The organism is Candidatus Synechococcus calcipolaris G9 (assembly GCF_029582805.1).
In the GTDB taxonomy this organism is placed as follows: Bacteria; Cyanobacteriota; Cyanobacteriia; order Thermosynechococcales; family Thermosynechococcaceae; genus Synechococcus_F; species Synechococcus_F calcipolaris.
Map to the genome: position 1 here is coordinate 1 of NZ_JAKKUT010000002.1, position 115343 is coordinate 115343.

Consider the following 115343-nt stretch of genomic DNA (forward strand, 5'->3'; position numbering starts at 1 on the left):
AGCATGGTTCGGCCCAAATTGGGGAAGTAGCCCTATTTTCTAGCTACAAAATTCCTCTCAACTATTACCAAATCTGTTTTATTCCCCCCAATGGATCAGACTTCTATTTTTGGAAATACTTTATCCCCCCCTGGATATGGGACATCAGAATAGAATTTTGGTATTTCGATAGTGACTATCAATTCCTTGATCCTCTGATGCTAGAACAAATCCATGATCAGACCGTAAATGTGTAGGACTAGGAAACAGTAATGGCCACAGATGATCTATGTCAGAATTTAACCCTTCGCATTGGGGAACTGCTAGGGATGCTGCAAAGTTTGCAGTCTCGCATTACTAGCCTAGAAGAATGCGATCGCCGTCAGTACCAATTAATTGCCATTCTGGTAGCGGTAAATTTGGGATTAAATAACCCCCTGACTAATCAACTTTTTAACATTCAGGATGGCCCGGCGGCTCAATGGGCCTGCGAAGCCCAGGAGGATCAACAGGAATGATTTACCTTAACTTTGCCCCAACACCGATCACTGACCACGGCCTGATCCGCTGGCATCTATCCCTGATGAATGGCGATCGCCCGGTGGATCAAATCAATGCATATAGTGGGGCCCCGTCGGCCCAAGCACTAAAAACAGGGTCTAAGGATTTTCCCGGTAGCCTTCGCCCTCTCCCTCCTGGTCGCTGGAAAATTGGCCCGATTGAAGATGCTGGATCATCATGGGGGCCGGCAATCGGGCGTTACTGGATCGATCTGCTACCCATGGCAGGTACTCAAACCTATGGGCGATCAGCGTTCGGTATCCACCTAGACGCAAATCACCATCAACCTAGGGGCCGTGGGAGTGCTGGCTGTATTGTCACCCCTAGGGAAGCCGATCTAGAGCGGGTATTAGGTTGGCTACGGGCCAAGGCAAAACCTGAATTTCTAGTGTGTTCCCATTCAACAGCGATCGCCGCCGGACAAGTAACTTACAACATCACCGCAGCGCGGCGGGCCTGGCTGGATACGATCGCATGGGCAGAGGGAACCGACGGGCCTCATGGCTACCGTACAATTTTCAGTTATAAATTTTTCTCTGATTTCTCAGACCATCCACGGCAGATTCAAAAATCTGGCCCCTTGTCCAGCGATGCCGCTGGCCGGTATCAGTTTCTCTCAACAACATGGGATGAATGTAAACACGCCCTTGATCTCCCTGATTTTTCTCCAGCAAGTCAGGATCAAGCGGCCCTATGGCTCATTGACAAGAAACGGGAAGCCTTAGAATTTTGCGATCAATTAATGATAGGGCCGGCATTAGATCGGCTTTCCTATGAATGGGCCAGTCTACCGGCGGCCAGTGGTAGGGGGCGATATGGGCAACCGATCAAATCCGTTCCCCAAATTAGGGCAAAATTGAATCAGTTGTTGGGGTGACAGTCTAGGGGAAGGTTCACAATTCTGACTTTTCCTCTGGTTTTGTAGTTGGCCGATACGACGGAATCCGCTGGATGGTGTTAGGGTAAGTACGGAAACGCCCCAATTCGCGGGAGGCATAGAATGAGTACGTTGGTTGTCATTGCTTTTGACGATGAGTACAAGGCAAATGAAGTGTTACTGGAACTGGTCAAGCTTCAGCGTGAGCATCTCCTAGATATGGAAGATGCTGCCGTAGTCGTACGAACAAAGGACGGCAAAATTAAAGTTAATCAAACCCAAGACCTGACCTTGGCCGGTGCCCTAGGGGGTGGTTTTTGGGGTCTATTGATTGGTCTATTATTTTTTAATCCCTTACTGGGTTGGGCTGCTGGTCTGGTGGCCGGTGCCATCTCTGGTAAGTTGACGGATATTGGTATTGATGACAACTTCATCAAAGAATTAGGTAAAACGATTGAACCCGGTAATTCGGCTATTTTTACCTTGGTACGGCAAGCAACCCCGGATAAGGTATTAGAAGAAGTGGGCCGCTTTGGTGGCAAAGTCCTACGGACATCCCTGTCTAAGGAAGACGAGGCCAAGTTACAGGAAGCCCTCAATAAAGGTAATACCCCCTCCGCATAGTCGCAATAGGGGGCCAATTAGGTTGGGGGTTCACTCCTTGATCAAGGCTATTATATTGAGTTTAATTCGGGGCTATCAGTATTTGATATCGCCCCTTTTTTTGCCAACCTGTCGCTATCATCCCACCTGTTCTGCCTATGCCCTGGAAGCGGTAGAGCGGTTCGGCCCGTGGCGAGGGGGATGGCTAGGCCTGAAGCGTATTTTTCGTTGCCATCCCTTTGCAGTGGGGGGCTATGATCCTGTTCCCGACGATATTAAATCCCGATCGCCGCAATCTTTAGATGAGTTAGATAAATTGAATTAACTCATTAACTATTGTATTTGCTCTGAGCCGGCGTAGCCGCCCCTATAATCCGGGCTATTCATGGGGATAGGTTCGGATTCATCTAAATTCAGATCAAACCAAAATGTCGTACCCACACCCACTTCGCTGGCAACATGGATCTGGGTATGGTGCTTTTGGATAATATCCTGGACGATGGCTAGACCTAGGCCGGTTCCCTCCAGGGTATGGACTCGATTCTCTGCTCGGAAAAATCGCTCAAAGACGCGCGGTATATCCTCGGAGGAAATCCCCATGCCCGTATCTGATACTTCAATGCGAACCCACCAGGGATGATTATTCTCTTGATTATTGGAGTGGGTGCCTGGCCGTTTCCAAATATAGGCCCGCATAGTTACCCGGCCCCCTTCTGGAGTAAATTTCAGGGCATTCCCGACGAGATTGGCAAAGACTTGTACCAGCAGATCGTAGTTTCCCCAAACTAGGGGGAGGGGACGATGAATATCGCTGTCTAGGTGGATTCCTTTATTGGTGGCATTGAGGTGGTAGGTGCGTAAAATTTGCTCCATGACTTGGGTCACATCCACGGGGCCAAATTGATAGGGCCGGCCTGATTCCAGGCGGGAAATATCTAGGAAATCATTGACTAAGCGGGTGAGGCGATCGGTTTCGTAGTTGGCGGTTTCCAGGAATTCTTGCTGACGTTGATGGGGTAAATCGGAACCGTATTCTTGGATGGTTTCAATAATGGACTTGATATTAAATAGGGGGGTTCGTAGCTCGTGGGAAACATTACTAATGAGTTGGCCCTTCGCTTCGTTTAGCTCGACCTCACGGGTAATATCTTGAACCGTCATGGCGATGCCCTTGGGCCTTTCCCGCTGGCTATCAAAGACACTGGTGAGTAAAACTCGCAGCGATCGCGGACTGGGTTCCTGTAAGGTGACGCGGAATTCCCCTCCCTCGGATTCTCCGGCGGCGGTCTTAAATAGAGGGCAGGTTAAGCGTTCGCATACTGGTGCGGGTAAGCAATTTAGGGCATTTTCCCCCATGACCTGCATTCCTTCCCAATTAAAGAGGCGTTGGGCAGTGGGATTGGCCAGAATGATCCGCATATCTGTATCCAGTAAAATTGCTCCATCGGCAATGGTAGAGACGAGGGTTTCTAGTTTGGCCTTTTGGGACTGTAATTCTTCAATATTTTGGGCTTCGTAGGTTTCGAGCCGCTCTGCCATGTCATTAAAACTGGTAATGAGTTCTCCCAGTTCACCGCCAAAGGGCAAATCAATCCGTTGCTTAAAGTTCCCAGAGGCAATATTTTGCACCCCTTGGAGGAGTTCTTTGATGGGCTGGGTAATAGTAAGGGCATTAAAGACCCCACCCAAAATCACCATGATCCAGAGGGATACAAAAACGGCGATCGTCACATCTCGGGTTAAGCCGGAGGAGGCGGCCAGGGTTGCATTAGGGTTGATCCCGATCGCCAACACACCTAGGTATTCATTGTTGTAGGTGAGGGGCACAAAAACATCGGCCACTAGACCATTGGGGGTCTTATGTTGGCGGACCAGGGGATCATGGCTGGTGGTATAGCGTTCCGGTAGCTGCATACGGCGACGCAGGGCTAGGGCACTATTGACGGGGGGAGCGGAGTAGGGAATGCCATAGTAGATTTCCCCATCCCGATCGGCATAAAGCATGTAGCGAATACTGCTACTGCGTTCGTAAAATTTACTGGAAAAGTCTGCCACGGCACTATAGTTTTGGGCCGCAACCAAGGGGGCCACATCCGCGGCCAAGAGTAGACCTAAATCCTGGCCATAGCGGGTATCGTTCAGGCGGGCATTTTGTTGAATTGAATTGACGGCCCAGAAGGTGAGACCACTCATTAAAATCGAGACCACCAAGGTTGCGGTGGCCATGAGTCGGGTTTGAATCTTAAATTCTGACCACCAGCGAGCGATCGCCCGTAGGATGGTGTCGGAGGTCATGGTCATCGTAGGTGTATTAATCTCATGGCCAAGGAACGAAAAAATAACAGCCTGTAAAATCTATGGGTCATGGCTTGCTATGACTATTATGGTTACATTGTGACATCGCTCGTCGGTTCTAAGCGAGCAAAGTCTTCAATGCGGCGACTATACAACTGCAACATGCGGTCAGCCCAGGTGAGATCGCCACTGTTAATGTACAAATGAATTAAGGGTTCACTGGCATCCGGTAGAACCAAGACCCAATTCTCACTCTCCGGTTCACCAATTTTTATCCCATCAATGAGGTTCAACTGTTGGCTGGGGTGGGTTTCTACTAAGTGACGCATCAGAGATCCCTTGGCAACCCAAGGACAACGAATCCGCCGATGGTGATGGATAATCTGGGGAAGTTGCGATCGCACATCGGAGAGGGTTATATCCTGGAGGGTCAACATTTCCACCAGTTTGGCAATGGTAAACATGCCATCAAAACCCGGATGCAGTTGGGGAAAAATAAAGCCCATATCCGCACTCCCCCCCAAGACAACCGCACTCTGACGTTGACAGGCTTCCATCAAATCCGTGGGATTCGTCCGGGTGCGGACTAAATGGCCACCGTGGTGAGCCACCACCTGATCGACAGCACTGGAGGCCGTAACGGGAACAACAATGGTTTTACCCGGATGGGCGGTGAGAACCAGATGGGCCATTAGGGCGGTGAGTTCTTGATCGGAAACGACGTTCCCGTGGTTATCCACCAGCGTTAATCGTTCCCCATTGGCAGACACCTGAACCCCTAACCCCGCCGAGAGGGCAACCACCACCTGACCCAATTGGGCAATGAGGTTTTGGAGAGCGCCCCCATCTAAGGGCATTTGATGGAGTGTGGCATTTAAAACTACGGCATCACAGCCAAATTTATTTAATAATTGGGGCAAGACCACCCCGGATACGGCATAGGCATAGTCAATCACAATCCGGCAATGGCTGCGATAAAAGACCTGGGTATTCAACCATTTTTCAAAGCCCTGGGCATAGGCGGCCAAGGTTTGGCTAGGGTAGCCCATGGTGCCAATGTCCGTTAAGGTGACGCGGCGGGTGTCCTCACGAAAATAGGCGGTTTCAATTTGCCGTTCTCGGCCCTTGGTGAGATTAATGCCCTTATGATCAAAAAATTCAATCAATAAATAATCCGCCCGATCCGGATGCACTCGCACATGAATGCCCCCACTCACGGACAAGGTATGGGCCGCAAAGCGAGAAATGGGCAGGGCGATCGCCTCTAAACTGAGAACATTAACACCGACGGACATTAACCCAGAGGTTAGGGCATGGGTTACCATCCGCGATACACTCCGTTGATCTCGAGAAACAAGGACACTGGTTCCCGGCTCTAGGGTTGAGGCATAGGCGGCCGCCAAGCGCACGGCAAAATCTGGTGTCATGTCCACATTGGCTAAACCCGCCACTCCCCGCTGTCCGAAGAGATGCCGTTGTCCCGTTGTGCCCCAAATTAAACTTTGATTGAGGATGGCTCCTGGTTCTACCTGTTTGCCGGGCCAGATATGTACCCCTTGACTGATATAGGCCTCTTCACCAATGCGCGATCGCGAACCAATCACCACCCCTTCCTGGATCTGACTGTGGCGATCGACCCGAACATTCCGGGCCAATAGACAATTATTGAGCAGACTTTCTTCGCCAATCACCCCACCATTCCAGACCACCGCCGCCCGAAGCTGAGCCTGGGTGCCGACAATCACGTTATCCCCCAAGACCGTACCCGCCTCTAAGCAGGTGCCCGCAGACAATCGACAGTTATTTCCCAAGAGTACGGGGCCTTGAATTTGCACATCGGCAGGCAAGATTGTATTCCGGCCCACCCAGACCTGGGGTTGAATTTCCGTGCCGATCATTTCTAGGGTGACTCGCCCTTGGAGAGCATCCTGCTGCACCCGATGGTAGGTCTCTAGACTGCCCACATCACACCAATAGCCCTCGGCAATATACCCGTAGAGGGGAATGCCCGCCTGGAGCAAGAGGGGAAATAGATCCTTAGAAAAATCCCGCTCCATGCCACTACTTAAATAGTCCAGTACCTCCGGCTCCAGAATATACATCCCCGTATTCACCGTATCGGAGAAGACTTCCCCAGCAGAGGGTTTCTCTAAAAAGCGATTGATGCGGCCGTCGCCATCGGTAAAGACAATACCAAATTCCTTGGGATTGGGGACGCGGGTCAAAATTAGGGTAGCCTGGGAGTTTTTCTCTTGATGAAACTGAATAGCTGTGGTCAAATCAAAGTCGGTAATACTATCCCCACTCACCACCAAAAACGTATCCTGGAGCAACGCCGCAATATTTTTAACACAACCGGCGGTCCCTAGGGGTTGATCTTCTTCGACAACATAGGTTAAATCCACGCCAAAATCATGGCCATCCCCAAAATATTCCCGCACCACATCGGGTAAATAGTGCAGGGTGACAATCACCTCTTCAATGGAGTGCTGGCGCAATAAATTGAGAATATGTTCGGCGATCGGACGATTGAGAACCGGAACCATCGGTTTGGGTAAATCACAGGTGAGGGGCCGCAGTCTGGTGCCACTTCCCCCGGCCATTAGTACTGCCCGCATGATCGTCTACCAATAAGTTTTAACCGGGTAACTGATCTGGATCAATTCCTTGAGATCGCAAGAAATCGGCTAACCGTTGGGCCTGGGCTTGGGCTTGGGCCGCCTGTTCCTGAGCATTTCGGGCCTGTTCTTTAGCTTGTTTAGCTTCTGCTTGAGCCGCGTGGGCCTGCTCATCGCCTGTAGGTAACAACTGGCCTTGGGCATCACACCAGCGCAACCAAGGGCCGCTTCCCCCCTCAAATTCACCATCCCAAAGGGTGAGACCTAGGTTAACTTGCCCTAGCCAAAAATCGCCGTTCTCCTGGCATTGCATCTTCTGGTATTGCAGTCCCCGCAGTTCAAAAATTCCCAGGCGATCGCCCCCTAAACGCTTCATCGGATCAAAAACAACGTAGTAGCTAACCCGCATCTGCTCGTAAAGCTTAAATTTATGGGTGAGCTCATTCCCCACTCGATTGGAGACCACTTCAATGGCAATATCCGGCGGTTTGCCAAAGTTCCAAAGGAAATAACACCGGTTTTCCTTCGGCCAAAAGTCCTCCGGTACCTCCACATTAAAACTGACAAAGACATCAGGGACGATGGCCGGCTGGTTGACAGTATGGTAAATGCCCACATTGGCAGCGGCAAGAAATCGCTGATCTGTCAGATTGCTATAGAGAACTGCCGTTAAAAGCCGTTGCTGCTTCTCGGAGGCAATGTTATCCACCGGAGTGTCATCCTCTGTGATGAAATCATTGGCATCGGGAAAGCTTATCCCTAAATCGTTGTCTAGATCGCTGAGGTTATCCCCTAGGGCATTCTCTAGATCAGCGGCAGGAATAACAAGTGGCTTAATCATGGGCAGATCTCCATGGGCCGAAGTTGCGCGTTGCTCCCCATTGTAGGGCAGGGATTAAATGGGAAAACCTTTGTTTTTTTGACGATAAAATATATTAAGCTTTGTTAGATCACGCCACTCATCCTGGAAAATTGTTAAATTAGATACAGAAACGAATCGTTCATCTCTCTCAACTCAGCAAAACAGTTTCATCTAGTCAACATCAAATTTCATCCACCTGAGAGTATTAGAGAGACGGAAGTAGGGAAAATCCCGAAGGAACGCGCCTCAGTTTCAGACCACACCTTGTACATAATTGGGGCGAAAATCATGACAACTCTTACCTATCGCGGCGTTCAATACAACTACACTCCTCCGGCGGTTAAAACCCAAGCAACTGATGTAGTAGCGAAGTACCGTGGCTACAATTATACCTGTGTTGCGGCGGTGAATCCCCCCGCTCAGTCCGTCAAGTCTTTGACTTTCCGTGGTGTTGCCTATCAAACAGGCGCAGCAGCTATTCCTACCGCCGTCGCTATGGCAAATTCCGCTGCACCCGCTGCCATTAATTCAGACATGAACTCAAACAGTAATGATCTGAATGCCATGGCCCGTTCCTTGACCATGTCTCACCATCGCGTGATCAAAAACCGTGAACAAGCTCTCTTGGTGCGGACTGCCGAATTGGTGGGTTTACCCGTCGGGGTGGCCTCCCATTACTGGAATCAAGTCCAAGGCAAAATTAATCCTAATTTCCGTGCCAGCTACGATCGCAGCCATGTGGCTCTCAGCTAATCGATGAGTTGAATTCTATCCGTTCAATCATCTAATCAATCAAGGGGATTTGGTCAACCAAGATTTGGAAAAATCTAGGAAGATCAGATCCTCTTTTTTCTAGGTGATTTCTCCTGATTTAGGCAAATTTAGGCACGGGGAGTTGGATAGTTTGGATTATTGGGGAGGATGGGCTAACTCCCCCCGGAAAACCGTAATGGCTTGGCCACGAATATAGACCCGCTCAGAGTCATGGCGCAAGGTGAGCCACCCCCCTCGTTCTGAGGCTTGATAGGCCACCAAGTTGGTTTTGCCCAGACGTTGCCCCCAGTAGGGAGTTAAGCTGCAATGGGCGGAACCAGTGACGGGATCCTCTGGGATGCCCAGTTGGGGGGCAAAAAAACGGGAGATAAAGTCAAGATCAGGTTCCCTGGAAAGGGCCGTGACAATGACACCCCGGCAGGATAATTGGGCCAGAGCAATCAAATCCGGTTGGAGTTGGCGGAGGTGCTGGTCGCTATCCAGTTCCAGAAAGTAATCGGGGCCAGCTTCCCCCATAAATGCAACATTAGGGCCAAAAATCTGCTCTAGAATCTGGCGATCGCCCTGGGATTGGATGGCTGTAATGGCTTGACTGGGGAAGTTGAGTTCGAGCCACCCCTGATGGTTTTCTGCGGTCAATTCACCACTGCGGGTCATAAAACGGGCGATCGCTGATTCTGGTAAGAATCCTTCAGACCAGAGAATATGGGCGGCGGCTAGGGTGGCATGGCCACAGAGATCCACCTCCGCTACGGGGGTAAACCAACGTAATTGATACCCATGATCTTGGGGCACGTCTTGGGGGACACCTTGGGGCACTAAGAAGGCGGTTTCCGATAAATTCATTTCTGCGGCCAGGGATCGTAGCCAATCATCCCCCGGAAACTGGGGCAGAATACACACGGCGGCGGGATTGCCACTAAAGGGGCGATCGCTAAAGGCATCCACCTGAAATAAAGGAATGGTCATACCGATGCCTTCCTGTTGTGGACAGTTCTAAGCAATGCCATTCTGAACGATTTCGCTCTAAACAATGCCAATTTCCGCCTGTTGCTCATTCCACAGGTTCCAATTTTTGTAAATGTCCTTTAGGGTACCATCTTGCTTGAGGCGGGCGATCGCCTCATCCACTTCCGTTTGCAGGGCACTGGCCTGGGGATTATTTTTATTAAAGGCTATGACATAGTTATTAAGAAAAATGGGGACACCAATGGGTTTGAGGGCGGTATTTCTCGCGGAGCCGGGGCCGGTTCCCAGGACGTAGTAGGCCACAATCGGATAATCAATCAGTACCGCATCAATAGCCCCCTGGGCCAGATCATCAAAGGGAAGCTCACCAACATAGCTGCGGAGGGTGATTTGGGGATCCTGGGTCAAAATTTTCTCGGCTCGATAGCCTGCCCCTGTACCGACGGTCATGCCCGCCAAATCCTTGAGGGTGAGTTCACTGTCTTGGTTGGCATCGGCAAACCGAGGATCGTCGGCCCGCACCACAATCTGTTGGCCGTAACGGTAATAGGGCTGGGAGAACAGTTGGGTCTGCTCGCGATCGCTGGTTACTTCCCAGCCGTTTAGGATCAGATCAAAGCGGTTGGCGGCCAAGGCATTGGCCAGTTCAGGATAGGGCGTATCTCTAAATTCACTGGTCACTCCCATTAATTGGGCGATCGCCTTGGCAATCTCCACTTCAAAGCCAATAAGCTCACTGGAATCCTCTGGATCAAAAAAGACATAGGGGGCCCCATTGTCCGATTCCGCTCCCCATTGCAATATCCCTGGGGTGAGGAGGTCAGCACTGCTTACGGGGATGGGGTCAGCCATGCTATTTATCGGAGTCTCATTGGTCGATTCCACCGCCGGAGTACAGCCCCCAAGGACTGATTTCAAGGTTCCTGTCAGGAGAACCAAGCCAGCGGTTTTACCCACTCGCCCTATGAATTGACGACGTTTTAACATCTGATGTCCCTCAGGGTGCCGACTGCCATGAATAGACCTGTATATTTCATTTTTTGGATTTTCATCCTTAGCGGGTTCCTGGTACAATCACGCCATCCTCTGATGTGCCCAACACTGGACTGCTAAAGGGATCTGGTGTTCCTCGCCAATTAAAGCCACTGAGGCGGAACATCACCGCAGCTATTTGGCGATCGAGGTTATAGCGCACACCCAAACCGTAGGTACGGCGATGGTAGTCCAGGAAAACATCCGTATTAAATATCGCCCCAGTTTCCACATTAATTTGCATTTGAGTTCCAACCCGAATCGGGCCGTAGACCTGCTGCATCAGCCCCACATTGACCACGCTAAAATCCACAATCCGGTCAAAGAGGAAAGGGGAGGATTGATTATTAAACGTGTAGGAGTAACCTAAATCAAAACTGGTGTAGTCAAACCAATTTCGGGAGAAATGACCCACCTGGCCACGAAAGCCGAGGCCACTGCGGATGGCTGGTTGGGTACTGCCATTAGTATAAAGGTTGGCAATCCCTGCGGCCCCAGTATAAAACTGGACAAAGGGTTGAATTGGTTCGGGGCTATAGCGCAAGCCCTCGCTGCGGGTTGGTGGCAGGGTATCCCCTTCCCAGATGGACATACCCCAGTTGAAATTGACCACACCTTGAATGCGTCCCAAACTTGGCCGCGGGGGCAGGGTGATTAAATCACTATTAGCGGTGACGTATTGCCCACCCACCAGATAATCAATGGTTGCCCCGGTATTGCCGAGGGGATAGACCGGCGAGGTGAGGGTGCCACCAAAGCTACTGCGTAATTCCTGCTCCCTCAGGGAACCATTAAAAATCCGCTCCCGATAGATGGAGCGTAGGCTTAGCCAGTGATTTTTGCCGAGGTCTTGATCTAGTTGCAGTAGGGCCCGCGAGGTATCCCCCCAATTGCTGGCATCCAGGGTGGTCAACAATCCATAGGCCCCCAAGCGGGTGCGTGGGCTAAAGTCATGGGAAATATCGACGGTGGCCCCGTAACTGTCGGACCGACCTACGGAAAAGTCATTAGAAATAATTCTCTGTAGATAAATTGCCGGTGAAATCACTACCCTACTGGCGTTGGTATTGAGTAGATGAAACCGACGGGTAAAATACAATCCGCCCCGATCCTCCTCGTCGTAGCCCGGCTCAATGGGTAAAAACTCGTAGGGCCGGCCCACCACATAGCGGCGCACAAACACGGGCAGGGCAATTCGTTGATCAAAAACCAGTCGCCCTCCGCGGGCTAAGAGTACGGTATCCCCCTTGGGGGTAGTGGTGATGGTGGCATTATTGGCCCGATATTCCAATTCCGGCGGAGTAAAGGGATCGTTCGTAACCCGTAAATTGGTGGCAATCCAACGCTGACCATCAAATTCAAGGCGATCGGCTTGGAATCGCATACGCTCAACGTCTGCGGTGGCGATCGCCTGGGGGGAACGGGGTCTACCTGGGGCAAATCCGGGCAATCCCAATGTATCTAAGGGATCAACACGTTGGCTGAAATCCAAATCCTGGCTACCCCGGCGGGCATTCACCACACCAACGGCATTGATCACCACGCCCCGATCCAGGACAAGATTATATTCCAGGCGATCGCCCCGTAGGGTTTGATCTCCCCGTTGCAAGACCACATTTCCCTCAGCAACTAAAATCTGATTATCCAAATCCGTTTGCACCACATCGGCGGTGAGTTCGGCTTCACGAAAGCGGATCAGGACATTGCCAATGGCATTAAATAGGCGGCGGAGGAGGTCGTATTCCTGGCGATCGGAAATGGCCTCTAGGGGGTCTTCCCTGATAACGGCGGTATCGGCATCGGCCTGGGTTAGGCGAAGAGGGTTTGGGTAATGATTAGGCGATGGGGAGGGAGGAACCGCTCCATTGGGACGAACGGTTGTACCCAATAGATCCGACTCAGGAGTTCCGGCGAGGGTGTCGATCTCTACCGGCTGAGGGGAAACTAGGGGTGGGGGTGCAATATCTGGGGGGGGAAGGGGAAAAGGCATATCCACACACGAGTTACTGCCTTCGCTACTTTAAGGGATTCTTCCCCCCAATGGCGAGAGGGGTCTAGTCGAGATCCTTACGCTTGGGGTTGCGGGAGGGATCTCCAGAGAGAAAACCAAAGACAAAGAGAAGGACAAAGAATGTAACAACAATATATACGGTGATTCTTAGGGTTTCCATGGTTAAATCAGCGGTTTCTAAACAGCAGCGTCAGTTTTCCATCATAGCCTGAGGATGATCCCCTGCGATCGCCATTTCTGATTTTCAAATAGTTGATGTGGTTTAGGGAACAAAACGAATAAATTTCTTTTTGCCCACCTGAAGAACCTGACCGATAATGTCTGTACCCTCGGCGATCGCTAGGTCGGGATCCATGACTTTTTCACCATTGAGACGCACCCCACCCCCCTTAATTTGCCGCCGGGCCTCACTACTACTGGAGCAGAGTTTGGTTTGGCTAATCAGGTAGGAGATTTTTAAGGGAAAGGTTAAATCCCCCAAGGAAAACTCCGGTAGGCTCTCGGCCTGGGCCATGGCTCCCTGGGTGACGATCGCCGCCAATTCTCTTTGGGTTTGCTGGGCGAGTTCCCGTCCATGGTATTGACCCACCACCTCAAGGGCAAGGAGTTTTTGGCGATCGCGGGGGTTGGGGGGTAAATCTTCTAGGGGTAGATCCGTGAGCAATTCTAGGTACTGATTGATCACTCCATCCGGCACTTTTTCCAGCTTTGAGTACATGCTAACCGCCGACTCGGTGAGGGCGACATAATTCCCCAGGGACTTGGACATTTTTTGAATGCCATCGGTGCCGGGCAAAATGGGCATGAGTAGGCCAAACTGGGGCGATCGCTGAAAATGCCGCTGCAAATCCCGGCCCACCGCAATATTAAACTTCTGATCCGTACCGCCAAGTTCCACATCCGCTTCAATGGCCACCGAGTCATAGCCCTGCATCAACGGATAAAGAAACTCATGCAAAAAAATGGGATTCCCCTTGCCATAGCGTTCTGAGAAACCTTCCTTGGCCAACATTTGCCCCACGGTCATTGTCGAGAGCAAGTTTAAGATTTTGCTCAGGTTAAGCTGGGAGAGCCATTCCGAGTTATAGCAAATTTCCAAGCGATCGGGAGTATCAAAATCCAGGATCGGCCGCACCTGCTCCAGATAGGTTTTTACGTTGGCCTGCACGTCCTCAGGGGTGAGTTGTCGCCGCACGTCCGATTTACCCGTTGGATCGCCAATCTGAGCCGTGAAGTCCCCCATAATTAACACTGCACAATGGCCCGCATCCTGGAACTGGCGCAACTTTCGCAGGACAATACTATGACCTAAATGGACATCGCTGCCCGTGGGGTCAATCCCCAATTTAATCCGCAGGGGGCGATCGCAGGTTTTGAGGCGATGCCAAAGACAATCCAGTGGCTGATCCGTGGGATGGCCATCGGGGAACACCTCAACAACGCCCCGCTGTAACTCCTGTAAGTGATCTTTTGAATGATCCATTAAAATGCTTCAAACCCCTAACTGGCCCGCTTTCTCAGCAAGTTAACATCATGCCATGCTATCAGGCAGACTTCAAAATGGTATGCTAGCTAGATATTAATCCGTATAAATTCACCTTCGTCAGTATAGTACTGGATAGGACTTCTAGGGTCTCGGCGTTTAGTTCCAGGTGAGGATAAGTGTCAACAAGTACTGTCGGCCCAAAATCAATCAACCCACCCACCCCCAAGTCTGGCTTTTTCCAGGGGGTGATCCAAGCTACGGGCAAAACCTTTTTGGTGGGGATGACCTTGACTACGGCAGCCCTGGCGGGGGGAATTTTGGGGTTGGCCATCAGTTTTCGGAACTTGCCCGATGTGCGATCTCTGCGGGGGTATATCCCCAGTGAAACCACCCATATTTACGACATTAACGGCACCTTACTCATCAGTCTCCACGATGAGGAAAACCGTGAAGTGGTTCCCCTGGACGAAATTTCCCCCGACTTAAAACGGGCCGTCATTGCCATTGAAGACAGTAGCTTTTATCAGCATCGGGGTATTAATCCCATTGGGGTGTCCCGGGCCTTTATGGCTAATCTTCGGGCCGGTAGCACCGTTGAGGGCGGCTCTACCCTGACGATGCAGTTGGTGAAAAATCTGTTTCTCAGTCAGGAGCGGGCCATTAGCCGGAAAGCTGCGGAAGCAGTGCTAGCCATGCGTCTAGAGCAGATTTTCAATAAAGATGAAATCCTGGAAATGTACTTAAACCAGGTCTATTGGGGACACAACACCTACGGCGTTGAGACGGCTGCCGAAAGTTATTTCAAAAAGTCCGCCAAGGATCTCACCCTGGGAGAGGCGGCGATGATGGCGGGGATCATCCAAGCACCGGAAGCCTACAGCCCCTTTGCCAGTTTAGAGACCGCGAAGGAACGTCAAAAGGTTGTCCTGAATCGGATGGTGGAGCTAGGTTGGATTAGCCAGGGGGAAGCTACAGCGGCGGCCCAAGAACCCATTGAACTAGGAGAGATTACGTCCTTTCAGCGGAGTCGTAGTCCCTGGGTGACGGATGGAGTCATCCAAGAACTCAACGATCGCTTTGGCCGGGAGGCGGTGATTCGCGGCGGTATGCGGGTACAAACGACCGTTGATCTGAAAACCCAAGAAATTGCCGAAGCGGCGGTGAAACGCGGCCACCAGCGACTACGCTCCGGCGGCATTCGGGCCGGTCAAGTGGCCCTAGCGGCGGTGGATCCCCGCACCCACTATGTCAAGGCGATCGTCGGTGGAACGGACTATCGCGAAAGCCAATTTAACCGGGCAACCCAGGCCATGCGTCAACCGGGTTCTGCCTTTAAGCCCTTTGTTTTCTACGGTGCCTACGCCACGGGTAAGTTTACGCCCGACTCCACCATTAACGATACTCAGGTCAGCTATCAGGATGGTAGTGGTCGCTATGTTCCCCAGAACTACGATCGCAGTTTCATGGGCCCCATCACCATGCGGACGGCCCTCGCAACATCCCGTAATATTCCCGCCATTGTCCTCGGTCAACAGGTGGGCCTAGACAGGATAATTGAAATTTGTCGCAGCCTCGGCATCACCAGTCCGATTTTGCCGGTGATCTCTCTGCCCCTAGGGGCGGTGGATTTGACTCCCCTAGAAATGTCGGCGGCCTTTGCTACTTTTGCTAATAACGGCTGGCAGTCAGAAACAACCATGATTGTGCAGGTGACAGATAATAGTGGTCACCTACTCCTGGATAATACCCCCCGTCCCCAACTGGTCTTAGACCCCTGGGCTGCCGCAGCCTTGAACAATACGATGGAAAGCGTCATTACTAGCGGAACCGGAGCTGGGGCAAGTTTGGGCCGACCGGCAGCGGGTAAAACTGGAACGACGTCCTCGGAGCGGGACATCTGGTTTGTGGGCTATGTGCCCCAACTTTCGGCGGCGGTGTGGGCTGGCAATGATGACTACAGCCCCATTGGGCGAGGGGCAACGGGCGGCGGATTCATGGCACCCATCTGGCAAGACTTTATGAGTAAAGCCCTAGAAGGAGTGCCCTCGGAATCCTTTACGCCAATGTCTAAGTTCCCGCGCCCCCAACCCCAGAACTAGCTACTGCTTTTTTGACTTTCAGTTTGTACGTACAAAATAATCAGAAACACGGTGGGGACAAGAACGAACATCGCCGTGGCAATTAAGCCTAGGTTGTTTACAGGCATGGCTTTTTAACCTATAGGATGACTGTGACAGATCACGGTTATTGTATCATTTTTGAGTCTAGGCATTGGAGCTACCGTAAGATTAGTTATGCCGCCTTAAGTTATCGGTGGAGACGTATTTGAAAGCTTATCTCTAAGTTGCGATCCCCCAAGGGGGATTTAACTAGAGCACAGCCGCAAATAAGATGTTGAATGATTCAGTTATCAGTAATCAGTTTTGTTGGTTCTGCATCATGCAAACCAGGCACAATAAGCCATAGCCACATTCGACATTTGAATAAGCGCAAGGGCAAGAGTTCTTCGGGAAAAGTTTGCTGACCGTGCCCCTGCCAGTGCCCTAGATTAGCAAGCTGTTGTTTGGCACAGGGCGGAAAGAGATCTCCAGGCTTGCCCTTATCGGGGCTGTAACCAGGATCGTTTTCTTCTAGGGACACCAAATCAGGCAAGCGTCCATTTTGGGCGTAGGGACAAGGTTTGCCGTTCAGTTCTGCTGAAATCATCCCAGAGCAAATCAGGGTGTCAGGATAAATTTTGCCCTCGGGAGAGAGGAAGAGGGCTTTAGGAGGAAGATTGACACCGCTCATACAGGATACCGATAAGAGATTTCACATCAGGAGTACACCTGATCGTTTATCAGTATTTTGTGCGCTCACCGCACAAAAGTCAATATTGTTTCATGAATCTGTTGAAGGTTCTGCAAAATTGACTTGTTTGGCAACTATGTTGAGGAGCTTGCATTTGGAGCGATCTGGTTCGTATTTGCTGTTTTCCCATTCGCTTATAGTTTCTCGGCGAACGCCTAGCTCACTAGCAAATTGCTCCTGGTTAAGACCTTTGGCAATTCTCAGTGCCTTAATCGCGTCAGCATTCCAGATGATTTCACCGTCCTGTCGCTGAATGTGATAAGTTGCCCGAAAAGTCTTGAAGGTAACGGTTTGCTGAGCCAAATCTACACACTCAACTTGGTAGCCTGCGCTAATCCAAGCCCCGGCTTGGAGTGGGCTAGAGCTATCGCGGTTGCTCCACCAGTTTTTCTTCCTGCGTGCTGAGTCAGGAAGTGAGCAACCCATTAAGACTTCGATTTCGGCGAAAGTCAGTGTCACTGCTGCTTGATTGCAGTAGTGCAGGTGTTCATAGAGTGGGTAGTACTTGCTTCCAGGTTTAATGCTCATTGTTCATTAGGCAATGAGGATAACAAGGTTTCCAGTTGGGCAAGTAGCGGTTCTAACTCTGAGATAACCGTTGTCCAAATCGTTTGTTGGCGAATTTCGTCGTAACGGTGAATCAGGATATTGCGTAACCCAATAATTCTACGCCAGTCAATCTCTGGATGGGTTTGTCGAAATTCATCCGACAGTCTACGAGCGGCTTCCCCTAAGATTTCAAACTGTCTTTCTACGGCACTCTGGATGAGTGCGCTGTCTAGATAAGCCTCATCGGTCAGGCTCGTTGTAAATTCCTGAATCCGGCGAATGGCGCTGACCATATCCCACAGTGATCCAGCATCACGGTTGTTTGCTTGCATAGATCACCTGATGAGTTCGTAAAATTTCGTGCCGTCGATAGGGATTTTTCAGCCCTTCTTTATCGGCAATATCCACCTTGCGCTTGAATAAGGTTTCAAGTTCATCTTTCATATCGACCCAATCAAACAAGCTCCAGCCTGGGTTGGGGGCAAAGGTAATGAGAACATCAATATCGCTATCGGGGCGAAAGTCATCCCGCAGAACGGAACCGAACAGAGCAAACTCGATAATGTGCCAGCGTTGGCAAAACTTAGCAATCTGAGCGGGCGATGCCGGGATGCGTTGATTAATAGGGGGTTTTAGTTGAGAAATCATGATCCAACACCTCAAATCAGCGGGTTGATAATTCGGAGTTTGCCTTCAATCAGTTGATCATGCTGCATATCTTCGGAGTAAAGAATGCTGCAATTGTTCAGTAAAGCTGTGCTGACTAGCAAGCTATCCCAATAGGAATAACCATAACAAACATTAATTTTTATGGCTTCAATTACCTGTGTTGCAGGAATTTCAGTGATATCAAATCCAGCGACGAGTTGAGAGATAACTTCTTGTGCCTGTGCTTGAGTCCGAAATTTCTTTTTTAGCAGGACATTATAAAGTTCACCCAAAATTTGAGTACTCATGATTAGAGATTCAATTTGAGATGAAAGCAGTGCGTTAACTTTTTCATACTTGTCTGCTGGGTTTTTGCTATAAAGATAAACCCAAAGATTTGTATCGAGAAGGACTTTATCGCTCATACAGTTCTTCTCGATTAAATTTATAATCTTCGGGTAACTTAAAAGAGTGCTGTTTGAGTTGTTCTAAAAAACGCTGTTTCCTGGATTCTAAAGTTTGTTCATCCTGTTCTTTTGACTCGTTGGTGTCTTCTAACACAACAATCCTGAGTTTTTTGCCTTCTAACGCCGCATCCAGCTTTTCATCGAGGACTAAGTTGCCGTCGTGGTAGGTCGCTTGTATAACTTTGCTCATGGTGTATATCTCCTGGTTGTCCTGAATCCTGGTTTAGTTCTCGCCAATTTCCTCCTCACCCAAAATCATCCGCTCTACTTTGGCTTTTGCGGCGGCTTCGGCTTCGAGTCGCAACCGTTTTGCCTCACTACAAGGGTATATAGCTTTAGTAAACATCGTGCTCTCAAAGTCTAAATGCAACAATCATTTTCATCATGGTAGATTTTCTCTGAAAAATTATTCATTGAGTACTCTTCAGTTTGTAGTTAAAAACCAGCACTAATCGATGCTAAATATCTCCTCTTTATTGAATCACATATGTCTACTTATATTGTGCTAGGAAATCAAAATCACAAAGCTCGTCCAAAGCTTTTTTCTGATTTTCAATTAGCTTACTCAATTCTGAAGCATCAATTCTAATTCTCAGATTGCCGTATTTATCATAAGGATGAGCTTCTGTTTTTTGATTTCTAGATTCATTTATTCTAAGAAAGCATCTGTTAGCGATTGGAAAATAATCCTTAATACAACCAGAGTTAAGATTAACCCCGTATTCTTTATTTGCCTGTTGAATGTTCATAAACTTACAAATTTGATCATAAACGAGGTTATTGAAAGAATTAAGATTCAAGAGTGATTTTGAAGGATCGGTGACTCTATGTTCGAAAAACAATCGGAAAGAGATAGATAATTCTTTATATAAGCTTTTATCATGCCATACAGTCTCATTGAAAAACAATTCAGGCTTTGATATAGAAAATTCATTCTTTAAAGTATGAATTATGTAATCTATCTTATTTCCAGAAATAAGATTTTGAATATATTCATTGTATTCCGAGAAATCAAGATCGCTTGGAGCAGGTAGAAGTAGAGACAAATATAGAGCGTGAAGCGAAATTAAACAGTCTTTACTTTTTAATCTACTTTTAATAAAATCATCCAAATAGATAGGATCCTGAATTATTTTAAATTTAAAGTTAACAACTTCTCTATTCAGAAAGTAATTATCTGAATGAAAGGAGTTGATTAACTCGATTTTATTATTCTTATAGAGCCACTCAAACATGAAGTACTTAACTATCCAATGCCTATCTTCATCTCGCATATATTTTCTATAAATATCTTCCATAAATTCAAGAGTTGGAAAAAATTTAAACACTAAAGCTATGAGATAATGAAATAATATTTTTTCGTCTCGTAAGATATTAATTAGCCAGTCCTTAACCTCGTTATCGTCAGAAAAATGATTCTTTAGATAAAAGAGAACGGCTTCAAAATGAATGTATAGGTTTTCCAGATTTTTTAATAAGATTGACTTTACATCTTCATCTTTATTTAGTTTATACAAAGAAAAGCTAATTATAGTTTTATCCAAGTATCCTTCAATATTATCTTGGTTAAAACAATTCAAAAACCTTTCTTTTAATTTTTTATGAGTTTTAGCTTTGAGACTGCCTTTCTTTTTGTATTCTTTAGTAATCGCTGAAAATTTATTTCTTTGATGCTTTAAAGTTTTATCTATATCATCTATTTTACTTACTAAGATTTTACTGGCTTGAGGAATTAAACCTAAATCTCTCGCTACTAAATCTAAATATGCTATCGCTCTCTGTGCTGTGATCTTATCTTTTGAAAAAATTCTTATGTCATCTACATATCGAATATATTTAATGTTAAGCTTGCTACTTTTAATTTCTAAATCGAGATGAAAAAGATATAAATCTGCTAAAAAAGGAGAACCGATAGGTCCTTGGGGTATGCCATGTTTACTTTTGAAGGTTTTATGGCTGAAATCGCTTGTAAATGCTTCTAATAATTTAAGTAACAAGCTTGAAAGACGATTGTCAATATAATTCTTCTCTAAAATTTGCTGAAGGGTATAGTGATCAATTGTGTCAAAGAATGAAGCTATATCAAATTCAGCTAAAAAAATATAGCCCTCTTCATAGTGTTTTCGAGTTCTTTGCTCAAATTTATTCCATTGCTCTTTCCATGGTTTGAAGAAAAAAATCTTATTTATTTTGTTCTCTGTCGAAGTATTATAAACGTTTCCAAAAATTGTATTGTTATAGTATGGAGAAATATCATTATATACTACATCTGCAATTACGTTGATAATTGCTTGATAGATTAATAAATCTCTAAATTTCAATAGAGATAATGGTCTTACAAGGTTGTTTTTTTTTGGTATAAATATCTTGTATGAGCTGGTTGGACTGAATATGCAATGTTTTATTTCATCTAAAAGACTTTTTATATTTTCCTCCAAAAATAACCCGAATATCTTGAGATCTTCGTAGTATAAATCTTTGTAAACGTTTCTAGGCGCGGTCTGTAACCTTTGAAAGGCTAAGATAAAATTTTCTTTTGACAAGAAACTTTCAAACTGACTTTCTTTAAGCATAAAGTTTACTCAATAAATTAAAATTTTACCTGAAAAGTGAAATTTTTTGGTTGTTTCTGCTGTTGAATATCTTTAATCAAAATTAAGGTTAAACATCACTTATTCTTCCTTACTTTTTCTTTTCTTATCTTCAGTGTTAACTGCTCGTCATATCACTTGGCAAACAAAAACTTGACCATGGCATCCACCGCTTCCTGGGGCTGCAATCCTTCGTTATCCCGCAGGAGCGAGTGACAACCCGATCTCGTATCCCCCAACACCTCCCGAAACTTGTCACGGGTCAAGGGTTGCAATCCCGTCTGAATGCCATCCGGCTCACTGGGATTGAGGATTACCTTAAACGGGCTATGTTCCGCCGCAGATCGCGCACTTTCGTACTTGGGCAAATTCCCAATTTCCTGAAGCGCACGGGGATACTCTAAATCCCGACGATAGATTTTGGTATTCGTACCACTGGTCAGGATGGCATACCGAGCGGAGGGCGAGGCACTCATGTAAGCATTAAGGCGATTTAAGTGCTCTACCCAACCTTCCGGTTCCATGCCTTCAAATTTCTTCCCTGGCTCCATCGCCTCCACCATGATGAAGGCGACATCTAACCCGCCCCCTGCACCGATATAACGGTCATCGTAGACAATCAAATCTGCCCGTCCCTGATACCGCCGCCCGCCCTGATGCGTCCCTTCGGAAAAATCCGCATTGAGTTCTAGTTCCAGGGCATCCAGTGGAACACCGTATTCTTGATGTAAGAGAGCGATCGCCCAAATGGTTACTGGATCCTCTGCTGGACGAACGTAGGTGCCATCTGCCTTGAATAATTTTGACAGATTGGAGTGCTTCCGATAGTCCGCTGGAACATCGGCTGGGCGTTGGTAGGGGTTAGTGAAGTTGGCAAAGGACATGCGATCGGCAAAGGTAAGAATCATACACTTGATCCTCTATGATGCATTAAAGTCCTCGAGTTGTCTTGTTCTATGACTATCAAATAGGCATCGAGCTAGTTCTTTGTGCCATTGATCGAATACAGCAGCATAATCGGACAGTTGAAAGATCTCGGTGGAGATGCAAAGGTTACTAGCCGCCGTTGAAGGGGAACGATCTGCTTAAATCCGCAGTAATAACGTCTGATCTGGATTATTCCGACGGTGTTAAGGGCAAGGGAGAACGGCGATCGATGCCGCGATCGTAGATCTCAATATTCCACTGACCGGTGCGATCGGACTGGAATACGACAAAGCGGCCGTCGCCACTAATGCTGGGGGAATGCACATCTCCTTGCCAGTTGGCAGTAATCAGGTCTTGGTGACGGGTGAGGCGGTCATATACATAGATATCGGATTTACCTCGGCCCTCTGACCGATAGGCAATGTAGCGGCCATCGCCACTAATGCTGGGCTGATCTTGCATAATGCCAGGGCGATTGAGACCAGGGAGGTCAATGATGCGCCGCTGTTGGACATCGTAGAGAAAAATGGCGCGATAGCCGGGGCGATCGCTACTAAAGACAACGTAACGGCCATCGTAGGAGAGTTGGGGGTCTTCATCCCGACGAATACTATTGAGACTGCCACCAAAGTTATCCGTAGGTAGCAAGAGATACCCACCGGAGGCACATGCAGCCAAGATGGGGACGAGAGCCAGAGTCAATCCCTTGTTGGCAATATTTCTTAAGGAAAACCTAGGCATATATGAAGAAACGAAACGGTTCTTAAAGATTCAGTTAAAGACGGGTTATCTCCATCTTCCAAGTGCTAACTTAATAGTAGGCGCATAAAGGTTCAGTCAACGGTGAGAGTGAATTTAAGGCTTGTGCCTCCCAGTCCTTGAATTCAGGATGGAGCCATCAATGTTTTGTTTTTGCATTAACATTTTTGATTGTCTTCTCAACTCTAGCTTTGTCCAGCATCATCGTTATGTTGCTTTCGTCTTTTAGCAAACCCACGTTGAGCGTAAGGGAGTTTAACTAAATTTCAGAATGTAATTTGTTGCAGTTTGTTTGTTGCAGGTTAGTAGATCATTCTCTGAAGTTTAGCCACTCTATACCAACCTGGTTAAGGATATTCAAGGGTTTGGATTCTGATTGAGAGCGTTTGTTTTTATCCACCCTATTCTTAAATGAGTCTAACAATCTATTGCTAATCATTTTTGGGGTCTAGTTGCCATCAACTGGGCCCCTTGTTATTGAAAACGTTATTGAAAATATTTAATATACTAAAAAATTGTCATTCCCTTGTGGGCAGGATCCTTTAGGTTCCTGGTAGTTGGCGCAGGTCTTCACCGAGGTGAGATCGCTCCGCTAAGGCTAACAATAGGGGGCCGTGGGGGCCATACTCGACAATACTCAGGCTGGCCACGGGGGCAGCAATGCGATCGCGGAATCGACCCACATCGATCCCCAACAGGCCACAGACCATAATCCGAATGGTTGCCTTATGGGAGACCACGAGAACATTGCCATCGGTATGGGTTTGTTCAATCTCTTCGAGGACTTCACTACTGCGGTGGGCAATATCCACACCCCGCTCTCCTCCGGTGGGGGCATTCCAACCCGGATCCGCTAACCAGCGCACATAGTCATCATGGAATTTGGCATTGACTTCTTCCGGGGGCATCCCTTCCCATTCACCATAGTGAATTTCCCGCAGGCCATCCCGTTTGTGCATTTCTATGCCAATGCGATCGCACAGGGGTTGGGCGGTGGTGATCGTTCGGCGCATTGGACTGACATAGACTGCGGTCCAGGGCATTCGTGCATAGGCCGTCGCAAAGGCTTCTGCCATCTGTTGCCCTTCGGGGGTGAGGTCGGGATCCATGGCTCCGCAGTAATCATTGGCGCGGCTGTAGGGAGTCTGGCCATGGCGAAGAAAATAGAGTTTTAGAGTCATGGTGGTGAGAGTCATCCTTGGATAAAGAAGCTATGAAGAAGCCGTGAAAATGTAGCCGCAGAAACTTATGTGGGGTGATAGAGTGGACGTAACTCTAACGTTAGAAATACCTTAAATCATGCAGTTCCCCCGATCCAGTGGTCTTTTGCTCCATCCTACCTCTCTGCCGGGGGGCCATGGCATTGGGGATTTAGGCCAAGCTGCCTACGAATTTATTGATTTTTTAGCTGCCAGTGATCAGCAATTTTGGCAGGTACTACCCCTCGGGCCCACGGGCTATGGCCATTCTCCCTATATGTGTTACTCGGCAATGGCGGGGAATCCCTTACTCATTAGTCTAGATGGGTTAGTTTCTCAGGGTTGGTTAACGGCAGAACATCTCAGTCACTTAAATTTGCCCAATAGCGATCGCCTTGATTACGATGCGGTCATTAGCCAAAAGTTGCCCTTGCTAGGCATTGCCGCCCATCAATTTATGGAGAAGGCGGATGACGATCAGCGGCAAGAATTTGATCAGTTTTGCCAGGATTCTGCCTATTGGCTCGATACCTATGCCCTTTTTATGGCCCTCAAAGATCAACACCAGGGTCAGGCTTGGTATGACTGGCCGTCAGAACTGAGTCAACGAGACGCAGAAGCCTTAGGGATTGCCACCAGCGAACTCAAGGAGCAAATTTTCACCTATAAATTCCAGCAATTTATCTTCTTTCAGCAGTGGTCAGCCCTTAAGTTCTATGCCAACAGCAAAAGAATCCAAATTATTGGCGATATTCCCATCTATGTGGCCCACGATAGTGCGGATGTATGGGCATTTCCTGAATTTTTCCAGTTAGAGCCAGAAACCGGCGCGGCGGCCTTCATGGCCGGTGTTCCCCCGGATTACTTCAGTGAAACGGGACAACTCTGGGGCAACCCCATTTATAACTGGGATCGCCTAGCCAAAGAGGACTATTACTGGTGGATTGAGCGTTTTCGCTGTCTCCTGCGCTACGTGGATATTATTCGGGTAGATCACTTTCGCGGTTTCCAAGGCTATTGGCAAGTGCCCCAGGGTGAAACAACTGCCATGAACGGGGAGTGGGTGGATGGCCCCGGCGCGCAATTCTTTGAGGTTCTCGAAGAAAAAATGGGAACTCTACCCATCTTGGCAGAGGATCTAGGGGATATTACCCCAGATGTGATTGTATTGCGAGATCGTTTTTCATTTCCAGGCATGAAAATATTGCAATTTGCCTTTGGTGGCGGCGCAGATAACCCCTTCTTGCCCTTTAATTACGTCCGTAACTCCGTTGTCTATACCGGAACCCACGATAACAATACAACGGTGGGTTGGTTTGGCCAGCTTTCGGAATGGGAACGGCAGCGGTTAAGTGATTATTTGGGCTGTTTTTCCAGTTCTGGCATTCACTGGGATTTAATTCGTTTAGCCTTGAGTTCCATTGCTAATCAAGCGATTTTTCCAGCACAGGATGTCTTGGGTCTGGGGGGCGAAGCACGGATGAATTTTCCCAGTACCACCTCTGGGAATTGGTCTTGGCGACTGTGGCCCAATGAATTACACCAAGACGTGGGCAACCACCTCAAGCATTTAACCCATCTCTATGGCCGCCAACCCATACCGGAAGAACCAGAAAACCCAGAAAATAACGAGGATCATAACTAACTGGGCTAAGATTAGAGCGGTTCAGAAGGATATTCTCCATGATTTGGCGTAAACCCCGCGGCCGCCCGCCCCAGTCCCTTTCCAGCGGTAATATTGTCACCATTGCCCTAGAACTCTATCGCAGTCAAGGCAATCGCCATTTTCTGCTGAGTTTATTTGCCCATGCCTGGTTTTTTCTGATTAGCTTGGGTGTGATGGTGGGCCTGTTAATCTTTCTCTTCGTTTCGGCGATCGCCGCTGGGGTCAGCCAAAGCCCTGTGGGTTTCATTATCATTTTCGGCTTGGGTCTCCTGGTGGCCTGTCCTTTTTTTTTCTATGGTTTGGCTCGGTTTACCGCGAGTGGTGGATTGATCTCCCGCCGTATTCTCAGCACACTGGAACAAAATGAGGAAACGGAAGAGACGGCCCGCACCTACATTTTTCCCCGCACCCTGACGTTTCTCTGGAGTAACCTTTGGGCAGGGAGTATTTTAATCCTGGTCTATGCCCTACTAGGACTGTTCCTCTATGTGATGTATTTAGGGCTTTGGCCCATTGTCCAAAGTCTAGAATTTTTGGATTTGAGTGAGGGCGTAAGTGCCGTTCTGATCACGGCCTTTATTTTATTTATTATTATTCTTTTGGTGGGATGCTTATTTGTCATCTCCTACATTTCGGCCCGTCTAGCCTTGGCGGATGCCATCCTGGCGATCGAACCCGAATGTAGTGCCCTGCAAGCGATTCAACGCAGTTGGCAATTAACCCAGGGCCAAGCCTGGCATACCCTAACGGTGTTTTTCATTGCCTCTATTTTGGTCGTGCCGGCCAATATTGTCGCCGGTATTGTCAATAGCCTGGTGATCATTCCCGTGGCGGGATTCTTTGTGGGCGTGTTGCTCTTTCCCCTGTGGCAAGGGATTAAAACAGTTATGTATGTGGATCTAAGGGTTCGTAACGAAGGGGCAGGATTTGCCGTTCGCCGCTCCATTGCACCACCCATGCGGTGGCTACGGCGGGTCTGTTTGCAAACCCCAGAAAGTATTGAGCTGGATTTTGCCTTGGCGGGAATTGGTAGCCGTGTATTGGCTTGGTTGTTGGATCAACTAATTCTTTATGTCACCCTTTTTCTTGTCTCATTTTTAGTCATTTATTTGTACTTGTTTGGTCTGTTGCCCTTTTTAACCGAGGCGTTTTCAATCTCAGACGATACCCTCAATCTTTGGGCTCTAAGTTTTTATTTACTGGGGATGTTTTTTATCTATAACGGCTACTACATTTATTTTGAAACCCTCTGGCAAGGTCAAACCCCTGGCAAACGGTTTGCGGAAATTCGTGTAGTTCAAGATAATGGTCGCCCCATTGGTTTACGGGAAGCGACCCTGCGGAGTTTACTTCAGTCCGTTGATTTTACTTTCTTTGGCATAGGAGCCTTCTTAATTGCGTTAACTAAATCAGAAAAGCGATTGGGAGATATGGCCGCAGGAACCCTAGTGATTCAAGATGAGCAGGCCACCCGCCAGGCTCCACAACAGCAGGCCGTTAGTCCAGAGGCAAAGGAATTGGCCCAATGGCTTGGCGATCGCCCTGGGGTGGATCGGGTGACCGGGGAGCAGTACCTAATGGTGCGAAATTTCCTCAGTGGTCGTCAACGCCTAAGTCCATCGGGTCGCTATCGCTCTGCCCAGGAGTTACGGGAACAGTTAGAGCCAATGATTTTTGGGGATACGCCCCACCCCAGCATAGCCCCTCGCCTTGAAGCCGTCGCCCCGGAGGTTTTTATTGAAGCAATTTATCTGGCCTACCGGGTTCTGCACCAAACCCCCTCTGGAACATCTCCCCAGGATTCTCGTCCCCCATCCTAGTTCCTAGCCCGGCTATTGCATATATATAACTCCCTATCTACAACCGTCCAACTATTGCCCATGATGCCTGTGAGGATTTGTTATGCGTCACTTGTTTTCAGCTTTAATCGGTTTAACCGTGGCAACGGGGGCGATCGCTCCCCTAGGTTGGGCCCAACTAACCCCTCCAGCGGAATCCGAAACCCAGCCAAGTCGTTATCAATTAATAGGAGTCACCTTTGAAACACCCCTCACCTTTTCGCCACCGAGGGGAACGGGCAGTGGGGTTGCGGTGGTGTATCCCCCTATGGCGGCCCCTGGAGACCATGAGTTAATGGTGAGTTTACTGGAGATAGATATGCCCAGTGGTATTTTAGGGGAACTCACGAATACCGAACTTAGCAGCTTTCTGCGCTATACGGGTTTAGGGGGCGCCCCAGCCCGTCGCCCTAGCATGATTGAGCGGCGCATCTTCGGCCGACGAATTCAGGGGGAGGTTTTCTTTAAGGAGGGTGAGCGGCCCATATACCAAGAGCTATACTTGGTGCGCCTATCGACGGGGAAACGAATGGCGATTTCTCTAGAGGCAGAAGAACGGGCCCCCCTGGCCTTGGTGGAAGAGGTCTTTAGCCATGTGGCCAATAGTTTCATGGAATTGCCCCCCCGTTCCCGGGAATGGCGACGCAGTTTTGAGTGGCACAAGCATAATTCTGCCCAGCGGTAACGTTAACCTGTTTTCAGTTATTTTTATTATTCCAAAAGAGCCTGCTTAAAGGCCGCATTGTCCGGTAGCATTATCTGCCAGTTGTCTAGGGTATCCAATTCCACGGTGGGGTTGATAAACTCGCCATCTAAAATATGCCCCCCAGTGCGGCGATCGCTGGTAATAAAGTGAAAGTGGTAGCCAGGGACGTTGATATTACTCAGGTATGGGGGCAGACGAAATCCCACTAGGGTTCCCGTCACATTTCGCTCCTCAAAAATGCGCTGTTCATTTCTGACCACATCTAAGAGGGGCGGGTAGGGGGGTGTTTGCTTGGGCACACTTCGGAACTTGAGATAGGGGAATGTACCATGAATGCGCAGGGCATAGGGCCAATTTAAGCTGGGTAAGGACTCATCAATTCGTTGCTCCAATTCCTGATAGGAGAGGTTGCCCCCTAGGGGAAGCGATCGCTGCCTATGGAAAAAAGAGACCACGGAAAAGGGCGTTTCTGTGTCATCTTCAACCCGATGAACCCCGCCATCAACATCAATTTTGTAGACCGTCCCATCCAGGATCACCATTTCCCCGTCTAAACCCTCAAAGGTTCCCAAACCAAAATCACCATGCTCCTTTAGCTCGGCCATGGTTGTGGCCCCCTCATAGATGCCAATATTTAGGGCCCCCAATGTTGACACCTGAAAGCCAAGGGTAGATGGGGCGTTTTGGGAATAGGCCGGCCACCCATGGGTCGAGAGTCCATTAATGGCAAACGTCGTTAGGAGGAGCAGAATGGGCCACCATAGCCACCGTTTTAGTTTCATTAGATACAGAGGCCTCCTTTTTCTAATCCTTTTTCTTCAATCTCTTTTCTTCAACCCTTGGGTATTAATTCCAGCCTAAAAAGACCATCAGCTTTTCAACAAAATTAGTGTAGACCATGCCACTGCGAAATTCAGCGGTATCCATTACCTTTTGATGAAAGGGAATCGTCGTGGGTAAACCGGTAATGGCACACTCCCGCAGGGCCCGCTTCATGCGAAGCAAGGCACCGTCGCGATCGGGTGCCCAAACAATTAATTTACCAATCAAGGAATCGTAATAGGGTGGAATTTCATAATCCGTATAGGCATGGGAATCCATCCGCACACCTGGCCCCCCAGGGGGTAAGTAGCCACTGATCCGGCCGGGATGGGGGCGAAAATTGCGCTCGGGATCCTCCGCATTGATGCGGCATTCAATGGCATGGCCCTTCAAAACCACATCATCTTGCTTTAACCCTAGCCGTTCCCCTTGGGCCACCCGAATTTGCTCGGCAATCAGATCAATCCCCGTAATCATTTCCGTTACTGGATGCTCCACCTGGATGCGGGTATTCATTTCCATAAAATAGAAATTATCTGAACTATCTAGCAAGAACTCAATGGTGCCGGCCCCAACATAGTTAATCGCCTTCGCCACCGCCACTGCGGCCGTCCCCATTTTTTTCCGTAACCGTGGCGTTAGGGCTGGACTGGGGGCTTCTTCAAGTAGTTTTTGATGACGGCGTTGGACAGAGCAATCTCGCTCCCCAAGGTGAATCACGTTGCCATGGCTATCGGCCAAAATCTGAAACTCAATGTGCCGTGGATTCTCAATAAATCGCTCCAGGTACACCCCCCCATTGCCAAAGGCTGCTTCCGCTTCCCCTTGGGCCGCAGATAGGGCCCGACCCAATTCTTCCGGTTGTCGCACCAGGCGCATTCCCCGGCCGCCACCCCCGGCCGTCGCCTTAATCATCAGGGGATAGCCCACTTTTTCAGCAATGGTTCGGGCCTCTTCCTCATCACTGACTAGGCCATCACTGCCGGGAATGGTGGGCACACCCACCCGTTGCATGGTTGCCTTTGCCGTGGACTTATCCCCCATAGACTGCATTGCCGCTGGGGTAGGGCCAATGAAGGTAATTTTATGATCGGCGCAGATCTCGGCAAAGCGGGAGTTTTCGGCTAAAAAACCGTAACCGGGGTGAATGGCTGTGGCATTTCGGGTTAGGGCCGCCGCAATAATATTGGGAATATTTAGGTAACTGCGGCTACTAGGGGCATCACCAATACAAACCGCTTCATCCGCTAATTGAACATGAAGAGCATGGCGATCAACGGTGGAATGGACAGCAACCGTGGCAATTCCCATCTCTTCACAGGTACGGAGAATTCGTAAGGCAATTTCCCCCCGATTGGCGATGAGAATTTTTGCAAAAGCCATGGCGTCCTCAAGGATCTATAGGCGATCCCTAATGCTATCACAGAGACTACCGACGTTCTAGAGCAAACTGGATCAGTTGATGGACAAGCTCAGGAAAGGGGACACCACTGTTGCCCCAGAGTTGGGGGTACATGCTCAGGGCCGTAAACCCTGGTAGGGTATTGACTTCGTTAATTAAAACCTCGCCGGTCGATTCAAGGTAAAAGAAATCCATTCGTGCTAGACCCGCCCCATCGATCGCCTGGAAGGCTTGTATGGCCATGGTTTGAATTTGACTCACCACTTGGCTGGGTAAATCTGCGGGAATAATCAGATTGGCTCGGCCGTCGGTATACTTGGTGTCGTAGTCATAAAATTCGCCACTGTAGGTAATTTCGCCAACCACAGAGGCACGGGGCTGATCATTGCCGAGAACGGCACATTCCACTTCCCTGGCAACCACACCGGCCTCGACAATAATGCGGCGATCGTAGCTGGCAGCACTGTCTAGGGCTGTGGTGAGTTGTTGACGGGTTTTTACCTTGGATATCCCCACGGAGGAGCCTAAATTAGCCGGTTTGACAAAGCAAGGGTAGCCCAGTTCCGTTTCAATGCGATCGCACAGGTGGGTATAGCGGCAGGGGTCAGACCAAATCTCATTGCGATTAATGGCAATGTACTTCACCTGGGGTAATCCCACTGCGGCAAAGAGGGCCTTCATCAGAATCTTATCCATGCCTAGGGCGGAGGCAGCCACCCCTGAACCCACGTAGGACTGCTGCATTAGCTCTAAAAGTCCCTGCACCGTCCCATCTTCACCATTGGGGCCATGCAAAATCGGAAACCAGACATCAATCTCGGCGATCGCGACAGGAAGTTGCCAAAGGGTGGTGGCTTTTGAGTCTGGTTCGTCCCGGAGGGGTTGACCACTGGCTAAGACCTGGGCGGCAATGTCTCCATCGCTCCACTGGCCATTTTTCTGGATGTATACCGGTACTAATTCATAGATTTGATCATTGGGAGGAGCCGCAATGCCCTGGGCGATCGCTCCTGCTGAAATGATTGAAACTTCGTGCTCCCCTGACCGTCCACCAAAAAGTAAACCAACCCGTAACCGACTCATGTCTGGATAAGACTCCTAATTAGGTTTGTCATATTTTTGTTTAATCTCTACGATTTTTTGTTTAATCTCTACGATGCACTCCAGACCTGCATGAGCCAAGCCAAGAATTTGCTATTTCATTTTAAGGTATGGACGATGACATCCAACAAACTTTGTTTTTTCAGCCTTTATTTTCTTGACACCCCTAACTCTCTTCTTTCTCCCAGATGTGATTACCCTTAGGGGCTGTCTAGGGGGCTGTGAGTAGGAGTAATTGATCCTCCGGTAGGTGTTCTCGGTAGCAATGATCTTGGGTCAAAATACCTAACAGGCGCAAACCCCAATCGGGGGTGACATGGAGATCGGCCCAAGGGATGGCCAGTTCTAAGCATTTATCAAAACAGAATTGAATTCCCTGCTGCCGATCTTCCCATTGATAGTTGGCGATCGCCTGGGAGAGGGACACTTGCTGTTGCAGAAAATTCACCTTGAGGTGATGGTGGTAGAGATAATTCAAGGGAGCCTGATCCGGCAATTCTGCTAGGGGAATGGGACTGTTGTAGAGAACTTGCTCTGGGTAGTACCAGAAAAAGTGTAGGCCTGACATCCGCTTTACTGCATCGAGGTCAGTCCCTTGAAAATCTAGGCGAAGATAGAAATTTAGGTGATCCACCCCATACCAGAGGCGTTGGGCCAGGCTTTGGCGATGCATGGTTCCCCGGGCACCCCCCACGGTAATCCGACCGGCAAAGTTCCAGTCCTGTTCATCCCCCTTACCGTCAATGATTGGGTGAATATAGCCTTGGGGGGGGTGAGTTTCCTTGACTTCGTGGGATTCGAGGGGTTTTTCCAGATCGTCGGGAATGGGTTCATTAAGGGCTTGGTAGAGGGCGGCTAAATGCTCCCGAAAGAGTTGATCAAACATCGCATCTTGGTTGGAGGAATGGCCTTCCCCAAACCACCAGAACCAATCTGACCCTTCCGCAGCTAATAAGGCTTGCCAAGCGGCGGGATTTGCTTTTTCCGTGGCCTCAGGATGCCGCGCCAAGGTTTGGCGGGCCGCATTCAGGTAGTCCCAGGCTTTATTTTTGACGGGATCCCCAATCCAAGTGGTAAAACTACCATCAATCCAGGAACCACTATGGAGGCGATCGCTGGGCAATTGCTCTCGTACTTCAAATCGTTGCAAGTATTCTGATACGGTGACTAGTTCAAATTCTGGGCGATCGCTGAGGCGTTGATAGAGCGATTCTAAGAAGGGTAAACCATCCTGCTGATAAAATTCCCAGCAATTTTCCCCATCCAGGGCGATCGTCACCAGCCAGGGTTTCTCTAGGGCGGTTCCCCCATCCTCCTGTTGGGAGAGTAATTTGATTTTAATGCCCTCTAAATGACCAATTAAATCCTGGGCGGCTACATCTGGAGCCATGGAACTATAGGTAAAACCAATCAAATCTGAGAGGCGATGATCCCGAAAGACAATGGCCATATCCCCCTCATTGGTTTTTAAGCCGTAGGGCTGATACAGGTGTTGGGGGTCTTGAACCGTGCCCCGCTCATCCCGATGGAAGAAGGTTTGGGTCGTCCATCCTAAAACGGCCTCATCGGAGCAAAGCCATTCAAAGCCATGGTGGGCAACCTTGGGCAAAATTCCGGGGCTGACGGATTGCTCAGAGGGCCATAACCCCCGAGGTTTCCGCCCAAAGGTTTGCTGGTACAGATGGAGCGATCTCCGCAAGTGGCGATCGATGTCGTCCGGGTACTGAAAACGATCTGCCGGTAAGGTCATCTGGGGAACCGCAACTCGTCCGGCATCCGTATCCGCCAACAGGGGTAAGATCGGATGGGTGTAGGGAGTCGTGATCACTTCAATCTGGCCATTGTCTTGCATCTGCCGATGCTGGGGCAAAATTTGGCTGAGAATGTGGCGTTGTTTGGCAATGATTCGCTGACGATCGCTGAGACTAAAGTTTTTCCCCTGGTCAAACCATTGGGCAATTTCATCTTCCTGCCAAAAGAAAGGATCAATCCAAGCCAGATTATGCCAAGCCAACAGATCCCCATAATCGGCCAGAGTCCAGTTTTGCCAACACCAGGTTGCCCCTTTATCCTGCCGCTGTTGGTAAAGTTCATTGTAGCGGGGATGGGGATCAATCATTGTCCGATGGTTGGCATCAAAAAAATGCTCAATAATAAACCAACGCTGTTGATCTGTTAATTGCTCGACCGGGGTCAGGGCTGCGGTGAGGTAGGGATCCAGGGCCACGCCATTAACATAATCTTGAATCTGTAGGATTAATGACGGGACTAGATTAACCGTCTGGTGCAGTCTTGGGTACTTTGCCAAAACCATGATCAGATCCAAGTAATCCTTGGTGCCATGGAGTCTCACCCACGGCAAAAGGTATTGGCCACTACGGCAGCTTTTATAGAGGGGTTGGTGTTGATGCCAGATAAACGCAACATGGAGGGGATAGGCCACAAATCAAAATCCTGAATACATCTCTCCAGTATCCCAAGGAATAGAGGAGTCGGGCCCAACTATGAAGTTTGATAAAAAAAGCTCCCTAGGAAGGAAGCTTAAAGGAAACGATAAGCAGTCGTTGACTTGGTGTTCCAATGGGTCATCGCTGATGTTGTAGAGCTTTTGTAGCACCAGCATTTTGAACACCAGAATCACATCCATAGGCTTGCAACCTGCCTTACTTTTGTACGATTTTTCGTGGATATGGGACAAGATGGGGCGAAATGTCTCCCATGGAACGAGGGCATTCAAGCGGTTCAAGGTGTCCTGCTTCCCTGCCAGTTTCTCAAGGCGTTCGTCTAGGTCCCAAAAGCCTTGTTGTCCTATCGTTCACGTTAAACCATGCTACCTTCTCTAACATGATCTCATGGCCACAACGCTGTTGCCAACTTTTCGAGGTGCCCTCAAAGTAATTTAGGAACGTCAACCCATTCAATGTTTTTCTTTAATTCATTACAATGCTTCCATGATAAATATCTATCATGTTGCAATCGTCCAACAACAATTCCCGGAGAAATTCCTAGATCTGATGAAAAGTTAATGATTGATTCCGTCTGAAGATTACCAAAACTGATAAATCGGGAATAGTGAGCATATGGAATAAGAAAGTTGGCAGCAAAACTATCAGCTTCCCTTTCTAACGGATCATCGTGAGCTTCATCGCTCTCAACAAATATAGTTGTTTTCTTTTCCTGTAAGACGTGCTTGCATTCATGAAAAAAAGTAAACCAGAAATGATCGTCAGATTTGTGACGAAGACTCATTTGAATAATAGGTCTTTTAGAGCTTAACCAACGGGTTACGCCTGAAGCTCTAATACCTGGGAGAGGAGGAACAAAAATAACAGTAACACCAACCTCAGCACATAAAGTAATAACCTGAGGAATGAATTCAGTTGGAGATAGTCTAGTTAAGTTACGAATATTCTGTAATATGAACTTAAAAGCCTTAGAATCATAAGACTTAATATACCGATCCTGAGCCTCAATTTCCCCTCTTTGTAGCCAAGAGTAAGTAGCTTCGTGATTAACTTTAAAAGCGTTAGATTTACGATAAGAAATAGATAACTTACTCCAATAAGCTTCAAATTGCTCAGGAGTACTGATTCTAAAAAAATTTAATATAATTCGGATACGTTCGACTTTGTCAGGTACATAATTAACCCAACCAAGTTTACACATCTCTCGGTAGGGAAAACGATCAACCCAATCGCTCCATTCACGTAAACGTTTTTCTTCCTCCTGTCGTGCCAAAAAATCACGATATAGCTGTTCACGATTATTCCAAAAACTAGCAGGAACACCAAGAACACGCTCAAACTGCAAAGCAGTATCTACCGTAATTACCGCTTTACCATGAATAATTTCATTGATGGTTTTCTTTGGCCGTCCTGTCCGAATTGATAACTCTGCTTGGCTCATGCCCAATTCCTCAAGCAGTTCGTTCAGTGTTTCACCAGGGGGCGACACATAATTTGGTAAATATTGATTAGGAACTGCACTATTCATGAGTATCCACCACCCCTAAAATTCGTACTGCGGTTATTGTTTTCCAATCCAACCCACCGTCAGGCTTTACTGGAACTGGATCGTTTTCAGGCTGGAAAATTAACCGATATGGATGATCTAAATCCAAAGATAACTGTCCAGCTCGATCATGCTGCAACTCATGGCAACGACCAGGAAGACTACGCATATCCTCAAGAGTATTAGCCGCACGAAGGTCATCCAATCTCTGCCGAATACGCTTGGCACGACGTGTGCCATATTCTTTTTCCAGCTGTCTTTGATTGTTGTAAAGCTTTTCTAACTTCTTTTCAAAGACTATATCCATGATAACTTATATAGAGAAATGATTCACCCTTAAGGTTAACATATTTTTAAGTAATGAAAGTATTTAAAAGCTATCTGGCTACTGGCGATCAATCTTGCCTGCATCTTGACTGAAAAATAGGGAGTAAATAACCGTTATCAGTCGTCACTAGCCTTAATAGCAAAAAATAAATAGCCCTAAACCCAACACATAGCAACGGTTTCAGGGTTCTTTTTCTTGAAAACTAACGCGCCCTGGAGGACTTGAACCCCCGACATCCGGTTTTGGAGACCGACGTTCTACCAACTGAACTAAGGACGCACCTCTGAGGAGTTTTTTAGAGGGGGCGATCGAACCTGGGTTTGATGCGAGCAGCCTTACCAATCAGATTACGAAGGTAGTATAGCTTAGCTCGACGTACCTTACCCCGTTGAATAATTTTAATCGTATCAATACGGGGAGAGTGGAGTAAAAACACCCGCTCAACGCCCACCCCTTGGAATATTTTCCGCACCGTGATGGTTTTATTGATACCGCTGCGGCGCATGGCAATCACATCCCCCTCGTAGGGCTGGACGCGCTCCTTGCCACCTTCTCTGATTTTGACACCCACCCGGACGCGATCGCCCACATAAATCACCGGCAAGTTATCTTTAAGTTGCTCAGACTCAATGGAGCGAATGATTTCCTGGGCGTTCATGAAAATGTTCCTAACTCGCGATCTCTCAGTATAGTTGAACGCTTACAAGAATGTCTAGATCACGATTTATATTTTATGACATCTAAATTTTTACAAATTTTCCGTAGAAAAGAGTCGGCTAAAAATTGGGGAAATGGCCGGATCCTGTACTCCCTAGAGAGTTAACCTATCCGGCCACAGTGTAGGGTCACGCCAGGAATTACGTTAAGGATTGCTCTGTTTCGGCAATACTCAAGAGCGTTTTGAGAACGGAATCTGGATTTAGGCTAATGGAATCAATTCCCTGCTCGACGAGAAAGCGAGCAAACTCTGGATAGTCACTGGGGGCTTGACCACAGATGCCAATTTTGCGGCCCTGAGCTTTAGCGGTTTGAATGGCTTGGGCGACCATCCGCTTGACCCCTTCATTGCGTTCATCAAAGAGATGGGCCACCAAAGCCGAGTCCCGATCTAAGCCCAGGGTTAACTGGGTCAAGTCATTGGAGCCAATGGAAAAGCCATCAAATACCTGGGCAAACTCATCCGCCAGCACAACGTTACTGGGCAACTCACACATGACGTAGACCTCTAGGCCATTTTCGCCCCGTTTCAGACCGTGCTTGGCCATCTCCTCTAGGACGCGGCGACCTTCATTGGGGGTACGGCAGAAGGGAATCATCAAGATTACATTGGTTAAGCCCATTTCATCCCGTACTTTTTTCATAGACTGGCACTCTAGAGCAAACCCTTCGGCATACTTCGGATCGTAGTAGCGAGAGGCACCCCGCCAGCCAATCATTGGGTTTTCTTCATGGGGTTCAAACTGTTTCCCGCCGAGAAGGTTGGCATACTCATTGCTCTTGAAGTCAGACACCCGCACCACCACGGGTTTGGGATAAAAGGCGGCGGCGATCGCCCCAATGCCTTGGGCTAGTTTATCCACAAAGAAGGCGGCTTTATCAGAATATTGGGCAGTGAGTTCAGCAATTTTGAATTTGGCCCATTCATCTTCAAGGTCATCGAAGTGAAGCAGAGCTAAGGGGTGGGCCTGAATATGATTAGCAATAATAAATTCAAGCCGGGCCAAGCCCACACCATCATTAGGAATCGCCGATAAGCTAAAGGCCTCTTCCGGATTACCCACATTCATCAAGATTTGGGTGCGGGTACGGGGTAAATCGTGGAGCGGCACTTCATCGACGTGAAAAGGTAGCAATCCACCGTAGATACGCCCTTCTTCCCCTTCGGCACAGGAAACCGTCACCTCCTGACCCGTTTTAATCTGTTGAGTTGCATTGTTAGAGCCGACGATCGCCGGAATGCCCATTTCCCGCGCAATAATCGCAGCGTGACAATTACAAGCGAGGACTGGGGTGTATTTCTCAGTGAACACAACATAATTGTGATGATCGGCAACTGTAATGTTAAAAACTTCAGCCGGTTGTAAATCCTCAACTTGAATCACCCGCTGCATCCGAATATCGCCTTGCCGCAGAGACTCAAACTCATTCATTTCTTCTAGGAGTTGTTCTGAAATTAAATAATTCTGATCTCGACGCAATTTCACTTGACCTACAGCCGTTTCATCAAACAACTGACGGGCAGAAAAAAAGCGAGTTTGAATTGTGCGGGCGGTCACTTCCCCCTTGACCCGTTGTGTATAGCTCAGGATTTCTGGCAGATTTTCAACAATCTGGATGTTATAGATATTGCGATTGCGCGTAACTTGGGGAATGGTATTGATCTTCATACAGGCCACGATGATCGCTTGTAAGAGATTCTCCTCAGAAACATAGATATTGATCCGATTGTTGGCATAACACCCATCACCGTCAATCACGCCCGCCAAAAATTGATGAGCAACCTCTGGAGAACCTTTGAGTAGAAGTGAGACGATGTTTTCTTCGAGTTCTTTCACCTGATACGCGATGGATTTGGAATAAAGGCGATAAGCTGTGGCCTGGCCAGTGACTGTTTCCCCCCGAATCACTCCGGTAGATGCTTTTTTCTCATAGGGTGTGAAAGACTTACCGAAAAGTTTCACCGCTTTAGCCTGCATTGTGGCAATGAAAGCAGCTTTTTCAGGAACATCTTTTTGGATGAATTGCACTTCTCCGTGAGTCCGAGCGTTATAGATAGAACCATCCGTAATGATGCCCCCCAGGAAATAGGCTAAATCAGCAGCTTCTTCAGACTGTTTAACTAACTGGGGTATCTTTTGAGCGACGACAACCATTTCATTCTGGGCCAGCATTTCTTGGATTTCGGTTTTGACAAACTGACCATTGCGGAGGTTGATCATTTTGTGGTCTGGAGTTAAATGCAAGGTGTTGTGGGTCATTTTGCCTGTTTGAGAGATACTGACCCCGATCACATGGCTTAGCCGTTTCATGGTGTCAACAATCGGTTTCCATTCAATCTCTTGGGTTTGCAGATTAAACGAGAGGGTTAACAGTCCTTCACTGCCACGGCCATACACTTCGCTGAGGGTCATAAACCCTTGATTGGTTAAAATCTTGGTATCACCTGTAAAGCAAGTCCGCCCCCCCTGATCGGTGACGATCGCCCCCGCTTTTTTCATAATCGGTTCCCAGTCAGGATCCGTTCGCCGCGTCACTAGCACTTCACCCGCTTGGAACTGATCAATCTTGTCCACATCTAAAATGACCCGTGCTTTGCCCTGGCCAATCATTTCACCCACGGCCCGACCTTTGGCTAAAACGTGACCGGATGCATCTAGGTGATAGCTGCGTAAAATATTTCCAGCTTTTTGGGACTGCACTGTTTCCGGTCGAGCCTGAACAATAAATAATTCACCCGTGATCCCATCCTTGGCCCACTCAATATCCATGGGGGTATAGCTGCCGCGAATCGTTGAGTAATGATCTTCAATGGCACAGGCCCAGCGGCCCAAGGTGAGAATTTCGTCATCGGTGAGGGCAAACTGCTCCCGTAGCTCTTGGGGCACGGATTCATTTCGGGTCAGTTTAGACCCCCCCAAGTCATAGACCATCTTAATTTCTTTAGTGCCGACGGATTTTTTCAGAATAGGCTTAAATCCCGCTTTCAACGTGGGCTTAAAGACCAAGTATTCATCGGGGTTGACCGCCCCCTGCACTACGTTTTCCCCCAATCCATAGGCGGCAGTGATCAGGGCCGTATCCTTAAATCCGGTCTCCGTATCAATGGAAAACATCACCCCAGAGCAGGCCAGGTCAGAGCGCACCATTTTTTGCACCCCCACGGACAGGGCCACATCAAAGTGATCAAACCCCTTAATTTGGCGATAGGAAATGGCGCGATCGGTAAAAAGGGAGGCAAAACAGCGGTGGCAGGCTTCTAAAACACCTTTGAGACCGTGGACATTTAAGTAGGTTTCCTGTTGACCGGCAAAACTCGCATCGGGTAAATCTTCGGCCGTGGCACTGGAGCGTACCGCTACATCGGTGTCGGGGCCGTAGCGATCGCACATTTTGCCATAGGCCACGGCGATCGCCTGATTGAGATTCTCGGGAAAAGGAGTTTGTAAAATGAGGGTACGAATTTTCTTGCCGATCCTGTGAAGTTCGGATACATCGTCCACATCTAGGCCGGTAAGGGTATCCCGCAACTGTTGATCAATGCCACCCTCATGGATAAAACAGCGGAAGGCCTGGGCCGTTGTTGCAAAACCATCGGGCACATTGATCCCCTTAGGAGTCAGTTGTTGGAGCATTTCCCCCAGGGAGGCATTTTTACCCCCCACCAAGGGTAAGTCACCCATACCCACGGCATTTAATTCAAGGACAAGGGCCCGATCAGGATGAAGTTCGGGGACAGAAAGAGGATCCATAAGGTCTGGCATAGTTGTTGTCTCCAAAATGATTAGACATCTTTGCTCGAAATTTCAATAACACCTGCGATTAACTTCCAGCACGGATATTCTCCATCCCAATCAGGAGGGCCCCAAGGCATACCGAGGCTTACCGTGACGAAACAGATGTCTTTAGGCTGGTATCCTGTTTTCAGTTTCTCAACGAACACTGGATCGGTAATCTTTGCTCCTGCTAAACACCGACCGTTGGAAGCTTCGATCGTACCTCGCCACTCAATATTTCCTTTTGAACTGGTTCTTTTTTCTACAGAAAAATTTACAACTTCCACCAGTTGAAGTGTGCGACGTTGCGGAAATGGAAGTTTTTTTAAATAGGAAGGATAAACGTACTTTGATGAATTGTGTAGTATATGTTTAGAACTGCTACAGTACCTTAACAAATCCGTTGGTTGTGCTTGACCTAAATACTGCCATTGACCGTCTAAAATTGAACGGTTTTCACATTCAAAGCCAAAATCATTTCCAGTTTCAGCAAGTGGAACCTGCAAAATATCAAGTAACTTCGGCTCTTGCCCTTCGACAATTCGTACAGATATTGGAACCCGACCATCTTCAGGATACAAACGATCACAAACGGGACGAATCCATTTGCCCGTATCAAGATCAATACCAGCAATGCAACGCTCTTCTAACTTCCATGAGTTGGCGAGGCAAACTATCCTTTTCAAAGATGGCATATGCTAACATTTCCCCATTTATTATTTAAATATTCAGCAACTAAACGACGATGACAGTGATGAGGTTTGGCCTCACTACATAGCAAACAGGCACCATCAGCCAAATCCGGGGAAAGCTTCTTTTCGATTTGACGATCAGCTATCAACTTTAAGAATTTCTGCTCATAAATCGACCAATCCCCTTTTTGTTTTTTATACTCATCAAGAATATCTTTCGTTGGAGCCAGATCTAAAATATGAACATAATCAATATCATCAATGGTTTTCAGAAAATATTCTAAGTCTGATCTTTTTGCAAATCCCGATAACTGAGATACATTATTTAGACGAGTGTCAATAACTCGTTTAACACCTGCTTTTTTAAGGGTTTCAAAGAAATTTTTTGCGCTCTTTTTGGTGAAACCCATTGTGAACAAATTGATCTGATTTTTCATTTTTATCATCTCCTTTTTCTATATAAGCAATCTCATCACCCTGAAGTTTATAAGCTTTTCTTAGGCATTCTTCTCGTGTGGGTAAACCATTTTCCAAAAATAGGGAAAGTTGAGCTTCTTTAGCCTCTAAAAAATCTCTAAAGCCATGTTTGAGAAGCATTCTCTCTTCTAAACATTCATGGGATTCTAACTCACCATTCCTTAAAATATGATTGATAGGTATGTTGAGATGACGTAAGTGCTGACAAATCAAGATTGCTCTGTGACAGGTTAAAGGATCTTTTTCTGCACACATTAGCGTAACTCTATGTTTTTTTAAACCATTCTGAACTCGCTGAATTCCTTCGTGAAATGCATCTGTGGTAGCAATTTTTTCATATACTGCTCTGCCATCGATATAGCAGTCCTGGTTGCTCGGTCTTGCGCCCAGTTCCCCTCCCAGAAAGACATATTGAATTCCTGCTTTTACGAGAGACGCTTGTAAGGACACTTGATTGAATTGTGGCAAAAATCGACTGTAGGGGTATGAACGAACATCAGCAACAGCAGTTACCCCATGCTTCCGAAGCAAGGAGATGAAAGCATCTATCCCATGATTAGAGTGACCAATACTAAACAACTCCATACTGCTCCTTAAATACAATCTAGTAATTAAGATTGCTTTTATACCACTACTTCTATTGTATGGTTTGGGGAAATCCCTAAGCCGAAGGGTTAACGATAATTTACAGTCATGGGTATAATAAATAACTCACCTAATGGCGTAAGCTAGGGTGGCGGGTTTTAGGGCGATCGCCATTTCAGGGATAGCCAGAGGAGTGATTGATGCAGAACGTACTCTCTGCGTTTAAGGTGTTTCAGAGTCGAAAAATGATGGCCTTGCTCTTGCTAGGCTTTTCATCCGGTTTACCCCTGTTTTTGACCAGCCGAACGCTTCAAGCCTGGATGACCGTTGCTGGTGTGGATTTAACCTCCATTGGCCTGTTTAGCTTAGTGGCATTGCCCTATTCCTTTAAGTTTTTGTGGTCGCCGCTCCTGGATCGCTACACCTTACCCTTCCTGGGGCGACGACGGGGCTGGCTGATTGTGATTCAAGTGGCTTTGCTACTGGCGATCGCCCTGATGAGTCAACAGAACCCAGCGGTAAGCCTCCGCCTATTAGCTCTAAATGCAATTTTAATTGCTTTTTTAAGTGCCAGCCAAGACATTGCCGTGGATGCCTATCGCACCGATGTCCTCGAACCCCTGGAAATGGGGGCCGGAGTGGGTATTTATGTTCTTGGCTACCGTATTGCCCTACTTGCCACCGGATCCTTAGCCCTGATCTTGGCCGATCGCCTGCCCTGGCCCATTGTCTATCTAGTGATCTCTAGTTTGATGATCGTGGGGATGATCACCACCTTCTGGGCCCCGGAACCAACGAACCAAGTAGCGGCTCCCCCCAGCCTCGCCCAAGCCGTTATTCTCCCCTTTCAAGATTTTTTCCAACGCCAAGGTCTCATGGCGGGTTTAACCATTCTGGTTTTTATTTGCTTCTATCGCTTTGGGGATGCCCTCACCGGCAATATGATGACCCCTTTTCTACTTCAATTGGGATTTACGCAAACCGAAATTGGTGCGGTTCAAGGGGGCCTAGGGTTAGTGGCGACAATTTTAGGGGCCTTGGTGGGGGGTGCGGTCATTAGTAAGATCGGTATTCATCGCGCTCTCTGGATCATGGGTTTTTTCCAGGCCAGCAGTAACCTCACCTATTTTGCCCTCGCCCAAGCCGGCCAAAGTACGATCATGATGATTGCCGCCATTAATGTGGATAATTTCTGCGCCGGGTTAGCTATTTCCGCCTTGACCGCCTTCTTGATGAGCCTGTGTGATGCCCGCTTTAGTGCCACCCAGTATGCCCTGCTATCTAGCCTTTTTGCCATCAGCCGAGATTTATTCTCAGCCCCTGCGGGTAAATTGGCCGAGGTGATGGGGTGGCCACTATTTTTCTTTTTTACATTTTTAGCAGCCTTGCCGGCCCTGGCCCTACTACCGGTTTTTGCCCCCTGGAATCCCAGGACGACCTTACCCCGACCTGGTAGTGATTAGAGCGAACCGCGAAGAAACCCGAGTAATTCTCGGTTAACGAGGCCCGGCACTTCCTGCTGGGCCCAATGGCCACAGTCTGGCAGGAGCTTGAGTCGCCAAGGAGCCTGGATCCAAGACCCTAGACCCTCAACTAAACCGGGATGGGCAACGGGATCATCCTGGCCCCATAGCACTAAGGTGGGGCTGGCGATCGCCTCTGGGGTATGGGTCATCTGTTGCCACCACTGTTGGGGAGAAAATAAATGGCGATAACTTTGGAGTACGGCGGTGATCGCACCGGCTTTTTCTAGGGCTGATTGATAAATTTGTACCGTCTCTGGGGAAAAGGCCCCCTTCCGGGTTGAATACCGCTGAAATACATCCTTAATAAAACCAGGCAAATTCTGGGTCAGCCAGTATTCTCCCAAACCGGGAACCTGACAGGCCAGGAGCGGCCAACTTCGCCACAGATGGGTCGCCTGTCCCCACATATCTTGAAACAAACGATTGGGGGGAGGCGCATTCAAAATGCCGAGATTCTGCACCGCCTGGGGAAATTTTTGGGCCAGATGCCAGGCAATAAAACCCCCACAGTCGTGGCCAACAATATGGGCGCGATCGTAGCCGAGGGTCTCGATTAGGGCAAGAATATCCTTGCTTAGGGTATCAATATCATAGCCATGGCGAGGCTTATCGGAATCGTTATAACCCCGCAGGTCAGGCACAACAACCTTAAAATGGCGGGCTAACACAGGGATTTGAAATCGCCAAGAGTACCAAAATTCTGGGAAACCGTGCAGGAGTAGAACGAGGTCGCCTTCCCCTTGGGTCACACAATGCAAGCGGATATGGTTGACATCCAAAAATTGGTGCTGCCACCCTTGATTTACGTGGGTCATGAAAGTCATCATCCTAGGGAGAGTCACGATCCCCAAGTTTTAGATCGCGTAGCTCTAGATTAGCACCCTGGTTAAGGGGGTGAACAGGGGGTGATCCCCACTAGACCGAAATGGTTGCCGCAGCGGAAAATTTCAGTAAATCCGCCAGTTCTTGGAGTTGGCTAATGGCCTCGGCTCCCTCTAATTTCATCAATTCCCGATCGTCCCGCATTTCCGTCCAGGTAATGCCGTAGTCGGAGACCAAAAAGCGAATCAGATGATTATCCGCCAAACTTGCCATAAAGGATGCACTACTAAGCTCGCCGCCACAGGTATAGCAGGATGCCATGTAACCACGCTGTTCTAGGGCGATCGCTAGGGCCTGAAGATTCAGGACTAAATCTCGAATAAACTGGCGGTGTTGTTCCGCTAATCGATTAAACATAACGCTGGAAACTCCTAATTCTCGGGCACGAACTGTGAGAAGTAATTAAAATATTAAAAGAATATTATTGACTGTGCCACCTATGTTCCACTTTATAGATACTGATGAATGTTGTCCCTTACATTAGCAAAATCTATAGATTTAGGGTAAAACGTGAATGATGGGTCAAATCTATAGCTGGTAAAACAACAGTAGATGAAGGGGGAAACCCGCTGTAGCAATGCCTTCAACGACCTAAGTAGAAGGACGAATCAAAAACAATTATGTTTCCTATTGTACCTTAAGCTGAATGGGATGGTCGTTAGGTAGTCCTTTACACTTTTTGGATCAGGGATTAGAAATTCTTATAACTCAAGCAATGACCTAAAAGTTATGACCCAAGTGCGTGTTTCCGTAGCTCTTGCTATTCTCTACCAGGGCGATCGCCTCTTAATGCAACTTCGTGACGACAATCCAGCCATTCTCTATCCAGGGCATTGGGGCTTATTTGGTGGGCACCTAGAGGTGGGAGAAACTCCCCTAGAGGGTTTACAGCGAGAATTGTCTGAGGAAATTGGCCATTGTCCAGACCACCTAGAGCCTGTGGGACAGTACAGTGACGATCTAGTGATTCGCCATATTTTTGCCAGTCCCCTGACCGTTGATCTCAGCGAGTTAGTTCTGGGGGAAGGCTGGGATATGGCTTGGGTGACGGCGGCGGCTGTGCAAAGGGGCTGGAATTACTCTGATCGAGCCGGGGAGGAGCGGCCCCTTGGGGACATTCATCGGCGCATTTTAGGGGATTTTTTAACGTGAGTTCGGGATAAGAGAGGGGCAGAACAGATAGGCTGAAAGTGCTCAATTCTCATCCCTCTGCTTGCCCTATGCTTAGTCTAGAAGAGTTATTTTGCTACGTCGATGATTTCTGCCAACAGTTTGAACCGATGTGGCAGCAACAGTTGCTAGGCAATGGACTCGCTCATCGTAGTCGAAGGCGCAGTTTGTGTCTGAGCGAAATTATGACGATTCTCATCGGCTTCCACCAGTCTTCCTATCGCAATTTCAAAGCTTACTACACCGAGAAGGTACACGCTCACTGGTGCTCTGCCTTTCCAGGCTTGGTTAGCTACGGGCGTTTTGTTGAGTGGATACCCAGCACCCTGCTGCCCTTGTGTGCCTATCTCCGTTCTTGCTTCGGCCACTGTACAGGCATCAGTTTTCTTGATGCCACCAGTCTCAAAGTTTGTCACAACCGTCGCATCCCTCAGCACAAAGTGTTTAAAAACTTGGCGGCACGCGGTAAAACTTCTGTGGATTGGTTCTTTGGCTTCAAGCTGCATCTGGTGATCAACGACAAAGGAGAGTTGCTCAACTTCACCTTCACACCAGGTAACACAGATGACCGTACACCTGTCCCTCAACTGCTGAAACACCTCTTTGGCAAGGTGTTTGCAGACAAGGGCTATATCTCCCAGAAATTGGCAAAATAGTTGATGGAGGCAACAGGGATACAACTGATCACGAAGCTACGACGCAACATGAAGAATCGTTTGTTGGGATTGAGCGATCGCTTGATGCTGAGAAAACGGGCCATTATCGAGACAGTAATTGATCAGTTGAAGAACATTTCTCAAATTGAACACTCTCGTCACCGTTCCCCGATCAATTGCTTAGTGAACATTGTCTGTGGGCTAATTGCCTATACTCACCAACCGAAGAAGCCCTCCATTGCCATTGATCACCATTTGCTCACAGTTGCTTAAACCGAACTCACGTTAATTATGCCCAAGTGGCGCAGCGAGATTTAAACCCACGACCCCCGCTCCCAAAGTGGTAATCAAGTCCCTGTCCATATGGGTTTTAGGAATTATTTTTGCACCATGCACGGTATTTGTGCGGTATCGATTATCTAGCAATGGCTAGAAAAGATTATTTTCCGTATCAGCCCAACCGCTGATCAAAAAATGACAGCTTAACCAGGTAGGCAATGATCGCGCCGGTGAGGGTGACAATGAACCCCCATAGTCGGGAATCTACAGTTTTTTGGCGGTCTTGCAGGTCAGTTACCTTTTCGTCTACGGCTTTGATTTGGCCCGATAGCTTATCGTCTACGGCTTTGATTTCAGCCCGTACCGTGTTGAATTGCTCATTGGTTCGAGCAACATGGACATCGATCTTTTTGTCCATATCTTGGATCTGTGTCTGCATAGTCCTGATGTCAGTCTGCATGGACTTCACTGCATCTAGGACTTGCCCTATCTCTGACCTGGTGGCTGGCTCACTCATGGCTCATTAACTCACGCTACTTTGACGATACACCCCATAGGACGACATCGCCCCGTCGCGTAAGCCTGCTTAATGTTCAACACCTTTCATCCCGCCCGCTCGTGGGGAGGATACTTATGGGACATCCCATAGATTTGCAGTATCAACATTGCACAACATTGTTCAATTTACTAAACCTGTTACTTGAGTAACGACTTTTGCAACTTTAGTCGTACTTGGGATCCCTAAAAATTCTATTACATTTATATCGTAATCGGCTCTATCCCTTATATTGCAAGGGATATGGGTTTACAATAGGAATATAAATCCGGGAATTTATTATGGCTAAAGTTTTATCCTGAAAATCGGGGTCTGGGAAGTGACCAACCAGGCCATGATCCTCTTTCAAATATAAAAATATTCTAAAGAAATTTTGCCTTGAGGATTCCTGAGAATAGGATATGATGGTCTAATTTATTAAAACTTTAGGAAAAAATTAGTCTCATATAAATTTTCTTGAAAAAGCTCATAAACACATAGGCGAAAAATGAATCAGGGTAGAGCCGCTCAGGTTGCCAGCATCATTGAGAAAAGAAAACCTTTGGCGGCTGAGGTGGATAAAGTCATGGGTAATCTCCAGTCCCTGACTTCAGCCTTGAGGCAATTAGAGCAGCACCGAATACAACTATTTTCAGAATCCGATGATCTAGAAACCACGGGGCGACTTCAGGAGATCAACCTAACTGCACTTCAAAATGAGATCAGTTCTGAGTTTGCTGTTTTAGGGAAGCTGAAAATTCGCTTTTCTCGGAATACGCTTAACATCGGTGTTATTGGCCGGGCGAGGCAGGGTAAAAGCCGACTCCTACAGACACTCTCTGGTTTATCCAGTGCGGAAATTCCATCGGGAGATCGCTCTCACTGCACCGGAGTTCGCAGCACCATTCATCACAACCCTGGGGTTAAAACCTATGGGGAAGTCTGGTTCTATTCAGAGCGAGAGTTTCTGAGTGATGTCATTGGCCCCTACTATGACAAACTCCAACTTGGGAGCCGCCCTTTTTCGCTGGATAGCTTTGCTCGTACCCCCTTACCCGGACTGCCCGAATCTTTGCAAGGCATTGCAGAGCTTGGAGCCATGTATGAGCATCTGCGTAAGTATCACAGCAATTTTGATCAATACAAGCATCTGCTCAACGTCATCTCGCCTCAGCAAATCTCGAAAGAGCAAATTCGAGAATATGTTGCTCAAGACAATGAAGCCGGGGAACGCATCTATTTCAACTATTTAGCGGTTAAGGAGGCCAAAGTCGTTTGTGGTTTCCCCAATGAGGATGTGGGACAGATAGCACTAATTGATATGCCAGGACTGGGGGATACAGGGTTAGGGGATGCCGAGCGGCTGATGACGATTCTGGGGCAGGATGTGGATGTAGTTCTATTTATCCGAATGCCTAAGCCACCGGGGGACTTCTGGGCTGATGTGGATGTGAAGCTTTACGATACGGCCCGTGCTTCTTTGGTTGATCTACCCATTCATAACTGGGCGTTTATGGTGCTGAATCAAACAGCAGCAAATTCTCTGATTGGGGATAATGCCCGATATTGTGAAGATTTGACGAATTCCTTGGCAACGAGCCATATTAATGTTGTTGAGTGCATTACTGCCAGTTGTGCTGATCCTCAACAAGCTAACCAAAAAGTGTTAGATAAAATCCTTAATTACTTGCTAGAAAATATTACATCTCTTGATAAACGCTATGCCAAAGCCTGCCAAGATAGACTCATTCGCATCCAAAGTGAAGTTCAGATTGAATTAGAGAAAGCTAAAAAAGCCATGGGGTTTGGCGGACAAAAAGATGGCTGGTTCCCACTATTCATTAAACTCTTTAACCAGCTCTGGGATGACCTAACAGGGGGGTTACGAAAGCTGCTGGATAAATTAGAAGAAAGCAGAGACTGCTGTGATGAAGACTTACAAAAACAACTCAAAATAGTTTTAGCATCTGCCCGACAAGATACCCGATTTCCTTCAGTTGAACAAATCGAGATTTGTCGAGATAGAGAAGGCGGTTATCCAAATGCTTACTATCGGTATCTTAATGAGGTTAGAGCTAACCTATCCAGACATTTTTTAAGTTTAGATGATGGACTTAAACGTTCTCTGTATAATATTAAGTCTGAGGTTGCTGAAGTCTTAATTCAAGATGGGCGAATGGGAAAAATTACTGACGCTAGGGGGACTGAATTTCTCAAAATTATCGAGGCATTAATTCCCGACGAACTTGGTCAACTCAAATTAGGGTTTAACATACTAGCTTCGTTTGAGTTATCCTATCGAGGATTAATTCAACACCGTATTCGTAAAAATCTTGATAGACTTACCCCCGATAAAGCTCCGGTTCAGCTTTCAGAAACACCATCAGCTAGTGAGATTCATGAGATTTTATCTATCCTATACGAGGAAACCTTGTATGATTCCGAAGAAAGCGTAGAAAAGATTCTTGCCGAACCCAGTCAAGCTGCCTATGCCATTGTCGAAGAATTCTTAGATCGAGTCTTAAGGTCTGAAGGGGTTAAAGATGAGTGGCAAATATTTCTAGAGGAAAATCGCTCAGACATCTGGACATCCGAATTTGAGAAGCTAGGCCAAAATTCTCGACTGAAAAGAGAGTGGTTGAAATCTATAGATGAATCTCTCAGTCGTAATAGATTAGATCTAATGCAATTCACATAAAGGATAAATATGCACGAACTGAAAATTACAATGTTAGGAGCAAGTGGAGTAGGTAAAACGACTCTACTAACATCGATGTATGAACAATTTATTAATTCAGTAATAAATCAAGGTATTGAATTAGACCTTCAGCCTGACATCTTAACCTCAAGAATATTGCAAGATAAATTGATCGAGTTAAAAAACCTTACCTCACAGTTTTCAGTTAAGGGTGGAATTCAAGGAACAGAAGATGACAAGATTTATAAATTCAGAGTTGGAAGAAAGGGAGAGAAACCATCTCTCGAATTGAAATTTTGTGACTATCCAGGAAGGTATCATACGTCAGAGAACTTTGATCATCATCAATTTATTCTTAAGCAGTTAGTAGATTGTGTTGCGGTTTTGTTGGCAATCGATTCGCCTGCCTTAATGGAAAGAGATGGTCACTGGCACGATCAATTTAATCGTCCCCAACAAATTAGAGATTTGTTTGCTGAAGCTTATGCAGGGTTAGATTCTCCTCGGCTAATTATCATGGCTCCTGTTCGTTGTGAAAAGTATATGCAAACTGAAAGATCGGCTAGAGATTTCGTATATAGAATCAAAGAGAAGTACTCACCATTACTTAATCTTTTTTCATCAAATTCTATTGATTCAAATTTAGCTGTTGTCATTTTGCCGGTTCAAACTGTTGGTGGTGTTATTTTCTCTCGTATTGAGATGTATGATGAGTTCCCAGTTTTTAAATTTAGAAAAGCATCTCCTAGTTCTGAATATGCTCCTAAAGACAGCGATCAGCCTTTACGCTACTTAATGCGTTTCTTGTTAATGCTTCATCTCTCTCAAAGAAAGTGGAAGATACCTAATGAAGGAATCAGCGATAACATCAATGACTATATTCGTACTTTGTTTAATATTGATTTTAATATAAATCAAATTATTGATGGAATTCGGCAAGTTTTCAAAAGTGATTCACACTTAACTTCTGCAATCGATCACTATTCTCAGGGCTGTAAAAGTTCTGGTGCATTTGAAATTATTCAAGGACATCACTTATTAGATCGTTATTAGTATTGGAGTCATTTATGCAAGTTTACGTAAAAAGCAGAGGCTTTACACCTGAATCTGATTACTCATGGCTGCCATCTGATCCTCCAGATGTTGCAAATTATAAGTCTTATATCGATAGTGAATACCCATCATTGATCTTATATTCCTTTGATAATCGTCTAGCCTTATTAGTCACAGGTAGTGAGTCAGATCGAGAAGATTTTCGTGGTCGTAAGATCAGAAATTCAGTTTTATGGATTTCAGAGAGTAATGGTCATGAAGATGAAAAAATGTTGAGGGCTATTGCTTGTGAATTTCTCGATAATTATTTGGCCGGTAAATTAAATCAGATAATTTGCAAAGATGAGAAAGTTTCTAATCCTGGCTTTACTTTTGACCAAGAACGTTTGCTCAATATTGTTAGCATGGATAGATTAGATTCAATCCAATCTAATCCCTTAAGTAAGGATGAACTAAAGGCTAAGTATGCAACTAACACTCCAAGGTTAAAGAGTGATCTTTCCAACCTAGTACGAGAGTATGAATTGCCCAAAAATGGCATTTTAAAATTTCTAGTGGTGACGGGAAAAGTTGAGGAGAGTAAGATAAAGGATCCATCTGTATGGAGAAGTTTATCTACCGAAATTTCTGATTCTAGATGGCAACTCAAAAAAAAAAACAGGGATCCCAGCCTCAGTGCTTCTTATCACCTCAGTTGCTCTAATCCTTCTACTACTGATAATAATGTGGAAGAAATGATACCTAATCCTATTGATTTTGTGTTATCTAAAACGGATATTGATATAGCTCGCTTTGTCTTTGAGTGCCAAAATCTACATGATAAAGTCAATTCAGGAAATAGGTTATCTGATTACGATAAGATAATAATTAAAGCTGCCGAGAAGAAATTAAATCATTTCCTTAATGAAATTAATGATATAAAGCGGCGTGATTCAGAGAACTAAAAAAATGACGATTATTTCCAAATAGAATGGATAGGTATGAATCGACAATGAAACCCTAAAAGCCTTGCAGGGTATAGGTTTTGACGCTTACATGAATAAAGAGCCAGATTTGCATAGCCTCTAGGTGGGTGCTGGAATGATTGGGAAAATATTCCATCATGGAAAAAACAACGCTCAAAAGACACCCTTACAACCAAATCCCCTTCTGAATGGCTGGAACCCTTTGAGGGAGGGGCTTTTACCCTTACAACTAACTAGGGCATGGGGCGTGGGGTATGTCGATGGCAATGGAGAGCGTTCAGCGATCACAGCGGACTCAAGAGTTAATTGAACAGGCTGGATGCACCCTGTTATTTTTGCCGCCTTACTCCCCTGACTTAAATATGATAGAGAAATTTTGGGCACAGTTAAAGCAGTGTTTGGGTCAGAACCTGAATCGGTTTGATCTCTTGTGGGATGCCGTGGATGAAGCTTTCAGGTATATGTCCTAACTATCATTTCATTTGCAATATGTAAAGTCTTATTGCGACTTTCAACACTTCTGCCCAAAAGGGTGTTATCGATGATTGATTGCCTAGAAGTTCTTAGGTAGCTTGTAGAGCCATGACGGGCTGTAGCGATTCCGCAATGTCTGTAATGTAGGCTGACATCCTTGGAATACTGATGGGTAAAGACCGCTACCCCAATCAGCGATTAATTGAGATTTCCAGCAACGACCATAGACCCGTTTGACCGCGCGTAATGCTTCTAGTTCTTCTTTACTTAATTCTTCAATCATTTTCCTAGACCTTATAAAAGATACTAGGCAATGACCTAAAAGCGGGTTAAGCCGTTCTATCTACTTCTACCAATTTTCTACCGTTTCTTTCCTAAAGATAGAAGATTCCATTAAAGGAAAAGATATTTAGAAAGTTGGGAAATTCCTTAAAAGTCAGTCTGGGACTGGGTTTTTAAGGTATCGGAGCGGCGGGATTTGAACCCACGACCCCCACTACCCCAAAGTGGTGCGCTACCAAGCTGCGCTACGCCCCGTTAAGCTTTACTATCCTAGCATTGCAGGGAGACTCATGGGAATCTACTTTTAGGTAATGGCCAAAATAAATACAACCCGAGAGCGGCAAGAATGCCTAAGCCAACAACATACTTTACGGCATCGGGAACATTAGGATTTGGGGAGAGAAAGCCCTCGATCACGCCTGCAATAATCAATAGAGGAACAACGCCAAACATCAGTTGAATGGCTAAGGCTCCTTGGCGTTTTAGGGACGTTAAACGTTTATACCGTCCTGGAAAAAGGATTGATTGTCCCAAGAGTAAACCTGCTGCACCGGCAAGGAAAATAGCTGGTAGCTCCAAGGAGCCGTGGGGAAAAACAAATGCCCAGAACGGATAGGCTAGATCATTTTGACTAACAAGGGCAGAGATTGCGCCGATGAGTAAGCCGTTGTACCAGAGAATATATATTGTGCCTAACCCGCCAAATATCCCTCCGGCAAGGGTTGCAAAGGTAACACTAATATTATTGGTCATGATGCCACTAGAAGCCAGGGGTTCAAGGCCAACAATGGAACCCATCCAGAGTTTGCCCTCATTTTGAACGAGGTCAATCAGGTCTGGTGGAACAACTAAGGCCATAAATTCACTATCTTGCCAGCTATACCACCAAGCGATCGCTCCAGAGATGATAAAAATGGCGATCGCCACCACCGTGTACAGCCAAGTATCCTGAACAACCCGGGGAAAGCCATACTGAAAAAATTCAACGATCGCCCGCCAATCTTGCCGTTTCCGCCCTTGATACACTTGGCTATAGCTTCGCAGGGTTAGGCCTTGGAGGTAGTCAATAATACTCGGGCCCACCTGTCGCGTTTTTGCCCTCGCCAAATCCGCAGAGACCATCCGATAAAGACGGCTCAATTGGCAGATTTCATCCGCTGATAGGGTTTTAACCCCCCGTTTTTCAGCGCGGTTGAGTAGGGCTTCCAATTCGCTCCATTGGGGTTCCTGACGTACCAGCCAGCGTTGAACATTCACGGTGCTATATCCCAATCTTGGTGATTATTGTGGCTCACTTTGAGAATCCTCAACAGACTTTTGCTCAACGGCCGTCAAAAAGGCTTCTAGCTTCATTCGGGGAATGTAGGGCCAGCCCCCCTCATTTTCAACGATTCGCAGCAGATTATAAAGGGCTTGGCGATTATTAGGTAGGGATGCCTGAAAGTTTCCTTCCCGAATCTGCCGATGCAGGTATTCTAGTAAGCGGAGGAGAGCCAATAGTTTTTCGGTGTTATTCCCATAGGTGGTGGCTAACCCATAGATGCGATCGCTCAACTCAGCTAGATCAGAATCTGAGGGGGGGACGGAAGACGAAAGAGGATTATTCATGGCTCAATCATGCCAGAGGTATCCCTTCCAGGGCAAGGTACTAGCAACCAGCACAGTTATTCGTTAAGGGCCGAGAATGGGCTATGAACCGTTACATCATAAATACCGGCCGCAGCGGTTTGCTGATTTAGTCGGCCAAGGGGCGATCGCCACCACCTTGAGTAATGCCCTCAGTCAAGAGCGGATTGCGCCAGCCTATCTATTTTGCGGCCCGCGAGGTACGGGTAAGACCTCCAGTGCCCGAATTTTAGCAAAATCCTTAAATTGCTTAGGAAGTTCAGTGCCCACACCGAGTCCCTGTGGGATGTGTGATGTCTGCCGGGCGATTGCCCATAGCAGTGCCCTAGATGTCATTGAAATTGATGCGGCCAGCAATACGGGGGTGGATAACATTCGGGAATTGATTGAAAAGGCCCAATTCGCCCCTGTCCAATGTCGATACAAGGTATATGCGATCGACGAATGCCACATGTTAAGTACCTCTGCCTTTAATGCCCTCCTTAAAACCCTAGAAGAACCCCCCGATCGGGTTGTCTTTATATTGGCAACCACTGATCCCCAACGGGTTTTACCCACCATTATTTCCCGCTGTCAACGCTTTGATTTCCGACGGATTCCCTTGGCAGATATGGTGGATCATCTCCGTTATATTGCCCAGCAGGAACAGATTCCCATCCAGGAAACCGCCCTGACCCTAGTGGCTCAACTGGCCCAAGGGGGACTGCGGGATGCCGAAAGTATGTTGGATCAACTCAGTCTATTTAGCGAAGAAGTGACCATTGAAAAAGTTTGGGATCTGGCGGGTTCGGTTCCCGAACAGGATCTGATTCAGCTATTACAGGCCATTCAATCCCAAAATCCGGAAACCGTTTTAGAGCGAACTCGATACTTATTAGAGCGAGGGCGAGAACCCCTTGTGGTTTTGCAAAATCTCACCGCTTTCTATCGTGATCTACTCATTGCTAAAACCGCTCCCCAACGCCAGGATTTAGTTGCTTTAACCAACGAGACGTGGCAAATCCTTAGGGATATAGCAACCCATTGGTCGGTGGCCCAAATTCTTGCGGGACAGGAGCATTTACGCAGTTGTGAACTTCAGGTTAAGCAAACTACCCAACCCCGCCTTTGGTTAGAAGTCGCTATTTTAGGCTTGCTATCCCTCCCCCAAACGAGTGCTTCCCCCACCCCGCCCGCCCCTCAAACACCCTCGCCACCCCGTGCCGTCCCACCTCCCCCGCCCCAAACCCCAGTAGTCCCGATACCGCCAACACCAACACCACCAATATCGCCCCCGCCGCAACAGATTCAACGACCCGATCCCCCTGGGGAACCGCTCCCCCGCCCAGAACCCATTCCCCCTGCTGCGGTTCCAACCCCAGAGGTTGAGCTGACAAGGGCTAAGGGGGTTCCTGATCCTCTAAATTCAACCCATTCAACGGCCCCAATCCCTCCAGAACCGGAACTATCCCTTGAGGAGCTTTGGCAGGCTGGATTACAACAGATTCAAGTAAGTACCAGGGCGTTGCTATCCCAGCATGGACGCATTCTCTCCTATGGGAATAAGGAACTGATCATTGGCATTAAGTCAGCGGCCTTACTAAAGATGACCCAGTCCTATGGGGACAAAATTACTGAGGCATTTTCTACGGTTCTTCAGCAAAAAATTAAAGTTAAACTGACGATCGCCCTGGAAACGAGTGCAGTTCAAGATCAATCTACGGCTCCCCCTCCCTCCTTTGCCCCACCCAGCCATCGTCCTGTTCCTAGGGATCAAGCCCCCGGTGGCGATCGCCCCATTTCGGGCAGTCACAATGCACCGCCGCCAACGTCCACCTCACCAACATCCACCTCGCCAACGCGCCAATTCACTCCAGACTCCCTAAGTAGTGCCGGGGATCCCCTCCTAGATTCGGCCCGCAGTCTTGCTCGATTTTTTAATGGTGCCATTGTAAATTTAGAGGATAGTGATGCCAGCGACGACGGTTCCCCTAAGGGAGATATGGCGGCCCTAGACAGCGATGAGAACCAAGATGATCCTGAATAATCCCTGACTAAGCCTTGGGGAAAACTTAATTAATATCTAATTCGCGGATCGATCCAGGCATTCAAAATATCAATGAGAATACTGGCGGTGACAACAATGACGGCAAAAAAGACGATAATCCCTTGAACCGTTGCATAGTCCCGCAGGGAAATGGCTTCATAGAGACGATTCCCTAGACCTGGCCAGGAAAAGGTGACTTCCGTTAGCACCGCCCCCCCTAATAAGCTGGCGAGGGTCAATCCCAAAACCGTAACCACGGGAATGAGGGCATTTTTCAGGGCATAGTTTACTAAAATGTTCATCTCTGGAATGCCTCGGGCCCGGGCCGCTTCCACATAGTCGGCATCTAGGGTTTGCCGGAGACTGACTCGGACAATGCGCTCAAAAATACCACTGAGGACGATCGCCAACGTCACAGAGGGCAAAATTAAATAGTAGAGTGCCGTAAAGAACTGCCCCAAATTCCCCCGGAGTAAACTATCTAGGGTATAAAGGCCAGTGGGGCCGGCCGGGGCCGTCAAGGTGATGGGATAGCGGGTTCCCAAGGGTAGCCAACCCAACTCAACGGAAAAGACCAGTTGCAGCAACATCCCAATCCAAAAAAGGGGCAAGGCATAGGTGATAATGCCAAAGAGTCGCCCCCCCAAATCCCAGCCACTACCGGATCGCACCGCCGCAACCATGCCAATTCCTAGGCCCAATACCAGGGCGATCGCCAAGCTGTAGAGGGCTAACTCTGCGGTTGCCGGAAAGTAATCCCCAATAATTTTAGTGACAGCCTCTCCCTGACTGGTGAGGGAGGTTCCCAAATCAAATTGCAGGAGCTGGCCCAGATAGTTAAAATACTGTTTCCACAGGGGAAGGGATAGGCCCAGTTGATCTCGCAGAGCCGCCTTGACCGCCGCCGGAGCGCGAGGCCCCAAAATGGCATCCACCGGATCCCCAGGGGTCGCCCGCAATAACAGGAAAACCACCGTTACAATTGTCCAGAGCATTAACGGAGCCAGGAGAAGACGGAGGATAATATAAGCTTGGAGGGCACGGAGCCGAGACATGGCGAATTTTAGGACAGCGGCATTAGTTAGTTTAGTGTACTTTTGTTAGGATACCGGCGGGACTATGTCATCCCCTATGCTGCCCTATACCCTTAGTCACCCCGATATTTTCTTGATCATGGTCGGGGTCATGTTTCTGATGGTGGCGGGTCGTTACCTTGTCATTGCCGCAGTTTTTATGGTGCTATTTTACGGGGCGCGGCTCACCCCTTGGCGGCGGCGACGGGTGAATTTACGGCCCTACCAACGCGGGCAGTTTTTCCGGGAAATGGGCTGGTCGATCCTCACCTCAGGAATTTTTGCCCTAGCAGGGGCGATCGCAGCGGTTTTATGGCAATGGAATATGACCGCCATTTATCTCACGCTGGAGGGCCCCGGAGATTATATTTACTTTGGGATCAGCATTCTAATTGTTCTCTTTCTCCATGAAACCTACTACTACTGGCTACACCGCTGGATGCACCAGCCCCAGATCTATCGCCAAGTCCATCAAGTCCACCACGATAGTTTAGTGGCATCCCCCTGGACGGCCTTTTCCTTCCATCCCTGGGAAGCCTTGTTACAGGCGATCTTTTTGCCCGTGGTTCTTCTATTTTTGCCCCTCCATCCCTTTGCTATTGTGATTCAATTAACCCTCATGACGTTTTCCAGTGTGATTAACCATCTCAATTTAGAGATATACCCCCGTGGATGTTCCCGGCATTGGCTGGGGCGATTTTTAATTGGGGCCACCCACCACAGCCTCCATCACAGTCAGTTTCGTTATAACTACGGCCTGTACTTTACGTTTTGGGACCAGTTAATGGGAACGGAAAGCCCGCAATATTTGTCTTTATTTGATGAAAAGACAGCACCGACCATCAGCAGCAAAGCACCATTGAGGTTCTAGCGAGGTTCTCAGGAATGTATAGCCAAGAGATGTACGTAGTTTTAGAACCGGATCAGGGAGAAGTTTTACTGACACCCTCCGAGCTTCTGGCCAAATTGGAAGCCTGTTTAGGACAGCAACAGGATGATTTACCCTACGACTTACGTTCCATTGTGGAAATTCCTGCCCAAGCGGCCCACTTAATGGAAACGGGGTGTGAACTAGACTTAGGAAATGGGCGGTTTATCCATTGGTATGCTGTACGGCTAGAAAAGTAACCTGGAAGTAGGTCAAAGATCAAAAGATCAATCGTTGAAAAGATCAATCGTTGAAATGTGAGGATTGGCTGATGTTACGCTTTACATCCCCGGTATTGGGGCTTTGGCAGCGTTTAGTCGGGGCTTCATCTCCCTATTTGTCCTATTTGGGGGCAGGGCGGTTAGCCTTCATCGCATCGGTGGGTTTCCATGGTCTCTTTTTCCTCACCATGTTTTTACCCCGATCCGAGGTGCGTCGCCCTGAGGTGGCAGAGGTGGTGGATTTAGTGAGCCTTACCCCCCAAGAGGAGGCTCTACTCCCCTCCATTGAACCCCTTTTGCCCACGGACTTCCCCCCCCTCGATGATTTTGCGCCCCAAGGTTCCTTGCCCCCCTTGAATGTTCCCGGCATTGAACCCCCACCCTTTTCCTTTGCGCCCCTACCTCCCCTAGCCCCGCTGCCTCCCCTGCCACCCCTAGAGGATTTGCCCCCCTTAGACTTTGGCTTTAGCCAGTTTCCGCCCAGGTTGTTGCCCAATGTGCCCTTGCCCCCGCCGATCCGCATTCCCATGCCGGAAAATCCCGATCTCATTGCCGTTGCTCCGGATTTGGTGACTCCCCGTGCTACTCCGGAAACAATCGATCCCGATGAACAGCCCCCAGCCCCGGCCACCAATAGCCAAGAGGCGATCGCCGGGTTATCCCGTTGGGTTGCCCAAGCCAGGGCCAGTAGTAATAGCAATAATGTGGCCGTTGATTTTAGTGGCCGGATTACCTATGCCTATCCCAAAGAAGCCTGCCCCGATCGCCTTGAGGGTCAGGCCACCGTTGCCGTCTTAATTGATCCCGATGGCCAATTGGTGGCTGCGGGGGCGGCCCAATCCACGGGCCTATTAACCCAAAACCCCCAATTAATTCGCACCAGTGGTTATGGGTTGTTGGATGATGTGGCGATCGCCACGGTGATGAGTCAAAATTTCCAGGCCACGGGTCAGTACAAAGCCCTCGCCTATACCCTCGATTTTCAGTATGCCCCCCAGGTCTGCGGTACGGATGTTCCGGCGGCCAATGGTGGCAATGGTGAAGCAGCGGCCCCTCTCCCTAAGGATGCCCCCCCACCGCAATCTCCGGCGGCCCAAGAACCGACGGACTCCCCCAGTCCTCCCGCCCAAGAACCCGTGACCGAGGAGGATATAGGGGCAGAAAATGGAGGAGCAAATGGTAATGGCAATGAGGTTCTGCCCCCAGACAATTAACAGGTTTCCCTAGTCGCTTAGCTGGTCTAGGGCGGCGGCGATCGCCAATTGATGAATCTCCTGCCACGGCCGCTGGTGTTGTCGGGCCAGGCTGGCGCAATCTTCGTACTCCGGTTGTAGGTTAATGACGTTGCCCTGGTAGTAGGCAATTTTGATCTGCACCGGGCCCAGGGGGGTTTTCACGGTTTTGAGGTAGCGATCGAGGATATAACGACTCTGGGCATGGCGGCGAATCCCCAGGGTGGTGGTTTCCGCAAATAGGATGGCGAGGCAATTCGCTTCTGCGGCTGGTGGACATAGCACTGTGAGCAATCCACCCAAGCGGGATTTTTTCATGGCAATGGCTTGGTGAAAAACCTCCACTGCCCCCCCTTGATACAATCGTTCACTGGCATAGGAGATCGCCTGGGGGGAGAGATCATCCAGTTGGGTCTGCAATTCAATAATGGTTTCTTGATGCAGGTTTTCCTGAACATTTTCGGGATCAGCGGTTTCGGTTTCCCCTAGCCATATCCGCAGAATATTAGGTATGGCAAAATCCTGGGAACCGGCCCCTAGGCCAATCTGTTTTAGGGTCATGGCCGGTGGGGAGCCAAACCCTTGGGCTAGGGCAACGGCGATCGCCGCTCCCGTAGGGGTCACCATTTCCTTGGCAATACCATTGTCATGGACTGGAACCCGATGGGTTTGCCACAACTGCAAGACCGCAGGAACCGGCACAGGTAAAAGACCATGGGCTGCCCGCACCGTCCCGCCCCCCGTGGGTAGGACTGAACAATAGACCCGTTCTACCCCCAACCAGGCCAGGCCCAAGCAGGTTCCGACAATGTCCACGAGGGCATCCACCGCCCCCACCTCATGGAAATGAACCGCTTCTGGAGCTATCCCATGAACCTTACCCTCGGCGATCGCCAATTCCTGAAAGATTTTTAGACTCCAGGTTTGGGCCGGTTCGGGTAAATTGGCCCCCTGAATCATTTGGACAATCTCGGGCCAATGGCGGCCATGGCGATCGCAGGCATGATCATGGCCAGAGGTATGGTCAGCGGGGGTATGATCACTGGGGGCATGGTGGAGATGCACATGGGCCTTAATGGCTCGCTGTCCCTGTCGCCAAACCGTTTCCTGATTGAGGCTGAATTCTGGGGCAATGCCGAGCTTGGCCAACTCTTGCCGCAAATAGTCCAGGGGAACGCCTAAATCTAGCAATGCCCCTAGGCACATATCCCCAGCAATCCCCGCCGGACAATCTAGGTAGGCCACCAGAGCCATCGCATTTACTCAAATTCACCCGCTTTCTACGATAGTCTAGTTTCAGGGGCAAAGGGGCAATGAAATCATGGTCATTCAATTTAGTCCATGTTAATAGGGTTAATAGGTTTTGATAGGTGGAAATAGGCCATAGTGATTCCTAACATCCATGCCGTAGATCGATTGAACGACGGCCCCCAAGCTTGGAATGATTGGCGTAAATCCCGCAAACGCTCCCATCCCCATCATGGCAATCACCCGCCTGATCTGAGCCAAGCGGCTTTAGCGGGTCTGGATTTGCGGAGCTACAACCTAAAGGGGGTCAATTTTCGTGGGGCTAATCTCAGTCATGCCAATTTAAGTAATACCCAACTGAGAGATGCCAATTTAAGTCAGGCCAACCTCTATCGAGCCAATTTGAGGGGGGCCGATCTCCATGAAGCCCAATTGGACTCCGCCTACCTCGTTGCGGCGAACCTTTGTGAGGCCAATTTACAGCGGGCTACCCTGACGTTGGCAAATCTGCAACGGGCCCAGATGGAGCAGGTGGATCTAAGTTGGGCAAATTTGAACCGGGCCGACCTCCGCCATAGTCATTTGCGCTGGAGTGACCTAAACCACGCCCAGGCCAGTGATACCGATTGGAGCGGTGCCAGTTTAATTCAAGCCAGTTTGAATTATGCCACCCTGAGTCGTGCCACCCTATGCCAAACTGCCCTAGAGGGAGCCTACCTGTATCGCTGTAATCTCTACTGCGCCAACCTAGAGCAAGCCTACCTCACGAAAGCCTACTTAGCGGAAGCCATTTTGGTGAAAGCGAATCTCAGTCACGCCCTTCTCTGCTGGGCCAATCTCGTCAAGGCTAATTTAACCCAAGCCAATTTAACCCAGGCCAACTTGGACTACGCCCAACTCCGGTCAGCCAACCTCAGTGATGTGATTCGTTGACACTCCCTGCGCGTATCACCCCGCCCCTAATCCCCCCATCAAAGTGGCGAGGGTTGCAAGTGGGGCTTGCAAGTTTTGTACGGTAAGATTGATCTACTGTACATCATTAAATCTAGGAATCAACCCATGGGAAAGCGGGTGCAAGTCGTTTTGAATGAAACGGTGTCAAAATTAGGGCGATCGGGACAGGTGGTTGACGTTGCCCCTGGTTATGCCAGAAATTATCTTTTACCCCGTGGGATGGCAGAACCAGCTACTGCGAGTGCCCTCAAGCGGGTGGAACGCCTGCAAGCCCAGGAAAAGCAACGGTTGGCTGAGTTAAAATCCGTGGCGGAAAAGCAAAAAATTGCCCTGGAAACCATTGGAACCTACTCCATTGCCATGCCCGTTGGTGAAAAAGAGATGCTCTTCGGCAGTGTCACGGCCCAGGATGTGGCCGATGCCATTCAAGCCATCTCCGGACAAACCATAGATCGCCGGGAAATGACCTTACCGGATATTCGTAAATTGGGAACCTATACTGTCGAGGCCAAACTCCATCCCGATGTCACCGCCACTGTCAAAGTGTTGGTAGTGCCGGAATAGTCTGGATGAGCAAATAATCTGGGTAAACCCATAGTCTGGAAAAATAATGGTACAGGAACCTAGTTTCCGCCCGGATGTTGCCTCCCTACCCCCCCAGAACCTCGAAGCGGAGGAGTCTATTTTGGGGGGTATTCTCTTGGATGGGGAGGCGATCGCCCGCGTGGCGGACATTTTGCCGGTGGATGCCTTTTACCTAAGCTCCCATCGGGATATTTATCGGGCAACCTTGGCCCTCCATGGTCGTGGCAGTCCGACGGATATCCTCTGTGTCACCGCTTGGTTGCAGGATCAGGGGCTGTTAGACAAGATTGGTGGACAAAACAAATTGGCTGAACTGGTGGATCGTACCGTCAGTGCCGTCAATATCGATCGCTATGCCCTGCTGATTAAGGATAAATATCTCCGGCGTAAGCTGATTGAGGTGGGGAGCAATGTGGTGCAGATGGCCTACGATGCCAGTACCAGTTTAGATACGGTTCTGGATCAGGCCGAGCAACAGATTTTTAGCGTCACCCAGGATCGGGTACAGCAGGGATTAACGGCGACGGAGGAGATTCTTACCCGTGCCTTTACGGAATTAGAGCAACGGGCGATCGGAAATATTCAGCCGGGCCTGTCCTGTAATTTTTATGATCTGGATAATTTAACCCAGGGTTTTCAGCGATCGGATCTGATTATCATTGCCGGTCGTCCCTCCATGGGGAAAACCGCCATTTCCCTGCAAATTGCCCGCCGCATTGCGGAAATTCACCATCTTGGGGTAGCGGTTTTTAGTTTGGAAATGTCCAAGGAGCAACTGGTGCAGCGACTTTTAGCCAGCGAAGCTCGCATTGATAGTAATTATCTCCGGGCCGGCCGCATTAATCAGCACCAGTGGGAACCCCTGAGTCGGGCGATCGGTGTCCTCTCCCAGTTACCCATTTATATTGACGATACGGCCAATCCCAGCCTAGGGGAAATTCGCTCCAATGCTCGGCGATTACAAGCCGAACATCCCCAGGGGTTAGGGTTGATTTTAATTGATTACTTACAGTTAATGGGCAGTGATGATGGTACGGAGGGCCGGGTACAGGAATTGTCCAAAATCACGCGATCGCTGAAGGGATTAGCCCGGGAGTTAAATGTCCCCATTGTTGCCCTATCCCAGTTAAGTCGGGGGGTAGAAGCTCGGCAAAATAAACGCCCATTAATGTCAGATCTTCGCGAGTCAGGTTGCTTAACTGGGGATACGCTTATTCCCCTAGCTGACAATGGGCAGATTGTCCCCCTGAAGTCCTTAGTGGGGCAATCCGGCTTTAAGGTATGGTCACTGAATCAAACCACTGGAAAGTTGGTACCAGCTATTGTTAGTCATGCTTTTGCAACTGGTATCAAACCCGTTTGGCAGCTTACAACCCAACTGGGACGGACTATTAAAGCAACGGCAAATCATCCATTTTTAACCATTCATGGCTGGCAGCGACTGGATCAACTTAAGGTAGGTACATATATTGCCCTACCCAGGAAAATTTCCATCGGACAAAATACATCGTTGGAACATACACGGTTAGCTTTATTAGGACATTTGATTGGTGATGGCTGTACCCTACCTCGTCATAGTATTCAGTACACAACTAAGGAATTAGAATTAGCAGAGGAAGTAGTCCGTTTAGTATCATATAGTTTTAAGCATCAAATTAATCCACGCATTGCTCCTGAAAGAAATTGGTATCAAGTCTATCTCGCAGCAGATAAACATTTGACCCATGGACAACGAAATCCAATTGCTGCGTGGTTAGATGAATTAGAGCTTTTTGGTAAACGATCTCACGAAAAATTCATCCCTCGGTCTGTTTTCAACCAACCCAAAGATTCAATTGCCCTATTTCTCAAACATCTCTGGGCAACGGATGGATGTATTCATCACAAAAGCGATCGCCACCCCCAAATCTTTTATGCAACCAGTAGTTACCAACTTGCTAGGGATGTTCAATCTTTACTATTGCGGTTTGAAATTAATGCAATTTTACGATCGGTATCCCAAGGCAGTAAAGGTCGCTGTCAATTTCATGTTTTAATTAGTGGAAAACAGGATTTAGAGCGATTTATTCATGAAATTGGTGCCCTAGGCTCTCGCCGTCAGCAGGCTCTGCAAAATATTAACCATCAAATAAGCTCTTGTCAAAGCAATACCAATCGAGACATTGTACCTAAAGATGTTTGGCAATTATATGTTAAACCAGCCATGCAAAAAACTGGAACGACAGAACGGCAATTACAGTCTAGTTTAGGGATCTCCTATTGTGGGACAAGTCTCTATAGAAGCAATCTGAGCCGAGAACGATGCCAGAAAGTCGCAGATGTATTAAATTCAGAGTCCCTGGCTCAATTAGCAAATAGTGATATTTATTGGGACAAAATTAAAGAAATTGAGTTTATTGGCGAAATAGAGGTTTATGATTTAACCGTTCCTAAGCATCACAACTTTGTAGCTAACAATATAATTGTACATAATTCCATTGAGCAAGATGCAGACCTAGTGATATTACTCTATCGGGATGAATACTATAACCCGGACACCCCCGATCGCGGCATTTGTGAATTGATTTTAGCGAAACATCGCAATGGCCCCGTGGGAACGGTCAAACTGTTATTTGATCCCCAGTACACTCGTTTTGAAAACCTCGCCCAGCAAAATTAAGATTAAAAATTAATATTACTAACATCATTGGCAAATTCATGGCCCATCGTAACCCTGCCCCCACCGTTGATATGATCATCGAGCTAAGCGATCGCCCCGGTCAGCCAATTATTTTAATTGAGCGTAAGCATCCCCCCCTGGGTTGGGCCATTCCCGGTGGCTTTGTGGACTACGGTGAAACGGTAGAAAATGCTGCACGCCGGGAAGCCAAGGAGGAAATTAGTCTGGATGTCACCCTAAGGGATTTGCTCTACGTTTACTCCTGTCCCGATCGCGACCCGCGTCAACATACCATTAGCATTGTGTTTATTGGGACTGCTACGGGTACGCCCCAAGCGGCGGATGATGCCAAACATGTCGGCATTTTTACCCTAGAAAATCTACCAGAAATCCTCTGTTTTGATCATGGCGTTATCCTCCAGGATTACTATCACTATCGCACCAGCGGAAATCGACCCAATCCTGCACGTTATTGATGTTGAATGATGATGATGAATTCTTACCCTAATCCCGATCAAATTCATCCCTTACCTGAATTTCCCCAGGTTTGTTTTATTAAAAATGTGATTAAAAATCCCCAGATTATTGTTGGTGATTATACTTACTATGATGATCCATTGGATTCGGTCAACTTTGAGCGAAACGTCCTCTACCATTATCCCTTTAGTCGCGATCGCCTGATTATTGGCAAGTTCTGTGCGATCGCCCAAGGGGTGACATTTATGATGAATGATGCAAATCATTGTATGGATGGTTTTTCCACCTATCCCTTTGAAATTTTTGGCCAAGATTGGCAACGACTTCAGGCACAGCGGCCTGCCCCTAAACACAAAGGCGATACTGTGATTGGCCATGATGTTTGGCTGGGCTACCAGTCGTTGATTCTGCCAGGGATTCAGATTGGTTCGGGAGCCATTATTGGTGCAAAGGCGGTGGTGAGTCGAGATGTCCCGGCCTATGCCATTGTGGCGGGTAACCCGGCCCGAGTCGTTCGCTATCGCTTTGGGGCGGAGGTCATTCAGGAACTTTTAGATCTGGCCTGGTGGGATTGGCCCCGGGAAAAAATTAGCCGCAACCTGGAATTGATTGTTGGTGGGGATATCGATCGCCTCAAAGGCTGCACCTAACCCCCAAGGGATTGATCTTGCCTTAAACCAGGAAAATTTTGATATTAAAGTATAGCTGTCGCCTGTTTCCTTAGGACATTTCGGATAAGGGGGGTGTGGGGGCGAAGCCCCCAGCCAGGGGTTCCACCCCTGCACCCCGTCCTAATAATGAGTAACAATAGCTATTTGACATTTTTGTGGGTATCGGGCATAAAGAATGGCACCGGATAGAATCAGCCAAGAAAAATCACGACTACGCAAACGGCTGCTCCATCAACGCCAAAGCCTCTCGCCCCAGGACTGGCATCATCACAGCGATCGCCTCTGGGAGCGTCTAACCAGGCTGCCGGATTTTCAACGGGCAACTACGGTTTTGGCCTATATGAGCCATCGCCGTGAACCGGATCTCGCTGGGTTATTCCAGCACAGTCACAAAATCTGGGGACTGCCCCGCTGCCAGGGAGAAAACCTGACTTGGCATCATTACCAACCGGGCATTGATCGGCTCACTCCGGGTCAGTTTGGCATTCTAGAACCCGATTTAGATTGGCAAGAACTTACCCTAGAGCAGGTGGACTTAGTCTTAGTCCCCTGTGTGGCCGGCGATCGCCAGGGCTATCGATTGGGCTACGGTGGCGGCTACTACGATCGCCTGTTTATGGATTCAGCTTGGCGGCGGATTCCCCGCATTGGCCTCCTGTTTCATTTTGCTCTGTTGGAGCGGTTGCCCCACCATGATTGGGATATCCCCTTAAATGGCGTTTGCACAGAAGAAGCCACCATTATGATCTAGGGTAGGGCTGGTAAAAATCAACGCAAAAGCAAACCTAGGGAGCTAGGGCATTCCCCCGCAGGAGGCTGCCAATGGTTTTAGCGGTAATTTTAAGCTGCACCAAGGGATTGGCCGGCACCACGGTTTTATAGAGATAGCTATCAAACGTGAGCTTTTGCACATCCATGTCGCTACACATTTCCACAAAGGCCTCACGGGTGGCATCGGTGCGATAGAAGACCCGTTGCAGCCAGTCTAAAACCAAGTAGGTCATGCCGTACTTTTGATCCCACCGCTTCAGATACACCTTCAGATCCGCTTCGCTGGGAATCCGTTGGCCACCATTGGAAAATTCGACAATGGCTTCGGCACACATCCGCGCAGATTTAGCGGCAAAGTAAATCCCTTCCCCAGAGGACTTTGTAACCGTTCCGGCCGCATCTCCCACAAGGGCAACCCGACCGACAACCCGCCGCGGCCGTGGATGCTCGGGAATGGGGTGGGCTTCTACCTTGATGATTTGCCCACCAGCGAGTTTGGCGGCGGCCCGGGCCCGAATTCCCGCCTGCAATTCCTTGATCCGGTCTTTATTGACCTTCATTGTGCCCGTACCCACGGCAACGTGATCGTACTTCGGAAAGACCCAGGCGTAAAAATCCGGGGATACATCATTGCCTACATACATTTCCGCCAGTTCATCGTAGTAGGCCATCTTGTCCTCAGGTAAGCGGATGCGTTCCTGGAAGGCAATGGCGTAGTTGTAATCCCCGGCTTTAATTTCCTTGGCAATCCGAGAATTGGCACCATCGGCCCCAATCACCACGTCCACCTCTAGGGTTTTGCTGTTGCCCTCGGGGCCGCCCTCGCTGAGATCGGCGTAGTGCAGGGTATAGGGCTTATCGTTTTCCGTGGGTTGCTCTAACTTGAAAACTGTGCCATTGATTAACGTAGCCCCAAAACCAGCGGCGCGATCGCGGAGGTAACCATCTAGGACTTCCCGGCGACACATACCAATGTATTCATCATCCTTGAGGGTTTGACCAATATTCACCTCAATATTAGACGGCGAAATCATTTTCATCTTCCGCACCCGGCGATCGATGATTTGGGGAGGTAGATCAAACTCACTCACCATGCATAGGGGAATCGCGCCACCACAGGGCTTGGCATTATCTAGTTTGCGTTCAAATAAGTAGGTCTCAATACCGGCCTTAGCTAAAATCTCTGCGGCAGAGGAACCAGCCGGGCCCCCTCCGACAACTGCAACCCGAAGTGACAACGGAGTTCTCCCAATGATTGCGAAACGATCAACAGTTTGGATGGTATCACGGCCATTTTGCTCCTTCAATGGTTTAATAGCATCCGGCAGTAAACTGTAACACTCCGTAATTTTCCTGGGGGTATAATCGTACTTTTCGCGTACTTTTGGCATAAATCAGGAGAACTCTTCCCCTAAAAGTAAAAGAAACGGTATCCTAGGGTTACAGCGTGGAGAATCAAGACTGGCCTCACCTAACCCAAAAGCCTCAATTGCAGGAATTGATACCAGTTTAAATTTGGCTTGGATAGCTGCCCAGGCAGCGGACGATCGCAAGGGTGGAGATATTTGCATCCTCAAGGTTACGGCGGTGTCCTACTTAACGGATTATCTGGTGATTATTACTGGCCTATCCAAAACCCAAGTGCGGGCCATTGCCCAGGGGATTAAGGATGCCACCGCAGACCATTGCCAGCGATCGCCCGTCCATAGTGAGGGGGAAGGGGATGCCTCCTGGGTATTACTGGACTATGGGGATGTAATGATTCATGTCCAGCTTCCCAAGGAACGGCAGTTTTATAACCTGGAAGCCTTTTGGGGGCACGCGGAACGAATTCCCTTTGAGCAGGAATTCTCTCTGCCATCACGGTAAATGACTTTGCAAATAACCTGGAAAGGGGATAAATCGCTCAACGGTACGTCATTGCTCACCTGTCCTGATAAATAGCCTGATCAGATAAATAGTCTGACGAGTAGCCTGCCTTTATGAATAGCTTGGCAGCTTGCCCCTATCATACTCCTTAGGATGCTCTGGATCGCTATGGTCAAGGTCGAACAACCGCAATTTCACTCCTATCGGACTCACCTCTCCCAATGGTTAAAGGGAACGCTTGACCCTAACCCAGGGGCCTATCCCTGGCTACTCCGGTGGCAAGTTTGGGGGCGGCTATCGATTGTGACATCCTTGGGAGTGATTACCCTATCGACCCTCCTGCTCCTGCGGCAGCCCACGACTACGGGGAACTGTCAATTTGTGGTCTGGCCCTTTGCCTCCGCTGCCTTTCGCCTCTACTGCGCCCAGGAAGCCGCCGATCGCCAGACCCTAGAGGATTTAATTTTAGCCATTAAATTGGTGGATGATTTACCGGCGGATCACCCCCTCGCTCCCGAAATTAATCGTTGGATTGAGGCCTGGTCAGACCAGGTTTTAGAATTAGCCAACGCCGCCTTCCATCAAGGTCATTTAGATCGGGCGATCACCTTTGCCCGGCGAATTCCCAATCATGTTTCCGCCTATGCCAAGGTCGAAGAATCCATTGAACGCTGGCAAACGGTCTGGAAGGAGGGGGAAATCATCTATCGTGAAGCGGAACTTGCCTTAAAAAATCTTCAGTGGCGGGAAGCCTTTCAGATTTCCCTAGATTTAATGTATGTCAACTGCCGATATTGGTCGCGGGATCAATTTGAAGCCTTGAATCGGCGAATCATCCAAGCCCAAAAGGAAGATCGTGAACTGGATCAAGCCCGCGCTTTAATCAGTCAGGGGGGTGCAAAAAACCTGGCAGCGGCCATGAAGCTCGTTCGGGAAATTGATCCGAGTAGCGATGTCTATCCAGGGGCGGTGCGGCTCTTAAATGAGATTAGCGATCGCCTGTTAGAGGAAGCGAAAGCGGCCCTTGTTGCCCTGGATATCGATACCGCCGAAGTGACCGCCCAACTGATTCCTCGGGACATGAGGCCTTGGCAAGCGGGCCAAGATATTTTACGGTTAGTGGCCGCGGAACGATTAGCCCGCAGGGGTATGGGCCAAGAGTTAAGTACGGCGATCGCCCAAACCCGCCGGATTTTGCCTCAACGGCCCATGTATTCCCAAGCCCAGGACTTTATTCGCCGCTGGCAACGAGACACCCAACTTTTACAAACCTTGGCCCAAGCCCAACAAACCGCCCGTTCGGGAACGGTAGAGAACCTCTGGGCCGCCGTCTATCACCTCCAAACCATTCCCCAGGGGGGGAGTCCCTATCGCCAAGAGCAGGTACAGCGACAACTTAATCAATGGCAACGCCAGGCCAAAACCCTAGAGGATCAACCCCTCCTGGATCGGGCGGATCAACTTGCCAGTCTGGGGGGAGATCAGGCCCTCGAGGAAGCCCGCCAACTCCTCAGGCAGATTCGCTCCGGCCGCCCTCTATACGATGAAGCCCAAGCGCGGCTAGATCGCCTCGAACCGGTGACATCCACCCTGGTGACAGCGGATCCCAGGGATGACCCCATGTTCCATTTACCCGGGGTCGAAATTGCCGATGGCCCACCCCAGGATCAGGCCCGTCTATCCCAGGCCTACAGACGAGCACGGGGTGGAACGCCGGAGGCCCTATCCCAGGCTATTCTCATTGCCAATGATGTTCCGATGATGTCTCCCCTCCGTTTCCAGGCCAATGAGTTAATAGATCAATGGGGGGAATTAATCCTCACCCAGGCCCGTTTCTATGGAGAGCGGGATAGTTCCCAGGCGATCGCCACGGCTCAATTAATTCCACCCCACCATAGACTCTACCCAGAGGCTCAGAATTTGATCCAAGGGTGGCAAGCCAGGGAAACCGTTCCTGATTTTGGTTTCTAAGGGTTATTAATAATGAGTCTTAACCAGTAACCTCGCTAATTAGGGCCGGAGTTACGTCAACCGTCTGGTTGAGTACCCTATTGGCTCCTCCTTGGAACAGGCGATCGCCGTAGGCCGGACTATCCGCTGCTGCTACATGGGGCGGAATCACCCCTAAACCAAACCAGGGGCGATCGCCATCTTGGTTACGGGCATGGATCACCGTTTGCATATCCGCCACCGTGTCCCCCACATAGATCGTTGGCGAATGACCCATTGGATCCAACCTCTGGGTTGCTTGCAAGACCCCGGCAGGATCCGGTTTTCCTGGGGCATCTTCCATGGCAATGAGTAGGGGGGATTCTAGGCCAAGACGACCTTCTAAGACATAGCTGGCAGAGGCACGGGTAGCTCCACTCACAAACCCCCAGGCCATCCCTGCCCGGCTAAACTGCTGAAAATAGTCACTGGAGACAAGGAGAGCTTCATCCTGGATATAGCCATTCCAATTTGCGCCACGGTATTTACTTTGGAAAAAAGCCACTATATCCTCGTACTCTAGCTGCACCTGGGCGCGATCCTGGCCTTGGGTTTCAAAATAGCGATAAATGAGTTCCTCGGAGGCGTGCCAGTCATTGTTCCAGGCCCCTTCTGCCTTTAGTCCATCAATGTCCCGTTGGCTGGGGTGATAACCTTGGGTGAAATGGGCAACGGTCTCCTGTAAGGCTCGACGGTAGGAACGACTGACATCCCGAACAATGCCATCAATATCAAACAGAACAATTGCTAGGGGTGACACCGATGGGGATTCCTCAAAATTCCGCAAACTTATCGCAGACTTATCGAAGTCTAGATGTATTTCGCTATTATTTCGCTATTATATAGGTTGGTCTTTAGATTATTTGCTCGCAGGAGGGCTTTCACTTGTCACGGTTCATGCTCAGAATTCTTTGGTTAGAAAAAGATGTTGCGATCGCCGTTGATCAGGTGGTAGGCAAAGGAACTAGCCCCCTCACCCCGTACTTTTTTTGGCCCCGATCTGATGCATGGGAGCTTCTCAAAACTGAACTAGAGGGCAAATCCTGGATTACGGAAGCCGAACGGATTGAACTTCTAAACCGCGCTACAGAAATTATTAACTACTGGCAGGAAGAAGGCAAAAATCGCCCCGTCACCGAAGCCCAGAAGCGATTTGCCGATATGAGTTTTGTGGGTACGGCCTAGAGGTACAGGTCAGCAACAGCTAGAAAGCTTGAACTCCTACCCCTACCAATCACTTTTATTCCGTCCGCTGCATCGTAGTGTTAGGCTGCTGGGGCTGGGCAACCTGAATCAACAGCCGCAATGCTTCATTCACTGCTGCATCATTGGGGAAAGCTTGGGCAACATCGGGATCTAGAAGCACTAAGTTTGTCCCTGCAGAATACCGCTCAACATACTTACCCCTAACACCTCCCTGCATCTGAGAAAAATCATACTCAGAGTGTAATTCATCTCCCATTTCGTTCTCAGCGTCCTTCTTCATAGAACCTCCCTTCCTGCCGAGTTGCTTTTTGGGCACTTATGATTCGTACTTTTTCTCCTCGGTCGGTATGGGCGACAACTAATGTCCTAGCCCTAATCTGCGGGTTGAAAGTCTAGGGACGCGGAATTCATGCAGTAGCGCAGTCCCGTCGGTGGTGGGCCATCTTCAAAGACATGGCCGAGGTGGGCATCACAGACGGAGCAAACCACTTCCGTGCGTACCATGCCATGGGAGCGATCGCTAATGGTGTGAATGTTATTTGGATCAATGGGTTGCCAAAAACTGGGCCAACCGGTTCCAGAGTCGTACTTGGTTTCGGAACGAAAGAGGGGAGTACCGCAACAGACACAGCTATAGGTACCCGCTTGCTTATTATTCCAGTAGCAGCCAGTGAAGGCCCGTTCAGTCCCCTTTTGGCGAGTGACCTGAAATTGCTCGGGTGTTAGCTCACTACGCCATTCCGAATCGGGTTTAACAACTTTTTTGACCATCAAATTCCCTATGCATACCCCTAGTTTAACGAAGAATCGCTCAGGTGTTGGTGGATGAAACGATCCATCTCATGGGCCGTGAGCGGGGGCGAGAGAAAGTATCCTTGACCAAAGGGACAGCGCAGCGATCGCAGTTGTTTGAGTTGGGCTAGATTTTCAATGCCCTCGGCGATGGTGTCTAGCTTCAAGTTTTCCGCGAGAGCCAAAATGGTATGCACCACCTCTAGGTCTTCGCGGCTACTATCCATCTGGGTAATAAAGGAGCGGTCGATTTTAATGCAATCTAGGGGCAAACTCCGTAGATAACTCAGGGATGAGTAGCCAGTGCCAAAGTCATCAATGGCAATTTTGACTCCCATGGCCTTTAATTGCAGCAAAATGGATTGGCCCATTTCCAGGTTTTCCATGAGGGCACTTTCGGTGATTTCAATTTTTAGGGATTCCCCTGGGAGTTTATTGACGGTTAGGATCGTTTGAATTTGCTCGACAATATCAACCTGGGAAAAATGCCGCCCAGACAGATTCACGTTCATGGTGACACCAGCATCGGCTAAGGCTGGATAGGCCTGGAGCCATTCCTGAAGTTGTTCACAGGCCGATTGCAACACCCAATGGGAAATTCCTAAAATGAGGCCCGTTTCTTCGGCAATGGGAATAAAATCCTGGGGAGAAATGTTAGGTTTACCGTCACGGGGCCAACGAATCAGGGCTTCAAACCCTTGCAATTTTTGACTCCGCAGACTGACAATGGGCTGATAAGCCAATTCAAACTCGGCCCGCTCTAGGGCTTGCCACAGTTCCAGTTCCATTTGCAGGCGATCGCGCACCTGGGCATACATGGCACTATCAAACACTTCACAGCGATTTTTACCCTTGGTCTTGGCCCGATACATGGCGGTGTCTGCATCTCGCAGCAGATCTGCGGCATCGCTATAGCTGGCATTGCCCATCACCAAGCCAATGCTGGCGGTACTGTGGAGGGCATACTGATTCACTTCAAAGGGCCGGGCCAAACGTTTCCGTAAATGCTCGGCAATGGTTTTGGCCTGATCAAAATCGGCAATATCATCCAGTAAAACCACAAACTCATCCCCCCCCAAGCGGGCAACCAGATCCTGGGGACTCAGGGCCCGTTGCAGCCGTTCGGCAATTTCCTGGAGAAACAGATCCCCAATGGCGTGGCCCAAGCTATCATTTAAGTTTTTGAAGCGATCTAAATCTAGGCAGAGAACCGCATAGCAGTAGTCCGGCTTATTAGCTCCCAAGCGAATCGCATCATTCACCCGTTCTTCAAAAAGCCAACGGTTGGGTAAATGGGTCAGGGGATCATGACGGGCTTGGTAGAGGAGTTCCGCTTCCGCCGCTTTGCGATCGTGGAGTTCCTTTCGAGCTTTTTCGTAGAGTTCCGCCTGCTGAATAGCGATCGCCACTTGGGTTGAAAGCTGGCGCATTAAATCCACTTCCCACTCTTGCCATTCCCGGGGCTGATCACACTGATGGGCCAGGAGTAACCCCCACAACTTTCCTTCAGGAACAATGGGCACGACCAGATTGGCCCGTACTTGGTAGTGGGCTAGTAAATCCCGATGGCAGGGATGCATCGCCTGGGCATGGATATCCGTAATTGTCTGTATCCGCCCTTGGCGATACTTTTCCACAAAGCTTTCAATAAAACAACTATCCCCCACCACATCCCCTAGGGCCGAGGGCCAGGGATCAAGAACTGACTCGACTTCCATCACGCCCCGCCAGTCGGGCAAGAAGCGATAGACTAAGACCCGATCCGCCCTAAGGAGTTGGCGAACTTCATCCACGGTGGTTTGCAAAATGGTGGGCAGATCTAGAGACTCGTGGATATGCTCCATAATTTGGATGACGAGGCGCTCCCCCTCCGCCCTTTGGAGAAGGGTCTGATCAATGTGATGCCGCTCAATGGCATAGCGAAAGGCACGGGCCAAGAGATGACTGGTGACATCGGGCCAGGGGAGATAATCCTGACTGCCTTCCCGGACAACTTGGACAGCGGTATTGGGATGATCGCAATGGCCAATGACCACTAGGGGCAAATCACCATAGGTTTTTTGGAGGGCAACCACTTGGGCTAAACCGTCTTTTTTGGGCCAGGTTAAGACCAGTAGCTGGGGATTAAATTCCCGTAAGAATTGATGATTAAGCTGGGAAACGGAAATGCGCTCAACTAAAAATGTCTCAACTGGGATCTCGCGAATGAGACGTTCAAGGCGTTCCCCATCCTCTGAATCGTTTTCAATAATGGCAATTTTAGTCACAGAAACTATTCTAGCTTCTGACAAACGCAGGGATGGGACTGGGCGATGCCGCCGCCCTTTGATTTTGATCGGGGTCAGGGAGGAGACATCTTGGGAAGAGAGGGAACCCATCGTCATTCGTAAACCTTCTTGTCAAAAGATAAATTAACAAAAATAAACTAAAAAAAGTTTCAAGAATCAGAAAACACAACACAAATTAAAAAACAAACAACAAAATAAACAAATGTAGTCTATATAACTATCTATCATCTCTTAAAACGGGGATCATTGCACCCGTAGACTTACGGAAATGTGATCAAAGTTCAAAGTTCGTCAAAAAGGTGCGGATTTCCATTTCTTTTAAGCGTTAATTTAGGCTTCTTTTTGTTAACTATTATTAAGTTTATTGGGGTGTCAGATCTGGGGCAATTTCACCGGCTTGGATGGGTTCAGCGATCGCCGGTGCGACGAATAGTTCATCTAGGGCCGCCTCCAGGGTTTCTGCCATGGCAATGCGTTGGTTATCCATGACAACGACCCGGGCCAAAATCGGCAGGCTATTGTATTGGGCTTCCAGGTAGATGGGTTCAACGTAAAGTAGGGACTGTTCAACGGGAATAATTAGGAGGTTGCCCTGGAGAGATCGCGACCCTTGGCGATTCCAGAGGGAAATTTGTTGGGAGATGACCGGATCCTGGTTAATGCGGGCCTCCATCTGTTCCGGGCCAAAGACCAGTTCCTGCTTGGGAAATTGATAGAGGAGGAGTTTGCCGTAGTTTTCGCCATCGGAGCGGGCAGCCAACCAGGCAATCAGATTGGGGCGGTTAATGGGGGTGAAGGGCAGCAGTAAAATAAACTCTTCCTGGGGTGCTGTCGGTAGTTTAGTGATTAGGTAATAGGGAGCAACGGTTTGGGGATCATTCCCATAGATTTCCTGGGGAATTTGCCACTGATCCTCTTGGCTGTAGAACACCACCGGATCCGTCATGTGGTATTTGCGTAATTGTTGGGATTGCACCCGCATCATGTCTACGGGGTAGCGAATATGTTCATAGAGCCGCTGGGGCATAGCCCCAATGGGTTCAAATAGATCGGGAAAGACCCGCTGCCAGGTTTGAATCAGGGGGTCTGTGGGTTCCACAACGTAAAATTTGACCGAACCATCATAGGCATCGACAATAACCTTGACGGAGTTACGGATGTAGTTAAAGGGCTGATCCCCTGGATCCGAGTAGGGATAATGGCGGCTAATGGTATAGGCATCAATGATCCAGTAGAGATAATTCGGCTCCGCTTCCTGGGCATCTTTGGCGGTAGTCGTTTCCGGCGATCGCGGATCGGCAATAACGAGGTAGGGTTCGCTATCAAACCTTAAAAAGGGGGCGATCGCCTGCACCCGCTGCTGAATATTGCGGCGAAATAGGACGCGGGACTCCGGCTTAATATTTGGGGTGAGGAGGAGTTGCCAATCCTGGAAATAGGCCCCAAAAACCAGTCTGCCCCACCAGGAATTGAGGGGAACGCCGCCGCTGCCATCGTAGTGGTTATAGACATTGTCATTGCCGCTGGGGTAGTCCAATTCCTGTACTTGGGAGGGGGCCAGGACATAGCTACTGGTAATTTGGCCGTAGTAAATGCGGGGATGACCCACGGGGATACTATCGCGAATTTGCGGGTTGGATGTGAGTAGATCCCCACCGCGATCGCCTTCGCTAATATCTTTGACAAAATACTCAGGTAGCCCGCTCTCGGCGGCCGTATTCACCGGACTCATGGTAAAGCCATAGCCATGGGTATAGACGAGGTGTTCGTTGACCCAACTGCGGGCAATGGGCTTGACTGCGCCGTAGTCCAACTCCCGGGCCGCAACTAAGACCTGGCGAGATTCGGCGGTGGGATTGCCTGGCTCGGTTTTCAGGTTGTAGCGATCGATAAAGGCCTTGGGAAAACTGTAATAGGAGCGCAGTTGTTGGAGTTGGCGATTGGTTTCTAGGAGGGGCCGAGTATCCCAGAGGCGGATATTGCGAGTGGTGGCTTCATTCTCCTGGAGAATGGCGGGGGTGAGATTATTTTGGGGTTGAAAGGGTTGAGCATTGATTTTCTCAAGGTCAAAGCCTTCGCGGGTATGGTCAATGGTGCGGCGGATATAGGCAAATTCCCGCTGGAGTTCATTGGGCTGAACAATGGCATTTTGAATCAAGGCCGGTAAGGTGGGGGCCCCAACAATCGCTACCGCCACATAGCCCAAGGTGAACCAGAGTACCCAGGGGGAGACGGGCCCCAAGCGTTGACGCTGCTGACCCCCTTTCCGCAGAGCTGCCCAAAGAAGCAAAACGGCCACGGCGATCGCCAGGAAACTAAAGAGATTATCGAGGGGTAGGCGCACCGTTATATCCGTATAACTTGCGCCAAAGGTCACCCCCTGGGGTGAATAGACTAATTTATATCGCTCCAGCCAAAAACTTAAGCCAGTGGCGGCAAAAACCACTGCTCCTAAGGCCTGTAAATGTCGCCGTTGGGGACGGTTAAACCCCGGTGATCGGCCCTGACTGAGGCTATCGGCCCCGAGTAAATAAATTAAGGCCACCCCGGCGATCGCCCCCAGACCCAAGGCTACGATCCAAAAGCGATATAGCTCCCACAGGGGTAGGGAAAATAAATAAAAGCCTATATCTTGGCCAAACAATGGATCCGAGCGGTTGACATTGACTCCGGCCAACCCCTTCAACACCGTTGTCCAGTTATTGCGGCCCAACCAGGCCAAGCTCAAACTTAAGGCCATGGACATGATGCCATAGCTGGCCCCGGGCCAAACCAACAGAAGTATGATCATCCCTGCACTCAAAACCAGGCTGAGGGGATGGGTCAGCCAATCACGGCTAATGGTCAAAATGGTGGCCAGGTCTAACTGCTCTAGGAAGGGATTATTAATGAGGCTAATGGGCTGGGTCTTGCGTAATTCCAGGGCGATCGCGCCGCTGTGGAAACAGACAATACACAAAAGCCACCCTAGGGCCACCGTGATCAGGAGCAACCAGGGTAGGGTAATCCCCCAGGGGCGATCCTCTTTGCCTCCCTTAGACCCTTTATCTCTTCCTTGGTTCATCCACCAGGGTAATGGCGCGGGTGGTAATGGGGTAGGAGCATCCGCCAATGGCTTTGGAATTCCCTTAATGTCTGGGGCATCCCCTAGGCGTAATTGCAGGGCTAGGGCCCCATTGAGCCATAAAAATCCCCAGGAAACGAAAAAGGTCACCATGACCAAGAGAAATTGGGCCTGCCACCGTTGCCAGAGGACGGATAGAAATCCCAGGTTGTGAAACCACAGACTTTCGGCCACTAATCGGCAAATGGCCATGGCCGCGATCGTCCCCAGCAGGCCAAAGAACAAGCCGAGGATCAGCACCAGTAGAAGTCGCCGCCTAGGAGAAAAAGAGAAAAATTGTTTGACCAGACCCATGGCGATCGCCCTCAGGGGTCAGAGCAGGTGAAGGTTTAACGGATTCATAGATTGATTCATACTACTGACTTGATAGCTTGTATCGTGTGATTTGTATCTTGATTTATTTTTGATATTATCTATATTTTGATATATATTCTGGCAGATTGATACCTGGGAGAGTTCGGGGGCAATGGATACGACGGCGATCGCCAGTACTCTCCTTCGGCTCTACGCCCTGATCGGCCTGAGTACCTGCTCCGGCATGATCATTGTCAAACGTTTACCACCCCCCATGACTGGCTGGGTTGCTCAATTTCTCTTTTGGGTGGGGGCCCCCCTCAGCGTTATTGCCTTTGTGACGACGGCGGATCTGACGGGTAATATTAGCCTGGCTCCCTTGGTCGCTTGGTTGGGAATGGGTCTAGGGGTAGGTCTAGCCTATCTTTGGCTCTGGTACGCGCCGGCCAAAAGTCGCGGCACTGCGGGCAGCTTTATCCTAGCCACCATGGTTGGAAATACCGGCTTCATGGGCTATCCCATTGCCTTTAGTTTGGTGGGAGCCGAACATTTTAGCTGGGCCCTCTTCTACGACCTACTCGGTTCCCTATTCATTTCCTTTATTGCCGGTATTGCCCTCGCGGCAAGTTTTAGCGAGAAGGTCTATTCCCATAAGCAACGGCTGTGGCACATTCTCCGCAATCCGACGCTGTGGTGTCTGGGTCTAGGTTTGGTTCTGCGTCAATTCTCCTTACCCCAATGGTTCCTCCAGGGCCTCGTCACCCTGGCCTGGGGATTATTGATCCTTGGCCTCGTCTACATTGGTATGTGTTTGGGGCGATCGCGCCAGTCCCGCCAATGGCCGCAAATTCTCCCCTGCTTGACGATTAAAATGATCCTCGTTCCCCTGATCATCGGCATGGGCTTAACCCTCCTAGGGGTTGATCCAGAGCCTCGTCTGGGCATCGTCCTCCAATCGGGAATGCCCCCGGCCTTTATGACCTTGGTATTGTCCGAAGTCTACGACCTCGATCGCCCCTTTATTGCCAGTGTCATTCTCGTCAGCTTTGGTTTCCTGGTGGTACTGTTGCCGGTGTGGGTGTTCCTCTTTCCCCTCACCTAGAGCATAAAATTTTCCCCAATGCAGGATGCTAATCTCCTATCCCAATCTGCTATGATAGAAGACCGCGCCAATATAGTGGAGTCTGCCTGTGACTAAAAGCACCGAAGGAGAAAAACCCAGTGGCGGCTTCAAACCGACTCTCTTTATTCGGGAAACCCAGGAAGAATTGAGTAAGGTGGTCTGGCCCGATCGCCAGCGTTTAATTGGTGAATCGGCGGCGGTGATTTTAATTGTCTCCCTCTCAGCTGCACTGATCTATCTAGTGGATCAACTCTTTCAATGGATTGCCCAAAGTATTTTTTAGGTTCTATGGTTAGCGAATTTACCGATCAAATCAATCCCATTGAAGAAGCCAACGAGAATGATGCGACAGCCTCAGTTAAGAGCTTCTGGTATGCGGTGCAAGTTGCATCCGGCTGCGAAAAAAAGGTCAAGAGCACGATTGAACAGCGGCTCTATACCCTGGATGTAGCCGATCGCATTTTTCAAGTGGAGATTCCCCAAACCCCCATTATCAGAATTAAAAAAGATGGATCTCGCCAAACCGTAGAAGAAAAAGTCTTTCCGGGCTATGTTCTCATCCGCGTCCGTGCCCAGCAATCCCCAGAAAAGTCTGAATGGGAAATTGACGACGAAGCCTGGCAGGTGATTAAAAACACCCCCAACGTGATTAACTTTGTTGGCGCAGAGCAACGGCGGGCCTCTGGTCGGGGTCGGGGCCATGTCAAGCCGCTGCCCCTGAGTCCTTCAGAGGTGAATCGCATCTTCCGCAAAGTTCAGGAACAAGAACCGATCCATAAAATTGATCTCGTCAGTGGTGATAAGATTAAGGTTTTGAGCGGCCCCTTCAAGGACTTTGAAGGTGAAGTCATTGAGGTGAGTGCGGAGCGAAATAAACTCAAGGCACTTCTCTCGATTTTTGGGCGTGATACCCCAGTGGAACTAGAAGTTAATCAAGTCGAAAAATAAGGTTAGGACTCTCGATCAACTATGGCTAAAAAAGTCGTGGCAATTATTAAGCTGGCCATTCAGGCTGGTAAGGCAAACCCTGCTCCCCCCATCGGCCCTGCCCTAGGTCAGCATGGGGTGAATATTATGATGTTCTGCAAGGAATACAATGCCCGTACGGCGGAGCAAGTCGGTACGGTGGTTCCCGTAGAAATTTCGGTGTTTGAAGATCGTAGTTTCACGTTTATCCTAAAAACGCCCCCTGCCTCAGTGCTGATTCAAAAAGCAGCGGGCATTGAAAGGGGTTCCGGTGAACCCAATAAGAAAAAAGTCGGCAGTATTACCCAGGGGCAACTCCGGGAAATTGCCGAGAAAAAAATGCCCGACTTGAACGCCAACGATGTGGAAGCAGCAATGCGGATCATCGAAGGGACGGCTCGGAATATGGGTGTTACGGTTACGGATTAGCATCTTTGAGTGTTAAATAGTTAAACGTTAGAACGTTAAACAATTGTTGTGATTCAGGGGGAGAGACCTTGGTTTCGTTTGCACCCCAGGAGAAAAAACCATGGCTAAGCAATCCCGTCGTCTGCGGGACTTATACAAAAAAGTTGAGGATCGCCCCTATGCCCCCCTTGAGGCATTGGCCCTACTGAAGGAAACCGCCACGGCCAAGTTTCCTGAATCGGCGGAGGTGCATATTCGCCTAGGGATTGATCCAAAGTATACGGATCAACAACTGCGTACCACCGTGGCCCTACCTAAGGGAACGGGGCAAACCGTCCGCATTGCGGTGATTGCCCGGGGTGAGAAAGTCACGGAGGCACTCAATGCTGGGGCAGATATTGCTGGTTCAGAAGAGTTGATCGAGAGCATTCAAAAGGGGGAGATGGATTTTGATCTCCTAATTGCCACCCCCGATGTTATGCCCCAGGTGGCCAAGGTGGGTCGCATTCTCGGCCCCCGTGGTTTAATGCCCTCCCCGAAGGCGGGTACAGTCACCACTGACTTACCCCAGGCGATCTCCGAGTTCAAAGCTGGTAAACTGGAATTCCGTGCCGATCGCACCGGCATTGTCCATGTACTCTTTGGCAAAGCTGACTTTTCAGCGGAAGATTTACTGGTGAATCTGAAAGCCTTGCAAGAGGTCATTGATCGGAATCGACCCTCTGGGGCCAAGGGCCGGTATTGGCGGAGTATGTATGTCTCGGCCACGATGGGGCCATCGATTCAGGTGGATATCAATGGCCTGCGGGATATGAAGTTAGCGGAGGCGGCTTAGGGAGGATGACCATTAGTTAGTTAAATCATGACCCAAAACTAAAGAGTGAACCGTAGACCGCAGGGGTCGAGACTGGTTATCCAGTTAGACGTAATTCCTGCCGAGGTTTCAAGACGGATTCCCAGAACTGATCTCCACCAGCGATCGGTTTATCAGGATTACGCTGAAGCCCCGGCCCTACGGTTGGGGTTTTTATATTGTCAACCCAAGGAGATGATACGTGTGGGACGCACCCTAGAAAATAAAAAAGAGATTGTGGCGGATCTCAAGCATCTGTTGAGTGAGTCACAAATGACCCTTGTCATTGACTATCAAGGGTTAACGGATAGTGAACTGAAGGACTTGCGGCAGCGGTTACGCAATTGCAATACCCTCTGCAAAGTAACCAAGAACACGCTGATGAATTTGGCGGTGGACGGGGATGATTCCTGGCAGTCCATGGTGGAGTTTTTGCAGGGGCCCTCAGCCTTTCTATTGGTCAAAGATGATCTGGGCGGGGCTATTAAGGCCTACCAAGATTTTCAAAAAGCCACTAAAAAAACTGCCCTGCGGGGAGGTGTGCTTGAAGGGCGTGCCCTCAGTGAGGATCAGGTCAAGGCCATTGGTGATTTGCCCTCGAAGGAGCAACTCATGGCCCAAGTGGCCGGGGCTCTCAATGCTCTGACGACCAAAATTGCCTTTGGGATCAAAGAAGTTCCCGGTTCCCTGGCCCGGGCCACCCAAGCGATCGCCGACAAAGAGGCTGCCTAGCCCCTGTTTGATCACCCCTAGTTGGGTCAATTGTTTTTATTTTTTTACGTTTTTTACCCTAAGGAGTTAAATCCATGTCTGTTGCAACCGATGAAATTCTGGAAAAATTGAAAACCCTCTCTCTGTTAGAAGCGGCGGAACTCGTCAAGCAAATTGAAGAAGCCTTTGGCGTGAGTGCAGCGGCCCCTGTGGGTGGCATGGTGATGGCGGCCCCCGTGGCTGGCGCAGCCCCCGCCGAGGAAGTGGAGGAACAAACCGCCTTTGACATTATGCTGGAGGAGGTTCCTGCTGATAAGAAGATTGCCATTCTGAAAGTGGTGCGCTCCCTCACGGGTCTGGGTCTGAAGGAAGCCAAGGAAGTGGTGGAATCTGCCCCCAAAGCCATTAAGGAAGGGGTGACGAAGGAAGATGCAGAAACCGCCAAGAAAGAACTGGAAGAAGCGGGTGCGAAGGTGACGATTAAATAGTCTAAGTCTAAATAGTCGCCTGAAAATATAGTCATCTGCCCTATGCCCAGTTGCAGTCTAGTTCAGATGGCTAGGCTACATTGCAAAGGATCCCTCTCCCACAGCCTATTTGAGCTAGGAGGGGGATTTTTTCTAGGCAAAATGCAGTGTGCCCAGGGGATCCGTCGGTTGATTGTTCCTGAGGTTGGATGCCGGGGTATCACTGAGGATGGTTTCCATGGGTAAGTAACCCTGCATTAAAATATCATCCCCCACCTGTTGCCATTGAACCCGTTCTAGGGCCAGAGCATCGGTCATTTTAGTGAGGCCCATATCGGCGACGGGGGAGGGGGCTTCTTGGCCACCAATCAATTTTGGGGCAATGAAGGCCCAGATTTTTTGAACCATTCCCTCGGCGATCGCAGCGGCCCCTAGGGTTCCACCACATTCCCATAGCACGGTCATCATTCCCCGCTGGTAGAGGTGTTCCATCACTGTTGTGGGCGTGAGGGGAGCTAGGCGTACCACGTCTACCCCTTGATTCTGAAGGAAGGGGACGAGGGGATGCTCCAAACTACTGGAGGTAACTACCAGGGTTGGGGCCGGGGAGCTTGTCCATAGGTGGCTGTGGCGAGGCAGATCTAAACTGCGACTCATCACCACCCGCAAAGGATTAGGGCCCTGGCTGCGATGGCTGGTCAAATGGGGATTATCCCGCCGTACCGTATTTCCCCCCACAATCACCGCATCGGATTCTGCCCGGAGTTGATGCACCATGGCTCGAGCGGGTGTGCCACTGATCCAGGTACTATGGCCTTGACTAGAGGCAATTTTGCCATCTAGGGTCATGGCATACTTGAAAATACCAAAGGGCCGCTGATAACGCACCCGATGGATAAAGGCTTCATTGAGAACCTGGCAGGCGACTTCCTCAATACCCACAATCACCTGAATACCTGCGGTCTCTAGGCGTTGGATGCCCTGACCAGAGACCCGTGGATCCGGATCAATCATACCCACGACAACTTTTTTAATGCCCGATTTGAGAATCGCTTCGGTGCAGGGTGGGGTGCGGCCGTAGTGATTACAGGGTTCCAAATTGACGTAGAGCGTGGACTGATTCAGCAGGGAACGGTGGTCGTCCTTGATACTTTTTAGGGCAAACACTTCCGCGTGGGGTTCACCGGCCTTGGGATGAAAACCTTCGCCAATAACTTGGTCTTGGTAGACAATCACGCAACCCACTAGGGGATTAGGAGCCGTATATCCCCGTCCTTGGTTGGCCAAAGCCAGACAGCGTTGCATATAGAATGGGTGGTGACGGCCCGCCGTTGGATCAGTCAAGGGGATTGATCTCTAAATGGTGTCATGAATTTATCTGGTTTATCTATTGTACTGTAGCGGTTAAAGGGAGTTTCCCGTGGAAGGGCGATCGCCCCAGAATCCGAAAAACTCGATTAACGTCGGTAAGTTTCCCTTCATTCCCTTGGGGCTAGTTGGCTTGGGCTACGTTTTAGTGGGTTGGCGTTTATCCGCCTATAACCCCGTGTGGGGCATTATTTCAGCAGGGTTTGCGGGTATTATCACCGTTCTACTCATTTGGGGCACGGGCAGTATTTTACGGGTGATGCGCCTGGGGCCCCGCAGTATTTTGACAATGCTATTTTTAAGTTCCGCCGTGACGATGGTGGTGATTGCCTCTACCATTTTTGCCTTGATTGCTATCCTCCTGGCAACGGAAACCTTGGTGCGTCTGGAAATGCAGGCGGCGGGCTACCGGGGAAGCCAAATCCTCGCCGTGATTATGCAGGTGGCACTCTTGGGCATTTTAGTGGGTTGGGCCATTGGTAACTATTTAGTGCCTGGACAACCTTTCTTAGGATTATGAGTTTTGGCAAGGGGCATAATCTGTACTAGAACTGTACTATAATGATTATTTGCTTAAATGCTGAATCATTATTTTTAACTAGTCACCCGCGAGTAAGAACCATGGCTTGCCCCAAAAAGAAAACCTCAAAATCAAAACGGAGTATGCGCCGGGCCGAATGGAAACGCCAGGCATCCTTCCAGGCCAAAAAGGCCCTGTCCATTGGTAAATCAATTCTGACGGAGCGGGCCCAGGGCTTCTACTTCCCAGAGGCAGATACGGAAGAGGAAGAAGAGTAGGATCTTGCCCACCCCCAGGGAAATAGGAATAAAAGTGTTGGCTTTGTTAGAGCATCGCGGTAAGCTTCAAGAAGACAGGCTTCTGGGGGCGATCGCCTAAAATTATGTTTAAGCACTTACTTATTCCTACGGATTTGACCGATGGTTTACCCCGCCTAACTGGCTACCTTGATGCCATTGCTGCCACCGGCATTACCAAGGTCATTTTTCTGCATTGTTGCATCATAGTTGATGACGGCGATAAGCCCCGGATCAGGGAAGACAAACTTAGTCGGGCCCGGAAAATCCTGAAGCTAGAGGAAACGGATATTCCCCAAGGAATGACGGCTGAGGTGATTTTAGATAATCGCCGCCCCGCCGATGCCATTTTAGATACCATTGATAAACATCAAATTGACTTGGTTTTGGTTAGCCGTCCGATTCGCAGCTTCCTGGATGAAAAACTCTTTGGCAGTACCACCATTGCAGTTATGCAACGAATTAACGTTCCGGTGATGGTTATGCGTCCCCAGGTTCTGTGGGTGATGACTCGGGATGAATTGTGCCTACGCCTCCAAAATTTCTTTAGTCATCTTTTGATTCCCTACGATCACGGTAGTTCTGCCCAGCATGTGATTGAAGTGATTAAAAAGAATGTCGTTAGCCAACCCAAGGGTCTAGAATCCTGTACCCTTTGCTGGGTGGTCAGTGATGCGGGACAGCAGGAATTAGCAGCAACTCAGCAGTTTAATGAAGCGGAGCGGGTTTTAGTTAGCGTCAAGGACGATCTTCAGAAATTAGGGTTAGTGGTTGAGACGGTTATTGTCTCTGGAACACCCGTGGTAGAGGCGCAAAAAGCGGCCCACGATCGCGATATCCATGCAGTGGTAGTTTCTTCAGGGTCTGTGGGTAAAATTTGGGAGCTTTCCATTCCTAGTTTTGCCGGTGAAATCCTGCGCCGTAGTGTCTATCCGGTGATTTATTTCCCGCCTGCGGGCAGATAGCACTTTTGGGGATTTTCATTTTCCGTTATTCATACCACCATGACACTGGCTGCTCTTGCCCGTAGCTGGGCGAAACTTCCCCTCACCTCTGAACTCCAGCAAAAGCTAAGGGAGCAGCGATCGCTCTATTTGAGTGGCATACCTCGCCTAGTGAAGGGCCTGGTGAGTACAACCCTAGCCCAGGTTCAGGATGCTCCCCTACTGGTGATCACACCCACCCTAGAGGATGCGGGGCGTTGGGCGGCCCAATTAGAAGCCATTGGCTGGCCCGTGGTGCAGTTTTATCCCACCTCGGAGGCCTCTCCCTACGATCCCTTTGATTTAGAGGCGGAATTTGTTTGGGGGCAGTTGCAGGTTTTAGCCGATGTGAAGGCCGCCGCCGTTCCCCTGGCCATTGTCACCACGGAGCGATCGCTCCAGCCCCATTTGCCCCCGCCAGAGGAGTTTTATGCCCAGTGCCTCACCCTTAAGCCAGGCCAAGAAATTAGCCTAAAAGCCTTGGGCGATCGCCTGGCCCAGATGGGCTACGAACGAGTGTCCCTAGTGGAAACCGAAGGCCAGTGGAGTCGGCGGGGCGATATTGTCGATATTTTTCCCGTCTCGGCCGAGTTACCCGTGCGTTTGGAATGGTTTGGGGATCAACTGGAGAAACTGCGGGAATTTGACCCCGTCAGCCAGCGATCTCACAGTGAAGCCGGGCCCCTAGATAGCCTGAACCAACTGGTACTAACCCCCACGAATTTTAATGGCTTTATTGAGGCGGGGTTAGGAGAGCAACAACGACAGCGCATTCAAGAATTTCTCGCCGCCCAAGGGCAGCAGCAATGGCAACAGGGGCAACCTCTGGAGGGACTACGGCGGTTCCTCGGCTTGGCTATGCCCCAACCGGCCTCCTTACTGGATTATCTGCCTGGGGACACCTTGATTGCGGTGGATGAACCGGATCTGTGTCAGGCCCATTGCGATCGCTGGTGGCAAAACACCCAGGACTATTGGCAAGACCTGAATGCCGGGGAACTGATGCCCTGTCTCCACCATTCTTGGGGCGATCGCCAAACCCACCTAGGGGCCTTTTGCCAAATTCATTTAAGTGAACTGGCCGAGGAAAAACGGGGCTTAAATCTATCGAGCCGTCCCGTGCCGGCCATTCCCCATCAATTTGGCCGCCTTGGGGAAACGATTCGCCAGGAGCGGGATAAGGGATACACCATTTGGCTCGTTTCTGCCCAGCCCAGTCGTTCCGTGGCTCTTCTCCAAGAGCATGACTGCCCGGCCCAGTTTGTCCCCAACCCCAAGGACTATCCGGCAATTGATAAGTTACAAAGTCAGCGAACCCCCATTGCCCTGAAATATTCGGGTTTGGCGGAGTTGGAGGGATTTATTTTACCCACCTTTCGCTGTGTCCTGGTGAGCGATCGCGAGTTTTTTGGTCAGCATAGTCTAGCTAATTTGGGCTATGTGCGGAAGCGACGGCGGGCCGCCTCAAAACAGGTAGATGCCAACAAACTTCAGCCAGGGGATTACATTGTCCATCGGGATCATGGCATTGGCAAATTTCTGAAGCTGGAGAGCCTGACGATTAATCAGGAAACCCGGGAATACCTGGCCCTCCAGTATGCCGATGGGGTGCTGCGGGTGGCCGCCGATCAACTCAATACCCTTTCCCGTTTCCGCACAAGCAGGGATAAACCGCCCCAACTCAATAAACTCACGGGCAAAACCTGGGAACGCACCAAGGAGCGAGTGCGGAAAGCCATCAAAAAAGTGGCGGTGGATCTGCTGCAACTCTATGCCCAACGGGCCCAACAAAGGGGGTTTCAATTTGCCGCCGATGGCCCCTGGCAAGAGGAGATGGAGGATTCCTTTCCCTATCAGCCGACGCCGGATCAACTCAAGGCAACCCAGGATGTGAAACAGGACATGGAGAGCGATCGCCCCATGGATCGCCTGGTATGTGGGGATGTGGGCTTTGGTAAAACAGAAGTAGGGATTCGGGCCATTTTTAAGGCGGTGGTGAGTGGTAAACAGGTAGCCATTTTAGCTCCAACAACGATTTTGACCCAGCAGCATTACCATACCCTGAAGGAACGATTTGCCCCCTATCCAATACAGGTGGGACTCCTGAACCGCTTTCGCACCAGTGAGGAACGGAAACAGATTTTAGAGAAATTAAAAATTGGTGAACTAGACGTGGTGGTGGGAACCCATCAACTCTTAGGTAAAACCATTCAGTTTCGAGATCTGGGCCTGTTGGTTGTGGATGAGGAGCAGCGATTTGGTGTGAACCAAAAGGAGAAAATCAAAGCTCTGAAAACCCAGGTAGATGTATTAACCCTAAGTGCCACCCCCATTCCCCGCACCCTTTATATGGCCCTGTCTGGGGTACGGGAAATGAGCCTAATTACAACTCCTCCCCCCTCCCGGCGACCGATTCAGACCCATTTAGCTCCCTACGATCCAGAAACCATTCGCAGTGCCCTCCGCCAAGAGCTAGATCGGGGCGGTCAGATATTTTATGTGGTACCCCGGGTTGAAGGCATTGAAGAGGTGGCGGCCAAGCTGACAGAGATGGTGCCCACCGCCCGCATACTCATTGCCCATGGTCAAATGCCCGAGGGGGAACTGGAATCGACGATGCTGGGGTTTAGTAATGGCGAAGCGGATATTCTCGTTTGCACCACAATTATTGAATCCGGTTTAGATATTCCCCGTGTTAATACGATTTTGGTGGAAGATTCCCAACGCTTTGGTTTGGCCCAACTCTATCAATTGCGGGGGCGGGTCGGGCGGGCGGGAATTCAGGCCCATGCTTGGCTGTTCTATCCTAAGCAAAACCTGTTGACGGATACAGCCCGGCAGCGTTTGCGGGCGATTCAGGAATTTACCCAGTTAGGCTCGGGCTACCAGTTAGCGATGCGGGATATGGAAATTCGCGGGGTTGGCAATCTTTTGGGGGCCGAGCAACACGGTCAGATGGACACCATTGGCTTTGATCTCTATGTGGAAATGCTAGAGGAGGCGATCGCCGAGATCCGTGGACAAGATATTCCCCAGGTGGACGATACCCAGGTGGATTTGAATATTACCGCCTTTATTCCCGCCGACTATATGCCGGATTTAGAGCAAAAAATGGCCGCCTATCGGGGAGTTTCGGCGGCGACCACAAAGCAGGACTTAATGCAATTGGCCGCTGACTGGAGCGATCGCTACGGCCCCATTCCCAGCCCCGTGTCTCAACTATTACGGGTGGTTGAACTCAAGCAAATTGCCAAAAAACTGGGCTTTTCTAAGATTAAACCCGACGGCAAACAACATATTACCCTAGAAACCCCCATGGCCGAACCCGCCTGGAATTTATTAAAGGGCAATCTCCCCAGTCATCTGCAAACTCGCTTTGTCTATAGCCCAGGGAAAGTGACGGTGCGGGGCCTAGGGCTACAAACAGCAGATAAGCAACTAGAACAACTCATTGATTGGTTAGCCAAAATGGAGGGAGCAGTTCCGGTTTGTTAAGGTTGTCAACACTAAGCGGATTGCTAGGTATTGCAAGTTAATTCTAGGGAACTAAACAATAACTTCAAAGTACTGCCATCACCCAGAAACCCTGCGACCTAACGACCAAGCTCACCGGACGCAAGTAACCTTTGCAACTTAGCCAACCACATCGTGGCGTTCCGGTGCAGCGACTTGTTAGGATGCGTGCTACTTGCGAATAGAAATTAAGGTTCAAAGCAAATCTTCCTCAAGTTGAATGTCCCGCAGAGAATATTTCTTATCCACGGGTCTATCAGAGCGTTCTAAGACTTCCACAACAACTCGACGATCCACCATAGGTCCAATTACATCATCAATCTCTTTAGCCTCATAAATCGTCTCGGTTTTGCCATTGATATTCAATTCAATCCAGTCCTTATCCAATTGCAAGCCACGAAGTGTTCCTCTTAATTGCCTAATTTTATGTTCAGGGACTTCCTGAAAAATCATCTCTGGTTTCTTCAAAACGTTTTTGATCGCTTCGCGAGTATCGGGACGGAGAACAACAGGTTGGGAATCAATATCACTAGCCGACTTGATCTCCATCTGATCAAAAGATTTACCTGAAGCTGGAGGCGCAAGCTCACGAGTTAATTTCAAAAATGTTTCTCTATAGTCTTCCTGAGGAACAACTTCGATTAACTCTCCTTCAGGATCTTGCGTAGTTGCTCTGACAATCTCAAGAAACTTTTTAGTGATTTGTTCAACACGCAACTCAGGATCTACTATGCCATCTAAAATTAATTGCTCAAAGTTTCGCGGTCTACGAACTCGAACTTCAAATTGATAGCTTCCAGCAGGAGCTTGGAATAACCAAGGATCACACTGATCTTTTACATCTTGACTTGGTAATCCGCGAGTTCGATGAGGTTTTTCTAGAAGAAACTCTGTTGTTCGATAGAAGATGCTTCTAATTCGTTCAACTTTATGCAATATAAGTTCCAGTGGAGCTGCACCATATAAAATTTCTCCTCCGCTCACTGAAACCAAAACTTCGCCTTCTATAAATTGAATCCCTGATTTGGCACGAGATTCTTCATAACGAATAACTTGTAAAAGATCTTCCAAGTCGTCGATTGCAAAAGATGGCAGAAATTCAGTAGCCAGCCATTTATGAGCAATACGTTTTGCTAGTGCAAATTCCTTGGCTCTATAATAAAGAGATACTGCACTAACGGCTGTTATGCCAATAGTTCGTGCTTTGCTTACATCAAGATTATCTAGAGCACGGGTTTCTGCTTCCGCAGCCAAACGATACAATTCGACAGCGCGATTAATTTCTCGCTGCCTGGAAAATTGCTCTGCTTGGCTCACATACTCTTCACTACGAGTATGGTGCAGTAACCAACTCATGATGATTCATCAACCGTATGAAGTAAAACTAACTGTACCTTAAAACCGACTATGGCTGCTAGAGCCGGTAGGTTGCTATTTCCCCTCCGTGTTTGCTCAATCTTTATACGAAGTCGCTTGGTAACTTCTGGTTTATCAGAGTGTGTTCCTGAAACCTCCAATCGAAAACAATTCTCCAAATCCTCTAGATCTTGACTTCTTAGGGCAAGATAGTAATCCGCGCCCATTCCTTTTGGCATACGTCGGATAGCAAACAAGCTTCTTGTGAGTTCTATGGCTGCAATTGCAACTGCGCAAGCTCCAGCCTCCGTAGCATCGTCCTTATCCCACGCTCCCTTGGCTCTATCATCTGTTGTTTCCCATTCTACCCTTGCCATAGACTCGACTCTATCATCTTCCAAGATAAATTCCTTGGGTGATGTATGATGCCGATCAAAGCAGACTCTTGCAGCTTGAAGTAAATACTCGGCAACTGGAGGAGGAAGAGCGTGATGTCGTTCGGCTAGACTTTGTAGAGGTAACAGAGGTGGAATGCTGTCAGTCAAGATTGACCTCTCAAGTAAAAACAGATTTCTTTCCTCTCACCAATCTAACGGGGTGATGTGGTGAATGTCCAAGATCAAATACGCGATATGAAATTCTAGGACTTTATAGGCGAGCCTGTGACCCTGACTGAAAAAAGTGGACAAACTCCAAGAGTTGCCAATGAAGGAGAATGTCCAAATGAGCCAAAAACCAAGACGAACATTTACTGCCGAACAAAAAGCTCAAGCTGTGGCAATTGTGCAACAGTCAGGCAAGCCGATCAGCCAAGTGGCCCAGGAAATGGGATTGACAGAAAGTGCCCTACGCCAATGGGTCAAACAAGCAACCATTGACCAGGGTGGTGGCAAGCAAGGAGCATTGACCACGCAGGAACGGGCGGAACTGACGGCATTACGCAAAGACTTGAAGCGGGTCGAGATGGAGCGTGATTTCCTAAAAAAAGCCGCAGCCTTCTTTGCACGGGAAAGTTCAGACCCTATGAGCTAATCGATGCCCAGAAGGCACATTTTCCCATCAGCCTGATGTGCCAGGTCTTAAAGCAATCGAGAAGTGGCTATTATGCCTGGTGCAACCGACCATTATCGCCCCGAGGTAAGGAGAATGAGACATTGAGCCAAATGATTCAACAGATTCACCAAGAGAGCCGTCAAACCTATGGCTCACCGAGGATACAAGCAGCCTTAGCTGCTCAAGGCTTCCCCATCAGCCGTCAACGGGTGATCCGATTAATGGCAAACTTGGGAATTAATGCCCATCTGCGACGGAAATTCAAGGTGACAACAGATTCAAATCATCGGTTACCCATTGCTGAGAATACGTTAGACCGTTGCTTTAAGACCGATGCCCCAGACCAAGCCTGGGTGGCGGATATTACTTATGTCTGGACGAGTGAAGGGTGGCTCTATCTGGCGGTCATTCTCGACCTATTCTCTCGCAGGGTGGTGGGATGGTCTATTGCCGAGCATCTACGCACCGAACTAGTTTTAACCGCGTTGTCTGCCGCCTTGGGACACCGAAAACCGTCAAGCGCTGGTTTATTATTTCACTCAGACCGGGGGTCACAATATGCTAGCAACGACTATCAACAGGCACTAAGGCAAGCTAATATAGCCTGTAGTATGAGCCGTCGGGGCAACTGCTGGGATAATGCGGTCGCTGAACGCTTTTTTGGCACGATAAAAACCGAGCTGATTCACCTTACGGTGTTTCCATCCCGGGCGATTGCCAGGACTGCCATTGTTGAATGGATTGAGGTCTTCTACAACCGTAAACGCCTTCATTCCACCCTTGATTTTCTATCCCCTGCTCAATTTGAGGATCAGTATTACCGCTCCCTAAATCCACCCATTTCCGCTTAATTTCACTGTCCACTTTTTCGAGACAAGGTCACTGAAATACCCTAACAAAACCCTCATTTCAAACTGCCGCCCTACTGGTAACTCTGAGGCGGCTTGACCTTGGGTCTAAAAAACAGCCTTTCAACACTGTCTCCTCCAAGAACTTAAGCAGCCCAACTCCTGATTATCCAGCATTACTCTAATCAAGAATCTTAGGGCCTCATTAACCGCATCGGCATTTGGCAATATTTCTGCGACATCAGGTTCTAACCGTACTGTTGCTCCACCAAAGCTTTTCCTTCCAGAACCTAACCTTCTGACTCGGAGGCTTTTCAAGTCATACTCTGTCCCTAAATCATCTTCCATTTCTGACTTATCCCTCTTCATAAGATTCTCCTTCGGATCGCGTCACTTCTCTTGCACTACTCATGAGTGGCACAGGCGCAATCCAGCAAAAACTTCCCGGGTCTCTGGGGGATACCAATTCCGAAAGGAGGGTCGCTTCACTAGGTTGCGGCTGGCCCAACTGCCCCCCCTAAGGACGCGGTGTTGCTGATCAAAGTAGGTCTCAGAGTAGCCAGGGTAGGGAAAACTCTGAAAACCCGGATAGGGGGCAAACCAAGTGGCTGTCCATTCCCATACCTGACCCGTGCCTTGGAGTTGTCCCGATTGGGCTGCAATTTCCCATTCCGTTTCCGTGGGTAGTCGTTGTCCGCGAAAACAGGCATAGGCTTCGGCTTCATACCCACTTAAGCCACAGACGGGGAACTCTGGATGAGCAGAAAGTTGATAACAGGGTTGGGTCACTCCGGCTGCTTGGAGCCATTGCCAACCTTGGGTAGACCACCAGTGGGCCGTTTCATAGCCTCCAGCGTCAATAAAGGCTTGGTAGTCCCCCTGACTCACGGGATGTTGATCAATGGAAAAATCCGACAGGGGAACGAGGTGGCGGGGCTGTTCATTGTCTAGGGCGAAGGGATCATGACTGCCTTGTTCATAGTTTCCCTGGGGAATATGAATGGAATTCCCTTGGCAGCTATGGGTTCGGGGGATGTATTCAAGGGGGGGGAGGGCCTGTTGCAGGGCTAAGACCATTTGTATAGTTTCAGCGTGCTGGGCTTCATGGTGAAGAATCCACCACCAAAGACGGGCTTGTTGGCTGAGGGCCATGGGGTCAAGCTGCTCAAGAGCTTCTAAAACCTGCTGGCGAATGGTATCGACATAGAGGCGAATATCCGGGGCAGGGGGTAATGCACGACGACGATGTTTGGGGAGTCCATCGGCGGCAAAAAGGCTCCGGTAGTGGGGAAAAAGGGGCGGTTGACCTAACATTTTCTCTAGGAGCCACAGTCCTTCGGTGAAGCCAATATGGCCCCAATGCCATCCCACGGGGCTAAAGTTTGGATGGGCCTGATGGCAGAGAATGGTTTCGCTGAGGGGGGCAACAAGGTCGAGGGTTGCTGCGCGACTCTCCTCTAGGGCAGTTTTGAGATCAATCCGTAGGCGATCGCCATGAGTCGCATTTAGATGATCTGAAGTCTTATGAATATTAAAACTTGTGGCTCTAGAGGTTGTAGAGTTGTGGTTCACTATTGGCCCCCATCAGCAGCAGTGTATTTTCCATTAATGGCTGCCATTGATCGGAGTTGTCAAGGGGTTCAGAGGCAATTTGGCATTTTTGGGCATCCTGCCACCAGTACAAACTAGGTATCGGATGGGGACGGGCACAGCGGGCGGCAAGTAAATAGGTGCCATCGGTAAAAACCAAATTCAAGGCCACCCGTACCCGCCAAGCCTGGGCCAAGGTCAACACGGTTTGCAAGGTCTGTCGGAGAACTAATACAGGGGACAGTTGGGGATTGGCCAACATTTCATTACAAAACAGGGCAAAGATATGTTCGGAATCGGTGTTGCCTTCCACCATGGTGTAGCATACATCCCCTAGTCGATCGCGCAGAGGACGATAGAGGGTCTCCCGAAAATTTTCAATGAAGCCATTGTGAACTCCTAACCACCGTCCCCAGCGAAAGGGCTGACAATTGCTCAGTTGAATGGCTTGCCCAGGGGTAGCACTGCGAATATTGGCCAACATACAGGTAGATTCAATGTAACGCCCTAGATGCTCGGTAAAGTTGACATCATTCCACATCGGTAAGATCTGCCGATAGATAAAGGGTTCCACATCTTGGCGGGGATGATACCACCCCACCCCAAAACCATCGGCATTGAGCAGGCCACTGGTCATCTCTTGGGGTTGATAGCTTTGAACCAGGAGGGAATGGCGGGGTTCTAGCATCACTGGCGCAAGGGTTGTTTTTTTGCCCAAGTACGCAAATAATCGACACATATTAGTTTCTCAATGGCTTAGTTTCGCAGTGGCAATATCTGATCGTTTTTTGACAAGCTATCTTTTCATACAGGATAAGGCTGGCCTGGTATGCTGGAAAGAGTTTAACCTGCGTATCATTAATTGTGTCCCAAATGCTTTGCCCGGTTCCGGCGGAACAGCGGCCCCTTAATGAATATCGAGTTCTTAAGGACTCCTGGTTTTTTGGCTGGTCTACTGGATCTGCCAAGGTTTATACCAGGCGATTGATCCTGCTTTGGAGTTTAGCTTGGTTGGTGTCGGGGCCGGTAGCAGCAGGCAGTTTTGATCCCCAAGAATATCCCATGAATTTTGCCCTTGGTGGGATTCTAGGGAGTAATCTGGCGGTGGGTTTAGTCCTGTTGCGGCTGGTGCTGGGCTGGGGCTATGTGGGCGATCGCCTGCAACGACCCACAGTGATCTATGAAGAAACTGGCTGGTACGATGGTCAGGAATGGATCAAGCCTGCGGCGGAACTCGACCAGGATCGCTTGATTGTCCAGTATGAACTGCGGCCCATTTTGTACCGTTTGCGTCTCACCCTGGGGGGAGTGATCGCTAGCTCTATGCTGATCATTGCTCTATGGCTGGCACAGTAACCAAAAACTTACCAAACAAGTTCAGGTCAACTTACCTATCATATCTATCCAATGAACCCATCACCCATATCTATTGAACTCAAGATCGTTACCCCTAGGGGCTAAATTAAACACCTGCTATGTCAAAACGTACCCAAGCTGCTGATTTAGAAGTTCGTCTCCTGCGGGAGGGGATCATTGAATCAATTCACCATGTCCATGCGGTTGTCTGTGATGATCGGGGCCGCATCCTCTCCTTGGCGGGTAATGCGGAAACCGCTGCCTTTATTCGCTCGTCTCTCAAGCCCTTCCAGGCCCTAGCGGTCACCTCATCGGGAACCCTAGAACGATTTAATCTCAACGATCGCGATCTAGCGGTGATCTGTAGTTCCCATCGTGGGGCCATTGATCAGGTGCGCCAGGTGTTTAATATTCTTTGGCACGCTGACGTTGATCCCACCGCCTTGCAATGTCCCATTCCTAAGGGGGGACAGGGGCCCCTAGAGCATAATTGCTCGGGGAAACACGCTGGAATGTTAGCGGTCTGCCAACAGCGTAATTGGCCCCTAGGAACCTATCTCCAGCGAAATCACCCCGTCCAAGCCCTCATTTTAGGGAAAGTGGCTGAACTCCTGCGTATGCCTGCGGCTGAGTTTATCTATGCCCACGATGACTGTGGCGCGCCCACCTACTTTATGCAATTGGTGCAGATGGCGACCCTTTACGGACAGCTAGCCTCCGGGAATGATTGGGCTATGGAGCGGGTGGTACGGGCCATGACCCACCATCCTCTTTTAGTGTCTGGGGAAGGGGAGTTTGATACGGAGGTGATGCGGTTGACGGAGGGAGAAATTATTAGCAAGACTGGGGCGGAAGGGGTGCAATGTATTGGCCGGGTGGGGGAAGGTCTGGGCCTGGCGATCAAGGTTAGTGATGGGTCGAAACGGGCAAAGTATGCGGTCGGTATTCATTTACTGAAGCAATTGGGCTGGATTACGCCGGCGATCGCCGAAGCCTTGGACGAAACATTTTTCAACCCGAATCGTTTTACCCGCTTAGATGTGATTGGTGAATTGGCTTTTTCTTGAATAGGAATCGTTCTGTTCTATGAATATTCAGCGATGGGTGAATCGGGGCGATCGCCAACTTCTATTCTTAGGAGTTCTGGCATTCATCATTGCGTTGTTAGCCCAAGTGGATTGGCGCAATACTCTACCCAATTTGCTGGGTTTCTGGCACAGTGGTCAGGCGATGTTTCGGCCCCAAGGCAACACCCTAGAAGTTCTCCTATTACCTGCCTTTATTTGGGTTGCCGTTACCTTTTTTCTAAAAGAAATTTCCCCGCGCCCGACCTTTTGGACCCGGATCATTGTCAGTATGGGGATTGCCCTATTGGGAATTCGCTACGAACTGTGGCGTTTTTTTGGCAGCCTCAATTTAGATGATCCCCTCAATGGCACGTTGTCGGTCATTTTATTTTTGGCGGAACTTCTCACCGTCGTGAATACGGTCACGTTTTTTGTTCACACGATTTTTTCCATTGACCGTAGCCCCGAAGCCGATCGCCTCAGCCAGGATGTGATCAGTGGAACCTACCAACCGACGGTGGATGTGGTCATTCCCACCTATAACGAAGGGGTGGATATTTTGCGACGGTCGGTGATTGGTTGCCAGGCGATGGAGTACGCTAATAAAACCATTTACCTATTGGATGATACTCGGCGGCCGGCGGTGCGGGCCCTAGCGGCGGAATTGGGCTGTGAATACCGCGATCGCCCGGATAACCGTCATGCCAAGGCGGGAAATATTAACCATGCCCTTCCCTCCATGAACGGGGAAATTATGGTTGTCTTTGATGCGGATTTTGTACCCAGTCGCCACTTTTTAACCCGAACTGTGGGCTTTTTCCAGGATGAAAATACGGCCCTCCTGCAAACCCCCCAACACTTTTTTAATGAAGACCCCATTGCCGTCAATCTCGGTCTAGAAGGGATTCTCAATAACGAGCAAACCCTCTTTTTCCGCTACATTCAACCGAGTCGGGACTTTTTTAACTCCGTCGTTTGTTGTGGAACCTGCTTCCTGATCCGGCGATCGGCCCTAGATGAAATTGGCGGGATTCCCACGGAAAGTATCACCGAAGATTATTTCACCTCGATCCAAATGCAATCTAGGGGCTATCGAGTCAAATATTTGAATGAAGCCCTAGCGGCGGGGATGTCACCGGAAACCATTAGTGCCTATATTAATCAACGACTGCGTTGGGGCCAGGGAACCCTGCAATCCCTGTTCTCTAAGGCAAATTTTCTTACGGTTCCCAATCTCCATTGGTGGGAGCGGGCATCCCATTGCCTGAGTATTGTCTATTGGTTTTTAGCCCTACCTCGGGTCATTTTTTTAGTGATGCCCTTGGCCTTTCTCCTGTTTGGGTTGGCTCCCCTACGGGCGACGATTAACGAAATTCTCTATTTTTATTTGCCCTACTATCTGGCGAATATTATGGCCTTCTCCTGGTTAACGGAGGGGCGGCGATCGGCCTTTTGGTCCGATGTATATGAAACGATTTTATGTGTACCCATGGCCATGACGATTTTTGTCACCCTGGTCAGTCCAGGGGCCAAGCCCTTCAAAGTTACCCCTAAGGGGGATATTGACTCTAGCAACATTACGATTAACTGGCCCCTGATTCGCCCCTTAATGGTGGTGATGGTCTTATCCATTGTCGGAATTATCTACCGCACGGTGAGTATTCAAACAACCATTGTTAATCCAGATAGTTTGGCGGTGAACTTGGTGTGGTCAGTTTACAATCTATCTCTGCTTTTAATTTGTATGCTAGTAGCGATCGATGTCCCCCAGCGGCGACATACTCGGTTTTTACGGCGGGAAGCCTGTGAATTGCAAATTGGTCAGGGACGATTTCGGGGCTATACCGTGGATATGTCGGAAGAGGGGGCGCGGATTCTCTTGGATCGCTATGATGGCGAAGATTCCACCGAGGCGATCGCCCCAGGGGATGTCAATGCCACCTTCCAGGGGAAATTTCGCCTCCTCCCCCCCAGTTCCCTGACCAACTTACCCCTAAAAGCCGAACTGCGCTGGCACGCCCGCCAAAAATTAGAGTCCCTCAAAGAAGATGAGTCCACCCAAACCGCCGAAGTTCGGGTGAGCTTCCCCCAGTTATCCTTGGCAGAGCAGCGGCGTTTAATTCCCTATCTCTACTGTGAGCCAGGCCAATGGGACGACATGAAAGTGCCGGAACTTAAAACCGCCTGGGCCATGTTCCAATCAGTGCTACGGCTCCATCCCCTAGCGGAAAGTCGCTAAGGATTTGGGAGTTGCCCTTGGCATCGCCTGTGTCCCCATATCTTCTGCGCCTGTCACGGCATAATGTTTGACACCACGGGGGCGGGACTGTCTGGGTCTAGGGTTTGGCCCAATTTGGCAGCGATCGCCGCGACCCAGCGTTCATCTTGACGAGTATAGCTACGGGGTGCATTGGCTCCTAAAATGAGGACTCCTTCCCGGCCAATGGGCTGGCAGATTACCCCTTGGGTATTTTCCGGTAAATAATCAAATTCAACGCGTCCAGGATAAAGGTCGAGCTTGACTAAATAAACGGGTTTCTGGGTTGATAGCACCCGTTCAAGAATGGGCCCCACTTTCGTTAGGGTTTTGGGGGACAAAATACCTCGCCGTAAAAGGACTTGGCCTTGGTACCATACCACCAGCGATCGGGTGGCAGTATTTGTTAATAGAGTATGGGAAGCCCAAGCCAACTCGATTTTGACCGACTCCCTTAAATCTGGCCCAAACTCAAACCCTTCAGAACCGATCAGTTGCACCACTTCCGGCGATCGCGGTTGAACCTGCTGCCAAATCAGTCCTGTCAATACTAAAAAAGCGGCTAGAATAACCCCTACCACATCTCCCCTCGCCTGGGATTCGGTTAAGTTGGCTGTTCCCAAGCGGTTGACCAAAAGTAAGATGCCCCCCAGCCCTCCTGTAACTAAAGGGAGCAGGCGCAAAAAACGATTTGGATCATTCATCGGTAATAGACCATACACAACACCTAACTATTGGGCAATTCGTAGAAATGGTAGAAAATCCTCTTGACATACTCCACCGCCCTAAAGGGTGAGGATTCTAAATCTCACGACTTAGACTTTCTGTTTCTTTCTATTGCTTACACACAATTCAACGAATCTACGAGTTTTCTGCGGCAACCGCTCAACAATTTTTCTACCTAAAAGCCGACACAGTTCAGTGTTTGCCGCAAAAGCTATTTTTGCTCAGACTTTGGGTAAATTCGGTAACTAAACAGGGTAAACGCATCAAATTTGTATCAGTTGTACTTGACAATAGGTCAGATGTTTTATTTTTGCCAAAAACTAAGCAGAGCATCGGTGACCAGTTAAAGTCATCGTCTTATCTATTAGGAGAATGGCATCAACCTCTCCCCCCTTAACCTCATGTCTGATTCTGCATGGCTTTCCTCATCCATTCATCAACATTTTGGCAACATTGATGATCCTAGAGTAGAAGGGCGCTGTGCTCATCAACTTGATCCGAGCCAACTAGAGGCTCCTATGACCGAGGGCATCGTCTCAAGCCGCTCGATAGTGAGTGCTTGGTCTACAGAGCACCGACTTGTTTTAGGGCAAACCCCTGTGGATGCTGAGTCGAACGAGATAACAGCCATTCCGTCTCCTTGAGAAAATTCATACCCATCAACGGATTTAATCATTCATCACAGTATAAAAAGGCTCAAAAATAGTTGTGCTAGAACACCCTCTTGCCTGTAATACTGAAAACCCTATTCAGCAAAGCTTACACTGCGATCGTTCATATTTACATATTAAATGTTTATCTATTCTTGACATTGCGATTGTTGTAGTATTATCATGGTTACATCCATATTTTACAGTAAGTTTAATAGTGTGTATGTCTAAGTAGATTGGAATGCAAACTGTCGTCTAAATCAATGGTTAAAATCTAGCAGAATAGATCAAGCATGACGCATCGCAATGAATTTCTACTATTCCACACATAAACTATGTTTGATTATCTGAAGAGTGGCATCTCATGGTTTTTCAAACAGCACGATTTACAAAGTATTTCGTCCTTGGCTGGGATTATCGTAAGCGTAATTGTAGTTATTCAAACATTTGGTCAAATTTTTGGATGGCTATGGCGTGTACAGCAATTTACAACATCAGGGAGTAATTTTACTATATCCCCCAGCCCTTCATCTTCCGATGGTTGGAAATCGTGTGATTCTAAGGGGCAAAACACTCTGTGTATTCCAGGAAACTATTATCCAAGATATTTGCATCCCCCTTCACTTGGTCAAAAATTCAGTAAATGGTTTTTTAGAGTCAAAGCTTGGTTTTATAAGCTAGCGTCTCGATCTACCCCTTTTATTCAGAGACCTAAGTATTACTTTTCAAATTATAATTCTGCTGGTTTAGATCCAGTTTTTGATATCTTATTTCAAAATAAGACCGGGACAGATATAATCATCACAGGTCTTGGCATCGAGATATGTAGTGTTGCTCATGTAATGCAGGCTATGGGTAGCCCACCGGCACGTAAAATTGAATTTTTAGAAAAATATATATTGCAGATACCAGACATTAATCAGGAGATGCGTGACAGAGGTCTTTGGAATGATCCTCGAGTTCTTGAAACACAGAGTGTAAATCGGAAAATTTCAGTAGAGAAATTTCAAGATATGGTTTCTATCGAGCGTGATGGGACTTTTCGATATGAGCTTTGGCTGAATGGCTACGTCAAAAACATTCCGACAGAATCAATAATTCGTCTATGGCTTCAAAGCAATGAAAGCTCAGTATTTTGGTCCCCGTATATAAGGCTAACACACATTAGCTATGAAAACTGATTTTGTCATTCCAACCCAGTTCCTATTTATCTCTACTGTCGTCTTTTCTTTTGGTTTCTTTCGCTACAGTGACAAAGCTGTTCATACCAAGTGTGCCCTAACTATTCTTTGGATAAGAAATTAGCCCTGTAACATGATTGAAATTAATGATGCGGTTGAAATGCTTATCGCTAAGCGTGCATTAATGCCAGATCAGCAGGCTATGCTAGTGGCAATTTCAGGAATTGATGGTTCTGGAAAGGGCTACATTTCAGGAAAAATTGCAGCGATGCTTTTGCAACAACATCTACGGATAGCCAATATCAATATTGATGGATGGCTGAACCTACCTAAAAAGCGTTTTAGTCAGACTAACCCAGCCGAGCATTTTTATCGTCATGCCCTTCGCTTTGATGAGTTATTTGCCCAACTAGTCTTTCCATTACGCGATCGCCGATCAATTTGTATTGAAGCAAATTATGCGGAGGAAACTGCCACGGAGTATCGAAAGCACATCTATAATTTTGAGGAAATAGATGTCATTTTGCTGGAAGGCATCTATCTGTTGAAACAGGAATTTCATTCATACTATGACCTTTCACTTTGGGTTGAGTGTAGTTTTGAAACGGCATTAGAGCGGGCAATTGCACGCTCACAAGAAAGTTTGCCGCCAGATGAGACTATCAATGCCTATCAGACCATCTATTTTCCAGCCCAAGACATTCACTTCGACCGCGACCAGCCTAAGGCAGCGGCGATAGCCATGATTAATAACGATCCGAGGCTAGGATGTGCAACTTGAGCTTGGGTATCACCCTTCGCCTGGAAGTGAAAACGCTACACCCAATTTGATAGAGTTGACCACAATGGGGGATGATAGAGGCTGTTGGCTAGGAAACTTAATCATGGCCCCACGACTGTTTAGACGAATACTGGTTGGCATTGTGCTGGCGATCGCCAGTGTGACATTGATTGCCTGTAACCCGTTGGATTCTATCGCAGATGATTCTGTAGCTGACACCAGTTCTGTACCGGGAGCACAAAGCCCAACCCCTATGGCTAATTTACCGCGCCTCAATGGAGAGGCTACTGTTGTTTTAACTGTCAATGATCGTCCAATTACCATCCAAGTGAATGGTAACGCTGCCCCTGTCACTGCCGGAAATTTTGTGGATTTAGTCGAGCGCGGCGTATATGACGGCACCGTTTTTCACCGCGTTGTTAAAAGCCCGTCTCCCTTTGTGGTGCAAGGGGGAGACCCCCAAGGTAAAGACCCTTCTTTCCCCGTTGCTCGCCTAGGAACCGGATCATTTGTCAATCCAGAAACCGGTAGCCCCCGTTACATTCCCCTCGAAATTTTACCCAAGGGGGGAAGTGAACCCGTCTATAGTCAAGCGGGAAAGGTTAAATCCCCGGAACTCACCCATCAGCGGGGTGCCGTTGCCATGGCGCGATCGCAGATGCCCGATTCAGCATCAGCGCAGTTTTATATTGCCCTAAGTCAACTGGATTTTCTAGATGGTGACTATGCTGTATTTGGCGTTGTCTCCGAGGGGATGGACGTAGTGGACGATATTCAACAGGGCGATCGCATCCAATCGGCGGAAGTGACTGCTGGCCTGGAAAACTTACAAAAGTAGCCCCTTATTTCCCTTCTTTAAGGTTTTCTGCTCCCTAACAAGCTAAAAGAAATTGCCATGAGTCCTTTGGATGTGGTGATTACTGGCCTGGGTCTTTCGACGGCCCTAGGCTGGGATGCCGTTACAAGCTGGTCAGCCTACCATAGCGGTGAATGTGGTCTCAGGTTCCAGCAACCCTTTCCGGAATTACCCGCCCAACTCCTCGGCCGCCTGAATCAACGCCTGAGTTTAGGGGAATTACTCCAAGTTCTCGTCCTGGAAAGTTTAAGGGATGGAAATTTGAGTCCCGGTTTAGAGAATACGGGAGTGGTTGTGGGTTCAAGTCGCAGCCATCAATGCCAATGGGAGGCCTGGTTACGGGAAGCGTTGAACGGGCCTCAAACCAGCGATCTATCGGACTGGTTAAATTACTTACCCGGAACGGTGTCCAGGGACGTGGCCTGTTTCGCTCAGAGTTGCGGCCCGGTTCTAAATCCAACGGCAGCCTGTGCAACGGGTCTGTGGGCGATCGCCTTGGGCTGTTTATTACTGGAATCGGGCCAGTGTGAACGGGTCATTGCTGGGGCTGTGGAAAAACCGATTACGCCCCTCACCTTAGCGGGTTTTGCGCGGATGGGAGTTCCAGCGCAAACGCGGGTAGCTCCCTTTGATCGTCAACGTCAGGGATTGGGCTTGGCGGAGGGTGGGGCCCTACTGATCCTAGAATCAAGGGAAATGGCAGAAAAACGGGGAGCAAAAATCTATGGCCGGGTTTTAGGGGTGGGTTTAAGTGCCGATGCTGACCAATTAGCTGCTCCTAGCTCCAACCAAGGGGGGGCGATCGCCGCGGTTCAAAAAAGTTTAGCCCAAGCAGGACTACAGCCCCACCAGATCAGTTATATCCATGCCCACGGCACCGGTACAATCCTAAACGATCGAAGTGAAGCGGCCTGGATTCAGCACCTATTCGGAAATGGTATCCCCGTTACCAGCCATAAGGGGGCGATCGGTCATACTCTGGGAGCGTCCGGGGCAATTAGCGCAGCATTTTCATGCCTCTCCCTGCGGGATCAGATTATCCCCCCCTGTGTTGGCTGCCACGACCCTGAGTTTGACATAGACATTGTTCTTACACCCCGATCTACCAACGTTGAAACTATTCTTTGCTGTAGCTATGGCTTTGGTGGCCAAAATGCTGCTGTTATCTTCTCTCAATAAATATCTCAAAGTACCAAAATCAAACAGCAAACTTTTATGGCTCAGAAGGGGAAACCTCTACTGGTGGTGCAGCGGGTGGAGGTTCAACGGGGGCCCGGGGGGGTTCAGGGGGCGGTGGGGGGGCAACCTCTACTGGGGGTGGAGGCGGTGGAGCTTCTGCCTCCGGAGATGGCGGTGCCTCTGGAGATGGCGGGGTTGTTGGCTGGGGAGAGGGGGGCGGCGAATCTACCGGGGAGGGACTAGGGGAAGGCGATTCGGCCCTAGGGGAACGGGTGGGTTGGGGAGATTCTTGCCTCGGTTCAGGACTGGAAACCGCTTCTGGCGTTGGGGTGGAGGCTGGGGCTTGGGTTGTCGCTGGTCGATCCCACCAGGAAGGACTGGAGGGTTGATTTTGCCGCCGTTCCCGCGCTAGGGCCGCATTGCGCTGGTTTGTCCATTGGCGAATCTGGCGACGGGCCTCAGTATAGAGAGAGCGATCACGACCAATTTGTTCGGCGGTTTCAATGGCATCATTGTATTTACCAGACTCCGCTAGGGCAATGGCTTGATCCAGAATGGGCTGATCCGTCACCTTTTCCCATTCCTGCTGCCAGGTTTTAATTCGAGCTTGGGCCAGGGGATAAAGGGCCGTATCCGTACTGAGGTATTGGGCAACCTGGATCGCCTCCTCATATTTAGCCTCCTCTGCCAGGGCGATCGCCGCATTCAGTAAGGGTTGATCCTGAAGGGTGGCCACCTGCCGATTCCATTGGGCCACAAGGGCTTGGGCCTCAGGGCGATAGGCTCGACCGAGGGGAACCAAGGATGCTTGATCAATGGCAATCTGATACCCCAGTAATTGTTGGCTACCGACAAACCATTGAGCTAATTCAATCTGGGCTAGATTTTTAGCTTCTTCTTGCCATTGTTTCCTGTTTTCTTGGGCGAGGGTATAGAGAATGTGTTCGGGAGGAATTTGCTCAACCCGACCAATGGCATTCCAGTAGGCCAGTAAGGTTCCTTGGGTTGCCAATCCCTGGGCTTTACCCATGACAAAAAGAAAATCCTGCTGGCGATCGTCGGTCACACCTGGGGCAATTTTCTCAATCAGGGCTAGGGCCCCGTTAATGTCCCCCGCTGCGTACCGCTCCTCAGCAAAAATGAAGACCTCTGGAATCCAGGATTGAGCCTCTGCCTGGGCTTTTTCGTAAAGAAATGAGTTTTCGGGAATAGCCAGGGCGATCATCACCGCTTCTGCCATTTGATCAGCGGTTAACCATGAGGCTAAATCCCGAGCTTGGGCAAGCTGCACCCAGGCATCCTGCTCCTTACTAATTTGGGTCATTAATTTTTGGGATTCCGCCTTCCAGTAGTCACTCCCCAATTGAGCCATTAAACGCGCCTGGAGAAGGGCTGTTCCCCAGTCTTGGTACCGCAGGGCCTCCTGTGCTGCCTGGATCAGGGAATTTCCTTCATCAGTTGTCCAAGTGGTAAGCAATACTTGGGCTTGTTCGTAGGCCTGGGTGGAGGCAGGGATTTTTTTCAAGAGTTCTCCGGCCCGATCCGGGTTCCCCTGCTCCATTTGTTGGCGCGCAATCACCATAATCGCTAAAGACCATTCTTCGGCGCGGCGATGGGCTTGGAGATAGAGGGGGTGATCCTCAGGCCATTGGCTGACAATTTCTAGGGCATTGGCGAGGGAAGCAATATTTCCCTTCCGGGCAGCCATATCCGCACAGTAGAGGCGATCGCTGTCGGAGGCAATAAAGGACGAAAGATTTTGGCAGTTGGGGGCCGGGGGAAGCAACAGCATCCAAAAGGTGGCCCCAACAGCGGTTGTCCCAGAGATCAGCAAGGGAATCAGCCAAGGCCAACCATGGTAGCTATAGACTTTTTGAGCAAATTTCTGAGTAAAACTTTGCCACGCCTGCTGCCAAATCTTATTAGGCGAATTAGGAGAAGGGTCGGAGGGCGGGGAAGACTCTTGCTCGTCTAAAATTTGCACCTGGGAACCACCACCCTGCTCACTCTCGGCAATGGGCGGAGGCACAGGCCTTTCCTTGGAACGCCAGAACCACCCTATAAGGGATTTATTGGCTTTCATTACTGAGCTTGTCTCCTCGTACCAAAACCCTAAGGGGTTCCTTGGATTAGGGCTTGGGGTATTCTACTCCAAGTATTAGTATAAGTCTAAAGACCTGTGGCGCATTCAGAAACCTCCCTCTGATCCAGTTTCTTGATTGCCCACTATTTGTCCTTCGGGAGTCCAGCGAATAGCTCCATCCCGGCCAGTCCAGTAGATGGGAATATTTTTTTCCTGGAGATCATCCACTGTAGTTTGATCCAAACTTTGGCTACTTAAAATGAGGGCGCGGGGTTGAATCAAATCCACCAGCTTGGGATCAAAGGTTTGTCCCCACCACCAAAGCACATCCGGGTTCGGCAAACGGGCCGATTCTAGCCAGGTGGCCTGACCTAGGGAACGGGGTGGCTCCGTCACCAAAAGCCACTTTTTATCACGGATATTGAATTGAATCACCGCTGGATCCGCCCGCAGCAGTTTCATTTCCACATCCCCAAGGCGTAGTTCTTGATCTAGGCGAAGGGGGTTTGCTTCTATCTGGAGATCCGCGAGCATATCTCGGTACTCGTCATCACTGTTGGCGGCAGGAACATCCGTATAGCGGCGAATGGGAGTGGTTTTGTGGAGTTCGGCCCAGCCCCCTTGACTGCGACTGCGGCGATCGCTGGCAATGGCCCAATCAATACTATTAATGCCCTGGAGGGCCAAAAAGGAGCCAACGGATTGACCGGCACTGGTGCGATCGCCACTATTGATGATAACGGTTCCTTCCGGCTGCTGGATCACCATAATCGGGACACGATGATTATCCAAGATCGTGACGCGAAACGTTGTCGTTTGCAAAATCAAAAAGGGAACCAACACGGCACCAATACCCACCCCCATGGCAACCAACCAGCGGCGTTTCCACCAGGGATGGAGCCAAACCAGTAAAATCAAGCCATAGAGAAAAAATACCTGAGTCCAGCCCAAGGCCCCAAAGGCAATGACGGCCCCCGGTAAACGGCCAAAGAACTCGGCCATCCAGAGCAAAATCAAGGTTGGGTAATACAAGAGCCAGGCAATCCCGGAGCCAAGAACCGGCCAAATAACCGCTCCTAGGGCACTGATAAAACCGCCCATGGTGATGACGGAAAGAATAAAGGTAGTGCTGACATTGGCGATAATGCCGTAAACCGGAAAAATACCAAAAATCGCCAAGGACAGGGGAAAAAGCCAAATTGTTGCTGCCAGGGGAATGGCTATCAGGTTTGCCACCACCGCCGGTAAAAAATCAAATCGTTTGGCAATGGGATTGGCACTAATAATGAGACCCGCCGTGGCCAAAAAACTTAACTGAAAACCCAGATCCTCAATCCACAGGGGATTGACAATTAACATCCCCACGGCGATCGCCAGAAGTAGGGGCAAGGCTTTGAGTTTATCACTGCCCCCTGAAAGAGCCAATAGTCCGGCAATCCCCATCAACACCGCCCGAATTGCTGAAGGGGCAAAACCACTCAAACAGGCAAATAAAATTAAACAGCCACCTCCCAACGCAAGCCGCCAGCGTTCCTTCAGGGGCCGGGCTAAAAACATCACCACCCCCAAAATCACAGAGGTATGGAAGCCTGATGCCGCAATGGCATGGGAGAGACCCACCCGGCGAAAGGCATCCCGAATATCAAAGGGAATGGCTACGGCCCGCCCCCCTAAGACCATGGCACTCACTACGGGGCCGGCCGTTTCCCCTAACCCATCCACTTGCGCCTGATAGATGCGTTGCCGCAGGGCCCACAGCCCCCAGGGGGAACCCTCATCTAAAATCCGCACTTGCCGGCCCGCCAACCCGGCAAAGACCCCTTCCCGTTGCAGATAGCGTTGAAAATTAAAGGCACGATAAAAAGCCGTGCCGCCGCCCCTAGGTTGATAGAGAAAACCACTCATGGCAATACGCTGACTGGGGTGAAGACTGGCCCCTTCTTCCGCGGGAACGGTAATGTAGAGTTGTCCCGTCGCCCGTCCCGATAGGGCCCCAGGTGCCCCATCCTCCGTTAATTGCTCATAGCGATCCACGGACATAAAAAAGCGCAACCGCCCCGCCCGATTGGGTAGGGGAAAGGTTTCAATTTTGCCTTCCACTTGGACGGTGGGCACGGCATCGAGGGCCTCTAGGCGAGTCACTACCCGACTAATATCTGTTGCACTGGGTTGGGGTGTGCGTAGCCATAGGTAGCCCATAGCCAATAGAGCAACTGCTGTGGCAATTAACCAGGTTTGGGGGGGTGGCAGCCGTTGCCAAAATTTGGGAAATCCCCACCGCTGCCAACGCAGTAGAGCAAGCATCAGTCCCAAAAAGATCACCGCGACTCCGACCCCAGCCATGGGAGCCACCAGTAAGCCAATGATGAACGCTAAACCGTAGAGAATTAAGTCAATGGTAAAGACAAACATTGGTTAGGCTTAACGGTCCGTTTGACCGCCCTCGTCCAGAAAATATGTAATGCTCTCTATAACGAACTAAGCCCAGGCTATGGCAGCCGAGCATAGAGGTTATTTGCCCTGTATTCAACCACAGAATGGCGGAATATCTGGGTTAGCTAGATTACATTGAGTTGTCTTTGTCTAATGGATGTTGCCTAACCCTTGGATGGGGAATACCGTACTCCTTAGGGCTGGGGGAATAAGCAATTCCTGGGCTGTCTAGATAACGGTGCCATCGGGAATAAGGGCATTTTTGAGGACAACGACAATACCACTACGAATATAGAAACCCTGCTCTTCCCGGTTGGATTCTTCCACCCGATCCTTATTGATGATTTTCACATCTCGACCAATGCAGGCATTTTTATCGACGATCGCCCGGCGAATAATGCTATTGGAGCCAATGCCAATGGGAATTTTCTTCTCGTCTGCCATCACGGCCCGTTCCGAGAGGGGTTGATAAAAGTCCGATCCCATCAAAAGGGAATGATCAATCACACAGCCCGATTCCACCCGCGATCGCACCCCAAGAACGGAATGATGAATTTGACATTCTTTTAAGATACAGCCTTCACTGACAATCGACTCAGTAATATTGCAGGAGAGGAGCTTGGTAGGGGGCAAATAGCGGGGACGGGTGTAGATGGGAGCCTCTTCATCGTAAAAACTAAAGGGAGGCAGGGGCTGCTGGGTCAAGGCTAAATTGGCATCATAGAAGGAACCAATGGTACCAATATCTTCCCAATAGCTATTAAACACATAGGTTTGCACATGGTGGGTACGGGCCGCCGCTGGAATGATTTCCTTGCCAAAGTCCGTGGCTTCATCCATCTGCTGGAGTAAATCAATCAAAACTTGGCGATTAAAGACATAGATGCCCATGGAGGCGGTATAGGGCTTGCGGTGGGCTTCTTCTGCCGATAGACCAAACCGAGTCGTATCCACCTGCATGGCTTTCAGGGCATCCCCCTGGGGTTTTTCTTGGAAATCAATTACTTTGCCTGAATCGTCAATTTTAATCAGGCCAAACCCCGTTGCTGACTGCTCATCCACCGGAATCACCGAAAGGGTAATATCGGCGTTGGTATCACGGTGTCGTTGGACAAAAAGGCGATAATCCATGCGGTAGAGGTGATCCCCCGATAGGATCACAAACTGTTCCACGTCCCAATCGGAGAGCATCCAGAGGTATTGACGCACCGCATCAGCCGTTCCTTGGAACCAATTGGGATTTTCCGGGGTTTGTTGGGCCGCCAAAACTTCGACAAAACCGCCGGTCAAACCCGAAAAAGCGTAGGTGCGGGCAATGTGGCGGTTGAGGGATGCGGAATTGAACTGGGTCAAAACATAAATATTCGTCAACTCGGAGTTGATGCAGTTACTCACAGGGATATCAATCAGCCGATATTTACCAGCCAGGGGTACAGCGGGCTTCGCCCGGCGTTTGGTCAAGGGATATAGTCGCGTTCCCGCTCCGCCACCCAAAATAATAGCCAGGACTTTCTTCATCAAGGCCTCCATGCAAACTGCCACTTCACCCAGTTTAAGCTGACCTTGGCCCTTCACCACTGTTATGGCCCTATCACTGCTGAAATTTATTTTTGACTTGGCTAATCTAACCTCGGCACAGCTAGGGATTGCCAAACGTTCCCCTGGGCGGTTAAGGTATCATTAAGATAAGGAGCTTAAATTCCGAATTCTTTTCTTCACTGGCGATCATCAACTTTCACTGTAATAATTTTTCGTCTCAATTTCGTATCAATTTTCTGAACATCTTGCCGTCCCTAAGCTTAATTAGGCTCTGAATTAGGCTTGGGCCTCTATCCGTTCCGTTTAGTCCGAATTATTCCTTGTCCGCTTTCGCCGCTTTTGTCCCTGTCGGGGGATTGTGCATTATTGGGAGTTGTTATCGATCATGGCTACTTTAGGACATTTTGCCTACGAGGCCCTATCCAAATATTTACGGAAAATTAGTAAGTATGAGCCGGGGGTGATCCGCGATCGCGATCCGGAAGCCATTCATCAAATGCGCGTGGGTCTACGGCGATTACGGACAGCCCTAGAAGTGTTTGCGCCGGCCTTGACTCTACCCAAAGGCGTAACCCCAAAACGGGTGCGGGATGTGGCCGGTTGTCTGAGTCCCGTGCGTGATTTAGATGTGATGACAGCGGAATTAAAGGATCACTATTACCCCCACCTGCCCAAGGCCGAGCAACAACAACTTGCAAAGTTAATCAAAAAACTGGATAAGCAACGGGAAGAACATCTGCACAAGTCCCTGCAACTGCTCCGGGGCGATCGCTACCGCAAACTACAACAGGGATTACAGGAGTGGTTAGCCCAACCCCTATATCAACCCTTGGCCACCATGCCCGTAGCGGCGATCGCCCCCGATTTATTGTTACCCCTCATTGGTCAACTACTGCTTCACTCGGGTTGGCAGGTGGAAGTTGCCTGGCAGGGAGAAGACTACATTTTGCCAGAGAAGAAGAACATTTCCCCCTTACTCAACCATTGTGGTGATCTCCTCCACGAACTCCGCAAACAAATTAAGCGCGTGCGTTACCAGATGGAATTGTTTACCCCTCTGTATAGCCCTAATTATGCTGAACAGGTGACAGAGTTTTCCCAACTCCAGGATCTCTTGGGTAATCTCCATGATGGGGTGGTTCTCAATACGTTTTTTATGAAGCAATTGGGTCTAAATCTGACTAAGGCTTCACCGGTTCTAGCCCAGTTAATTGAACAGCAGCAAACCCAACAGTGGCAGGATTGGCGAGGGGTGCAGGCAGACTATTTGCATCCGAGTCGTCGCCACCAACTCCGGCAATTATTCCTACAGGATCCCGAACAAATCGTAGTGTCTACCAATGGCCACGCTACCCTAGAGCCAACCCCGCAGCCAATAAACCCCTAGACCCATATATTCCCGTAGGGCCAATGTGGTCAGGGACAGGGATTGGCTACTTGGCAGCAGGTCAAGCAAAATAGTCTCCAGACGCTGGGGATAGTCCGCAAAGGTGATATGAAAATCCGTAGGAGCAGGAATAACCTTGATGCCTTGGTGACGGAAAATAGCCAGGGCGCGGGGCATATGCAGGGCAGAGGTGACGAGCAATACTGGCTCAGAAATATGCTTGCCCCCAATGAGTTGTGCCACATTGATGGCATTTTCATGGGTATTGAGGGAATCTGGCTCCTGGAGAATTGCTGCCGCCGGAACCCCCATTTCCCTAGCAATTTCGGCCATGTCCGCGGCCTCCGATTGACCACCCCCTAGCCAAGAAATCCGCCCACCACTCACAATTAAATAGGGTGCATAGCCCCGCTTATAGAGCCATGAACCATAGAGGATGCGATCGCCCCCTTCGCCAACTTCAATCCAGGGTCGAGGAGGGTGAGGGGGTTTAGTGCCACCCCCTAGGACAATAATGGCTCCAGCCCTGGGAAGACGGGGTTCCTGAGCATATTGGAACTCTAGGGAACTCACCAACATTGTCGCCACCCATTGATTACTACTGAACAGTAGAATTGTTAAACCGAGGGCAAGACATATCCTCGCCCCCCTTGGGTGTTTCCAGAAGCCGTAGAGGGCAAGGAAAAGGAGCAGGCAGGTTAGGCCTAGGGGTAAAACAAGATTCGGCAGGAGTTTAGAGAGCAGGAGCATTTAATGGATTCCAGAGTTACCATAGAATTTTTTGGAGGATTTCCATCGTCAAAATCATAAATTTGCCATAAATTTGTATGAAAAGGTGAACAAAAAACGATTCTGTTTGTATGCTGTATCAGTACGGGGTAAATATCCTTCCCAATGGCACTAATTTTTCATTGAAACATTAGACGATCCCAATCCGTCGAACTTTTTATAAAAGACAAACCGCCGTGGTTCCTCCCCATGCACATAAGGTTGATATGGGCCTCAGCTATCCTTGTCCCTGCCGTCGTCAAGGAGAATTAATGCCGATCGCCCTGACTGAGGCCTTTGGCTGTAAGCGGTGTCAACAAATTTTTGTCCTGCGCCCGGATGGCCATTCCATTGAGCAGTTAGCTGCCACCTATCCCTACAAGCGATCGTGGTATTGGACAGGGTTACAGTGGAATGTATTGCAGCGGGGATTTTCGGAAACCCATTGGCATTGGGCCATTGCCCTGAGCTTTTTCCTGCTGATCCCAATTTTCCTCTGGCTTCCCCTATTATTACAAATTGCCCTCAAACCCCAAGGATTACTATGGATTGTTGCGTCGGTATTATTGACCTTGGCCCCTGCATTTTTAATCTGGCTTTCCCTGTCGCGGCGGTAATAAAGGACTCCCATGGATAATTTGTCCCCTGCGGATAAAGGTCATGAAATTCTTCACCAAGCCCGCCTAGCCAGTGAACAGTTAGCCCTGGCTACCTATGCCCAACGCCAATCCGCTCTTCGCCATCTCATTCAAGGATTAAAACAGGCGCAGACTGAAATTCTCGAGGAAAATACCCTGGATTTGGAAACCAGTCGAGACTTGGCAGTATCTGCGGTGCTACTGAGTTGGTTACGTTTGACCAATGAGCGATTTCAAGAAGCGGTACAGTGGCTAGAACGGGTTTTAGCGTTGGCGGATCCCCTGACATCGACGGGTATGGCCAGTGGAACCCATTACACCTATGCCTTGCCCGTGGGAGTTGTGGCCTTTTTCTATGAGGGATTGCCCACCCTGGCCCTATTAGCCGCCGCCCTGTGTTTGAAAACGGGAAATGCTCTGATCATTCGCGGTGGCCATGAAACAACCCATTCGGGGCGGGCGATCGCCACGGTATTGGTAGAAGCGCTGCAAATGGCCCAGTTGCCCCTAGCGACAATTCAGGTATTGTCACCAGATGTCACCAATGGGGACACAATTGGGATCAGGGGTGGGGTGGATTTGGTGATTCCCTACGGGCGATCGCGGTTTATGCAACAGGTTCTTGAGGATACGAAGGCACCCGCCATCCCTGGAAGCATTGGCAACTGCTATCTCTTTTGGGATAGTTCCAGTTCACCGGAGCAGGTACAGGGGATGATTTTAGCAAGTGCCAAGGGCTGTCCTGATCGGGTGGTGGCCATTGAAAAGGTCTTAATTCCAGCGGAGACCAATCACTCCCAAGTGGCCCGACTGATCAATCTCTTAATTCAGGATAAGTATAGTGTCCGTGGCGATGATATGCTCTGTGAAGAATTTTCAGAACTCCGCCCGGCCCAAGAAACAGATTGGCACACTTCGCTTATGGGCAATGTGGTTGCCTTTCGCCATTCCCAAAGCCTGACGGCGGCGATCGCTTGGATTAATCAACACAATAGCGGCCCAGCCAGTGTCATTGTCACCAATAGTTATGACCAAAGCCGTCAATTTTGCCAGCAGGTACAAACCCCCCAGGTTTTTGTCAATCGCCCACCCCAATTTTCTCGGCACAACACCTTGGCCCTGGGGCTATCCAGCCAGCGGGGAATGTATGGGGGCTTGATTGATATCAGCAAACTTTTACGCTATAAATCTATTTATCTTTAAACACAGTTAAAACCGCTATCCCAAGCCAAGAATAGGACATGGGTTTATACCATAGAGTATATGGAGTTGATCTGCATGGGGTGTATGGGGTTTATAGGAAAAATAGAGTTGTGCGAGGAGTAGAGTCGTGAAGGGACTAAGCTACAGAACAATCCTGATCCTGGGTCTAGTCGTCGGCAGCGGATTGGCCCTAGGGGGTATTCAACCGGCTGTGGTAGCCTCACCCATGCCAAACCAGGCCTTAGTGAATGATCCGGCGGTAGCCCCTCTGCGCCTAGAACTTAGCCTATCGCGGAAACAAGTAACTCTTTTCCAAGGAACACGGCCCATTAAAACCTATCCGGTGGCCGTGGGGCGGCCCGGCTGGGAAACACCAACGGGGGTTTTTCAAGTCCAGTCGATGATTGAGGATCCCGCGTGGAAGAATCCCTTTAATGGTTCTGTGATTGCGGG

At 49.1% G+C, this 115343-nt stretch carries 105 protein-coding genes, 2 tRNA genes, 3 pseudogenes, 1 riboswitch and 1 other annotated feature (1 of these 112 running past the window's edge); of the genes and pseudogenes, 53 read left to right on the plus strand and 57 right to left on the minus strand.

What is annotated here, in order from left to right:
- From L3556_RS02710 to yidD, 5 genes are all read left to right on the plus strand, one after another.
- Positions 1–236, plus strand: a 236-nt coding sequence (locus L3556_RS02710; RefSeq protein ID WP_277865779.1) for a hypothetical protein, incomplete at its 5' end; no start/stop codon positions are given.
- A gap of 15 nt (positions 237–251) precedes the next feature.
- Positions 252–497, plus strand: coding sequence for a hypothetical protein (locus L3556_RS02715; protein WP_277865780.1), 246 nt, complete (start codon positions 252–254; stop codon positions 495–497).
- The gene (locus L3556_RS02720; RefSeq protein ID WP_277865781.1) at positions 494–1417 is read left to right on the plus strand and encodes a glycoside hydrolase family protein; all 924 of its coding nucleotides are present in this window, start codon (positions 494–496) and stop codon (positions 1415–1417) included. Before L3556_RS02715 ends, L3556_RS02720 begins: the two co-directional genes overlap by 4 nt.
- A 123-nt stretch (positions 1418–1540) precedes the next feature.
- A complete protein-coding gene (locus tag L3556_RS02725) occupies positions 1541–2041 on the plus strand; it encodes a DUF1269 domain-containing protein (protein WP_277865782.1) in 501 nt (166 codons plus the stop codon).
- Positions 2042–2078: 37 nt separating this feature from the next.
- Positions 2079–2345: a membrane protein insertion efficiency factor YidD gene (gene yidD, locus L3556_RS02730; protein ID WP_338405706.1), complete on the plus strand. Its 267-nt coding sequence runs from the start codon at positions 2079–2081 to the stop codon at positions 2343–2345.
- A gap of 8 nt (positions 2346–2353) precedes the next feature.
- On the opposite strand, the gene nblS is transcribed toward yidD, so the two are convergent.
- The 3 genes from nblS to L3556_RS02745 all read right to left on the minus strand — a co-directional run bounded on the left by nblS (position 2354) and on the right by L3556_RS02745 (position 7774).
- Positions 2354–4321, minus strand: coding sequence for a two-component system sensor histidine kinase NblS (gene nblS / locus L3556_RS02735; protein WP_277865783.1), 1968 nt, complete (start codon positions 4319–4321; stop codon positions 2354–2356).
- Between the two features lie 86 nt (positions 4322–4407).
- Positions 4408–6933 carry a mannose-1-phosphate guanyltransferase gene (locus L3556_RS02740; RefSeq protein WP_277865784.1) on the minus strand — a complete coding sequence of 842 codons (2526 nt, stop codon included), beginning with the start codon at positions 6931–6933 and terminating at the stop codon, positions 4408–4410.
- A 19-nt stretch (positions 6934–6952) separates the two neighbouring features.
- Positions 6953–7774: a Uma2 family endonuclease gene (locus tag L3556_RS02745; protein ID WP_277865785.1), complete on the minus strand. Its 822-nt coding sequence runs from the start codon at positions 7772–7774 to the stop codon at positions 6953–6955.
- 155 nt (positions 7775–7929) lie between these two features.
- Positions 7930–8041, plus strand: a riboswitch (Glutamine riboswitch).
- 42 nt (positions 8042–8083) lie between these two features.
- Here L3556_RS02745 and gifA point away from each other — a divergent pair.
- The gene (gene gifA / locus L3556_RS02750) at positions 8084–8548 is read left to right on the plus strand and encodes a glutamine synthetase inactivation factor IF7A (RefSeq protein WP_277865786.1); all 465 of its coding nucleotides are present in this window, start codon (positions 8084–8086) and stop codon (positions 8546–8548) included.
- 156 nt (positions 8549–8704) lie between these two features.
- Here the strand turns inward: gifA and L3556_RS02755 are convergent, their stop codons facing one another.
- The 5 genes from L3556_RS02755 to tyrS form a co-directional block, all read right to left on the minus strand.
- On the minus strand, positions 8705–9538 hold the full coding sequence (locus tag L3556_RS02755) for a PhzF family phenazine biosynthesis protein (protein WP_277865787.1): 834 nt from the start codon (positions 9536–9538) through the stop codon (positions 8705–8707).
- A gap of 57 nt (positions 9539–9595) precedes the next feature.
- Complete coding sequence (locus L3556_RS02760; protein ID WP_277865788.1) at positions 9596–10525, minus strand: ABC transporter substrate-binding protein; 930 nt, start codon at positions 10523–10525, stop codon at positions 9596–9598.
- Positions 10526–10592: 67 nt separating this feature from the next.
- Positions 10593–12560, minus strand: a complete 1968-nt coding sequence (locus tag L3556_RS02765; RefSeq protein WP_277865789.1) for a DUF3769 domain-containing protein — start codon at positions 12558–12560, stop codon at positions 10593–10595.
- A 64-nt stretch (positions 12561–12624) separates the two neighbouring features.
- Positions 12625–12741, minus strand: a complete 117-nt coding sequence (locus L3556_RS02770) for a photosystem II reaction center protein I (protein ID WP_277865790.1) — start codon at positions 12739–12741, stop codon at positions 12625–12627.
- A 102-nt stretch (positions 12742–12843) separates the two neighbouring features.
- Positions 12844–14064 carry a tyrosine--tRNA ligase gene (gene tyrS / locus L3556_RS02775; protein ID WP_277865791.1) on the minus strand — a complete coding sequence of 407 codons (1221 nt, stop codon included), beginning with the start codon at positions 14062–14064 and terminating at the stop codon, positions 12844–12846.
- Positions 14065–14243: 179 nt separating this feature from the next.
- Between tyrS and L3556_RS02780 the strand changes: the two genes are divergently transcribed.
- Entirely contained in the window at positions 14244–16166 is a 1923-nt protein-coding gene (locus L3556_RS02780; protein WP_338405707.1) for a PBP1A family penicillin-binding protein, read from the plus strand.
- Here L3556_RS02780 and psbM read toward each other — a convergent pair.
- The 11 genes from psbM to L3556_RS02835 all read right to left on the minus strand — a co-directional run bounded on the left by psbM (position 16163) and on the right by L3556_RS02835 (position 24039).
- A complete protein-coding gene (gene psbM, locus L3556_RS02785) occupies positions 16163–16273 on the minus strand; it encodes a photosystem II reaction center protein PsbM (protein WP_277865792.1) in 111 nt (36 codons plus the stop codon). The two genes, L3556_RS02780 and psbM, sit on opposite strands and share 4 nt — an antisense overlap.
- Positions 16274–16470: 197 nt before the next feature.
- The gene (locus L3556_RS02790; protein WP_277865793.1) at positions 16471–16857 is read right to left on the minus strand and encodes a hypothetical protein; all 387 of its coding nucleotides are present in this window, start codon (positions 16855–16857) and stop codon (positions 16471–16473) included.
- Positions 16858–16947: 90 nt separating this feature from the next.
- Entirely contained in the window at positions 16948–17445 is a 498-nt protein-coding gene (locus L3556_RS02795; protein WP_277865794.1) for a helix-turn-helix transcriptional regulator, read from the minus strand.
- A complete protein-coding gene (locus tag L3556_RS02800) occupies positions 17442–17759 on the minus strand; it encodes a HepT-like ribonuclease domain-containing protein (protein WP_277865795.1) in 318 nt (105 codons plus the stop codon). The genes L3556_RS02795 and L3556_RS02800 overlap by 4 nt, the downstream gene beginning before the upstream one ends.
- A gap of 19 nt (positions 17760–17778) precedes the next feature.
- A complete protein-coding gene (locus L3556_RS02805) occupies positions 17779–18114 on the minus strand; it encodes a nucleotidyltransferase family protein (RefSeq protein ID WP_277865796.1) in 336 nt (111 codons plus the stop codon).
- A gap of 11 nt (positions 18115–18125) precedes the next feature.
- Positions 18126–18539 (minus strand): PIN domain-containing protein, encoded by a 414-nt coding sequence (locus L3556_RS02810; protein ID WP_277865797.1) that lies wholly within the window; start codon positions 18537–18539, stop codon positions 18126–18128.
- Positions 18529–18771, minus strand: a complete 243-nt coding sequence (locus tag L3556_RS02815) for a hypothetical protein (RefSeq protein WP_277865798.1) — start codon at positions 18769–18771, stop codon at positions 18529–18531. The genes L3556_RS02810 and L3556_RS02815 overlap by 11 nt, the downstream gene beginning before the upstream one ends.
- Before the next feature lie 301 nt (positions 18772–19072).
- Complete coding sequence (locus tag L3556_RS02820) at positions 19073–21154, minus strand: RNA-directed DNA polymerase (RefSeq protein ID WP_277865799.1); 2082 nt, start codon at positions 21152–21154, stop codon at positions 19073–19075.
- Between the two features lie 152 nt (positions 21155–21306).
- On the minus strand, positions 21307–22080 hold the full coding sequence (locus L3556_RS02825) for a type I restriction enzyme HsdR N-terminal domain-containing protein (RefSeq protein ID WP_277865800.1): 774 nt from the start codon (positions 22078–22080) through the stop codon (positions 21307–21309).
- A 208-nt stretch (positions 22081–22288) separates the two neighbouring features.
- On the minus strand, positions 22289–22840 hold the full coding sequence (locus L3556_RS02830; RefSeq protein ID WP_277865801.1) for a TolB family protein: 552 nt from the start codon (positions 22838–22840) through the stop codon (positions 22289–22291).
- A 560-nt stretch (positions 22841–23400) separates the two neighbouring features.
- Entirely contained in the window at positions 23401–24039 is a 639-nt protein-coding gene (locus L3556_RS02835; protein ID WP_277865802.1) for a histidine phosphatase family protein, read from the minus strand.
- 118 nt (positions 24040–24157) lie between these two features.
- On the opposite strand from L3556_RS02835, the gene malQ reads away from it, so the two are divergent.
- The 3 genes from malQ (at position 24158) to L3556_RS02850 (ending at position 28246) form a co-directional block, all read left to right on the plus strand.
- Positions 24158–25702: a 4-alpha-glucanotransferase gene (gene malQ / locus L3556_RS02840; protein WP_277865803.1), complete on the plus strand. Its 1545-nt coding sequence runs from the start codon at positions 24158–24160 to the stop codon at positions 25700–25702.
- A gap of 38 nt (positions 25703–25740) precedes the next feature.
- A complete protein-coding gene (locus tag L3556_RS02845) occupies positions 25741–27543 on the plus strand; it encodes an RDD family protein (protein ID WP_277865804.1) in 1803 nt (600 codons plus the stop codon).
- A gap of 82 nt (positions 27544–27625) precedes the next feature.
- Positions 27626–28246 carry a hypothetical protein gene (locus L3556_RS02850; RefSeq protein ID WP_277865805.1) on the plus strand — a complete coding sequence of 207 codons (621 nt, stop codon included), beginning with the start codon at positions 27626–27628 and terminating at the stop codon, positions 28244–28246.
- 26 nt (positions 28247–28272) lie between these two features.
- Here L3556_RS02850 and budA read toward each other — a convergent pair whose 3' ends face one another.
- The 13 genes and pseudogenes from budA to L3556_RS02910 all read right to left on the minus strand — a co-directional run bounded on the left by budA (position 28273) and on the right by L3556_RS02910 (position 42178).
- A complete protein-coding gene (gene budA / locus L3556_RS02855) occupies positions 28273–29049 on the minus strand; it encodes an acetolactate decarboxylase (protein WP_277865806.1) in 777 nt (258 codons plus the stop codon).
- A 64-nt stretch (positions 29050–29113) separates the two neighbouring features.
- Positions 29114–30472, minus strand: coding sequence for an acetyl-CoA carboxylase biotin carboxylase subunit (accC, locus tag L3556_RS02860; RefSeq protein WP_277865807.1), 1359 nt, complete (start codon positions 30470–30472; stop codon positions 29114–29116).
- Between the two features lie 46 nt (positions 30473–30518).
- A complete protein-coding gene (locus tag L3556_RS02865; protein ID WP_277865808.1) occupies positions 30519–31574 on the minus strand; it encodes a D-alanine--D-alanine ligase family protein in 1056 nt (351 codons plus the stop codon).
- A 229-nt stretch (positions 31575–31803) separates the two neighbouring features.
- Entirely contained in the window at positions 31804–34035 is a 2232-nt protein-coding gene (locus L3556_RS02870) for a glycoside hydrolase family 57 protein (RefSeq protein ID WP_277865809.1), read from the minus strand.
- Between the two features lie 3 nt (positions 34036–34038).
- Positions 34039–34404, minus strand: a complete 366-nt coding sequence (locus L3556_RS16395) for a transposase (protein WP_479682444.1) — start codon at positions 34402–34404, stop codon at positions 34039–34041.
- A gap of 77 nt (positions 34405–34481) precedes the next feature.
- Complete coding sequence (locus tag L3556_RS02875) at positions 34482–35585, minus strand: ImmA/IrrE family metallo-endopeptidase (RefSeq protein WP_277865810.1); 1104 nt, start codon at positions 35583–35585, stop codon at positions 34482–34484.
- A complete protein-coding gene (locus L3556_RS02880) occupies positions 35578–35910 on the minus strand; it encodes a type II toxin-antitoxin system RelE/ParE family toxin (RefSeq protein ID WP_277865811.1) in 333 nt (110 codons plus the stop codon). The genes L3556_RS02875 and L3556_RS02880 overlap by 8 nt, the downstream gene beginning before the upstream one ends.
- Before the next feature lie 227 nt (positions 35911–36137).
- Positions 36138–36210: transfer RNA gene (locus L3556_RS02885), tRNA-Trp, on the minus strand.
- Between the two features lie 16 nt (positions 36211–36226).
- Complete coding sequence (rplS, locus tag L3556_RS02890; protein ID WP_479682445.1) at positions 36227–36595, minus strand: 50S ribosomal protein L19; 369 nt, start codon at positions 36593–36595, stop codon at positions 36227–36229.
- A 193-nt stretch (positions 36596–36788) separates the two neighbouring features.
- A pseudogene (gene ppsA / locus L3556_RS02895) lies at positions 36789–40358 on the minus strand (phosphoenolpyruvate synthase); the annotation flags it as partial.
- 74 nt (positions 40359–40432) lie between these two features.
- Positions 40433–41119, minus strand: a complete 687-nt coding sequence (locus L3556_RS02900; RefSeq protein WP_277865814.1) for a dual OB domain-containing protein — start codon at positions 41117–41119, stop codon at positions 40433–40435.
- Entirely contained in the window at positions 41107–41553 is a 447-nt protein-coding gene (locus tag L3556_RS02905; protein ID WP_277865815.1) for a DUF488 domain-containing protein, read from the minus strand. Before L3556_RS02905 ends, L3556_RS02900 begins: the two co-directional genes overlap by 13 nt.
- Positions 41489–42178: a DUF488 domain-containing protein gene (locus L3556_RS02910; RefSeq protein WP_277865816.1), complete on the minus strand. Its 690-nt coding sequence runs from the start codon at positions 42176–42178 to the stop codon at positions 41489–41491. Before L3556_RS02910 ends, L3556_RS02905 begins: the two co-directional genes overlap by 65 nt.
- A gap of 200 nt (positions 42179–42378) precedes the next feature.
- Here L3556_RS02910 and L3556_RS02915 point away from each other — a divergent pair, with 200 nt between their 5' ends.
- Positions 42379–43641, plus strand: a complete 1263-nt coding sequence (locus tag L3556_RS02915; protein WP_277865817.1) for an AmpG family muropeptide MFS transporter — start codon at positions 42379–42381, stop codon at positions 43639–43641.
- Here the strand turns inward: L3556_RS02915 and L3556_RS02920 are convergent.
- Both L3556_RS02920 and L3556_RS02925 read right to left on the minus strand, forming a co-directional pair.
- On the minus strand, positions 43638–44519 hold the full coding sequence (locus tag L3556_RS02920; protein ID WP_277865818.1) for an alpha/beta fold hydrolase: 882 nt from the start codon (positions 44517–44519) through the stop codon (positions 43638–43640). The two genes, L3556_RS02915 and L3556_RS02920, sit on opposite strands and share 4 nt — an antisense overlap.
- A gap of 100 nt (positions 44520–44619) precedes the next feature.
- Positions 44620–44943, minus strand: coding sequence for a DUF1815 family protein (locus tag L3556_RS02925; RefSeq protein WP_277865819.1), 324 nt, complete (start codon positions 44941–44943; stop codon positions 44620–44622).
- A 372-nt stretch (positions 44944–45315) separates the two neighbouring features.
- Between L3556_RS02925 and L3556_RS02930 the strand changes: the two genes are divergently transcribed.
- Both L3556_RS02930 and L3556_RS02935 read left to right on the plus strand, forming a co-directional pair.
- Positions 45316–45738 (plus strand): NUDIX hydrolase, encoded by a 423-nt coding sequence (locus L3556_RS02930; protein WP_277865820.1) that lies wholly within the window; start codon positions 45316–45318, stop codon positions 45736–45738.
- 68 nt (positions 45739–45806) lie between these two features.
- A pseudogene (locus L3556_RS02935) lies at positions 45807–46685 on the plus strand (IS982 family transposase).
- 178 nt (positions 46686–46863) lie between these two features.
- Here the strand turns inward: L3556_RS02935 and L3556_RS02940 are convergent.
- Positions 46864–47130, minus strand: a complete 267-nt coding sequence (locus L3556_RS02940; protein ID WP_277865821.1) for a hemagglutinin — start codon at positions 47128–47130, stop codon at positions 46864–46866.
- A 670-nt stretch (positions 47131–47800) separates the two neighbouring features.
- Here L3556_RS02940 and L3556_RS02945 point away from each other — a divergent pair.
- From L3556_RS02945 to L3556_RS02955, 3 genes are read left to right on the plus strand one after another with little or no spacing between them, the layout of a single operon-like run.
- Positions 47801–49924 (plus strand): GTPase family protein, encoded by a 2124-nt coding sequence (locus tag L3556_RS02945; RefSeq protein WP_277865822.1) that lies wholly within the window; start codon positions 47801–47803, stop codon positions 49922–49924.
- 9 nt (positions 49925–49933) lie between these two features.
- Positions 49934–50977, plus strand: coding sequence for a hypothetical protein (locus L3556_RS02950; protein WP_277865823.1), 1044 nt, complete (start codon positions 49934–49936; stop codon positions 50975–50977).
- 14 nt (positions 50978–50991) lie between these two features.
- Positions 50992–51921 (plus strand): hypothetical protein, encoded by a 930-nt coding sequence (locus L3556_RS02955; RefSeq protein WP_277865824.1) that lies wholly within the window; start codon positions 50992–50994, stop codon positions 51919–51921.
- Between the two features lie 55 nt (positions 51922–51976).
- On the opposite strand, the gene L3556_RS02960 is transcribed toward L3556_RS02955, so the two are convergent.
- Positions 51977–52099, minus strand: coding sequence for a hypothetical protein (locus L3556_RS02960; RefSeq protein ID WP_277865825.1), 123 nt, complete (start codon positions 52097–52099; stop codon positions 51977–51979).
- A 97-nt stretch (positions 52100–52196) separates the two neighbouring features.
- Here L3556_RS02960 and L3556_RS16280 point away from each other — a divergent pair.
- Positions 52197–52343: pseudogene (locus L3556_RS16280) on the plus strand (transposase); the annotation flags it as partial.
- A gap of 536 nt (positions 52344–52879) precedes the next feature.
- Here L3556_RS16280 and L3556_RS02965 read toward each other — a convergent pair.
- From L3556_RS02965 to L3556_RS02975, 3 genes are all read right to left on the minus strand, one after another.
- A tRNA-Pro gene (locus L3556_RS02965) sits at positions 52880–52953 on the minus strand.
- Between the two features lie 33 nt (positions 52954–52986).
- Positions 52987–53955 carry a stage II sporulation protein M gene (locus L3556_RS02970; RefSeq protein ID WP_277865826.1) on the minus strand — a complete coding sequence of 323 codons (969 nt, stop codon included), beginning with the start codon at positions 53953–53955 and terminating at the stop codon, positions 52987–52989.
- Positions 53956–53979: 24 nt separating this feature from the next.
- A complete protein-coding gene (locus L3556_RS02975; protein ID WP_277865827.1) occupies positions 53980–54306 on the minus strand; it encodes a hypothetical protein in 327 nt (108 codons plus the stop codon).
- Between the two features lie 76 nt (positions 54307–54382).
- Between L3556_RS02975 and L3556_RS02980 the strand changes: the two genes are divergently transcribed.
- A complete protein-coding gene (locus L3556_RS02980; RefSeq protein ID WP_277865828.1) occupies positions 54383–56350 on the plus strand; it encodes a DNA polymerase III subunit gamma/tau in 1968 nt (655 codons plus the stop codon).
- Between the two features lie 29 nt (positions 56351–56379).
- Here L3556_RS02980 and L3556_RS02985 read toward each other — a convergent pair whose 3' ends face one another.
- On the minus strand, positions 56380–57405 hold the full coding sequence (locus L3556_RS02985) for an ABC transporter permease (protein WP_277865829.1): 1026 nt from the start codon (positions 57403–57405) through the stop codon (positions 56380–56382).
- A 64-nt stretch (positions 57406–57469) separates the two neighbouring features.
- On the opposite strand from L3556_RS02985, the gene L3556_RS02990 reads away from it, so the two are divergent.
- The 3 genes from L3556_RS02990 (at position 57470) to L3556_RS03000 (ending at position 59786) form a co-directional block, all read left to right on the plus strand.
- Positions 57470–58294 (plus strand): sterol desaturase family protein, encoded by an 825-nt coding sequence (locus tag L3556_RS02990; RefSeq protein WP_277865830.1) that lies wholly within the window; start codon positions 57470–57472, stop codon positions 58292–58294.
- Positions 58295–58308: 14 nt separating this feature from the next.
- The gene (locus tag L3556_RS02995; RefSeq protein ID WP_277865831.1) at positions 58309–58551 is read left to right on the plus strand and encodes a CRR7 family NDH-1 assembly protein; all 243 of its coding nucleotides are present in this window, start codon (positions 58309–58311) and stop codon (positions 58549–58551) included.
- 71 nt (positions 58552–58622) lie between these two features.
- Complete coding sequence (locus tag L3556_RS03000; RefSeq protein WP_277865832.1) at positions 58623–59786, plus strand: energy transducer TonB; 1164 nt, start codon at positions 58623–58625, stop codon at positions 59784–59786.
- Between the two features lie 9 nt (positions 59787–59795).
- Here the strand turns inward: L3556_RS03000 and larC are convergent, their stop codons facing one another.
- The gene (gene larC, locus L3556_RS03005; RefSeq protein ID WP_277865833.1) at positions 59796–61058 is read right to left on the minus strand and encodes a nickel pincer cofactor biosynthesis protein LarC; all 1263 of its coding nucleotides are present in this window, start codon (positions 61056–61058) and stop codon (positions 59796–59798) included.
- 132 nt (positions 61059–61190) lie between these two features.
- Between larC and L3556_RS03010 the strand changes: the two genes are divergently transcribed.
- The 6 genes from L3556_RS03010 to L3556_RS03035 all read left to right on the plus strand — a co-directional run bounded on the left by L3556_RS03010 (position 61191) and on the right by L3556_RS03035 (position 67149).
- A complete protein-coding gene (locus L3556_RS03010) occupies positions 61191–61985 on the plus strand; it encodes a pentapeptide repeat-containing protein (protein WP_277865834.1) in 795 nt (264 codons plus the stop codon).
- A 126-nt stretch (positions 61986–62111) separates the two neighbouring features.
- Positions 62112–62570: a 50S ribosomal protein L9 gene (gene rplI, locus L3556_RS03015; protein ID WP_277867585.1), complete on the plus strand. Its 459-nt coding sequence runs from the start codon at positions 62112–62114 to the stop codon at positions 62568–62570.
- Positions 62571–62616: 46 nt separating this feature from the next.
- Entirely contained in the window at positions 62617–65250 is a 2634-nt protein-coding gene (locus tag L3556_RS03020) for a replicative DNA helicase (protein ID WP_277865835.1), read from the plus strand.
- Between the two features lie 38 nt (positions 65251–65288).
- Positions 65289–65726: an NUDIX hydrolase gene (locus L3556_RS03025; RefSeq protein ID WP_277865836.1), complete on the plus strand. Its 438-nt coding sequence runs from the start codon at positions 65289–65291 to the stop codon at positions 65724–65726.
- A gap of 15 nt (positions 65727–65741) precedes the next feature.
- On the plus strand, positions 65742–66377 hold the full coding sequence (locus tag L3556_RS03030; RefSeq protein WP_277865837.1) for a CatB-related O-acetyltransferase: 636 nt from the start codon (positions 65742–65744) through the stop codon (positions 66375–66377).
- Between the two features lie 196 nt (positions 66378–66573).
- Positions 66574–67149, plus strand: coding sequence for a 5-formyltetrahydrofolate cyclo-ligase (locus L3556_RS03035; protein WP_277865838.1), 576 nt, complete (start codon positions 66574–66576; stop codon positions 67147–67149).
- 34 nt (positions 67150–67183) lie between these two features.
- Here the strand turns inward: L3556_RS03035 and chlP are convergent, their stop codons facing one another.
- Entirely contained in the window at positions 67184–68407 is a 1224-nt protein-coding gene (gene chlP / locus L3556_RS03040) for a geranylgeranyl reductase (RefSeq protein ID WP_277865839.1), read from the minus strand.
- A 277-nt stretch (positions 68408–68684) separates the two neighbouring features.
- Here chlP and rsfS point away from each other — a divergent pair, with 277 nt between their 5' ends.
- Both rsfS and L3556_RS03050 read left to right on the plus strand, forming a co-directional pair.
- Positions 68685–69038 carry a ribosome silencing factor gene (gene rsfS / locus L3556_RS03045; RefSeq protein ID WP_277865840.1) on the plus strand — a complete coding sequence of 118 codons (354 nt, stop codon included), beginning with the start codon at positions 68685–68687 and terminating at the stop codon, positions 69036–69038.
- 168 nt (positions 69039–69206) lie between these two features.
- Positions 69207–71009 (plus strand): hypothetical protein, encoded by a 1803-nt coding sequence (locus tag L3556_RS03050; RefSeq protein ID WP_277865841.1) that lies wholly within the window; start codon positions 69207–69209, stop codon positions 71007–71009.
- 19 nt (positions 71010–71028) lie between these two features.
- Here L3556_RS03050 and L3556_RS03055 read toward each other — a convergent pair whose 3' ends face one another.
- The gene (locus L3556_RS03055; RefSeq protein WP_277865842.1) at positions 71029–71787 is read right to left on the minus strand and encodes a TIGR01548 family HAD-type hydrolase; all 759 of its coding nucleotides are present in this window, start codon (positions 71785–71787) and stop codon (positions 71029–71031) included.
- A 98-nt stretch (positions 71788–71885) separates the two neighbouring features.
- Between L3556_RS03055 and L3556_RS03060 the strand changes: the two genes are divergently transcribed.
- Positions 71886–72212: a 30S ribosomal protein PSRP-3 gene (locus tag L3556_RS03060; protein WP_479682446.1), complete on the plus strand. Its 327-nt coding sequence runs from the start codon at positions 71886–71888 to the stop codon at positions 72210–72212.
- Between the two features lie 55 nt (positions 72213–72267).
- Here the strand turns inward: L3556_RS03060 and L3556_RS03065 are convergent, their stop codons facing one another.
- The 4 genes from L3556_RS03065 to L3556_RS03080 form a co-directional block, all read right to left on the minus strand.
- On the minus strand, positions 72268–72513 hold the full coding sequence (locus L3556_RS03065; RefSeq protein WP_277865844.1) for a hypothetical protein: 246 nt from the start codon (positions 72511–72513) through the stop codon (positions 72268–72270).
- A gap of 92 nt (positions 72514–72605) precedes the next feature.
- The gene (msrB, locus tag L3556_RS03070; protein WP_277865845.1) at positions 72606–73004 is read right to left on the minus strand and encodes a peptide-methionine (R)-S-oxide reductase MsrB; all 399 of its coding nucleotides are present in this window, start codon (positions 73002–73004) and stop codon (positions 72606–72608) included.
- 20 nt (positions 73005–73024) lie between these two features.
- Positions 73025–75409 (minus strand): EAL domain-containing protein, encoded by a 2385-nt coding sequence (locus L3556_RS03075; protein WP_277865846.1) that lies wholly within the window; start codon positions 75407–75409, stop codon positions 73025–73027.
- 265 nt (positions 75410–75674) lie between these two features.
- Positions 75675–78731: a UPF0182 family protein gene (locus L3556_RS03080; protein ID WP_277865847.1), complete on the minus strand. Its 3057-nt coding sequence runs from the start codon at positions 78729–78731 to the stop codon at positions 75675–75677.
- Positions 78732–78903: 172 nt separating this feature from the next.
- Between L3556_RS03080 and L3556_RS03085 the strand changes: the two genes are divergently transcribed.
- The 7 genes from L3556_RS03085 to rplL all read left to right on the plus strand — a co-directional run bounded on the left by L3556_RS03085 (position 78904) and on the right by rplL (position 83280).
- Positions 78904–79833 (plus strand): AEC family transporter, encoded by a 930-nt coding sequence (locus L3556_RS03085; RefSeq protein ID WP_277865848.1) that lies wholly within the window; start codon positions 78904–78906, stop codon positions 79831–79833.
- 88 nt (positions 79834–79921) lie between these two features.
- Positions 79922–80137: a preprotein translocase subunit SecE gene (secE, locus tag L3556_RS03090; protein ID WP_277865849.1), complete on the plus strand. Its 216-nt coding sequence runs from the start codon at positions 79922–79924 to the stop codon at positions 80135–80137.
- Between the two features lie 5 nt (positions 80138–80142).
- Positions 80143–80802 carry a transcription termination/antitermination protein NusG gene (nusG, locus tag L3556_RS03095; RefSeq protein ID WP_277865850.1) on the plus strand — a complete coding sequence of 220 codons (660 nt, stop codon included), beginning with the start codon at positions 80143–80145 and terminating at the stop codon, positions 80800–80802.
- A 21-nt stretch (positions 80803–80823) separates the two neighbouring features.
- Entirely contained in the window at positions 80824–81249 is a 426-nt protein-coding gene (rplK, locus tag L3556_RS03100; RefSeq protein WP_277865851.1) for a 50S ribosomal protein L11, read from the plus strand.
- Between the two features lie 100 nt (positions 81250–81349).
- Positions 81350–82063: a 50S ribosomal protein L1 gene (gene rplA / locus L3556_RS03105; protein WP_277865852.1), complete on the plus strand. Its 714-nt coding sequence runs from the start codon at positions 81350–81352 to the stop codon at positions 82061–82063.
- A gap of 32 nt (positions 82064–82095) precedes the next feature.
- Positions 82096–82267: a sequence feature (ribosomal protein L10 leader region), on the plus strand.
- 18 nt (positions 82268–82285) lie between these two features.
- Positions 82286–82813: a 50S ribosomal protein L10 gene (gene rplJ / locus L3556_RS03110; RefSeq protein WP_277865853.1), complete on the plus strand. Its 528-nt coding sequence runs from the start codon at positions 82286–82288 to the stop codon at positions 82811–82813.
- 74 nt (positions 82814–82887) lie between these two features.
- Positions 82888–83280 carry a 50S ribosomal protein L7/L12 gene (gene rplL / locus L3556_RS03115; protein WP_277865854.1) on the plus strand — a complete coding sequence of 131 codons (393 nt, stop codon included), beginning with the start codon at positions 82888–82890 and terminating at the stop codon, positions 83278–83280.
- A 132-nt stretch (positions 83281–83412) separates the two neighbouring features.
- Here the strand turns inward: rplL and ribD are convergent, their stop codons facing one another.
- Entirely contained in the window at positions 83413–84564 is a 1152-nt protein-coding gene (gene ribD, locus L3556_RS03120; RefSeq protein ID WP_277867586.1) for a bifunctional diaminohydroxyphosphoribosylaminopyrimidine deaminase/5-amino-6-(5-phosphoribosylamino)uracil reductase RibD, read from the minus strand.
- Positions 84565–84679: 115 nt separating this feature from the next.
- On the opposite strand from ribD, the gene L3556_RS03125 reads away from it, so the two are divergent.
- The 4 genes from L3556_RS03125 (at position 84680) to mfd (ending at position 89921) form a co-directional block, all read left to right on the plus strand.
- Entirely contained in the window at positions 84680–85147 is a 468-nt protein-coding gene (locus L3556_RS03125; protein ID WP_277865855.1) for a hypothetical protein, read from the plus strand.
- Between the two features lie 101 nt (positions 85148–85248).
- Positions 85249–85425, plus strand: coding sequence for a 50S ribosomal protein L32 (locus tag L3556_RS03130; protein ID WP_277865856.1), 177 nt, complete (start codon positions 85249–85251; stop codon positions 85423–85425).
- 104 nt (positions 85426–85529) lie between these two features.
- Positions 85530–86408, plus strand: a complete 879-nt coding sequence (locus tag L3556_RS03135; RefSeq protein WP_277865857.1) for a universal stress protein — start codon at positions 85530–85532, stop codon at positions 86406–86408.
- 39 nt (positions 86409–86447) lie between these two features.
- Positions 86448–89921, plus strand: a complete 3474-nt coding sequence (mfd, locus tag L3556_RS03140; protein ID WP_277865858.1) for a transcription-repair coupling factor — start codon at positions 86448–86450, stop codon at positions 89919–89921.
- Between the two features lie 213 nt (positions 89922–90134).
- Here the strand turns inward: mfd and L3556_RS03145 are convergent, their stop codons facing one another.
- A complete protein-coding gene (locus L3556_RS03145) occupies positions 90135–91295 on the minus strand; it encodes a hypothetical protein (RefSeq protein ID WP_277865859.1) in 1161 nt (386 codons plus the stop codon).
- Positions 91292–91840, minus strand: a complete 549-nt coding sequence (locus tag L3556_RS03150; protein ID WP_277865860.1) for a hypothetical protein — start codon at positions 91838–91840, stop codon at positions 91292–91294. Before L3556_RS03150 ends, L3556_RS03145 begins: the two co-directional genes overlap by 4 nt.
- Positions 91841–92018: 178 nt before the next feature.
- Here L3556_RS03150 and L3556_RS03155 point away from each other — a divergent pair.
- A protein-coding gene (locus L3556_RS03155; protein WP_422110770.1) for an IS3 family transposase occupies positions 92019–93199 on the plus strand; the annotation gives its coding sequence in 2 pieces (ribosomal slippage) (positions 92019–92286 and positions 92286–93199; 1182 coding nt in all).
- 405 nt (positions 93200–93604) lie between these two features.
- Here the strand turns inward: L3556_RS03155 and L3556_RS03160 are convergent.
- Both L3556_RS03160 and egtC read right to left on the minus strand, forming a co-directional pair.
- Positions 93605–94768: an SUMF1/EgtB/PvdO family nonheme iron enzyme gene (locus L3556_RS03160; RefSeq protein ID WP_277865861.1), complete on the minus strand. Its 1164-nt coding sequence runs from the start codon at positions 94766–94768 to the stop codon at positions 93605–93607.
- Positions 94743–95525 (minus strand): ergothioneine biosynthesis protein EgtC, encoded by a 783-nt coding sequence (gene egtC / locus L3556_RS03165; RefSeq protein WP_277865862.1) that lies wholly within the window; start codon positions 95523–95525, stop codon positions 94743–94745. Before egtC ends, L3556_RS03160 begins: the two co-directional genes overlap by 26 nt.
- 134 nt (positions 95526–95659) lie before the next feature.
- On the opposite strand from egtC, the gene L3556_RS03170 reads away from it, so the two are divergent.
- The 3 genes from L3556_RS03170 to L3556_RS03180 all read left to right on the plus strand — a co-directional run bounded on the left by L3556_RS03170 (position 95660) and on the right by L3556_RS03180 (position 99448).
- Positions 95660–96142 (plus strand): CGLD27 family protein, encoded by a 483-nt coding sequence (locus L3556_RS03170; protein WP_277865863.1) that lies wholly within the window; start codon positions 95660–95662, stop codon positions 96140–96142.
- Positions 96143–96261: 119 nt separating this feature from the next.
- Positions 96262–97209, plus strand: coding sequence for an asparaginase (locus tag L3556_RS03175; protein ID WP_277865864.1), 948 nt, complete (start codon positions 96262–96264; stop codon positions 97207–97209).
- A gap of 19 nt (positions 97210–97228) precedes the next feature.
- Positions 97229–99448, plus strand: coding sequence for a glycosyltransferase (locus L3556_RS03180; RefSeq protein WP_277865865.1), 2220 nt, complete (start codon positions 97229–97231; stop codon positions 99446–99448).
- A gap of 53 nt (positions 99449–99501) precedes the next feature.
- Here L3556_RS03180 and L3556_RS03185 read toward each other — a convergent pair whose 3' ends face one another.
- Positions 99502–100170: a cofactor assembly of complex C subunit B gene (locus L3556_RS03185; RefSeq protein ID WP_277865866.1), complete on the minus strand. Its 669-nt coding sequence runs from the start codon at positions 100168–100170 to the stop codon at positions 99502–99504.
- A 1007-nt stretch (positions 100171–101177) separates the two neighbouring features.
- Between L3556_RS03185 and L3556_RS03190 the strand changes: the two genes are divergently transcribed.
- The 4 genes from L3556_RS03190 (at position 101178) to L3556_RS03205 (ending at position 104839) form a co-directional block, all read left to right on the plus strand.
- A complete protein-coding gene (locus L3556_RS03190; protein WP_277865867.1) occupies positions 101178–102023 on the plus strand; it encodes a hypothetical protein in 846 nt (281 codons plus the stop codon).
- A gap of 133 nt (positions 102024–102156) precedes the next feature.
- On the plus strand, positions 102157–102804 hold the full coding sequence (locus tag L3556_RS03195) for a uridine kinase family protein (RefSeq protein WP_277865868.1): 648 nt from the start codon (positions 102157–102159) through the stop codon (positions 102802–102804).
- A gap of 103 nt (positions 102805–102907) precedes the next feature.
- Positions 102908–103642 carry a peptidylprolyl isomerase gene (locus L3556_RS03200; RefSeq protein ID WP_277865869.1) on the plus strand — a complete coding sequence of 245 codons (735 nt, stop codon included), beginning with the start codon at positions 102908–102910 and terminating at the stop codon, positions 103640–103642.
- 57 nt (positions 103643–103699) lie between these two features.
- Positions 103700–104839, plus strand: a complete 1140-nt coding sequence (locus tag L3556_RS03205) for a beta-ketoacyl-ACP synthase (protein WP_277865870.1) — start codon at positions 103700–103702, stop codon at positions 104837–104839.
- A 34-nt stretch (positions 104840–104873) separates the two neighbouring features.
- On the opposite strand, the gene L3556_RS03210 is transcribed toward L3556_RS03205, so the two are convergent.
- From L3556_RS03210 to L3556_RS03220, 3 genes are all read right to left on the minus strand, one after another.
- The gene (locus L3556_RS03210) at positions 104874–106868 is read right to left on the minus strand and encodes a tetratricopeptide repeat protein (protein WP_277865871.1); all 1995 of its coding nucleotides are present in this window, start codon (positions 106866–106868) and stop codon (positions 104874–104876) included.
- Positions 106869–107027: 159 nt separating this feature from the next.
- Complete coding sequence (locus tag L3556_RS03215) at positions 107028–109334, minus strand: ComEC/Rec2 family competence protein (RefSeq protein WP_277865872.1); 2307 nt, start codon at positions 109332–109334, stop codon at positions 107028–107030.
- Positions 109335–109583: 249 nt separating this feature from the next.
- The gene (locus L3556_RS03220; RefSeq protein WP_277865873.1) at positions 109584–110873 is read right to left on the minus strand and encodes a glucose-1-phosphate adenylyltransferase; all 1290 of its coding nucleotides are present in this window, start codon (positions 110871–110873) and stop codon (positions 109584–109586) included.
- A gap of 406 nt (positions 110874–111279) precedes the next feature.
- Between L3556_RS03220 and L3556_RS03225 the strand changes: the two genes are divergently transcribed.
- A complete protein-coding gene (locus L3556_RS03225) occupies positions 111280–112281 on the plus strand; it encodes a CHAD domain-containing protein (RefSeq protein ID WP_277865874.1) in 1002 nt (333 codons plus the stop codon).
- Here L3556_RS03225 and L3556_RS03230 read toward each other — a convergent pair.
- A complete protein-coding gene (locus L3556_RS03230) occupies positions 112249–113031 on the minus strand; it encodes a YdcF family protein (protein WP_277865875.1) in 783 nt (260 codons plus the stop codon). The genes L3556_RS03225 and L3556_RS03230 overlap by 33 nt on opposite strands.
- Before the next feature lie 215 nt (positions 113032–113246).
- Here L3556_RS03230 and L3556_RS03235 point away from each other — a divergent pair, with 215 nt between their 5' ends.
- From L3556_RS03235 to L3556_RS03245, 3 genes are all read left to right on the plus strand, one after another.
- A complete protein-coding gene (locus L3556_RS03235; RefSeq protein ID WP_277865876.1) occupies positions 113247–113666 on the plus strand; it encodes a hypothetical protein in 420 nt (139 codons plus the stop codon).
- A gap of 12 nt (positions 113667–113678) precedes the next feature.
- Positions 113679–114890, plus strand: a complete 1212-nt coding sequence (locus tag L3556_RS03240) for an aldehyde dehydrogenase family protein (RefSeq protein ID WP_277865877.1) — start codon at positions 113679–113681, stop codon at positions 114888–114890.
- 127 nt (positions 114891–115017) lie between these two features.
- Positions 115018–115343 carry the 5' portion of a L,D-transpeptidase gene (locus tag L3556_RS03245; protein ID WP_277865878.1) on the plus strand. The gene runs 202 nt beyond the window's last position, so 326 of the gene's 528 nt are visible here — the first part of the coding sequence; its start codon is at positions 115018–115020; its stop codon lies beyond the right edge, outside the window.

What these genes read in the sequence shown, in the direction of transcription:
- L3556_RS02715 (WP_277865780.1), top strand. Translation starts at nt 252, where the DNA reads ATGGCCACAGATGATCTATGTCAGAATTTAACCCTTCGCATTGGGGAA.
- L3556_RS02720 (WP_277865781.1), top strand. Translation starts at nt 494, where the DNA reads ATGATTTACCTTAACTTTGCCCCAACACCGATCACTGACCACGGCCTG.
- L3556_RS02725 (WP_277865782.1), top strand. Translation starts at nt 1,541, where the DNA reads ATGAGTACGTTGGTTGTCATTGCTTTTGACGATGAGTACAAGGCAAAT.
- nblS (WP_277865783.1), bottom strand. Translation starts at nt 4,321, where the DNA reads ATGACCATGACCTCCGACACCATCCTACGGGCGATCGCTCGCTGGTGG.
- L3556_RS02740 (WP_277865784.1), bottom strand. Translation starts at nt 6,933, where the DNA reads ATGCGGGCAGTACTAATGGCCGGGGGAAGTGGCACCAGACTGCGGCCC.
- L3556_RS02745 (WP_277865785.1), bottom strand. Translation starts at nt 7,774, where the DNA reads ATGATTAAGCCACTTGTTATTCCTGCCGCTGATCTAGAGAATGCCCTA.
- gifA (WP_277865786.1), top strand. Translation starts at nt 8,084, where the DNA reads ATGACAACTCTTACCTATCGCGGCGTTCAATACAACTACACTCCTCCG.
- L3556_RS02755 (WP_277865787.1), bottom strand. Translation starts at nt 9,538, where the DNA reads ATGACCATTCCTTTATTTCAGGTGGATGCCTTTAGCGATCGCCCCTTT.
- L3556_RS02760 (WP_277865788.1), bottom strand. Translation starts at nt 10,525, where the DNA reads ATGTTAAAACGTCGTCAATTCATAGGGCGAGTGGGTAAAACCGCTGGC.
- L3556_RS02765 (WP_277865789.1), bottom strand. Translation starts at nt 12,560, where the DNA reads ATGCCTTTTCCCCTTCCCCCCCCAGATATTGCACCCCCACCCCTAGTT.
- L3556_RS02770 (WP_277865790.1), bottom strand. Translation starts at nt 12,741, where the DNA reads ATGGAAACCCTAAGAATCACCGTATATATTGTTGTTACATTCTTTGTC.
- tyrS (WP_277865791.1), bottom strand. Translation starts at nt 14,064, where the DNA reads ATGGATCATTCAAAAGATCACTTACAGGAGTTACAGCGGGGCGTTGTT.
- psbM (WP_277865792.1), bottom strand. Translation starts at nt 16,273, where the DNA reads ATGCCTGTAAACAACCTAGGCTTAATTGCCACGGCGATGTTCGTTCTT.
- L3556_RS02790 (WP_277865793.1), bottom strand. Translation starts at nt 16,857, where the DNA reads ATGAGCGGTGTCAATCTTCCTCCTAAAGCCCTCTTCCTCTCTCCCGAG.
- L3556_RS02795 (WP_277865794.1), bottom strand. Translation starts at nt 17,445, where the DNA reads ATGAGCATTAAACCTGGAAGCAAGTACTACCCACTCTATGAACACCTG.
- L3556_RS02800 (WP_277865795.1), bottom strand. Translation starts at nt 17,759, where the DNA reads ATGGTCAGCGCCATTCGCCGGATTCAGGAATTTACAACGAGCCTGACC.
- L3556_RS02805 (WP_277865796.1), bottom strand. Translation starts at nt 18,114, where the DNA reads ATGATTTCTCAACTAAAACCCCCTATTAATCAACGCATCCCGGCATCG.
- L3556_RS02810 (WP_277865797.1), bottom strand. Translation starts at nt 18,539, where the DNA reads ATGAGCGATAAAGTCCTTCTCGATACAAATCTTTGGGTTTATCTTTAT.
- L3556_RS02815 (WP_277865798.1), bottom strand. Translation starts at nt 18,771, where the DNA reads ATGAGCAAAGTTATACAAGCGACCTACCACGACGGCAACTTAGTCCTC.
- L3556_RS02820 (WP_277865799.1), bottom strand. Translation starts at nt 21,154, where the DNA reads ATGCTTAAAGAAAGTCAGTTTGAAAGTTTCTTGTCAAAAGAAAATTTT.
- L3556_RS02825 (WP_277865800.1), bottom strand. Translation starts at nt 22,080, where the DNA reads ATGATTCTTACCTTTGCCGATCGCATGTCCTTTGCCAACTTCACTAAC.
- L3556_RS02830 (WP_277865801.1), bottom strand. Translation starts at nt 22,840, where the DNA reads ATGCCTAGGTTTTCCTTAAGAAATATTGCCAACAAGGGATTGACTCTG.
- L3556_RS02835 (WP_277865802.1), bottom strand. Translation starts at nt 24,039, where the DNA reads ATGACTCTAAAACTCTATTTTCTTCGCCATGGCCAGACTCCCTACAGC.
- malQ (WP_277865803.1), top strand. Translation starts at nt 24,158, where the DNA reads ATGCAGTTCCCCCGATCCAGTGGTCTTTTGCTCCATCCTACCTCTCTG.
- L3556_RS02845 (WP_277865804.1), top strand. Translation starts at nt 25,741, where the DNA reads ATGATTTGGCGTAAACCCCGCGGCCGCCCGCCCCAGTCCCTTTCCAGC.
- L3556_RS02850 (WP_277865805.1), top strand. Translation starts at nt 27,626, where the DNA reads ATGCGTCACTTGTTTTCAGCTTTAATCGGTTTAACCGTGGCAACGGGG.
- budA (WP_277865806.1), bottom strand. Translation starts at nt 29,049, where the DNA reads ATGAAACTAAAACGGTGGCTATGGTGGCCCATTCTGCTCCTCCTAACG.
- accC (WP_277865807.1), bottom strand. Translation starts at nt 30,472, where the DNA reads ATGGCTTTTGCAAAAATTCTCATCGCCAATCGGGGGGAAATTGCCTTA.
- L3556_RS02865 (WP_277865808.1), bottom strand. Translation starts at nt 31,574, where the DNA reads ATGAGTCGGTTACGGGTTGGTTTACTTTTTGGTGGACGGTCAGGGGAG.
- L3556_RS02875 (WP_277865810.1), bottom strand. Translation starts at nt 35,585, where the DNA reads ATGAATAGTGCAGTTCCTAATCAATATTTACCAAATTATGTGTCGCCC.
- L3556_RS02880 (WP_277865811.1), bottom strand. Translation starts at nt 35,910, where the DNA reads ATGGATATAGTCTTTGAAAAGAAGTTAGAAAAGCTTTACAACAATCAA.
- L3556_RS02900 (WP_277865814.1), bottom strand. Translation starts at nt 41,119, where the DNA reads ATGCCATCTTTGAAAAGGATAGTTTGCCTCGCCAACTCATGGAAGTTA.
- L3556_RS02905 (WP_277865815.1), bottom strand. Translation starts at nt 41,553, where the DNA reads ATGAAAAATCAGATCAATTTGTTCACAATGGGTTTCACCAAAAAGAGC.
- L3556_RS02910 (WP_277865816.1), bottom strand. Translation starts at nt 42,178, where the DNA reads ATGGAGTTGTTTAGTATTGGTCACTCTAATCATGGGATAGATGCTTTC.
- L3556_RS02915 (WP_277865817.1), top strand. Translation starts at nt 42,379, where the DNA reads ATGCAGAACGTACTCTCTGCGTTTAAGGTGTTTCAGAGTCGAAAAATG.
- L3556_RS02920 (WP_277865818.1), bottom strand. Translation starts at nt 44,519, where the DNA reads ATGACCCACGTAAATCAAGGGTGGCAGCACCAATTTTTGGATGTCAAC.
- L3556_RS02925 (WP_277865819.1), bottom strand. Translation starts at nt 44,943, where the DNA reads ATGTTTAATCGATTAGCGGAACAACACCGCCAGTTTATTCGAGATTTA.
- L3556_RS02930 (WP_277865820.1), top strand. Translation starts at nt 45,316, where the DNA reads ATGACCCAAGTGCGTGTTTCCGTAGCTCTTGCTATTCTCTACCAGGGC.
- L3556_RS02940 (WP_277865821.1), bottom strand. Translation starts at nt 47,130, where the DNA reads ATGCAGACACAGATCCAAGATATGGACAAAAAGATCGATGTCCATGTT.
- L3556_RS02950 (WP_277865823.1), top strand. Translation starts at nt 49,934, where the DNA reads ATGCACGAACTGAAAATTACAATGTTAGGAGCAAGTGGAGTAGGTAAA.
- L3556_RS02955 (WP_277865824.1), top strand. Translation starts at nt 50,992, where the DNA reads ATGCAAGTTTACGTAAAAAGCAGAGGCTTTACACCTGAATCTGATTAC.
- L3556_RS02975 (WP_277865827.1), bottom strand. Translation starts at nt 54,306, where the DNA reads ATGAATAATCCTCTTTCGTCTTCCGTCCCCCCCTCAGATTCTGATCTA.
- L3556_RS02980 (WP_277865828.1), top strand. Translation starts at nt 54,383, where the DNA reads ATGGGCTATGAACCGTTACATCATAAATACCGGCCGCAGCGGTTTGCT.
- L3556_RS02985 (WP_277865829.1), bottom strand. Translation starts at nt 57,405, where the DNA reads ATGTCTCGGCTCCGTGCCCTCCAAGCTTATATTATCCTCCGTCTTCTC.
- L3556_RS02990 (WP_277865830.1), top strand. Translation starts at nt 57,470, where the DNA reads ATGTCATCCCCTATGCTGCCCTATACCCTTAGTCACCCCGATATTTTC.
- L3556_RS02995 (WP_277865831.1), top strand. Translation starts at nt 58,309, where the DNA reads ATGTATAGCCAAGAGATGTACGTAGTTTTAGAACCGGATCAGGGAGAA.
- L3556_RS03000 (WP_277865832.1), top strand. Translation starts at nt 58,623, where the DNA reads ATGTTACGCTTTACATCCCCGGTATTGGGGCTTTGGCAGCGTTTAGTC.
- larC (WP_277865833.1), bottom strand. Translation starts at nt 61,058, where the DNA reads ATGGCTCTGGTGGCCTACCTAGATTGTCCGGCGGGGATTGCTGGGGAT.
- rplI (WP_277867585.1), top strand. Translation starts at nt 62,112, where the DNA reads ATGGGAAAGCGGGTGCAAGTCGTTTTGAATGAAACGGTGTCAAAATTA.
- L3556_RS03020 (WP_277865835.1), top strand. Translation starts at nt 62,617, where the DNA reads ATGGTACAGGAACCTAGTTTCCGCCCGGATGTTGCCTCCCTACCCCCC.
- L3556_RS03025 (WP_277865836.1), top strand. Translation starts at nt 65,289, where the DNA reads ATGGCCCATCGTAACCCTGCCCCCACCGTTGATATGATCATCGAGCTA.
- L3556_RS03030 (WP_277865837.1), top strand. Translation starts at nt 65,742, where the DNA reads ATGAATTCTTACCCTAATCCCGATCAAATTCATCCCTTACCTGAATTT.
- L3556_RS03035 (WP_277865838.1), top strand. Translation starts at nt 66,574, where the DNA reads ATGGCACCGGATAGAATCAGCCAAGAAAAATCACGACTACGCAAACGG.
- L3556_RS03050 (WP_277865841.1), top strand. Translation starts at nt 69,207, where the DNA reads ATGGTCAAGGTCGAACAACCGCAATTTCACTCCTATCGGACTCACCTC.
- L3556_RS03065 (WP_277865844.1), bottom strand. Translation starts at nt 72,513, where the DNA reads ATGAAGAAGGACGCTGAGAACGAAATGGGAGATGAATTACACTCTGAG.
- msrB (WP_277865845.1), bottom strand. Translation starts at nt 73,004, where the DNA reads ATGGTCAAAAAAGTTGTTAAACCCGATTCGGAATGGCGTAGTGAGCTA.
- L3556_RS03075 (WP_277865846.1), bottom strand. Translation starts at nt 75,409, where the DNA reads ATGACGATGGGTTCCCTCTCTTCCCAAGATGTCTCCTCCCTGACCCCG.
- L3556_RS03080 (WP_277865847.1), bottom strand. Translation starts at nt 78,731, where the DNA reads ATGGGTCTGGTCAAACAATTTTTCTCTTTTTCTCCTAGGCGGCGACTT.
- L3556_RS03085 (WP_277865848.1), top strand. Translation starts at nt 78,904, where the DNA reads ATGGATACGACGGCGATCGCCAGTACTCTCCTTCGGCTCTACGCCCTG.
- nusG (WP_277865850.1), top strand. Translation starts at nt 80,143, where the DNA reads ATGGTTAGCGAATTTACCGATCAAATCAATCCCATTGAAGAAGCCAAC.
- rplK (WP_277865851.1), top strand. Translation starts at nt 80,824, where the DNA reads ATGGCTAAAAAAGTCGTGGCAATTATTAAGCTGGCCATTCAGGCTGGT.
- rplA (WP_277865852.1), top strand. Translation starts at nt 81,350, where the DNA reads ATGGCTAAGCAATCCCGTCGTCTGCGGGACTTATACAAAAAAGTTGAG.
- rplL (WP_277865854.1), top strand. Translation starts at nt 82,888, where the DNA reads ATGTCTGTTGCAACCGATGAAATTCTGGAAAAATTGAAAACCCTCTCT.
- ribD (WP_277867586.1), bottom strand. Translation starts at nt 84,564, where the DNA reads ATGCAACGCTGTCTGGCTTTGGCCAACCAAGGACGGGGATATACGGCT.
- L3556_RS03130 (WP_277865856.1), top strand. Translation starts at nt 85,249, where the DNA reads ATGGCTTGCCCCAAAAAGAAAACCTCAAAATCAAAACGGAGTATGCGC.
- L3556_RS03135 (WP_277865857.1), top strand. Translation starts at nt 85,530, where the DNA reads ATGTTTAAGCACTTACTTATTCCTACGGATTTGACCGATGGTTTACCC.
- mfd (WP_277865858.1), top strand. Translation starts at nt 86,448, where the DNA reads ATGACACTGGCTGCTCTTGCCCGTAGCTGGGCGAAACTTCCCCTCACC.
- L3556_RS03145 (WP_277865859.1), bottom strand. Translation starts at nt 91,295, where the DNA reads ATGAGTTGGTTACTGCACCATACTCGTAGTGAAGAGTATGTGAGCCAA.
- egtC (WP_277865862.1), bottom strand. Translation starts at nt 95,525, where the DNA reads ATGTGTCGATTATTTGCGTACTTGGGCAAAAAAACAACCCTTGCGCCA.
- L3556_RS03170 (WP_277865863.1), top strand. Translation starts at nt 95,660, where the DNA reads ATGCTTTGCCCGGTTCCGGCGGAACAGCGGCCCCTTAATGAATATCGA.
- L3556_RS03175 (WP_277865864.1), top strand. Translation starts at nt 96,262, where the DNA reads ATGTCAAAACGTACCCAAGCTGCTGATTTAGAAGTTCGTCTCCTGCGG.
- L3556_RS03180 (WP_277865865.1), top strand. Translation starts at nt 97,229, where the DNA reads ATGAATATTCAGCGATGGGTGAATCGGGGCGATCGCCAACTTCTATTC.
- L3556_RS03185 (WP_277865866.1), bottom strand. Translation starts at nt 100,170, where the DNA reads ATGAATGATCCAAATCGTTTTTTGCGCCTGCTCCCTTTAGTTACAGGA.
- L3556_RS03190 (WP_277865867.1), top strand. Translation starts at nt 101,178, where the DNA reads ATGTTTGATTATCTGAAGAGTGGCATCTCATGGTTTTTCAAACAGCAC.
- L3556_RS03195 (WP_277865868.1), top strand. Translation starts at nt 102,157, where the DNA reads ATGATTGAAATTAATGATGCGGTTGAAATGCTTATCGCTAAGCGTGCA.
- L3556_RS03200 (WP_277865869.1), top strand. Translation starts at nt 102,908, where the DNA reads ATGGCCCCACGACTGTTTAGACGAATACTGGTTGGCATTGTGCTGGCG.
- L3556_RS03205 (WP_277865870.1), top strand. Translation starts at nt 103,700, where the DNA reads ATGAGTCCTTTGGATGTGGTGATTACTGGCCTGGGTCTTTCGACGGCC.
- L3556_RS03215 (WP_277865872.1), bottom strand. Translation starts at nt 109,334, where the DNA reads ATGTTTGTCTTTACCATTGACTTAATTCTCTACGGTTTAGCGTTCATC.
- L3556_RS03220 (WP_277865873.1), bottom strand. Translation starts at nt 110,873, where the DNA reads ATGAAGAAAGTCCTGGCTATTATTTTGGGTGGCGGAGCGGGAACGCGA.
- L3556_RS03225 (WP_277865874.1), top strand. Translation starts at nt 111,280, where the DNA reads ATGGCTACTTTAGGACATTTTGCCTACGAGGCCCTATCCAAATATTTA.
- L3556_RS03230 (WP_277865875.1), bottom strand. Translation starts at nt 113,031, where the DNA reads ATGCTCCTGCTCTCTAAACTCCTGCCGAATCTTGTTTTACCCCTAGGC.
- L3556_RS03240 (WP_277865877.1), top strand. Translation starts at nt 113,679, where the DNA reads ATGGATAATTTGTCCCCTGCGGATAAAGGTCATGAAATTCTTCACCAA.